This window comes from Puniceicoccus vermicola (assembly GCF_014230055.1).
Classification (GTDB): Bacteria; Verrucomicrobiota; Verrucomicrobiia; order Opitutales; family Puniceicoccaceae; genus Puniceicoccus; species Puniceicoccus vermicola.
The window spans coordinates 56,759-172,101 of the sequence record NZ_JACHVA010000138.1 but is presented as its reverse complement, the minus strand read 5'-3'; the positions used below and the strand labels follow the sequence as shown (position 1 = coordinate 172,101).

The following is a 115,343-nucleotide window of genomic DNA, read 5'->3' as shown; positions in this document are numbered from 1 at the left end:
GCTTCTATATTTGTTTCCAGTTTCCGAAGAAATGGCTTACGAAATTAGGGATAAACTCAAAAAGAAGCATAAGGAGACGATGGATTGATTGGTCCTCGTTTTTCGTATCCGATTAATTGAGCCCCTGGCAAAAATTCGTAATGTTTAGGTTGAGTCGAAGTGGCGAGAGCCGTTTCTGATCTTCCTCACTCCGAAAACTTTGCCTTCCGCAGCCGCAACGCGTTGGCAATGACCGAAACGGAACTGAAGGACATCGCCGCACCGGCCAGCATCGGATTGAGGAGGAATCCGGTGAAAGGATAGAGGACGCCGGCGGCGATGGGAATGCCCGCCGCGTTGTAGATGAAGGCGAAGAACAGGTTTTGGCGGATGTTGCGCATCACCTTCCGGCTGAGGCGGAGGCTGCTTTGGATGCCCATCAAATCGCCTTTGACGAGGGTGATCCCGGCGCTCTCGATGGCGGCGTCGGTTCCCGTACCCATGGCGATGCCGACATCGGCGGCGGCGAGGGCGGGGGCGTCGTTGATGCCATCCCCGGCCATGGCCACGCGGTGTCCTTGCTTGCGAAGATCCTCGACGATCCGTTGCTTGTCTTCGGGAGAGACTCCGGCGTGAACTTGGTCGATTCCGAGTTCCCGGGCCACGGCCTTGGCGGTCTTTTCCTGATCCCCCGTGCACATGACGGGTTCGATTCCCAGGTCGTGGAGCGACTCGATGGCTTTCTTGGTGGTCTTTTTGATCGGGTCGGCGACCGCGATGAGGCCGAGGAGTGTCTCGTCTCGAGCGGCCCAAACCACTGTCTTGGCCTCGTTTTGCAGGGTTTCTGCGGCCTCGCTCAGGCTGTCGTCGAGCGAAACGCCTTCGCCTTCGAGGAACTTGCGGGAGCCGACACGGATTGTGCTGCCCTCGACCGTGGCCCGGACGCCTCCGCCCGTGGTGCTCTCGAAATCCTTGGCTTCCGGGAGGGAGGGTTCCTTCTCCTTCGCGGAGTGGACGATGCCCCGCCCGATCGGGTGTTCCGATTGGCTCTCTACGGCGGCGACTTCTCCCAGCCAATCCGCCACCTTCTCCGAATCATTGGAGCGGATGTCGACGACCTGCGGCTTTCCTTCGGTGAGGGTGCCGGTTTTGTCCATGACGAGATGGGTGATTTTCTCGGCGCGTTCCAGGGATTCGGCGTTGCGGATGAGAATGCCTTCCTTCGCGCCGGCGCCAACTCCGACCATGATCGACATCGGGGTGGCGAGGCCGAGGGCGCAGGGACAGGCGATGATGAGCACGGCGATGGCGTTCACAATCGCGTGGGCGAGGGCGGGGTCTGGCCCGATGAAGAACCAGAGAACAAAGGTGAGGAGAGAGATTGCGACGACCGTCGGAACGAAGAAAAGGGCCACTCGGTCGGCGAGGTTCTGGACCGGGGCGCGACTGCGCTGGGCTTCGGCGACCATCTCGACGATTCGCGAGAGCACGGTGTCGTAGCCGACCGCTCCGGCTTCCATGACGAAGCTGCCGGATTGGTTGACCGTGGCCCCGATGACCTCGTCGCCGGATTCCTTCGCCACGGCTTCCGGCTCGCCGGTGATCATGGATTCGTCAATACGGCTGCGCCCCTCGACGATTTTTCCGTCCACGGGGATCTTCTCACCGGGACGAACGCGGAGACGGTCGCCGGAGGCGAGTTGGTCGACCTCTAGGTCTTCTTCCTCGCCGTTTTCGTTGAGGCGGTGAGCGGTGTTGGCGGCCAGATCCATGAGGCTTTGAATAGCCTGGCCGGTTTTGCGTCGGGCCCGGGCTTCGAGCCATTGTCCCAGAATGACCAGGACGGTGATGACCGTCGCCGATTCAAAGTAGAGCCCAATGCTTCCGTTCTCCCGGAAACTTTCGGGGAAAATGCCGGGAGCGATCACGGCGACGAGGCTGAAGAAGTACGCAGCCCCGACCCCGAGCATGATGAGGGTGAACATGTTCGGGCTGAGATTCTTGAGCGACTTTAGACCTCGGAGGTGGAGGAATCCGCCGCACCAGAAGACCACCGGGGTGGCGAAGATCAGCTCTACCCAGGCCCAGGCCGAATGCGGGAGCCAGCTTTGATAAAAAAGGCCGCCGGGGATCATGTGCGGCATGGCCGCCAGTAGAACGGGAAAGCCGAGAATGAGGCTGAGAATGAATTTGCGGCGGAGGGATTTCGACTCGTCGTCATCGTCGTCCTCGGGCACTTCGGGTTCGAGATCCATTCCGCATTTCGGGCATTCCCCGGGAGAGTTCTGGCGAACTTCCGGGTGCATGGGGCAGGTCCAGACCTTCTCCTTCTTAAAGGCCGGATTCTTTTCGAGCGCCATGCCACACTTCGGGCAATCGCCCGGTTTGTCCGATTCAACGCCGGGGCACATCGGGCAGTAGTAGGCCGACGAAGCTTTGGGCTTTACGTCCGCGTCGTGCCCGCCCCCGCAGCAGGAGTGGCCGTGCTCATGGTCGTCATGATGACCGTGGCCATGCTCATGGGAATGCTCCTTCTCGTCATGATGGCAGCAGGCCTTTTTCTCGGTCTTTTTCGGGTGACCACAGCAGTCGTGATCCGGTTCGTCCGACTCTTTTTTCGAATCGTGGTGACAGCAGCTCATAGGAAAGAGTCTGTCGCAGATCGTGCCGGATGATAAGGAAGAAATGCGGAAGGGGCGAGGAATCGAGCTGTTCGAGAGCAAAGTAGGGGGGAGCATCTGGCTCCCGCGCGTTGGATCGCACGACTAAAGTCATGCGTGTACGGGGGCTTCCTAGTGGAACTTTTCCTCTCCGAGTTTCGACGAGGGAGGAGGAGAAGCTCCTACCGGTCGGCCGTGGGATCGAAAGTGCTTCGCACGTCCGCTACGGTGGACTTGAGAAGTAGCAGAGGAGGGGGGCTGAGACTTCCGTTCTGTCTATTTCTGGGAGCGGAATGGCGAAAGCCATTTCGAAGAGTCGGGATCTCGGGGGAGAGTAGTGGGAGGGAGGGGATGCGGGAGCTGGAAGCTCCCACTACTTTGAAATGCCCGATTAGAGAATTCCCCCTATTCTTGGCGGTTCGCCGATGAAACCCTTCCGCCCGTCCGTGGAGAGGAACGACGAGAGTCGTTTCTATGGGATCGACGGAGAAGTTCGAATGGGGTTGGAAAACCTTTGAAACGGCTGTCACCGTTCCGCTCCAAATCAAGATGGGGAGGGAGCCATTTTGCCCGTGGAGAGGAATGGCGAGAGCCATTTCTATGGGATCGACGGAGAAGTTCGAATGGGGTTGGAAAACCTTCGAAACGGCTGTCACCGTTCCGCTCCAAATTAAGATGGGGAGGGAGCCATTTTGCCCGTGGAGAGGAACGACGAGAGTCGTTTCTTCGGGATCGACGGAGAAGTTCGAATCGGGTCGGAAGCTTTCGAAATGGCTATCGCCGTTCCGCTCCGAATGATGAGAAGGCCGAGAGTCATTTTGTTCGTGGAGAGGAACGACGAGAGTCGTTTCTTCGGGATCGACGGAGAAGTTCGAATTGGGTCGGAAGCTTTCGAAATGGCTATCGCCGTTCCGCTCCGAATGATGAGAGGCCGAGAGGCATTTTGTTCGTGGAGAGGAACGACGAGAGTCGTTTCTTCGGGATCAGCGGAGAAGTCCAAATCGGGTCGGAAGCTTTCGAAACGGCTGTCCCGTGCTACGCTTCATCAGCTTCGCAGGGCACAGCGCCGTTCCGTTCCGGGACGGCCATTCAGGCCACTCGGCGGAGGGCTGCCGTCAGGGAACTGATGGCGCGGTCGAGAATCTCTTGGTCGTGGGCGGTGCTAAGAAAACAGGTTTCGTAGGCCGAAGGGGGGAGGTAGACGCCTTCGTCCATCGCCGCGTGGAAGAACTTGGAGAATTTCTCCGTTTCGCTGGCCTGCACGTCTGCGAAGGATTCGACTTTCTCGCGTCCGAAGAAGAGGGCGAACATCGAGCCCGCCTGGTTGATGCAGAGGGGAATGCCCAGTTGGGCGGCTTCGGCGCGCAGGGCTTCGGCGATCATCAATCCTGCCGTTTCGAGGCCTTCGAAGACCTCGGTGTTCAGCTTTTTCAGGGCTGCGAGACCGGCGGCCATGGCGAGGGGATTTCCACTCAGGGTGCCGGCCTGATAGACCGGTCCATCGGGCGCGAGGTAGTCCATGATTTCCGCCCGTCCGCCGAAGGCACCGACGGGGAGTCCGCCCCCGATGACTTTCCCGAAAGCGGAGAGGTCTGGGGTGATGCCCTCGCGCTCCTGCACCCCGCCCATGGCGAGTCGGAAACCGGTCATCACCTCGTCGAAGATGAGGAGGCTGCCGTGTTGTTGAGTGACCTCGCGCAGGTGGGGTAGGTAGCCTTCCTTCGGCAAAATCAGACCGCAATTGGCCGGGTAGGGCTCGACGATGACCGCGGCGATTTGCTCGCCGTATTGTTCGAAGATCTCGGAGATCGCCGCGAAATCGTTGTAGGGGCAGAGGATCGTTTCGGCCGCGAAGCTGGCGGGAACGCCGGCGCTGTCGGGCTTGCCGAGGGTCAACGCCCCGGATCCGGCCTGGACGAGCAGGGAATCCACGTGTCCGTGGTAGCAGCCGATGAACTTGACGATCTTGTCGCGTCCCGTGAATCCGCGGGCGAGGCGGATGGACGACATGGTGGCCTCGGTGCCGCTGTTGCACATGCGCACCTTTTCAACGGAGGGAACCCGCTCCACGACCGCTTCGGCCATGTCGACTTCGAGGGGGCCGGGAGTGCCGAAGCTGGTGCCCTTGGACAACGCGTCGGCGACGGCCTCGCGGATGTCGGGATCGTTGTGCCCGTGAATGGCCGGGCCCCAGGTGCAGACAAAGTCGATCAGGTTGCGGTCGTCCGCCGTGGTCAGGATCGCGCCTTGGGCCGACTCGGTGAAGAAGGGCGTGCCGCCGACGGAACGGAAAGCGCGCACGGGGGAATTGACGCCGCCGGGGATGGTGCGGCGGGCACGTTGGAAGAGGTCTTCAGAGGTCATGCAGGAATGTCGGGATTGGAGATTTCCAGGTTGAAAGAGCCGATGGGTTTGCGGACGACGATTCGTCGCCCGCAGAACGCCTCAGGCGGAGGTTTTGCCGAGCTTTTCGTAGCGCTCGTAGCAGAGGGTCGCGTAGTCGGTGACCTCCTTGGTGAGGTTGGAGAGCCCGTTGCGCCGGTTGGGGGAGAGGAGCTGCGGGACGCCCGCGTCCGCGAGGAAGCTGGGCGGATGGGCAAGGATCTCCGAGGGCGGATGGCCGTCGTAGAGCGAGGCGATCATGGCCGCAATTCCCTTGGTGATGGACGAATCCGAATCAATCCCGAAGTGGCACTTGCCGTCCTCGTAGGTCGGAAAGAGCCAGAGATTGGAAGTGCAGCCTTCCACGCGGAAAATGTCCTGCCGACAATCGGCCGGGAGCTCCGGTGCCCCCTTGCCCATGTCCACGATGAAGGTGAGGCGCTCGTGTTCGTCGCCGATCAGCTCCAGGGTTTCGAGGAGTTCGTTCTTTTTTTCCTCAATCGATCTCATGGTACGTATTTTTGCACAATCGGGATGCGTCGTCCAATGCCGAAGGCCAAAGGTGTGATTTTCAGGCCCGGTGCGGCCTGTTTGCGTTTATATTCGTTGCGGTCGACTTTGCCCACGACGTCGGCGACCAGTTCGGGATCAAATCCTTCGGCGACGATTTCGCCCCGGGAATATCCTTGTTCGATGTAAAGTTCGAGAATCCGGTCGAGAACCGGGTAGGGCGGGAGGCTGTCCTCATCCTTCTGATCCGGGCGCAATTCGGCGGACGGGGCCTTGTCGATCGTGTTGCGCGGGATGCGCTCTCCGTTGATGTTGAGGTGCTCGGCAAGGCGGTAGACCGTGGTTTTGGGCACGTCGGAGAGGACGGCGAGTCCTCCGGCCATATCGCCGTAGAGGGTGCAGTAACCGACCGCCATTTCGCTCTTGTTGCCGGTGGTCAACAGGATCTCGTTGAACTTGTTGCTCACAGCCATGAGCAGCAGACCGCGTGCCCGGGCTTGGATATTTTCTTCGGCGACGTTCGGATCGGTGCCCGTAAACAGGGGCGAGAGGGCCTCCTCGGCGGCCTCGACCAGTCCGGCGATGGCGACGCTCTCGAAGCGGATTCCGAGGTTTCGGGCGAGGTCTTCGGAGTCGCTCACGCTGTGGGAGCTGGAAATGGAGGAGGGCAGGGTGATCCCGCGGACGTTTTCGGCACCGAGGGCGTCGACCGCGATGGCGGCGGTGACGGCCGAATCGATCCCCCCACTAAGCCCGATAACCGCCTTTGAGAAGCCCGTCTTACGGGTGTAATCGCGGAGCCCGAGGACCAGAGCCTTGCGGACATCCTCCATCTCGGGCGCACGGATTTCGGGGCTTGGGTCGCTCTCGGTGTCGAAGAGGACCTGGGCTTCCTCGAAGGAGGGCCCCACTTCGCGGACAGTTCCGTCGGCGGGTGCGTAGAGGCTGTGTCCGTCGAAAATGAGTTCGTCGTTTCCCCCCACGCTGTTGCAGTAGAGAACCGGAGCCCGGCAGCGCTCGGCGGCTCGGCGGAGCATGTTGCCGCGCAACTCCCGTTTCCCGAAATGCCACGGGCTCGCCGAGAGATTCAAAATAAGATCCGGTCCCCATTGGGCAAAGTGCTCGACCGGGTCCGGGCGGTGCGAATAGCGCTGCCCGTCGAGCCCGTACCAAAGATCCTCGCAGATCGAGACGGCGATCCGCTTTCCACGGAAAAGGATCGGTCCTTCGGGGGGGGCCGGTTCGAAATAGCGGTCCTCGTCAAAAACATCGTAGGTGGGGAGGAGGCTCTTGCGGATGACCTTCTGAACCTTGCCCTCGGCGCACCAGGCGGCGGAGTTGTAGGCAGCCCGTCCGGGCCCGCGATTTTCTTCTGGAAATCCAACCACCAACGGAACCTCAGTCGTCGCGGCGGCAATTTCCTGAAGGAGGTCGCGGCAATCGGCCAAAAAGCGCCCCCGCAGGAGCAAATCGCGTGGAGGATACCCCGCAACGGCCAGTTCTGGCGTGATGACCAGCTCCGCCCCTTGCTCCCTCAACTCCCGATAGGCGTTGAGAATCTTCTCGGTGTTCGAGCGAAGAGCCCCCACCGTCGTATTGATCTGCGCAATCCCGATTTTCATGGTTCAAACGGACGGCATTCCCGCCCAAACCCCGAACCTCGCAAGAAATTCCAAAGGCGACAAGAGAGAAGAGTGGGGGGATGAGGGGAGATGGGAGATAAGGAGATTGGAGATAGGGTGGAGGATCGAGAGAAGTAGGGCCGGAGCTTCAGCTACGCCCATGGCGTTGCCTCTCCGCCGGAGCGTCCTCCGAGCCGTGTCGGTTTACGAAGAGTTGTGCGTCCTTTTTCGGATTGATTGAGGGTGGGGGCGATGTTCGCGGCACAGGCTGGCAGCCTGTGGTACGGGAAGAAAGGCCGCAAGCAGCGCCACCACGAATGGAAAGCGTCAGGGCTTCTTAAATCGAAATCTCGATTGCATTGGATCCTTTCGCGCCAAAGGCGCACCTACCCGAGAGCCCAGGGCAGCGCCCTGGGTTTCGGTATTTTCCCCAATTGATAGCCCTGAAAGGGCGTCACTCCCTCGCGCCCGGTGCGGGGTAGGGATGGCCTGCGATGAGTTGCGCCCTTTCAGGGCTCAGGATTATCGGGCGGATCGTTACCCGGGGCGCTGCCCCGGGCTGACGGGTTTTGCACCGTTGGTGAGGAGAGATCTGGACGTGGGACGTGGGGCATGGGGCGTGGGGCTTTGAGGCGGGATGAGCTTTCATCCAGGATAGGGCTCGAGAATTAACAAAAAGACAAAGAAACTATGGGGTTGCGGAGCGCGGATTTTAATCCGCCCCGTTGGAGAGGCATCGGCGGGATCCCAATAAAATGTCCCCGCCGGGGAACTCATTCGAGAGCCTGGGGTCAAAAGTAGCGAGTGCTTCCGTGTTCGGTTCGCCAGCTTCGCAGCACAAGTCTAGCTCTCGATCAGAGGAGACGAGTAGGGCCGCAGCTTTAGCTGCGCCCATAGCGTTGACTCTCCGCCGGAGCGTCCTCCGAGCCGTGTCGGTTTACGAAGAGTTGTGCGTCCATTTTCGGATTGATTGAGGGTGGGGGCGATGTTCGCGGCACAGGCTAGCAGCCTGTGGTACTGAAGTAGGGCCGCAGCTTCAGCTGCGCCCATGGCGTTGCCTCTCCGCCGGAGCGTCTCCAGAGCCGAGCCGAAATAAGAAGAGTAGTTGGCCGTTTCGGGAGTTCAAAGATTGGCGGGATGACTTTGCGGGAAGAGTCGTTTTGAATTGGAGGGAGCCAGTAACTGCGAGGATTGGAAGGTATCCTCCGCCAGGAGGCTTCGCGAAAAATATCTGGTTCCCTATGCGCGGATCGAGAACCTTTCTTATCTTTGGCAAAGATGCGGAGACGAAAAGCTTGAACGGAGACGGTAATCGCTTACTTACAGCTCATGCTTAGCAATGAACAGTGGGCCGAACTCAATGGCATCATCGTTGAGCTACATAATCTGGAAACCGAAGCTACTTTCCGGGAGTTTCTTCTCGAGCGACTCTGCCAGTATCTCGGGGCAACCTTTGCGAGTTGGAATATTCACGACGAGAATCTCCGAATGGTCAGGGTCGTCAATTCTCCTGCATTTGATCAGGTGATCAACGAGATGTTGCCAATCTTGAATGAGACCCTTCCGGGTCATCCTTTGTTCGATCAGTTTATTGATTTCAATAGCGGTAAACTCCGTTGTGTGGAGACGGTAGAGCGAACACGAGATCACATAAGCTTGGCAGACTACCAGAAGCTGCCTTTCTACACAAAAGTTGCGCGACAGGTCTCCGTCGAAGATCAGCTGGCCATTCACGTTCGTGTGCAATCGGGGAAAGGCATCCTCCTCATGTATCACTCGAACCGAGAATTCACTCAAGAAGAGCATTTGAAAGCCTCGATTCTAAGAGGTCATATTCTTGCGCGCCTCCATACCCTGGAAAGACAAACGGGCCAATTTAGAGATGCTGTAGTGGCCCAATGTGAAATTTTGCAAACGCGCCTTACCCCGCGTGAATTTGAAACACTTCGCCACTTATGTCAGGGGATGAGTAACTCAGAAATATCGAGCAAGCTTTACATCTCTAGTCGGACAGTCGAAAAACACGTCGAAAAAATTTTGAGCAAACTGGGTATCGATTGTCGGACTCGAGTCATTGCCAGATACGCGCCGTATCTGGAAGACCGCCACAATATTCGTAGTCCTACCCATAGACAGCCCCCTCTCAAGCGGCTATCTTGAGATCATGCCATGTATCTTCGCACCCAACTTCCTTCGAGTCGCTCTTGCCGTCGGCGCCACTTCTTTGAGTGTGACTGTCGCCCAAGCTGCCTTTCTTCGCTTTGATGGGGATTTCAATGCCACATTTAATAGCGGATCAAGTAGCTACCAAGGAGTCAGTAGTTTTTCCGGCAGTTGGTCTTTCATCTTTGATGATTCTCAAGTAGACACTCAAAGCTCAGGATTTCAAAGTTTTGATATCAACGTGGTGAGCTTTTCCTATTCCGATTCAAGTTTGAGTTGGACGGCTCCTGCAGCCATTGCGCAACTCACTTACGAAGTTTATGGAAGCGGCAACGCGGAGCTGAAGGAGGTGTCGATTGCGGGGAGCCCGGGAGGAACTCAATTTATCACTTCGGATCAAAATGATTACGATGCCTATTACTATGCCGACAGTACTCTCGGCGGTTACAACGGCGAAGAGATCGAAGATCTCATCATTAGTAATGGAAGTAGTCAGGGAAATCAGTATTCGGATACGGTGTCGGGAAGCTATTCAGTAACGGAGGTGCCTGAGTTTGCTTTTAGCAGCACGATCCTTGGCCTGGCCGCCTTATCTTTGGTTTTCTTGCGCAGACGGGTTTCCGATCGGTAACAGATCGTACGAGTACATCGGTTATCCCCAGATGGTGTAATGTGTGGGGTAGCCTCGAGGACGCCCGCATCCCTCTGGGAAATCTTCAGTGTATTCTCGGTTCGTTGCTGGGGAAGGGGATCGGATCACAGAGTCCTTCTGTGGCAGGATGAGTTTCGGGCCTGCAAAAATGGGGGAGCACCGCAAGGATGGGCAAGTTGACGGTGAGGCGCGCTTGCTCACCAGCTATCCACTCAAACGGTCGGGGAGCTGAAGCTCTCGACTACGGAAGAGGAGTAGGGCCGCAGCTTCAGCTGCGCTAGCGTCGCCTCTCTGCCGGAGTGTCCTCAGAGCCGTGCCAAAATAAGAAAAGTATTGGGCGTTTTCTGAAATCGATTGATTCAGGGAGCGCGGCACTCGGACACAGGCTGGCAGCCTGTGGTACGGAAGAGATCATTTACCGAACAGAACCGAACCACTCGCTGGGCTCATCGATCCCCAATTCTCCGTGATCTCTGCTTTCTCTCTAAGACCTAATCGCTCTGGAAGTCGATAATGCTGCTTCCGGATCTTTGATATGTGATGACTTGCCAAGGGGTTAGAGTCGATGGCATCTCCAAGACTTTCTCATTGTCGATCAATAGCGCAATTTCTTTTCCAGCTGTCCAATCGAATTCGAAGTTGATGGGCTGATCCGAGGGAAATTCTCTCGGATCAAATCCAAGAGACTCATCGCCAGTCATTGGGGCTACGATGATCGGTCCGTTTGGAACGGTCTGGGTTAGCGTGAGTCCAAACTCGGATTCTTGTTCGGAGTCGTAGAGGTAGATTCGAGTCTGAGGGGTAAACCGGTCGTGCCACTGCGCGGCGAAGAAACGATAGTTCACACGGATGCGATTTGTGCCTCGCGGATTCGAAACGTAGAAGGTCTGTCGCTTATACCTCGCGGAATCAGCCGATAAGGCAAACGGGAATCGGGGGAGTAGCTTGCGGTCCTCAACATTGTCGAGAAGATCTATTTTCATCTCATATCCCGCAGGTCGGTTTCGTTTGAGGAGCCGCCGATAAGAATTGATGTTGAGAAAGTCTCCGGGGTCGTAAGTGAAGATCGCCTCTCGATGGCGGGCAATATGGCTTAGGTCTGGATAGCGATAGGCAAAATCGATGTAGCGTTTACGGTATAGGTTGTTCCTGGGGTCATACTCTAGGCCCTGTTCGATCAGCTGCATCGCGTCGCGAATCCAATAGCACTCGAAGTAGAAGAGGTCCGCCAACTCGAAGTAGTTGTCTGCATCTTCCGGATTTTTTTCTATGGCAGTTTCGAGACGTTCGATTTCAGCCACTAGGGATTTCTCTTTCGCTAGTGGAAGCGGCGTTGCGGGGACTTCGGGTTCGAGGAACTCCGGCTGCCAGGCGAATATCCACGCGTGGTCCCCATAGGCGGGATTCATCGTCTTCAGATTGTTGGTGGCTTGGCTGTAGGCCCACGACTTCGTGATGTCGGCCTGCCAGTCGCCGTCATTGTCCTTGCGTAGAAGAATCGGCATAACGTCAGGTCTTTCAAAACGCACCGCTGCATAGTCGCCCGACTGATCGATCTTGTACGGTCCACTGAAGCGACGATAGGCATTCTTCTGAAACCCAGAGTTCTTTGGATACTCCATTCTCATGAATTGGCTGCCTTCGGTGAGGAGAGGAAGATATGGGTCGTTGATTCCTTGCTTCAGGGATTCGAGGTAACGCTTTACGACCGTCTCCACATCGGGGTCCTTGTCGTAGAGACGACGTTCATCCTCGCCGAGGAACACAACGTTGCGGAGTCTTTCCGTGCGGTTGCGGATAAATTCGCTCTCGGTGACACCGGCTCCCCCCGACAGATAGTCGTCGCGAGCCATCTGAGAGGCTTCTTCTGTTACGGGTAGCCCTCCTCGAAAATCCGCGATCATCGCCTGGACGTCCGCTCCTTGCGCTCGCCGCATCATGTTGATGATCATGCTGCTGACGACATCGCCGAAATACTCGCCGCGATAGTAGTCTTTGAGGGTTTCTTGAAAAGAACCGACAAAGGCGTCAGGAAACACTTCTTCGAGGGCGTAGCCGACTTCGATTTTTAGGACACCGTCCTCTTCGACGAAAAGATACAGGACTCCGCGACCGTCATGCTCCCGTCCGATTCCCCATTGGTCGAAAATCTCGACGGCTGCCGTTTCGGCGGTGTATCCGGATGGAAGCTTCTCCATAAGGACCATGGCGTATTCGATCCCTGTATACCGTTGAGCTCGTTCCAGGTCCCCAATGGCCACTTCGTTGATCGACTGCAGTGTGGAGGAGTTGTGAAAGAACGGATGGTTTTTGGGGCGGTCCGGGAAATTCGATAGATCTTCTTTTTCGTTCGTCGGGTTCTCCGAGCAGCCCACGAATCCTAGGAAAACCAGTGAGAAAAAGAGGATCCGGAGATACTTGTTCATGATTCTATAGTTGGAAGACATGAAGCCTGGTGGGGTAGTGTTAGGCTTCCGGTCGTTCATTCGATTGCCCAAGCTACGTCGGCAGTCGTTCCGACCACGGTGATCTCAACCCCTTCGATTCGGAAGTTCTTTTGGTGAGTTTCGAGAATCTCTCCATTCACGAGGAAACTCATGTTTCCCTCGTCATCGATTTCAATAGTCAGTTCATGCTCGCCCACATAGTCTTTCAGTCCTTGTGAATCCAGGTAGTGTGGTTTCTCGGATTCATCGTCGCGATAGATCCGCACGGCAGACTTTCCGACTTTTTTGACTGAATGTGAAACCCAGAACCGAACTCGCATACTGCCATCCATGTCCGTTAGCGCGATATCCACCATACTATTCCAACGGGGATGAATATGTGCTTCCTCGACGTCGATCATGAGGGTTACTCGGCGGATCTCGTCATCGGCGGCAAGTTGAGTGTTTTGATACTTCCCAGCGCCCGGGCTGAATCGTTTTTGCTCCCATTCTATCGGCTGCTCGCTTTTATCCGGTATTGCTGTTTCTGCGATAAGAGGAGCGACGGACCAAAAGGAAAAACTGATCCTGAGGAGTAGATTTTTCGAGATTAGTCGTTTAGGGGTCCTCATCATTCGCCGGGTGAAAAATCTACTTTGGGAGACGTCCCTGCTTCGGGTAAGGCTTCGAAATACTGTTCGCGCGGTTCGTAGTTTAATGTCATCGCAACGAGGTTCCCGGGAAACAGATCGATCAACGCGTTGTAATCGCGGAGCATCAGATTGAACCGCCGACGTTCGACCGCGATTCGGTTTTCCGTGCCCTCCAGTTGGGTTTGCAGCATCAGGAAATTTTGGTTGGCCTTCAAATCGGGATAGTCTTCGGCAATGGCCATGATCTTTCCGATTTGAGGCTCTAGCTTGATCGAGAGCGCTCGTTTTTGTTCGGGAGACTCTGCTTGACTCCATTGGGCTCGGAGTTCGGTGACCGCTCGGAGGGTTTGTGATTCATGCGCCGCGTATCCCTTTACCGTTTCCACCAGATTCGGGATCAAATCGTAGCGGCGTTGGAGAACGACTTGAACCTGGGCTGCCGCCTGATCGATTTGCTTCTCGGCGACGACGATTTCGTTTCTCTTTTGGATGAAGATCGTCGCGAAGACGATCAGCAGGCCGATCAATAGGAGGGCCAGGATTCCGAGGCCTCCGACAATGATCATCCACGGACGAAGCTTTCTCTTGAGAGGTTTTCGCAAAATCGTATGCGACCCGCTTTCATCGTCGGGCTCCTCGCGGTAACTTTCCGGACTGTCCAGTTGGCGTACTACCTCTTCGACGGCCTCGGGCGAGTGAGGACTTTCCCCGAGCTGGGTGGCGACATGCGCACAGATCTCGCTTTTGATCTCCGCGATATCCTCCGGCGCGGAACCGGAGGCCGCTAAGGCCTCTTCCACCGCGTCGAGATAGTCGCGGAGTGCTTTCAATTCGGGTTTATCCAGGTTCATCATGTCTTTCGTTCGTAAAAGTGGGTTTCGGATTTTAAGGGCGATGCGGTTTTAGTCCTTTTTCGAGCTCTTCGATGAAGTGTTTCATCTTCAGCAAGCGAACTCTCCCGAGCGAAGTTACAGTATAGCGTCGTCGGGGCGGACCGAGACGGGATTCCTCCCGAACCGAACTCAGGAGCCCCTCCTTGGCCAAGCGATTTAAAATAGGATACACCGCGCTCTCCGTTACTTCCATAGCCGGACGCTTCCGGATGCGTTGTAACACGTCGTATCCGTAGCCGTCCTCGATCGCCAGTTCCTCCAAGACCAGATATTCAAGAATCCCCTTGCGAACTTGCGTTTCCCAAGAGCTAAGAGGATTCGATTTCATTTAGCTACTATTTAATAAAGAATAGGTCAATGTCGAGTAGTTCTTGCTCCAGGTTTCGAAAATCGAGGATGGGTGCCTCTATGGGAGAAAAGAGGAAGTACAAAAACGAACGGATGGGGAATTTATCGAATCGCGGGAACTGGGCACGGGGATATGAATTTCCTCAGTTGGATTGTGAGTGGGTAAAAATGTGGGATACGCTTGTACCTGAGCACCCTGCTCCTTCGGTCGGGGAGCTGAAGCTCTCGACTACGGGAGAGGAAGTAGAGCCGCAGCTTCAGCTGCGCGAGAGTCGCCTCACCGATCTGGGGATTTCTAGAGAGGAGTTTGATCTGCGGAGAGTGGGACGGACCTTCGGTGATGGAGAGAGGTTTCTCTGCGTTGGGACACAGGCTGGCAGCCTGTGGTACGGATGTAGGGCCGGAGCTTCAGCTACGCCCATCGCGTTGCCTCTCCGCCGGAGCGTCTTGAGATCCTTTCGCGCCAAAGGCGTACCTACCGGAGAGCCCAGGGCAACGCCCTGGGTTTCGGGATTTTTCTCCAATTCATAGCCCTGAAAGGGCGTCATTCCGTAGCGTCCGGAGTGGGGTAGGGAGGGTTCGGGGAGCTTCGTCCTTTCAGGGCTCGGGATGGACGGGCGGATCAGCGTACCCGGGGCGTTGCCCCGGGCTGACGGGTTTTGCACCGTTGGTGCAAAGATAATGGGGCGTGGGGCGTGGGACTTGGGATGTGGGATGTGGTCCGTGAGGCTTGAGGCGTGGGACGTGCAATGACCGCGACGACTAATGCAAGCGATGTGGATGCGTATGCGTGGGGCTGTGAGGAAGGCCGTGGGTTCTGGCGGTTAAGAGGATCGAGAATTCACTTAATGGCAAAGAAGGTGCAGGGTATTGGAGCGCGGATTTCAATCCGTCCCGTTGGAGAAGTCCGGGGTGGAAAAGTAGCACAGGCGGCTCGCCTGTGTGCGTTAGAGGGGGCAGATTGAGGCAAGGTGCTTCAGTCACCTTGGACTAGGGCTTGCGTAGTGTCGCTCGCTCCGGTGCTCTGAGGAGATGAACGAGTTTTCTCAGTCGGTCGCGATCATCGGAGGGGGGCCAGCGGGGTTGCGGGCGGCTGAAGTGGCGGCTGAGGCAGGAGTCGGGGTGACCGTTTACGAGCACAAGCGCTCGGTGGGACGGAAGTTTCTATTGGCTGGGAAGAGTGGGCTCAATTTGACCAACGGGGCGGACTTTGACGCGTTTCTGGGCCAGTATTCGGGCGGTGATTTTCCTCGGGAGCGCTGGGAAGAATATTTGCGGGGATTTGACAGTCGAGCGCTCCGGGAGTGGTCTGCGGGATTGGGAGTCGAAACGTTTGAAGCCTCTGGCGGAAAGGTTTTTCCGGTGATGAAGAAGGCTGCACCGCTACTGCGGCGCTGGGTCGCGAAATTGAAGAGTCGCGGGGTGCAGTTTGCAGTGCAGCACCGCTTTCTCGGCTTACGTCGGGATGGAGCGGGGTGGATGGTGGATTTTGGCGTCGATGCGGAAGAGCGCAGCGTCCGCCATGATGCCGTGGTCCTTGCTCTGGGCGGAGCCTCGTGGCCGGAAACGGGTTCGGATGGGGGATGGGTGCGGATTCTGGAAGATCTTGGGATCCGGGTGAATCCCCTTGAGGCCGCGAATTGCGGTTGGGAATGTGATTGGGCTCCGGAGACTCTGGCCGAGGCCGAAGGGCGGCCGCTGCATCATTTGCGGTTGCGGGCCGGCGACCACGAAGAGCCGGGGGAATTGATGGTGACTCGTTATGGCTTCGAGGGGGCTCCGCTGTATCGGCTGGGTCCGGCGCTGCGGGGAATGGATTCGCCGGAGCTCACGATTGATTTCAAGCCCGTATTCACAGTCGAGCGCATGGTGGCGAAAATGGAGTCGGCTCGGAGGAACTTTTTTCGGGAGGCGCAGTTGCGCTGGAAGCTTCCGGTGGCTGCCTGTGCGATTCTGAGACAGCTCTACGGCGAGTTTTCCGATGCCGAGTCACTGGCCCGAGCGGCCAAGTCTTGTCGGATTCCGCTACGCGGTCCCCGTCCAGTGGAGGAGGCGATCTCCACGGCAGGAGGAGTGGCTTGGTCGGAGTTGGATGAAAACCTTATGCTCAAAAGCTGGCCGGGGATCTATTGTGCGGGAGAAATGGTGGACTGGGAAGCGCCGACGGGTGGATATTTGATGCAAGGATGCTTTGCAACGGGGACGGTGGCCGGAAAAGCGGCGGTAAAGGGTTTAGGTTGACGTAGGCTTTCAGCCTATTGAATTTTTTTTGGCATCCTAGGGCATTGCCCGCAGCTAGGATGAATCTGGTCTTTGGTCTGAACGGGGGAGTTTTTTGAGAGCGGAGGGGCAGGCGGGGCGGACTTCAGCTGCCGATTCTCGCATTGCGGAGGCCGCTCCTACGGGTGAGAGAGCTGGAAGCTCTCACTACTCTGCCTTTATCCATGGCAGTACTTTTTCGGATACGGTGCGAGGGTGCATGACGGCCCATGGTTGCGACGAATCCTTCCAAGGACCGGCTGCATTAGCTGCCGATTTCCGGATTGCGGATGCCGCTCCTACGGGTGAGAGAGCTGGAAGCTCTCACTACTTTGCCTTTATCCATGGCAGTACTTTTTCGTATGTGGTGCCAGGGTACATGACGGCCCATGGTTGCGACGAATCCTTCCAAGGACCGGATGCTTCAGCTGCCGATTCTCCGGATTGCGGAGGCCGCTCCTACGGGTGAGAGAGCTGGAAGCTCTCACTACTTTGTCTTTATCCATGGCAGTACTTTTTCGGATGCGGTGCCATACTTTTTCGGATGCGGTGCCAAGGTTCATGACGGCCCATGGTTGCGACGAATCCTTCCAAGGACCGGCTGCATTAGCAGCCGATTTCCGGATTGCGGAGGCCGCTCCTACGGGTGAGAGAGCTGGAAGCTCTCACTACTTTGTCTTTATCCATGGCAGTACTTTTTCGGATGCGGTGCCAAGGTTCATGACGGCCCATGGTTGCGACGAATCCTTCCAAGGACCGGCTGCATTAGCAGCCGATTTCCGGATTGAGGCGGCCGCTCCTACGGGTGAGAGAGCTGGAAGCTCTCACTACTTTGCCTTTATCCATGGAAGTACTTTTTCGGATGCGGTGCCAGGGTACATGACGGCCCATGGTTGCGACGAATTCTTCCAAGGACCGGCTGCTTTAGCCGCCGATTTCCGGATTGCGGGGCCTGCTCCTACGGTCGGGGAGCTAAAGCTCTCGACTACGGGGAGAGCTGGAAATCGATGGGACTTTTGACTCGGAGTAGGGCCCGCGGGCTCTCAGTTGAGGTGCCAAATGGCGAAATTCAGGGTCGTTGCGAAAGAGACCCAGGCGAGGTAGGGGGACCAGAGCCAGCCGGCGGTGTGGTCGATGCGGAAGAGTCGGACTTGGAGGGCGAGAAGGAAGAGGAGGAGGACGAAGATCTCAATGAGGGCGAGGTCGGGGCGACGGAGTCCAAAGAAGAGAATCGACCAGAGAGCGTTCAGTCCGAGTTGGATTCCGTGCAGAACGAGGAGGGAGCGGGAAGGTTGCCCTTGATCGCGGCATCGGCTCCAGGCCCGCCAAATCGCGACGCTCATGAGAATGAAGAGAAGGGTCCAGGCGGGACCGAAGACCCACTTCGGAGGGTTCCAAGAAGGTTTGGTCAGATCGGGATACCATTCCTGAACACTGGACGCCGTCGCGTAGCCGCCGATGCCAGCGACTGCGAAGGCGGCGAGGAGAAAGAAGAGAAGAGTGATCCAGTTTCGCATGGTTACTGGAGAGTAGAGTCAGTTTACGAGGTTTGTAAAACCTCCTCGTTCGGAAATTGGAGGAGACGAGGAGCCGATCTGGCTGTGCTCTCGGAACATTCTTTGGGGGTCCGCACGCAGGCTGACGCGCTGCGCTTCCGAAACACCGAGGGCAGTCAGATCGTTTCGTTCGAAAACTCCCCGCACGGGTCGTTGCACTCCGAAGCTCCAAAGATCGGGTCCGGTTTTTTGGTTTGTTCTCAGGACCTGAAAATCCCATTGTAGACGATTCGTCCCGGCGTTCGCGCTCTGGTTAGGAGTGTGGATGTGGTCGGGAGATTTTCAAATTTTAGACAAGCAGAGAGATGGTTAAACTTCGTTCAACGACTACCACGGCAGGAAGAAACATGGCGGGTGCGCGCGCATTGTGGCGGGCGACCGGTATGACCGATGGGGACTTCGGGAAGCCGATTGTCGCCGTCGTGAATTCCTTCACCCAGTTCGTGCCCGGCCACGTACACCTCAAGGATATGGGGCAGCTGGTGGCCCGTAGCATTGAGGAGGCCGGAGGTGTGGCCAAGGAGTTCAACACCATTGCTGTCGATGATGGGATCGCCATGGGACACGGAGGGATGCTCTATTCGCTACCCTCACGGGAGCTGATTGCCGACTCCGTCGAGTATATGGTCAACGCCCATTGCGCCGACGCCATGGTCTGCATTTCAAACTGTGACAAGATCACTCCGGGGATGCTGATGGCTTCGCTGCGGCTGAACATTCCGGTGGTCTTTGTCTCCGGCGGGCCGATGGAGGCGGGGAAGACTCGGTTGGCCGATCAGGAGGTGAAGCTCGATTTGGTCGATGCCATGGTGCAGGCTGCCGATCCGCAGGTCTCCGATGCCCAGACCGAACAGGTTGAGCGTTCGGCTTGCCCGACCTGCGGCTCCTGCTCGGGGATGTTCACGGCCAACTCGATGAACTGCCTGACCGAGGCTCTTGGACTCTCGCAGCCGGGGAATGGCTCCATGTTGGCGACTCACGCGGATCGCAAGGAGCTGTTTGAAAACGCAGGGAAGCGAATCGTCAATTTGTGTCATCGGTATTACAAGGAGGACGACGACTCGGTGCTGCCCCGGAATGTCGCCAGCTTCCGCGCCTTTGAGAATGCTATGACTCTCGACATCGCCATGGGGGGGTCGACGAACACGGTTCTCCACCTCCTCGCCGCGGCGCGGGAAGGCGAGGTCGATTTCACCATGGCGGATATTGACCGTCTTTCGCGACGGGTTCCGCACCTGTGCAAAGTCGCGCCGTCGATGCCGAAGTATCACATGGAGGATGTCCACCGGGCAGGCGGAGTCCTCGGCATATTGAACGAGCTCGGCAAAGCGGGACTCGTTCATACGGACGTCAGCCACGTGGCCGGGAAGACCTTGGCCGATGTGTTGGCAGAGTGGGACATCACCAATCCGGAGAATACGAAAGCGATTGAGTTTTATCGTGCCGGACCTGCGGGGATTCGGACGACCGAGGCCTTTAGTCAGGATTGCCGTTGGCCGGAGGTCGACAGTGATCGATCCGAGGGCTGCATTCGGGACTTGGCTCATGCTTACAGTCAGGACGGTGGGCTCGCGGTTCTCTTCGGAAATCTGGCCGAAAACGGATGCATTGTGAAAACCGCAGGTGTCGATAAGGAGATCCTGAAGTTTGAAGGACCCGCCAAGGTTTTCGAAAGCCAGGACGATGCCGTGACGGGGATACTGAAGGATGAGGTGAAGGCCGGCGATGTGGTCATTATTCGCTATGAAGGTCCGAAGGGAGGACCGGGGATGCAGGAAATGCTCTATCCGACTTCCTACCTCAAATCCAAAGGCCTCGGCAAGCAATGTGCCTTGATCACGGATGGACGCTTTTCCGGGGGAACTTCGGGTCTGTCGATCGGGCACGTTTCGCCCGAAGCTGCCAGTGGGGGCAATATCGGCCTGATCGAGGACGGTGATTTGATCCGCATTGATATTCCGGAGCGATCCATCGAGATCGTCTTGGAAGAAAGCGTATTGGCTGAACGCCGGGCAAATCGCGAAAGCCAAGGATGGAAACCGGAAAACCGCGACCGGGCTGTTTCCTATGCTCTGAAGAGCTACGCAATGCTGGCCACGAGCGCCGACCAAGGAGCGGTCCGGGATCTGTCCAAGTTGGACGCGATTTGAAGGTAACGGGGAAATCCTGCTCGCGCGCGAACGAGTGCGGTAGGGCGGAGTTTCGCCCCTTCAGGGCTCGAGATAGCGGGGAGGGGGAGGTTTCCCGGGGCGCTGCCCCGGGCTGACGAGTTTTGCACCTTTGGTGCGGGAGATTGCGTATCCCGAGCTCGTGAGCGGAGCGATGGATTGACGGATCACACTATGGCTTTGCAGTAACTTACCTACCTCTCGTCCGTCGGTAAAAAAGTAGGGCCGCAGCTTCAGCTGCGCCTCTGGCGGTGAAAACGACCTGGCCTCTACATCAGGACTACGAGCTTTGCAGAGTCCAGCGCGCCAAAGGCGCACCCATCCGAAAGCCCAGGGCAACACCCTGGGTTTCGGGGTTTTTCCCCAATGGATAGCCCTGAAAGGGCGTAACCCTGTTGCGGCAGAAATTGGATCGGGAGGGCGTGGGGAGTTGCGCCCTTTCAGGGCTCGAGATAGCGGGGAGGGGAGGTTTCCCGGGGCGTTGCCCCGGGCTGACGGATTTTGCACCGTTGGTGCGGGAGATTGCGTATCCCGAGCTCGTGATGAAGGGGATCGCACGACTAAAGTGATGCGAGAACGGGAGAGACCTTCCCGAATGACTTCAGTCGTTCGGTCGAATCGATCTTGGATTTCGAGTGGTCTGGGTTGTTTCGGTGTGGAGGCGTGACTGGCGGGTGGTCTGGAGATGTTGATCTTCCTTAGAGTCCTCACGACAAGATTCTATGAGAATGCCGGGGAAGTCATCCGAGGACGTGAGCTTCAAAGTAGCGAGAGCTTCCAGCTCTCGATTTGCGGTTCCCAATCGATTTTCTCGGAATGAGCGAGTCTCCTGCGGCCCGTTCTCACCCAGGGTGCAACCCGAACCGATAACCGGAAAACCGAACCTCCCTTTACCAATTTACGATTTCCCCGTTCTCGACGGCTTCTCCGCTTTCGAGAGTGCGGGCGATGACGAAAACCTCGGAGACCGGCATGCTGAAGTGGTTGGCGAGGGCTGTGGCGAGGCTGAGCTTCAGATTGATAGCCTTGTCCTCCGACCAGGTCGAAGGAAGGTAGAGTAGGGCCATGATGTGATAAGCCTTGCCGTATTGCTGCTCCCGCTTGACCAGAGTGATGGTCATTTCGTCGGCGGATTCCTCGGAGAGTTGGGCCCAGTTTTCTACGGGGTCGCTGCCGTGAGCAGCACTGTTGAGGGCGGTCGGGCTGACGATGCAATGAGCGATGGGCATAGCGGTATGGTGCGTAAAGGTTTCAGTTTTGGTTTTGAGGGTATTCTTCCGATATCTTCATGGGAATCAAGGGAGAGATGGAGAATTCGGGCGCGGCCCGAAGGTCGTGGAACGGGTGCGCTCCGTCTGTGTTGGATCGGAAGGGAGTATCCGGGTCCCTTCTTGCCGCTCGATTGAAGACGCCGAAAGTTGGCAAAGTAGTGAGAGCATCCTGCTCTCTCTTGCGGGTATACGGCCGGCATCCGTTTGCTGTAAGGTGTGGGAGGATCGAAAGAAATCCCAGACTACTTTTTCTGAACGATAAAGTAGAGGTGTAATTCTGGATACTGATCGTATTCGAGGTGACGGCAGACGCAGTCCTCTTCGGTGAAAATGGCAAGGTTCTTGGGCACTCCCAAGACGCTGTAGTAGACTTCGGGCCCCATGTTGGAGTCGTATTTTTCACCGGGGGTATCCAGACCTCCCGCGGTATAGATGAAGATTCCTCCGGGTTTGAGAGCTTGAAGAATTTTCCGGAGAGTAGATTCGTGGGCAGTGAGAGGCATGTGCCAAATGCTGTCCCAGGCGGTGATGAAATCATAGAGCTGGGGGATTTTCCATTTTGTGATGTCGGCGTGATGGAAGGTCACCTCGGGATGACGCTTGCGGGAGAGATCGATCATCCGACTGGAGAGGTCTAAGCCCTCGACGGTAAATCCCTCCCCCAGGAGGAGATCGATGAAACGCCCGCTGGAGCCGCAGCCAATGTCGAGGGCCAAGCCAGGATTCCGGACAAACTGGAGAGCACGACGATGTTGCGGGAGTCCGTTGTCGCTGTTGAATTCTTCCCCGTTCCAGTGGTCGGCGATCTGATCGTAGCTTTGGGCTAGTTTTTTCGGGTCCATAATATGAGACGTTCCGTGTTGGTAGAGGGTAGGGAAAAGCTGAGATTTTGCGAAAGTTTAATTCTTTTGGGGCGTGGGTCTTATGGGGTGAGGGTCGAATGGGCGAGGGAACGGGAGAAGTTGGGAAGGTGGGTTACGAGGCTTGATTGCAGATAGTAGGACTGAGCCGGAACCCCTCCACCAGCTAGCGCTGGTCCCCCTCCCCTGCAAGCAAGGGAGGAGTCTCAATCAACCAATGTAGTTCCCCTTCTGCGAGCACGGGGGAGAGTAGGGTGATGGGAGCATCTTGCTCCCGCGCGTTGGATCGGACCGTGTATCTTTCCACCTGCGAGCTCGCACTTCCTCAAGGCAGGACGTTAACGCGGATTGGCGGACGTGGCCACGAGGTTCGTCTCCGGGCTTTTCACTCGGGGGATTTTCGGTACGGTGAGAGCTATGAAGGATTCGAGATTGATTCTGGCTTCGGCCTCACCGCGGCGAAGCGACCTCTTGCGGGAGGCGGGGGTTTCCTTTCGGATCGAACCTGCTCAGGTTGAGGAGCATGAGGATCCTGTGGGGGATCCGGTTTTTATCGTTCGCCATAATGCGGAGCTGAAAGCGTCCGAGGTGGCTGGCCGGTTTCCGGGGCAGTCGGTTCTCGGATCTGATACGGTGGTGGCCTTGGGCGATCGGGTTCTCGGGAAGCCCAAGGATGAGGACGAAGCCTTTGCCATGCTGCGTTCGTTGGCGGGGCAGGAGCATCAAGTCCATACGGGAGTCTGCCTCATTGGTGCCGAGGGGCAACGGGAAGTCTTTTCGGTTTCCACTCGGGTCAAGTTCCGTGAGCTTTCGGATGAGGACATCCGGGCCTACATCCGAGACGTTCCGGTCATGGACAAAGCCGGTTCCTACGCTCTTCAGGATCAGGGCAGCCGCATCGTGGAGTCGGTCTCCGGCTCACGGTCGAACGTGATCGGCCTGCCATTGGAGGAGGTTTTGGAGGCTTTGAGGCGTTTGGAAGTTTAGAGGGTATCAATTAGGTCGTCGTTTTGCAGAGAATACCGCTGTGTAATTCGAGGAAGATGAGTCGCCTTCGTTCTTGATTTCGAAAGTTCCCCGATCTCCTTTTCAGTGACGGAAATTTGAAATTCATGCGAAATTTGGCGAATTTTGCAGAAAAAAATGCAAATAATCTTCAATGTTTCCCTTCTTGTGTGGTATGTTGTCCGAATATGATACGCAAATTCGCATTCTCGAACTTCTGTTCGTTCTACGAAGAGACGGTGGTTGATTTTACGGCCTCGCCTAGAACACCGACGGACGGTTCATTTGTGGATTCCGCTCATGGTGATAAGTTGTCGCTGCTGACAGGGGTTTTCGGGCCGAACGCTTCGGGGAAGACGAACTTATTGAAAGCCCTGTCCTTTGTCTCCTTTTTTATTCATGGCTCGTACAAGCATCTGGAACCAGAGGAAGAAATCCCCGTAGATCGATTTGCCTGCAGTGAACCCGATGAAGAGCCTGCCACCTTCGAGTTAGAATTTGAGGGCAAGGGCCGCCGATTCCTCTATTCTCTCAGCGTAACACCTCAAAAGGTGAATGAGGAGATTCTGAAGCGCTATTTGCCGGAGACCGGGCAATTTCGGCAGATCCTAGTGCGTAAGTTCGCGAAGGACGGTTCCTTACATTTACGTAGTTTTGAGGAGTTTACCGAGGTACAGCTGTTGCGTAAGGCTCTTACGGATCGTCCCAATGCGTCGATGTTGGCGGCCGGTGTACAGGCAGGGCGCAAGGAATTTCAGCATGTCTTGGATTCGTTGGGACAGGTTGCGACCAATGTGGGTCGCCGAGGAAAGCGTGATTTGCCTGCCGAAGGGCTGACCACGGATATCTTCAGGTGCTCGGAGTTCTTCCACAAGCATCCGGAACATCACGATGCGCTGCGTGAGTTGTTGACCGCCGCTGATATCGGGATTGTAGATTTCAAAATTGAGCCTGTGCGGCTGCAAACAGAGAAGGATGATGCGCGTGAGAGTTTTCTTGTTTTCTTTCAACACAGTGGGCCAAAGGGAATCTTCAGCTTGCCGGCGCATCAGGAATCGTCCGGAACACGGCGACTTTTCATGCTCTTTGAAGCCTTTATCCGCGTTTTGACCTCTGGTGATATTGCTGCAATTGACGAGATGGAGTCGGATCTGCATCCGCATTTGATTCCGACGATCTTGAGTCTGTTCACGGATCCGGAGATCAACAAGAAAGAGGCGCAGTTGTTCTTTACCTGTCACCATGTCGAGATGCTAAACCATCTGCAGAAAGAGCAGATCTATCTGGTAGAAAAGCGGGAAGATTGCGTGAGCGAAGCGTTCCGGCTCGATAGCCTCAGGGGAGTGCGGCGTGAGGAGAACTTCTTTGCCAACTACAACTCGGGGCGTTACGGTGCCATCCCTGAACCTGAGGTGGTGGCGTTTTAGGCGGAGATATGGCATCTACAAGAGTAGTTCGAACGCCTCTCATTCTTTTTGTAGAAGGCCCGACCGAAGGACTTTTTCTGGAACAAATTAAGCGGGTCTACTCAGGGCGTCTGGCTGAAAAGAAAATTACGGTTGGGAATGGAAATGGCGGCTCGGCGGGCAGCGTCCTCCTCGAACTTAAAAAGAAGTATCTCGTTACGGGAAGTAGTGAGACAGGCGCACTGGTCTTGATTGATCAGGACAAGGGGCTGGATGCGGATGCCGAGGCGATTTTGCAGGAGTATCCGAGTATCAAGGTCGCCTTTTCTGCGCCCCAGTGTCTGGAAGGTCTACTGCTGGACTTGCTAGGTGATCTGTTGCCAAAGGGGAAACAGACTTCAGATAGGTTGAAAAAGCATTTCCAGGATAAGTATCTTGGCAGTCGTGATCAGGTTCGTAAGCACTTTAAGCAAAAGCGTGAGGAACTTTTTCCCGAGTCACTTTTGGACGAGAAGATGGGCTCGCACCCTATCCTGATCGAAGTGAGTTCATTTCTCGGACTAGATAAATCGTAAAAAACAACCCAACTTCTTCCCTTGAGGGAATCCGGTTGCTGGATAAGGATGTTCTCTTGTCATGACGGATTGGTTCGGAGAGGTCGGCGGGCGGAAGCCTGTTGCAAAAACGGTGGTGTGGATTCTCGCCGTGGTGGCCTCGCTGTTGATCAATTGGACGGTGGCGAAAAAGTTGGATTCGAGCTTTGATCAACTGGCGGTCCGCAGTCCCGCAGAGAAGAAGGCGAATCGGGAGATGGAGGTCTATGTGGAGCCGTATGAACACCGGTTCGTGGAGGCGAATCCGAATCTGCCCTCGAATCCGCCCGACGATACGGTGAATTTCGGGGCGAGGGATCAGCAGGCAGCCGAGCCGGAGCCCGATCCGTCCAGCGAATCGGATTTTCCCGAGCATGATTCTGAGCAGGAGTCGCAGACCTTTTTGGAGCGGGGCGATACGAGCGAGCGCTTGAAGCCTGGGGTCTACAGTGAGGCGGCCACGGAGAGTCCTCCCGCGCAGGAATCGGGCGGCACGGTCGGTGATCTTGCCCCGCGAGTGGAGCGCGAGACGCCGGAATGGATTCAGTCGTCCGAGAAAGGGGCGGGGACCGAGATCCCCGAAGCGTCCAAAGGAGAGGAGACCGATCCTGAGGAGGAGCGACGCAAGCCTGGGTCGATCGTTCTTGATGATGGTCCTCAGAAAAAGCCGGAGAAGAGCGAATCCCCCTCGATGAATAATCCGGCGGCCCGGCCGTTGCCGCGCAAGAAGGTCGGGGCGGAGGTTTTGTTGGCCCCGCTGAACCAGTCGAAGGCCCGTGCTTCGCGGCAGGGAGAGATGGGGGTAAATTCCCGCCTGACGGATTATGGGGAGTACACGCAGCGGGCTCTGGAGGCGATTCAGGCGGAGTGGCACCGGCTGATCCGGGAAGTATCCCTGGGGGCGGATTCCACTTTTTCCTCGGTGGCGGTTGTCTTCTACATCGACAAGACGGGTTCGGTGTCGAAGGCCAAGATCGAAAAATCGACCTCGAGCGAGCTGGGATCAATGATCTGCCTCGATGCAATTTACGCCCGGGCTCCGTACGGTGTCTGGACCGACGACATGATTCGAACCTTGGGGGACGAGACCCGGGTCGAGATTACTTTTCATTATCGATGAAGGAACAGGATTGGAAAAAATTGCCGTGGATGAAGGGGGTCGAGGTATTGATCTCCGGCGAGGATTGGGTCGCCGTGAACAAGCCCGCTGGGGTTCTCTCTCATCCGAATGGACCGAAGGATGCGGATCGAGCGGTCCTGTCATTGCCGTGGTCCGATGAGACGGAAGTGTTCGGGGCTCCAGATGGTGATTTCCCGGAGATCCGTTTGTGCCATCGTCTCGACGGTCCGACGTCGGGGATTCTATTATTGGCGCTGGCCGATCAAGCGGACTGGTTTATCAAGGCGTTCGAAGAGGGTCGGATTCACAAGACCTATCGAGCCGTGGTCGCTGGACGCCCCCGAAGCCGGACCTTTGTTTGGAAGGACCGGTTGGTGCGGGGCAATGAAGAGGGCAAGCTCCGCGTCCGGGTAGGAGGAAATGGGATGCGCGCCGAGACGGCCGGGAGTGAGGTCGGTTTTCGTCGCGATGGCATCCCCCTGAGTCTTTTGAAACTGGAGCCTGGAACGGGCCGGACGCATCAGATCCGAGTGCAGGCTGCCAAGCACGGGCTCCCGATTATTGGAGACCGAAACTATGGGGACTTTGGGGCAAACCGGGCCTTCCGGCGCAAGCACAGCACCCAACGACTTTTCCTCCACGCGACTGAGCTCAGCTGGAGGCGGGAAGGTCGCAAGATCAGGGTTGTCTCGACGCCGCCTGAGGAATTTTCTGAACTTTTCCCGAATACCTGATTCCGGATTGGGAGTGGGTGATTTTAATTTTGAATAACTTTTCGCGTGTCCTCTTTTTTTGATTCCCGTCTTTCTGAATCGCGTTCGCTCTTCGAGCGCGCCCTCCAGGTCGTGCCCGGAGGGATTTACGGTCATACGAGTCCGGCTGCAGGGCTGCCCGGGATTTTTCCCTACTTCGCGGAATCGGCTGAAGGATGCCGGTTTACCGATGTTGATGGAAACCAGTATCTGGATTTTATGTGTGGCTTTGGCCCAATTGTTCTTGGCCACCAGCATCCGGAAGTGGAGGAAGCGGCAGCTCGGGCGAAGGCGAAAGGGAATCTTTTCAACGTGCCCTCGCGCGGGTTTGTCGAGCTCGCGGAGTTGATGGTCCAGCGGGTGGATTTTGCAGATTGGGCGGTCTTCGCCAAGAACGGTTCCGACGTAACGACATGGGCCCTACAGGTGGCGCGTGAAGCGACGGGAAGAAAAAAGATTCTTATGTTGAAGGGCGCTTACCACGGGATCGACGCTTGGTGCGCTCCGGGGTATGGGGGCATTATCGAAGAAGACCGCGAGCATATTCACCGCTTCGAATGGAATAAGCTCGATTCTCTGGTCGGGATGCTGGACAGCCTCCGGGATCAAGTTGCCGGCGTGTTCGTCACCCCTTACCACCATCCTTCTTTTGCGGCTTCTGAGATGCCGGAGAACGGATTTCTCACCAAGGTCCAGGCTGAGTGTAATCGGCGGGGGATTGTCATAATTCTCGACGACATTCGGACTGGATTCCGGTTGCATGCTGGCGGTTCCCATCGTCGTTTTGGTTTTGAGCCGGACATTGCCTGCTACTGTAAAGCAATGGGGAACGGATTTCCGATTTCTTCAGCCGTGGGAAGGGATTCCCTGAAAACGGCAGCAGCAAAAGTCTTTTTGACTGGAAGTTACTGGAATAACGCAGACGCCATGGCGGCGGCGGCGACCTGCTTGACGATCATTGAACGCGACAAGGTGCCTGAGCGAATCGAAGCCATTGGAGATCGACTTTGCCGGGGATTGACGGAAGCGGCAGCGAAGCATGGATATGTTCTGCAATGTTCGGGGCCGAGGGCAGCGCCATACCCGTTCTTCGAAGGAGACCAGAATTTGCGTCTGGCCCAGAGCTTCTGTGGTAAGGCAGTTCGCAAAGGAGCGTTCTTTCATCCCCATCACAATTGGTTCTTGAGTGCGGCGCACGACGAGAAGTCGATCGACGAGGCGGTGGCAATCGCTACCGAATGCCTCCGCGAGATGTCGGAAGCCGGGGAAAAGGCATGAGCGAGGTGAGCCAGGAGATGGCTCGGAGAATCGAGAAGGGAACCGAGTGGGTGCGCCGCGAGATTCCTTTCTTCCGCGACTCATTTGCTTCAGTCGATAGCGAGTGGAAGGTGGACCGGAGCCGAGTGACGGAGGCCGATCACGGGATATCGGATCGGATTCTCGCGGGAATCGAGGAATCATTTCCCGACGATGACGGTTGCAGCGAGGAATCGGGGCAGGATGGCAAGCGGGAGCTCAAGGCTCGGTTTAGCTGGGTGCTCGATCCCGTGGATGGAACAAACAATTTCGCCATCGGCTTACCCAATTGTGCGATCTCTCTGGCCTTACTGGAGAATGGTTTTCCGGTTTACGGCTGGGTCTATGACTACGCCGGAAACCGATTGATTCACGGAGGGGCCGGCCGCGGTCTTTTCGAAGAGGATCGACCCCTGAAGCCGCGTCCTCCGGAAGCGGGAGGGCACACGCCGATCGGGCTTCAGTTCCCGATTCCTGAGGCAGAGGTGGAGCGGTTGACCCCACTGATGAATCGGGAGCGTGTCCGGTCACTCGGATCGGGAACCATGGAGGGTGTTTACGTCGCTCTCGGCTTTCTTGAAGGCGCGATTGATTACCGGGTGAAAGTCTGGGATATCGCGGCGTTCATGGCCTTCTTTCCCGAGACCCAAACCGTTTGCCGATTTCTCGGAGAGTCGCCGTTTCCACTGCGTTCTTTTGATCCGGAAATGGAGGCGACTCCCTACATGGCAGGAACTGAGGAGTTCTTTCGCCGAATGGAATCGATCATTTCGTTCCGATAGTCGAGCGAGACTGCCGTAGAACCGAAAAATCTTTGATTTTGGGGCGATTTCGAAAGAGTTTTTTCGTGAATTGTTAGTAAATTTGAGGCATATTTGGGGACTTACCCCCCTTTGCCTTATGACCCCCCACCAGTCTTTCCTGCGCTCAAGTACCATCTTTGAAGGTGGAAATTTTCCAATTTCTGAAGTGAATAGAAGTGATCTAGAATCTATTCGATCGAAGCCTCGTGAAGAGGTTCCGATGAATTTTCCCGAAATGATTTTTGCGGTGGTTCGCCGTTTGGCGCCATTCCTCTTCGGTGCTTCCGTTCTCTTCTTCATTGGAGTCCTTGTCTGGCTGACTCCCCACACGGAAGAGGTGATGGGGGAAACCGAAGAAGTTGTGATTCCGCGTGAAACTTCGGGACGGACGCAAATGTACTCCGCAGCGGATTTTGAGGAGGAGGCTCACCTACGGGAGGTCTTGATCGAGGAGAGAGGGGGGCGGGTCTCCCTCGCGAGATTGAAATCTCTGCGATTCTCGGGAGAAGTGGGGACTGGATCGGTCGCACGAGATTTTTCACTTCTGACCATGGCGCCGGACCTCATTCACATCCGAGTCTCCGGAAATGGAGAGCAGCTGAACCTGGGTTACGATGGAAAGGAATATTGGAAGTTCTTGGGGATGGACGACGGCACCCGTCAAGGTTTGGATCCGAACCCGATAGAAGTGGATTTAATGATGGCACTCGGCCGAGTGCACGGTCCGTTGCTACAGGAGTTTCTCGATGGCCAAGGCCGCGTGGTTTCGGTGGAGGATGTGGCCGATGAGACTGGCCGTGTTTTGCGAATTCAGTTCATTGCCAGCGGGAGTCAGGAGATAGAGCAAGTCGATCTGGATCCGCTGGATCTCAATCTTTTGCGCTGGGAGAAAAAGGATCCCTTAGGCAATGCCCTAGTCTTGAGTTACAGTGGATACCGGGAGGTGAACGGATTTTACGAGCCGTCGAAGGTCGAATTTTGGAGAAACGGGGATAAAGAATTGGAACTGGAGGTGAGTTCCGTTGTTCCGAATTTCGGTGCGGTGCGTCTTCTCTTCCGCAACCCGATTAGCGGGTAAGGAGAGGATCCAGTCAAAGCGGGGATTTCGCCCCTTCAGGGCTCGGGATTTTACGAGGGTTGGGTCTCCCAGGGCGTTGCCCCGGGCTGACGGGTTTTGCACCGTTGGCGCGGGAGATTGCGTATCCCGAGCTCGTTTGCGGAGCGATGTATTGACGGATCGCTCTATGGCTTTGCTTTGCAAGACACGTCCGGCTCCTGTTCCTAGGTTCGGAAGTGGGGTTGCATTTTTGGACGCGCTATCACCGAGCGGTTGAGAATGATTCGCTCGATTCATCGGGGCCGTCGATTTGCGAATTTATCGCGCCGAAGGTGCATCGATTCTTGAGCCCTGGGCAACGCCCTGGGTTTCGGGTGTTATCGCTGATATAACAGCCCTGAAAGGGCGTCACTCTGTTGTTTCCGTTCTCGTTGAAAAGGGAGCGGAATGGCGAGAGCCATTTCGTTGGGTAGTGTGAAGCCTTGGAATCATCTGTGGATATTTAGAAACGGTTATCACCGTTCCTCTCCAGTTGATGGAGGAGTTCGTTGAAGTGAGAGCCGCCCCATGGGCCTCTGGCCGAAATGAATCGCACGACTAAAGTCATGCGAGAACGGAGGAGCCAAAGTAGCGAGAGCTTCCAGCTCTCGATTCGCGTAGGATCGGCCTGGCCGAAATGAATCGCACAACCAAAGTCATGCGAGAACGGAGAAGCCAAAGTAGCGAGAGCTTCCAGCTCTCGATTCGCGTTGAATCGGCCTGGCCGAAATTAATCGCACGACTAAAGTCATACGAGAACGGAGAAAGCAAAGTAGCGAGAGCTTCCAGCTCTCGATTCGCGTCGGATCGGCCTGGGCGAAATGAATCGCACGACTAAAGTCATGCGAGAACGGAGAAGGCAAAGTAGCGAGAGCTTCTAGCTCTCGATTCGCGTTGGATCGGCCTGGCCGAAATTAATCGCACGACTAAAGTCATACGAGAACGGAGAAAGCAAAGTAGCGAGAGCTTCCAGCTCTCGATTCGCGTCGGATCCCTGGGCGAAATGAATCGCACGACTAAAGTCATGCGAGAACGGAGAAGGCAAAGTAGCGAGAGCTTCTAGCTCTCGATTCGCGTTGGATCGGCCTCTTTCAGTTCGCCGGCAAGCACTCCTCAAAGCTTCTCTATCGACCTAGGGGAGAGGAACAGAGTAGAGAATCCCTTCCGGACTGCGGAGAGTGAGGTGCTGATCGCCGATCTTCTCGAGCTTGTAGCCCTGGGGAGAGGAAATCAAATCTCCGGTGCGGTAGACGCCCGAATTGGTAATTACACGGACGGAAGAACCACCGCGCATGACGCCGTTGATCTCAAATTCTTCCAAAAGTTCCGGAGGCGCGGCGATGGGACCAGCGGGCGCCGAACTGGGGGCTGTGGAGACGGACTCGGAAGCCACGGGTTGAGACGCCGAGGAAGGCTTGAGGTTGACGCTGGATGAAACGGCTGTCTGGGGTTCCGGTTCTGGATCGGGATCCGGGGGGCTCGGTGCTTCGGCCGGAGGGGCGGGGGCTTTCTCGACGAACTCTATCTTCGGAGCATCCTCTGCGGGTTGGGCGAAAAACTGAGTATAGGCGTAGTAGCCAAGTCCCCCGATGAGACCGATAAAGGCAACGATGAGGAGAAGGACGGGCAGGATCATCCACGGGCTCGACTTAGCGGTGACCCGAGTGCGGGGATGGATGACCGTTTCCTCGGCGGGAGAAGAAACGTTTTCCCGTGCGCCCGCTTCACGACGGGCCTTTTTCAGTGCTTCATTGATAATGCTCATGCCTGCAGAAATTCTTTCAGTTCCCGGTGGGCTCTGCGGACATCCCGGACGCCAACTCGTTCCTTTTCCCGGACAAAGGCGGCGAGGAAGGATTTATCACAGAGGTTGTTGATGAGACGCGGAATTCCCCGCGAACGTTTGTGGATCAAGCGAACGGCGCGCGGGGTCAACAGGGGTTCACCGCTGGCTCCGGAAAGCGTGAGCCGGTGCTCGATGTAGCGGGCAGTTTCGTCGCGGGAGAGTGGGCGTAGCTTATAGTAGACGAGGATTCGCTGGCGGAGTTGGCGCAGGCGTTGCTCTTGCAGCTTTTCATCGAGCTCGGGTTGGCCGATGAGGACGATCTGCATCAGCTTCTGGTCGTCGGCTTCAAGGTTGGAAAGGAGACGGACCTGCTCGAGCACCTCGAAAGGAAGGTTTTGGGCCTCATCGATGATGACGACGATTTGCCGTCCAGCGGCGATTCGTTCGAGAAGGGTTTGGTACAGAGTGTCGATGAGGTCGCTTTTAGAGCGGGCCTTGGTCTCGATGCCAAGCTCGTTGAGGATGGCCTTTACCAGCTGGGTTTCGGAGAGACGGGTATTGAGGAGGAGGGCGGTATCATAGGTATCGTCGTCAAGTTCTGCGAGGATGGATCGACTCAGCGTCGTCTTCCCGCAGCCCACTTCGCCAGTCAGGACGATGAACCCTTTTTTTTCGATGATCCCATACCGAAGATGCTGGAGTGCTTCTTCATGCGTAGGACTCCGGAATAGAAAATCCGGATTCGGGGTGATGTTAAAGGGCATCTCCCTCAATCCAAAGAACGCTTGATACATGCTCTCTGCAATTCAGACGAATGGGAGGGGGTCTGGCAAGAGTGCGAATTCCTTGAATTTTCTTCCTTCCCTTCTGTGGGCCTCGGGGCGTATGTTCTCCCGACTGTGGAAAAGGTGATCCGATGGATTCTTCTGGGAGCGATTGCGACCTTGCTGGTCGTGTTCGCTGTGGTTGGGCACCAAAATCTCAAGGAGTACGGTCAGTTTCGGGAAAAGGAGATGCAGTTGAGTGAGCGGATCGATACCGAAAAGGCAGAGTACGAACGTCAGAGGAAATACTATCGGAAACTGATGAACGATCCTGCCTTTCTTGAGGCGGTAGTCAGAGATCGTCTCGGTTACGCCCGTGACGGAGAGATCATTTTCCGTTTCGAGGATTAGACGTCTGGTCGAGGGTCCAGATTCGCTGGGGCGAACGCGGTTCATTGAGGAAGGCTCGATGATACGGGCTGGCTCGTTGTTTTCGCAGCTTTGGTGCCTCGCCGAAGATGATTAGGAATCGGGGTGAGATTGTTATCCTGGGATCTCCTTCACACCCATTTCGTTTTCTGCTCGAAATTTTCCCCGAAATGGGGATTCTGGCCGCATGGAAATCGACAAGCTTCGGAGCGAATACGAGAGTGCGGGCCAAGGACAGGTTTTCCGGTTTTGGGAAAAGCTGGATGAGGCCCAAAAAGAATCCTTGGCGGCCCAACTGGCCGAAGTGGATCTCGGGGAAATTCAACGCCTCGTCGATACCTTGGTAAAAGGGCAGGGCGAATCGGAAACCGATTTTGAGAGCCTCCAGCCTGCACCCTATGTGCCTCTCCCGAGCGAAGGGGGCGATGCCGCTCGCTGGGCGGAAGCGCGAAAGGTCGGTGAGGAAGCGCTGCGCGCCGGTCGCGTAGCGGCCTTCACGGTGGCTGGGGGGCAGGGCACTCGTCTCGGATACGAGGGGCCCAAAGGAACTTTTCCAGTAACTCCCGTTCGGGAGGCAACTCTCTTTCAAGTCTTCGCGGAGAAGATCCTCTGTGCGAGCGAGACTTATGGAGTCTCGATTCCCTGGTTCATCATGACCAGCCGGATCAATCACGAAGCGACGGTGAGTTTTTTCCAGGAAAACCAGTTTTTCGGTCTGAAGGAAGAGGACGTCATCTTCTTCTCGCAGGGAATGATGCCCGCGGTGGATTTCGACGGGAAGCTCATCCTTGAGTCGCCGGATTCGTTGGCGTTGAGCCCGGACGGGCACGGTGGGTCATTGCGGGCCTTGGTTCGCAGCGGTGCCACCGCGACCATGAAAGAGCGCGGAATCGACATTATCAGCTATTTCCAAGTCGACAATCCGTTGGTTCAAGCCATCGATCCCACCTTTGTTGGGTTCCATGTCTTGGAGGGGTCGGAAATGTCGAGCAAGATGATCCCGAAAGCGTACGCCGGGGAGAAAGTTGGCCACTTCACGATTCTGGATGAGAAGCTGACGGTGATCGAGTACAGCGACCTTCCTGAAGAGCTCGCCGAGCAGAAGGATGAGGAAGGCCGTCTTCGTTTCCGCGCTGGCAGCATCGCCATTCACATCATTTCCCGCGATTTCGTCGAACGGATGGGCGATGGCGAAGGAGGATTGCCGATGCACCGGGCGAACAAGAAAATTGGTGTGGCGCAAGAGAATGGTGAAACGGTGAAGCCGGATGAGCCGAACGGAGTGAAGTTTGAGATGTTTGTCTTCGACGCCCTCCCAGAGGCCAAGTCACCCGTGGTCATCGAGACCGCCCGCGATGAAGACTTCAGTCCCGTCAAGAATGCGGAAGGCTTGGATTCTCCCGAAACCTGCCGCCGCGATCTACTTCGCCAATACGTTCGTTGGCTGAAGGATGTCGGCGTCGACGTTCCTGCCGACGAGAATGGCGTCCCAGATCGCACTTTTGAAGTGACTCCTTTGCGTGGCTTTGATCGCGAATCCTTCGTGGAGAATTCCAAAAACCAGGGTCTCTCGGTTCCGTCCGAAGGGGAGGTTCTGTAAGGGCAATCGCCTCTCTCAAAGTTCCCGGGGCGTTGCCCCGGGCTGATGGGTTGTGCGCCGTTGGCGCAGGAGTATGGGAGGAATTGGGAGACGAGGAGCTGGGTGTTGGAATTTTCCGAACCTTGTGTGGGAATCAAACTGTTGCGGAAATTTCACGATTTTCTGTGACCCGCTCATGCCGGGAGAGTCATGCGAGAACGTGAGATCGCCCAAAGTAGCGAGAGCTTCCAGCTCTCGATTCGCGCCACGGGCTGGAAGCCTGGGGTACGGGAGTAGGACCGCATCTTTAGCTGCGCTCCCGCCTGGAGTTGAAGGTCGCCGGGGCTCATCATGGTGGCCTCTCGGGCGCGTCATTCCTGAACGCCAGATGCGTGTACCGCTGCAGGAATCGCACGACTAAAGTCATGCGAGAACGTGGATGCCCAAAGTAGCGAGAGCTTCCAGCTCTCGATTCGCGGCACAGGCTGGAAGCCTGGGGTACGGGAGTAGGGCCGCAGCTTCAGCTGCGCCCCCGCCTGGAGTTGAAGGTAGCCGGGGCTCATCATGGTGGCCTCTCGGCCGCGTCATTCCTGAACGCTAGATGCGTATCGCGCTGCAGGAATCGCACGACTAAAGTCATGCGAGAACGTGGATGTCCAAAGTAGCGAGAGCTTCCAGCTCTCGACTCGCGCCACGGGCTGGAAGCCTGGGGTACGGGAGTAGTGCCGCAGCTCTCGTTCTTAATTTGCCGAATCCTCGAAATGGCTTTCGCCATTCCGTTCCCACCTTTTCCTCGATCGAGACCCGTTTCTTCTCCAGCCAAAGTGAAGGCCGGACCCCTGAAAATCAGAGTGTCCGGCCTTCGTGTATGTTGATTGAGGGGGGTAGAAACTTATATGATGGAGATCTTAGAAGGTGACGCCGATTTCGCAACCCAAAACTAAGGCATCATCGATCGAAGAGAGGCCGTTCGGGTTGACGATGTATTGGATATCGGGGCGAAGATAGAAATACGGGGTGAACTGGAACTGATGGTTCAGTTCGATGCCCGTTTCCGCTTTTTGACCTTCGATCCCGGCGGCTTCCTGAGCGTCGCGCTTGTCTTTGCTAAACCAGGCGGTGTAGAAACCGAAGGCGGTTTGGTCGTTCGGACGTCCGTTGAAGAGACCTTTATAAACCATTCCAGCATTCATGAAGTAGGGCATGTCACTCTTATCGAGTTCAGGAGAGAGGACGAAGGTGAAGATCCCGGTAAGACCTTGGTCGGATCCGGCTTCTTCCCGATAGAGTCCTTGCTCGATGATGGTGTAGTAACCCTGCTGATTGGAATCCTCGCGACCGGGAAGCCCGCTGACGAAGAGGTTGTTGCCATTTACGTCGGTAGCCACGTCAGCAAAATCTCCGGTGTGGTAGTAGGCCCCGACACTGTAGCGTGCGGGAAGGGACAAAAGTCCTTCTTCGGGACGGAGGCCCAATTCGGTGATCATGAAGACGCCGTTGTCTCCGAAGTCGAAATCGACCCCATGATTATCGTCGGTAGCGTCGCCTTCGTAGATACCGGCTTTGATGTAGGTCTCTTGTGTGGGCTTGAACTCGGTCATCGCCCCCCAAACCGCGATCGGGTAGGCCGAGATTCCGTTGCTCATGTTGAAGAACGGGGAGGTTGGCTGACCGCAGAAACCGTTGGTGACAAACTGGCAGTAATACGGCGAGGTCATGAAGTCATTCGTCGTTGATAGGCGCCCGTAGGAGAAATGTAGCCGATCTTCGTAGAAATCATTGCTGATCCGCATTTCGACAAGACGGTAGGTCTGACCGCCTCCGTAGAGTTGTTGAACACTGATGGCATTCCCGATCGCATCTTCCGTCAGGCTGTTTCCCGAACGTTGGGAGCCCTGAATCAGGAAGGTGGTATTTGGAATGCCCATGAGCTTCTCGAAATCGAATAAGGCCGAGACGCCGATGTTGTGGACGTAGGTCGCGCTTTGGTCTTCACCGCCGACCGGGTTCCATTCGGGTTCCGCGGTATAGCCGATGCCGATGTCGATGCCTTGGTCCATCAGCTTTTCGCGGTGTCCACCCCAGCCGCCGGTGAGATAGTCTCCGGCGTCGAATTGAGGTTGTGGGTGTTTGCCCGGTTTCGGGCAGTTTTCGCAGTCCGCGAAGACCGCAGTGGTTCCGATTGAACCGAGCACGAGTCCGGTGAGTAATTTTTGGGTATAGGACATCTTGGGATCCTTTTTTTTATATTGGGGTTGTCGGGGTTGGAGGGATACCGGGCCCGTCATTCGGGCCCGGTATCTCCGAATGGGAATTAGCCGCGGAAGTAGAGGTAGGCGGCTAGAATGAAGACGATCACCAAGCCACTCCAGAAGTAGTCGGCAAAAGTGCGACTCGAACGGGAATCCTTGCGATGGTCGTCGGTGACCGTTCCGAATGTAAGACCACTGATCTTCTCGTAGTCCGGTGCCTTGGTGGCATAGCTGACGACGTAGAAGGTGATGATGCAGACGATCAGAATGATGATCGAGTAATACTGGAAGAAGATGTTATTCACGATCCAGAGGAACGTTCCTTCTTCATAAACGTGGCCCATGAGGGCTGCGGGTGTGTCCACCGCCAATCGGAAGAGGCCAAGGGCAAAGCCAACCACCAGAGTGGCCAGACAGCCGGGACCGTTGAGGCGTTTGACGAAGACTCCGAAGAAGAATACCACGAAGATCGGCGGGGCGAGGTAGGCCTGCACCCCTTGCAGATAATCGTAGAGACCCTTGGCGCCTTGAATTACGGGGATCCAGAGCAGACCGATGCAGACGAGCACCGCGGTGGCAACGCGGCCAATCCAGATGAGTCGCTTTTGATCCACGTTCTTCTTAATGCGGGAGTAGAAGTCCATCGTGAACAGGGTCGCGGTCGCGTTCAGAACCCCGGCGAGGGAGCTCATCAGCGCGGCCAGGAGGCCGGCGACCACAATACCGCGGAATCCGGCCGGTAGCACGTGCTGGACGAGAAGCGGGAAGGCCGCTTGGGCGTTCTCGCGAATGACTTCCCCCGTATCCGGATTGATCATCTCGGCGGACAGGGCGGCAACCGTGCCACTCTTAGCCAAGGCGAAGCAGATCATTCCGGGGATGATGAAGAGGAAGACCGGCAGGAGTTTCAGGCCGGAAGCAAAGATTGTTCCGCGGCGGGCTTCCTTCTCATTGGGCGCACCCAGCATGCGCTGGACAATGTATTGGTCGGTACACCAGTACCAGAGGCCGATGATCGGCGCGCAGAAGAGCATTGAGAGCCATGGATAGTTCCCGTTGAAATACCAGGCTTCCTTGACGATCTCACCGCTGGCACTGATCTCCCGGATTGGCTCCCAGGTGCCTTCGGCACCCGCTCGGACGATGGGCTTCCAGAGGTTAAACATCTCTGATCCTGCGATCTCCCGAAGGTTGCCCCAGCCAGCCATGATACTCCCGTCTCCCAGCGCCCGCAGACCGTAGAAGGTCACGAGAGCCGAGCCGAATACCAGAATGAAGGTTTGTAGGGCTTCAGTATAGGCGACTGCCCGGAGTCCTCCTAGAATCGTGTAGGCTCCAGTGAGGAGCAGCACGAGAATCGAGCCGAGCCAGAAGCTATTGAGCGGCCCGAGATGGATCTCGGGAAGCAGGGTGGCGAAGACGATTCCTCCGGCAAAGATCCCCACTGCAATCTTCGTCAAAACGTAGGCGAAGAGGGAAATGAGGGAGAGGATCGTCCGGGCGTGGGGACTGAAGCGGCGTTCGAGGAACTCCGGCATCGTGAAGACCTTCGAGCGCATATAAAAAGGTGCCATGATCCAGCCAAGGATCAAAAGGCACCATGCGTGAAGTTCGTAGTGGGCCATCGCGACACCGTCGGTGGCGCCGGAGCCGGCGAGACCGACGAGGTGCTCAGACCCGATGTTGGACGCGAAGATAGACGCGCCGATGATAAACCAACCGAGATTACGTCCGGCGAGGAAGTAGTCGTCAGCGGTTTCGTTCTTTTTGCGGATTACCCACCAGGCGACTCCGAGCAGAAGCGCGAAGTACCCGGCGATCATTAGCCAGTCAAGAGGTTCCATGGGGTTTTGGGTTGTTTGGGTTTGGGTTGTGTTGGAGAGGTTGTAACGCTGGCGCCACTACACTATCTCGGCGGGATCTTGGGGATCGGGTCGGGGTGAGGTGACCGCGGTCGATATAATTTCGATGATTTGTAAATACGATGCGCTCCTAATTTTCGTCAAAATTATTGTATCGGTGATTTACTGTCCGGTAAAGTGTGGATTTAGAGCTTTCCCGGGTGGCTGGCCTTCGAAGGGTCGAGACGGGACGAGGGGATTAGCGGGCTCTGCCGTGGAGGGGAGAAAGGATTTTATCTGTACCAGTGTGTCGGCCACGTCCTCGATCCTATCGGATTTTTGGGGAAAATAAAAGGCGAAACCGACAGATCCTCCTCAGACACCAAGCCCAACAGTGGATAGATCTCCCGATTGCCCCCCGCCGCGATGAGCAATTTGTTCATCAGGCGCAGTTGCTCGTCACTGAACAGTAGCGAAGTCCAATATGCTTACCATTCCAAAAAGAAAGAATGCTAAATCAACTCTCCCCACATTGAATCCTTATCCAACGTAAGCGTTCTTCCTCGACCTCGATGGTAATGAGGCGGTTGGCGGCGTCCCACTCGTAAGTGGTGACCGTTGTGTCGGATACGCGGGAGATAAGATTTTCGTTAAAATCGTACGTCAGGAAAACCTGACCCTCGTCGGCGATTTCCACCTCGAAGGTCTGGAACGTGCAGTTCTCGGAATAATCCTCGGCGGTGATGATACCGTCGGGGTTGTAGCTGTATTCGTGGGCCCATCCGGCGACTTGGCTGTAACTTGTACGGAGACGGGCACTTGTATTAATCGGCTTGTCTGAAACGACACAGGCAAGCACGCATTTTTTCGGTTTCGTCATGGATGAGTTGAGCAACCACCCGCATGTCGGCGGGCTCCAGACTGTCATCTTGATTGAGCTTCGCAAAGAAACGGGGCTCACCCAGCGACAACTCGCCCATCTTCTAAAAAGAGAGCATAGTTTTATCGGACGCATCGAACTCGGAGAACGTCGACTCAATGTAATCGAGTTTTGGGAACATTGCCGAATATGTGGCTCCGATCCAGCTGTGGTTGCGGCAAATGTCTTCAAAGCTTTCGAACATGACAAAATCAGGTCGCTGGCAACCATAATTCACCTTAAAAAGGTGTATCATCAATGAACTGTAGACCAATTTGATTACTCTCAGGAGGATTCCACCAAATCGCCGACTAAAAAGATGAAGACCCGACGTCTTTTATATGGAAATATGCTCTTTGGTCGGCTCGCGTATATTCTAATCTTAATACGGAGTCGCAACAAAGCTTGGGATACTCGCGTATGAGAAAACCGTCATTAAAAACTGGATCAATATAAGAAAAAATCCTGTAGCGTTCTTTCTTTTTGAAAATGCTACCACCCCCAGTGTTGTGACCAGGGAAAATGCTATTAAATAAATAACTAAATATAAATTGATTCCGCTAATTTTTATGTGAGCAGACGAAAAAGAAAGAGTTATAAAAAACAAAATCATACTCCAAAGAAGGAATAAGAAAGTCTCACCAAAAATCTTCTTGTTCATTCTCAACCTCCACAATCTGTCTCGTCTAACTCGTCGAGAAGCTCTCCAACCCTATCTGCAAGAAATTTTTGATAACTGTGATTCCTCATGAGTTCACCATCTGCCCAATTCCTAATCGGATTGAATCCATTCGCTAGTCCTCCCCACACTTGAGAGCCTGCATGTTGGAAGAATCCGACCGTGGAATGCCAAGCAGAGTTTTCAAATTCGGATAGTAGCTCTGAATCTCCTCCCATCATTGCTGAGCCACGTGTCTTTATTACTACTGCACCATCGGCTATCGCATTGTCTATATCATTTTGCGAAGCGCCGTCCGCGTTGAAAACCCTCGCCCCCGAAGCAATTTTAGCCAAAGCGTCATTATTTTTTTCGACACTATTATATTCTGCTTTTGCCTCATCGATATCGGATCGAATTTCAGAACAAGGCCGCAGCCCAAATGGATCAATCCAGCTAAGTGGACTATTCCCCACGTACCCGTACAAATTCAATCCCCCGGTCACTCCAATCGGATCTCGCGAGAGCCACCGTCCCAGTCCGGCATCATAAGCGCGGAAGGGGGCGAGGGACAATCCGCTAGGCTGGTGGATAAAGTGCCCCGTATAGCCGAAATCCAAATCAAAGCTACCGGAGACCGACTCCATCTCGCCCCACGGTGAGTAATCGAACCGGGCGGCAAGATTGCCTTGATCATCGACGATCTCGCGGATGCTACCCAAGTGGTCGGTCCGGTAGGTGTACGTGCCCGCTTCCGTTCCGGTTACGATTTCCACCCCCTGCGGGTAGAAGCGCTTCTCGACGGTCGCGCCATCGATGCCAGAGCGCTCCTCTGCGACGGCCAAGCCGTCCCAGAGGTAGAGGTTTTCGGTAACCAGTTCCCAGTTCTCGGTTTGGCTGTCCCACTCTTTTTCAGTGATACCCACCCGGCGAGAGAAGCCGTCGTACATGAATTCACTCCGAGTCTCTTCCTCAACTTCGATGGCGATGAGGCGGTTGGCGGCGTCCCACTCGTAGGTGGTGATGGTGGAGTCGGAGATGCGGCTTATTAGGTTACCGTTGAGGTCATATGTCAGAGTAATCTGACCTTCGTCGGCGATGTGGACTTCGAAGGTTTGGATCGTGCTGTTCTCGGAATAGTCCTGAGCGGTGATGTCGACCTGGTGTGTGCCGGGCGGTAGCTCCAGCCAGGCTTCGAAGTCCGTCCCGTTACGCATTTGGGCCTCGTGACCCGCGACCCAGACTTGGCTGGGCTCGTCGATGCTCCCCGCGAAGCGGATGGGTCCGCCGCCGTCTTCGGTGAGTTGGTTGAGTTCGTTGTGGCTGGCGGGGACCAGCCCGCCGCCGTCGATCTGTTCGCCAATGCGGTTGCCGGCTGGATCATAGGTCCAGTCCAGGGTTTGCAGGATGGCGTCTTGTGGGTCTTTGAGCACGGCGGAGGTCAATTGGTTTATCTCATCGTAGCCGAATTGCCAAGTCTGATCCGGAAACCCGGAGCCCTGCTGTTGCCATGCGGTGATGATGCCATCGGGGTTGTAGCTGTATTCGTGGGCGGCTATAAGAGCCCCTCCGGCGGCTTGGTGCTCGATGCGCTCCAGGCGACGGTCCTGCTGGTTGCCGTAGTAGGAGTATAGGGTTTTTTGACCGTCCGGATACTGTATTTCCTTCAGCTGGGGAGTATCGTTGAGATAGGCATATTCAAACACCCCGAGGTTGTTGGTGATCTCGGGAACGCGCCCGAGCGGATCCAATTCCCATGACTCGCCGTTGGCCGCGCCATCGATGGTGCGTCCGGTGCGGCGACCCAGTTCATCGTACGTGTAGGCGATGGTGCTGTCGGTGAACGGGCCGGTCACGGTGTGGACCTGCCCGGCTCCGGGGGTCTGCCCGTCGAAGGGATGGTAGGTCCAGGCGGTGGTGCCGGTGCCGTCAGTCATGCTACTCAGCCGGTTGAACTCGGGATCGTAGGTGAACGCAACGGCGGGGGGCGGGTGGACGGTGTTGGCATAGGAAAGGGTGTCGACCTCACCGCCAACGGTGTACGCGACGAGCGTTTCCTGACCCATCGCATCGGTACTGGAGGCGAGGCGCCCGCTGGCCGGATCGTACTCGTAGTGAACTTCGGATCCGTCCGGATAGATCTTTTTCGTCACCCGGCCCTGGATGTCGTATCGCCACCAAGTGCTGTTGCCGGCAGGGTCGGTGATGGTTTTGATATCTCCGCAGGTGCAATAGTCATACTGGGTGATCTGTCCTTCGGGATCGGTCACCACCATGAGTTGCCCGAGAGGGCTGTGGAGAAAGCTCGTCACCCGGCCTTCCCGGTCGCGGTAGGAGGCCACATCCAGACGTTCGTAGGTCCACTCCTCAAAGGTCGCATCGGGATAGGTGACTTTGGTGCGTCGATCGAGGTCGTCGTATTCGATGGCGACGGTGCGTCCTTCGGAATCCTCGATTACCGCCGGGCGACCGGAGGCGTCATAGCCGACGGACTGGAGCAACTGGTTGTCGGGCCCCAGAATCGCCACTAAGTAGCCGTAGCCGGAGGCGGCTTCGGTTTGGGGATCGAAGATGGGGCGATTGTGGTAGACGTAGGTCGTGGTTTCCAGAAGGGGATTGGTCACTGCGGTCAGCTGCCCCTGGGCATTGTACTGGTAGAGGGTTTCGTTGCCGGAACCGTCGATCCGTTTTCCAGGGAGATGGTTGCCGTAATTCTCGTACTCGAGCACGGTCACCCATCCCGATCCCACTTTCTGGCGCACCTCCAGTAGATCGATGCCGTTGGCAGCGTAGACGTACTCCGTCTCCCGACCCTCGGGATCGGTGAAATGCGTCAATCGGCCATCGGCATTGTACTGCATTTCGGTCGACTCGAAGCGGTCATCCTCGATAATGCGCCCGATCTGGATGGGTTGGGCCGAGACGCCCGCGTGCAGGGGATCCGCATAGTAAAACAACTGGTCCTCGTAGCGATACCAGACCCGATTCTTCAACGGATTCTTGACACTGGAGCGGATGGGCACGGTCACGTCCTTGTTATTGCGGTCCCGAAGCCAGTGCGTCTGGATGCCTTTGCTGTAATTCTCCCCGGTCTCGGGATCGGGAGGAAACTCCTTGTAAGTTTTGTAATCCCAGTGGACGGTGGTGCCTTCACTCGGATAATACAAATTGACCGGCATCTGGGAGTACGTGGGAATCTCGCTCGTGGGAATCGAATTCAAGATCCAGTGCTGATCAATAAAATCATCGATCTCTTGGTAGCTCATCTCGGCTTCCTCTAAAGTAAACCTCCAGCCATCGTATCCGACCGCCCAAAAGAAATCGAAGCTGAATTCGATCCGTTCTTTTTGGCCTAGGGGATTGGTCGCCTCGACCCCGTGACGCAGGACCATGAGCCCTTGATAGCCCGGACCGGAAAAATACCCCTCGTATTCAAGACGTTCGAATTCGGTCACTCCATAGGGAGTTTCCATCTCGGTGATGAAATCGCTTTGCGCGTCATCCTGATAGCTGAAATTGGAGGTCATTCCAGCCATATCGGTCACCGAGTTCAGCATCCCATCGGAGTAGCCGAAAGCCGCCTCACGTTCATCTTCCAGAACCACCGAGCGGATCCGGTAGATGGCCTCGGGATCGCCGCTCACGGGCGTGTCATCGTATTCCAGGGTGATCTCCCGCCCGAGAGCGTCTTCAATCGCAATCAGACGGTCCTGGCCGTCATAGTGAAGGAGGATGCTGTTGCCCTGGGGATCGATCGACTCGGTCAGAAAATACAGATCGGGGCCGCCGATGATCTCGACCTCATGGCCGAAAATCTGCATGGCTCCATTGGCCAACTGCCTCGACGGGAACGACGAGCTGCCGGAGGCGGGCACCAATTGGGCTTGGCTGATGTGGTGGTGGGCGGAGGCGGTGCCATCGGTTTCGTACAGTTCCGTGCGATTCGAAGCGGTCCGGAGGCGCCAACTGGAAACGCTTCCCGAAGTTTCTTCTTCAAGATATACCCGCCAATTGTGGGTCCATTTGGAACCGAGCAGCCCCCCGACCGCGTGCGAATCGTCTTCGTTCGAGCGGTGGTTGTAGGTGATCGTGAAAGGGATGGAACGACCTACCGGGGATTCCTGCACAATGGGAGTGTCGCGAACAATGAGTGCCGCATGGAAGGTGGAGAACGAGTAGCCGGGCATCCCCTTCCCACCATTGCAGTCTCCGCCCGTTTCGCTATCGCCGGGACATTCATCCTCTTCACTGGTATCGTCGGGGGCTCCGCGCCCGAAGACCTCTTCCGCTTCTACTTGGGCCACCCCTCTCCAGCCCTCCGGCAACTCGCCGGCGGAAATCAGAAAATAGCCGCTGGCCTCGTCATCGAGAGCGGCCTCGGAAAAATGAATCCGACGCTGAAAAGTAGGATCGTCCACCACCCAACCCTCATCATCCTCGGCGATAACCGCGGCAAAATGATTCGAACGCCAATGGGCCACGGCTGGGAGTGGCAGTTCCGCGCCCGGCTGGCGAAAGGCCATCTGCAAGTTCATCCCCAGCTCCTCCGACAGCATGTATACCTCGTATAAACTGAATCCCTGTGGAGTGGAGTCCGTCTCGGCAATGAGTTCCGCCTGGGCGGGTGTTTGTTCCGTCGAGTGTCGCAAGATGGTCTGAAGCGCGTAAGGACCACACTTGAAAGCACCCTCCGGGCGCAGCACCATGGAGGCCATCGCGGCTCGGGCACTCTCCAAGCGGCGACTGGCGACCCCCTCCACCGGCCGTGACTCGAACTCAGCCAGCACCCCGGCCAGCTCAGGCACCCGTCCGAGCCTCGAATAGAGCGCCGATAATTCGGAGGCCACGCGGTTGGCAAAATGATATTCATGTGTGCCTTGGGGGGCATCTTTCGTAGCCTCCCACGCTGCTTTCCATTCCTCGATGGCACGAGTAAAACTGCCACTCTGCGAGTAGATCATACCTAGATTCGCGCGCAAAGCGGGTGCCCATGGGCTATTGGGGTTGAGCTGGAGCCAAGCAAGCGCCTCCACAAGCCCGTCCTCCTCTCGCCAGTCCCGCAAAGATTCGACCACGATCCGAAATGCCTCGGTCTCCTCGACTCCCGGCTCCTCGCCCACGGGCACGGGAGTGATCGCCATCCGGGGAAATAACACCTCAGTAGGATTGCCGGACAACGAGCTGGGCGCGCCGATTAAAGTAAAACAGAGAAACGCGGTGATTGCCGCTTTTCCGTGCGAGAATCCGAGTGTGGTCGTCAGCATTTGCGGAAATGATTAGATGGGAAATAAAACGTGGAAAGCGGCTTGATGAAGAGTCCTTTCCTCACGGTAAAAAGGTTGCCCCGCCCGGGCTGAACAGGGTGATGGCGGGAGGTGTCGTGTCTTCGGGATCCGCATCCGGAGGTTCCGGTGCGATCAAAGGAAGCTCCAATTTGTAGGCAATCCCGTCGTAAACTCCGTCTCCGGATGTGTCTGGATTAAATGGGTCCGAGCCGAGATCGTATTCCTGGTAGCTTGACAAGCCATCTCCGTCGAGGTCCGCAGCCAACAACTCCCACTCGGGATCATCGCTATAACGGAGTCGCCAGAAGAAAGGCGATCCCGCGAGATCGAAGCCCAGCGTAATCGCCTCGGCTTCACCCAGCTCGACCGTTTTCAGCAAAGTCCATTCGTGGAGGTCGGCGGAGTTCTCAATGAAGTAAAAATGTCCGTCGTAGCCCCACCAGGACAGCATAATTTCACCGGGATTGCTGCCGCTATAAACCACCAGCCCAGAGCTTCGCTCAAGGCTTTCCCCCGGAGGCTGTGTCGGAGGGGTGGACCAAAGACTGCTGACGCATAGCGCCGCCAAAAACAGAAAAAACGGAATTCTCATAAGGCGCAAAAAAACTGGGTTATTCAACTCTCCAAAAATTGATGACGATATCCTGCGGCGCGGGCGGATTTTCTGCGCGGTAGCGCCGATGCGCCTCCGCGAAGACCTCCCGGCGCTCGTGCTCCACGGCCAGCTTTGACTCATTTGTCAGATAATAGGCGTGCAGGGCGTCAAGTTTGGCGAAAACATCCTCCGGAATGGTCTCCCCGTGCTCTGGAAAAACCAAGTACTCGGGGTCCTCCAGCGAGGTGAAATGACTGGTGTCGGGGCGTTTGCGCGGCGTGTATGTCGCGCCGAAACGACGCGCCTGTCCGGCGATCCGCTGCTCCTGCCCTTCCTGCACCTCCTCGACCATCGCTATCACGCTCCAAACGGCCTCTTCCGTTTCGAAAGAACCAAGGACCTGCAAATGCGAGAAGGGCACATTGCTCAAGACCTCGTATGTTTCCCCCTCGTGCCAGAGGCGAATCGACGAAATTTGATCGTCATAAACCGTCACCGATAGCGGCATATTCTCCGGAGACTTTGCTTCGGCCAGGAATTTTTGCATCTCTTCTTCTGTCCGTGGTGGACGGATAGCAGCTTTTTTATCTCTTGGTGCTGCTGATTGAGGTGGAGCGGCGACCTGCCGTAGGCGGATTGATCCGCCGTTCTTCAGAATTCTCACCGTTTCCGTCTCGGCGGGAACCGCAAGCAAGTCTAGACGTTCCTGGTGCTCCCGTGATCTTTTCAGGGACATCTCCGATTCTACCTGCGCACTGGCCTCGGTGAGTGTCGGAACAGGTTGTTTCCCATCCTCTCCGAATGCGACCGAATTCAGGTAAAACAGGGGGAGGAAAAGGAAGACGGAAGTTTTCATCGGAGCATTGTGTCTATTTTCGGAGCATCATCAACGTTGAAGGAGAAATCGCAAGAGAATGAATTGGAGCAAGAGGTGATTGGCGACAGTGGACCGAAGAGGAGCAATGTCAAACGATTTTACGGACTGTAGTCCGTTATCTGATTTCTCTAAGCAGTGTATGAATAGTTAGTGCGTATCGACCAACCAATCTTGGATAAGCTTGGCGAGAATATCCGGCGGGAGCGGGTTGCTGCAAAATTGACACAGGAGAAGCTTTCCGAATTGGCAGGAATGGATATCACCAACCTTCAGCGCATCGAGTCAGGTCGATATAACACGAAAGTGACTACCTTGATCCGTCTGAGAAAAGCCCTGCACGTGGACTGGGAAGACCTCCTTCCCAGCGAAGAGTAAGATCAATTGGGAAAAAAATTCGCATGGCTCAGTAGAGTGTGACCCGTTGGACCTCGGGTGTTGGGAAAAGCTATCCGCTCCATTGAGGTCACGGGGCCCTGGAAATCCTGGGGGGGAAAGAACTTCGAGAAAGTTGAACCTTCTCGAGGTCTTCGCCGGTCGCTTTACGACTTCTTGGCGATCCAGCGGATTCCAGGGCGGGCGCTGAGGCCGTGAAGGAAGATGCTGAGGAGGACGGTGCTGATGACGACGGCGGTAATGGTGCTCTCACCGGGGAGTTGGGCTTCGGCCTCCAAGTAAACGAGACCGAGGACGATGGAGGCCAGACCGCGGGGACCGAACCAGCCGAGGAAGGTTTTTTCGCGGATGGAGAGTCCGGTTCCGGGGAGGGCGAGGAAGGTGGAGATGGTGCGAATGACCGCGAGGCTCAGGATGCCGTAGAGGAGGGGGAGCCAGGAGATGCCGGCGTCGGGAGAACCGGCAAAGATGCCGAAGAGGAAGAAGACGGCGAAGCTGAGGGATTCTCCCCATTCGTCGGTAAAGGTAATGCTGCCTTCTTGGATCTTGGGGAAGGCTTTTTGGGTGACGAGCCCGGCGACGTAGGCGGCGATGAAGGGACTGCCTTCGATGTGGTGGGAAAGCAGGTAGGCGAGGATGGGGAGGACGACGACGGCGAGAGGACGGTGAATGCTGTCCATCGACTGCATTCGAGTGGCGACGTTGAGCAGCCAGCCTCCGAGAAGGCCCACACCGATTCCGACAATCGCGCCGTAGCCAATCTGTTCTCCCATGAGCACGGGGAGGGAGGAAGAGCTCTCTCCGGCGTCGACAGAGACGATGGCGATGAAGAAAAGCAGAAATGGTACGGAGAGACCGTCATTGAGGCCCGCTTCGACATCAAGAGCCTCGCGAATCTTTTTCGGCACCCGTTCACTGTTGACGATGACCTGCCCGAGACTGGCGTCGGTTGGGGCCAGAATGGTTGCGAGGAGGGCGGCTTCCCATCCGCTCAATTGGGGGAAGATGAGAACGGCGACCAGGGTCCCCAGCCCGATGGTGAGGAGCATCCCGGGACCGAGGAGGCGCAACGGGAGAGACTTTTCCTTGCGCAGAAGGCTTAAGTCGACCTTGGACGCATCGCAAAAGAGGAGCAGGACCAAAGCGATCTCGGCGACGTGCAGGAACGGCGTGAGTCCCTTGTCCGCCGATACGGGCTCGTCGATGACGAAGGCCAGGATTAACCCGGCCCCCGCAAAGATCATGGGAGCGGTGACGTAGGACCCTTCAACCTTTTTGGAGAGAAGACTGTATCCAAAAAGGAGAAGGAGAAAGATGAGGAGAAGCGTCACTCACCCAATTCTGAAGGTTACCAGCCGACGGAGCCTTTTTTGCCCTGCTTGGTGATGTCGACATCGTCTTCCCAGACGGCGAGTCCGGTGGCGATCTCGGTCAGCGAGAGCTGGAAGGAGAAGGTGGTTTGCTTGACTTTGCCCTGAGTGATGTAGGTTTCGATCAGGCGACCGGAGAGGGAGTAACCGGGTTGCACTCCGGGGTCGCCGTCTCCGCCACTGCGGAAGGAGTCGTAGGCGGCCTGGTCTTTGGCCAGGGGATCTTCGGCGGTGCCGCCGAGGCCGACGGTGGTTGTGGTGACGGCTTTGCCGCTTTGGTTGAGGGCGACACGGATTTTCTTGGTCAGGAGGTTGGTGTCGACCTGCTCGGAAGTATTGTTGACGATCCGGCTGACGGCGAGAATAGCAGGTTGGCGTTCGGAGCGATCCAGGACGCCGGAGGCAAGGAGGTTCTGGACCATCTGGTCGGCGGCGCGGCTCCAGTCCTGAATGTCGATCTTATCGACGGAGATGATGGTGTTCGGGCCGGTGGAGTCGACGTACTTGGCGCCGCCCCCGCAACCGGCGAGGAGAGCGAGAGAACCGCAGGAGAGGAGAAGGGAGATGGTCTTCATAGTTTAGGCTGTATGGATTGAAATCGGGGATCAGTCAATTTCCCGAAGGCTGAGGCGGAAGTCGACGACATTGGGGTTCGGAGCGACGGCCGAGACGGCGACGGTTTGACCGCCTTCGACGTGAGAGGGAGTCCAGATGGGGGCGGGGCTGGTCACCACCATTCCATTCTGGCGAATCCACTGAAATTGATAGGCAAACGAGCGGGGTTTCACCTGAATATTCTGCATGGTCACTTGGATCTGAAGGAGGTCTCCGACCTGCGCTTCGTTGACGCCGACGAGTTTGAGTCGTTTGGCCAGATTGTTGTCGTAGATGTCTACCCGGCTATCGACCACGGTCGGTGTGGCATCGGGGTTGGTCTTGTCGATCGTGTTGACCGGAGTGCTGCAGCCTGCGGCAAAGAGCAGGGAGGCGAGGAGAGTAAGAGTCGCGAATGTTTTCATTGGAGTGCGAATTGTTGGATGACTGGGTTGACGGCAGTTGCAGTGACCCGGATGTGAACAACGACAATTTTGCCGTCCACGAGCGGAACTTCAACCTTTTGATTACTTTCGGAGAATCCGAGGGAAAGGATCCGGTCCTCAGGCATGGGGACGCGGATGCCTTGAATTTGTTTCGGGAGAGTGAGCCAAGTGCGGAGATCGGGTTGGTTGGTGATGGCTTGGTAGAAAATCCCGAAAATATCGATAAGAGCCTGGGTCGAGGATCCGTCTTTGGCCTGGCTTCGAGCGACGTAGAGGGTCGCGGCTTTGGTGGCTGCGGCGAGAATAGCCTGGGAGATGATGAGGGATTCGTGATCCCGGAATTCCTGGGCGATCACCCGATCCATATCGGAGATGGTCTCGGTCCGATAGGTTTTTCCGCCGGAGTTGACTTGGGCTCCGTTGGGATAGTTTGGCTGGAATTTTAAAACCGGGAAGGACGCGGCGAAGTAGGGGACGTCGTCGAGCCCGAAAATGAAGAGGGGGAGTTCAATTTTTTCGGCGACTCGCATGGGCGAGAGGCCTGTTTCGAGAAGGACGACGACGGAGTCGGGCTGGCCCTTCCCTCCAGCGATCTTCTTGGCCAATTCGTATTCGGATTGAAGCCAGGGGGATTCGGGGACGAGGCTGGCGACTCGCTGGATGCTCTTTCGGCCTCGCTCAAGGTCGGAGGAATCGAGTCCCTGATTCAGGAAATAGAGTCCATCCAGGTAGACGGAGAAGGGATTTACGTAGGGACCGTAGGCCTCCATGGAGCGAATGGGACCGTAGAGGTTGGACAGCTTCTGCTGGGTGACGGGACTGTTCTCAATCTGGCCGATATTGATCTGGCTCTCGTTGGGATCCTTCTTTTCGTCGATGGCGCCCTGCATCTTCGCAATCCTTTTTGAATTCTCGGCGACGGCATCCTGCTGGCTGTTGTACGCGCGGTTGAGGGCGACGCGGGCCGCTTCGAAGTTCCCGAGCGTGAGATAGTTCAACGCTGAGTAGGTGTGAAGCATGATCCGGTCGTAGGTGCGGGCTTCGTAGAGGGTGAGGCCCGGGTTGATCAGGAGAGCGATGCTGGCTTGGGAGATCCGGAAGTCGGCCTTCTGGTCCATGGCCTCAATCGCTTCCCACGTCTGTTCGTAGACGTCCTGACTGACCTGGTTCTCGTCAATCGTGCGGAGGAGGGTACCTTCCTCCAGGCCGAGGAGGACTTCATTGCGGTGGTTCTCCTTGTTCTTGGCAAGCTTGGCGCCGGTTGCATTGGCGCGCTCCCAATCCCCGAGGGTCCAATTTCTGCGGACGGCTTCTACTTCGTCATTGTAGGTTGAGCAACCAGCGAAAAAGAGAAGTGCCGGGCCGAGGAGGCCGATCCCGATCAGATGAAACGGTTGCTGGCAGCGGCGATATGGAGCCGGGGGCCTCGCGGGTTTCCGCGCTGGTTTACCGGATCGGAAGCCCGAGAGGGAGGAGAGAACCCGTCGATGGAGCGAATACCGCGGCGGAATTCGTTTCACTGGATCGTTTGCTCAATGACTCCGGGGAGTGCGGTGGATCGGGAACCGGGAGGTCCGAGCGGATCAGTTCTCGTCGCTCTTCTGCGGTCGGACGACCTGCAGCTTTTCGATGCCGTAGTCTTCAACGATCTCGGCGCGGGTGACCTTGGGCATTACCTCGAGAACTCGAATTTTGCCGACCTCGGCTTCGACGGATCCGAGGGATTCGCCAGTGTCCGGGTCGATCATCTCATCGCCGGCGGCATAGACGAGCCAGATGTCGCCCTTGGAAATATCGAATCCGTCGCCTCGATTGAACATGACGATCTTTCCGGTAACCCCGACAATCTTGGCCGGATAGAGGACATCGACGACGCGGTTGGCGACATTATCGGCGACCTTTTTGCTCATCTGCGAGACGAGGCTTTCGCTGAGATCGCTGTTCTTGACCGATTCGTATTGGCCGTCGGACTCGATGTCCTCGAGGTCGGTGTTGACGCGGGTAGACTCGAGAAGTTTTCCGGTGGTGGTATCGTAAATCTTGGCGATGACGCCGACACGGATGATGCGTTTGGTGACCGTCTTGCCGATGGCTTGAAAAGTGGCCTTTTCGATGTAGTCCTGAAAATCGTTCACCGTGGTCACGACCAGATACTTGACCCCCGCGAGGCGGAAGGCTTCGGCGGTGTTGGGGTCGTTCGGGTCGAGGTTGCCGGATTGGGCGAGATTCTGCTCAGCAAGGATGGCCGAGAGGTCACTTCGGGCGAAGATGTCAAATCGGCGTGTCTGCTGAAAGGAATTGATGAGCTCGGAATCGGTCGATTCGACGATCCGGCCCAACTGGAGGAGACTCCCTTGTTCGGCGGCTTTGGCTTCGACTGCCGAGTTGACCTCGACCGGGCCCACGGCGAGGGAAAGTTTTTGAGCCTCGGCGCTGAGGACGAGGAGAATCGAAAGGAGAGAAGGGAGGAGGAATGCTTTCATGAATTCAGAGGACAGGGGTTAATCTTCGGTTTTGTTGTCGCCCATCAAAGTGCGGTTGTTCTGCTCAATTTTTACGGCTTCGTCAGTGTCGACTTTAATATCTTGCTGGATGTCCCAGCGGAAACCGCTTTGGGAGAACATCTGGGCGATCCCGCGAATCTTTTCGGCCTCGGCGTCGGTGAGAACCCGCTGGGTGCGGAGGCTCTCCAGGAAGGCTGATTGCTGGCGGAAGCGCTTGATCTCGGCATCGGTAGCGGACATGCGGACTGTCAGGTCGAGGTCAGGGCGAATGTTTACCGTGCGGGTCCAGTCGTCGAACCCTTCCCGTTGCAAGGTGATCTCATGGAGGCCGGGACTTGATTCCAGCTCCCCGGGTGCCGATCCAACGGCGACCCCGTCGATGAGTACGGTCACGGCGTCGAGAGTGATGTCGTTGCGATCTCCGGTCACGTAAAGCTCGCCGGAATCGAGTTCGGTGACTTCAGGGATGGACATGCCCATTCCCCGGGCCGTGATGGAAAAATTCACGCTGGTGGCTTCGCTGGGTGTTTCGACCAGATCGGTCGGCTGCAGGGCCGAGGACACTTCTTCGGCAATCCGGGTAGCGGCGAGGCCGATCAATTCTCCGGTGGTGCTCGAGTCAACGGTGACTGCGCCTTGAGTGGCTCGGAAGGTCTTGCGGACCGATCCATTGCCACCGGTGAGGACGGTTCCGTCCGTGGCGCTTAGAAGGCGGTAGGAAAAGGAGAGGGAATAGATCCGATTGGATGTCTGGACGTCGTTGCCGGAATACTCGCGGACTTCGGATTTGAGGTCGCGAAGGGTGGAGACCAGAGCGTAGGGGGCATTCGCTTGGCGAGCCTGATTGAGGGTCGAAGCATCATTGATCTTCTCCGATCCGGTTTCTTCGGCGAATTGGTCAGAGCGAACTGCGGAGGTGAATCCGTAGCCGGCGAGCTCGGCGGCCAGTGCGTCTCGGAAGTCTCCGGCTTCGGTCGAATCGATCTCGGTGTCCGCGGTGCGGGAAACGATGAAAATCGAGCTGCCCTCGGAGGCCATCGAGATCAGAGGAAGGATTAGGAAAAGGGTGAGTGCTTTCATGGGAATTGCTGTGTTGGAAATCTTGATCGCAACCTTTGGGCGGTGCAACCTTGGAACGAATGACGGATTTCGAAGTCGATTCGTTCAAAATCGAGTCGGGCAGAGACCACTTTTCCTCAGGAAGGGATTGAAGTGTTCCGCCGTTCTCCGCAAAGAATGAGGACTCATGATTCTTCCTTTTTCCGATAGCGTCGATTCGGCGAGCTAGTTTTATGGTGGAATTGGCCAGATTTTGGAACGAAGCCCATGCCGCGGGCTTCGAGTCCGTTTATGCCATGGATTTCGAGGGAGGGGACCGGACCGGGGTCGTCGAATATGGAGTCGTCGAGATCACCGCCGAGGGCATTCGGCAGACCTGGACCGGGCTCTGCGGGCCCGCTTCCGTGGTTCCGGCTTGGGAGAGCGATACCCATGGTCTCTACCAAGAGGATCTGACCGGAAAACCACCGTTCTCCGATTTTTGGGAACTTTTTCGGGATCTGCGCAGAAGTGGACCCTTTTTAGCGCATTCCGCTCAGGTGGAGGATCGGTTTCTCCGTCGGCAGTGGCGCACGCCGGGGGAGGTCACCGATTGGTCCTTTGCTGGGCGTTCGGTCATTGAGTGGGGTCCTTGGCTGGATAGTTGCGGGCTCTTTCGCACCCTCCGGCCCGGCGGCTCGGCCAGTCTGGGTGATTTGGTGGCTGCCGAAGGATTGGTCGAGCCGCTGGATGGGCTTGCCGTCGATCGCTGTCCCGAGAAACGCGCCTGCTGGCATGCCGCCCTCTATGACAGCATGGCCAGTGCCTTGCTTTTCGAGAGGGTCGTCGCCGAGAAGCCGGACTGGAGCCTCGGTCGGATGTTCCGCGAGAGCCAAGGTCGAGGCGAAGCCCCCGCCGAGCAGATCGATCTCTTCTAGAAAACCGAACCCAAGGGCGATCCTCGAACTCAAAAGCTCTGCGAGACCGGTAGCTAAAGTAGCGAGAGCTTCCTTGCTTCGCTCGGGAGCTTCGCAGGACACGTCCAGCTCTCGATTTGCGGTATCGGTTTTCGCCGATGATAGCCCTGAAGGGGCGTCACTCTATTGCGGAATGTGGGGATGGGCAAAGTGTGGGGAATTTCGCCCCTTCAGGGCTCGGGATTTTACGAGGGTGAGACTTCCCAGGGCGTTGCCCCGGGCTGACGGGTTTTGCGCCGTTGGTGCGGTAGTTGGTTTCGTTTATAGCGTTTTCCGGCGGTGAAAATCGTCCGACCGGTTCATTGGGGCCGTGGGCCTGTTGATCTTCCGCTTCAAAAGGGGCGTTGATTCCTACGCCCAGGGCAACGCCCTGAGTGCTGGATCCTCCGCGCCAAAGGCGCATTGCTTCCTAAGCCCAGGGCAACGCCCTGGGTATTGGTCCTCCGCCGATGCTAGCCCTGAAAGGGCGTCACTCTGTTGCGGCGGAAGGCGCGGGCAGGAGAAGTTCTCGTCCCTTCAGGGCCCAGGATCTCTGCGAGGGTTGGGTCACCCAGGGCGTTGCCCCGGGCTGACGGGTTTTGCGCCGTTGGCGCGGTAGTTTGTTTCGTTTGAAGCGTTTTCCCGCCGGTGAAAATCGTCCGACCGGTTCATTGGGGCCGTGGGCCTGTTGATTTTCCGCTTCAAAGGGGCGTTGATTCCTACGCCCTGAGTGCTGGATCTTCCGCGCCAAAGGCGCATTGATTCCTCAGCCTAGGGCAACGCCCTAGGTATTGGGTCCTCCTCCGAAAATAGCCCTGAAAGGGCGTCACTCTGTTGCGGCGGAAGGCATGGGCACCGGAGAAGTTTCGTCCCTTCAGGGCCCAGGATCTCTGCGAGGGTTGAGGTCACCCAGGGCGTTGCCCTTGCCTGACGAGTTTGGCGCCGTTGGCGCAGGAATAGGTGAGGAATTTGGAGAAGAGGAGCTGCGGGTTGGAATATTCCGAACGGTTGCGGAAATCTTACGATTTTCCGCGACCGGCTCGTGCACGACTCAAGCTCTGCGAGCCGGGAGCCCAAAGTAGCGAGAGCTTCCAGCTCTCGACTCGCGTCACAGGCTGGAAGCCTGGGGTACAGGAGTAGGGCCGCAGCTTCAGCTGCGCTCCCGCCTGGAGTTGAAGACCGTCGGGTCTCATCATGGAGGCCTCTCGGCCGCGTCATTCCTGAACGCCAGATGCGTATTCCGCTGCAGGAATCGTACGACTAAAGTCATGCGAGAACGGGGAAGGCCAAAGTAGCGAGAGCTTCCAGCTCTCGATTCGCGGCACAGGCTGGAAGCCTGTGATACGGGAGTAGGGCCGCAGCTTCAGCTGCGCTCTCGGCTCGAGTTGAAGATAGCCGGGATTCATCATAGTGCCCTCTCGGGCGCGTCATTCCTGAACGCCAGATGCGTATCCCGCTGCAGGAATCGCACGACTAAAGTCATGCGAGAACGGGGGACAGCCCAAAGTAGCGAGAGCTTACTTGCTTCGCTCGGGAGCTTCGCAGGACACGTCCAGCTCTCGATTGGAAGTTGACGATTGACCCGATCACACCGCCCAACCCCTCGGGGGGGCGGTTTCTGCCGAGAGATCTTGCTTCCTTGCATTAGATCCTGCTTCTTTGAAAAGCATGAAACCTCCCCCTCTTGCTGGTCATTGCTTTTGGATGTTGCTGTTCGGAGCGATTGCGCTTCAGGCGGTGGAGAAGGGGGCCCGACCCGAGCCGATGTCCGACGATCCCGCGGTGCGGGAGCAGTTCTCGCGAGGCCTCGATCTTCATCAGGAGGGAGTGGCGGGTGACGAGGATGCCGTCATCGAGGCGCAAGAAATTTTTGAAGAGATATTGGCCGAGAATCCGGATGACGCTCGAGCTCAGGTCTTTCTCGGCAATCTATACGTTCTGCGGGCGCGGGATGCGATTTTCTACAAGAAGATGGATTGGCTGAAAAAGGGGGTAGCCACCATTGACGATGCGGTGGCCGCGGCTCCCGAGGATCCGGATGTTCGCTCGGTGCGCGCAATCAATAGCTACCAGCTTCCGCGGATTTTTGGACGCCGTGATGTCGCCGAAGAGGATTTTGGTGTTCTGCTCGATTGGGCGCGGGAGGATCCTGAGCGTTATTCGGACTCTCTTCTTCGTTTTGTCTACTTTCACGCCGGGCTTTTTGAGGATAAGGTCGGCGACGAGGAGGAGGCGAAGACCCTCTTTGAATTGGCGTTATCCGTCCCTTCTGACAGCGTCTCCGACGAAGCCATCCGCGAAGCCATTGAAGACCTTTGAACTTGGCCGCGAGCCTTTCGAGCGGGTAGGGTTTGGGCCCTGGGCGGAGAGGGGAACTCGTCTGTCCGGTCGGGAACGTTTCTCTTTCTAAAAGTTATATCCGATCGTCGCCCCGCCGAGGAAGTAACTGGGGAAAATGTCTTTTTCAAAATCGACGTAGACGAAATAGCCCTCGAGTTGGAAGTTGCCGGGGAGGTCGTAGTTGAAGAGGACGTCAATTTCGATCGAATCCGATTCGATCGCATGGTTTCGCCCAATGCCGATGGCCGGGTTGATGGTTAGGTCGCCGAAAGTGGCCGAGCCTTTCAGGTAATAGAGTTCGAAATCGTTCTGGTTATTATAGGGATAAAGGTTGTCCTCCTTGAGCGGGTCGAAGATGTGAAAGGCTCCGGCTCCCGTATCAATGGTGTTGTCGCTGATCCAATAGACGCCACCACCAAGGGAATAACGTTCGAAGGCAAGTCCGGTGTACAAGAGTCCGCCCCAGGCATCTTCGTAGTCCGGTTCGATGGAGGTGGGGACCTGGTTGTCGTAGATGGCCAGAATGAGCTGGGTGTCCCAGTGGCTCTGGGCCGCTAGGTTCTCGGTCGGGATCGATGAGGTGAAGGTCGTCCCGTAGTAGGCCATCACGTCTTCCTGGTAATTGAAGTAGGGGCTGAGAGTGAAGTGAGAGCTGAAGGGGAGATCGATCACGGCAGCGAAAAATAGCTCCCCTGCCGCGGAGTTTACGGCATCAACGTCGTCCCAGCCGGTGATGCCATGAAGGTCGTAGTTATAGGTGGAATACCTGATCCAGCGATCAATGATGGAGAAATCTAGACTGTAGCCGCTTTCCGTTCCCGCGTGTAGGTTGAGCCCTTGCTGATAGTCGCCGTCGAGACCGGGGTTCGAAGGCATGGTCTTGCGCCCGATGTGGGCTCCCAAGGTTTGGTCATCGTTGAGGAACTCGAGATAGAGCTCTTCGATGTCGAAGGGTTCGGTGAAGACCGAATCGAAATCTCCGGTATGATCCTCCCAGACTTCTCCTACGGCGAGAAAAGCTCCTCCGGCCGAGAGTCCGTTATAGGTCGGAGTGACGTAGCGGGTTTGCAGATAGCCCCACGACAGTCCCGGCCCATCGCCCGCTTCGTTGTTGTAAATTCGCTGGTTTGCCCCGATCCCAATCTGCCCTTCCAGCTGTCCTCTCCGGAGAAATTCCGAGACGGAGTCTAGGAGGGATTCGGATTGTCCATTTTCCTGAGCGGCGGCGGTTGCGCCGGGAAGAATCGAAGCGGTGCCCCATGCCAATAGTATGCCAGCGGAGGGAAACCGCTTCCTTCGCGAAATCTCGAGCATCTGGATGGTTGGCATGGTTCGAATGGACCACGGTGTTCGGGAAGAAATTGGTCGGCCAAATTCTTCTGGCGAAACGAATAGGAGGATGCTGGTGGGGAGTAAAGTGGAATCTCCAAGCCGGAATGGGAGAAGGTCGATTTAACCCTTTGAGAGGGCGAAATGAAGATCTTGCCTAGGTGCGAAATTCCCGCCACCGTAATCGTAATGATCCGCAATGCTTCTCTTCTTCTCGCCCTTGCTTTGATGGGCTTTGGATGTGCCTCCCAATCCGAATATGGAATGGAAACAAGTCCCGTGGTTCAGGAAATGGACGATCAGAGTGATTCCGAAAGCCTTGGAGAAAAGATCACTGAGGATAATTTGGAGGCACAGGAGGACGGCGACGCGCCGATCTTCAACTACGACGATAACGGAAGCCCCGAGTAAGTTCGGGCAAAGTCGCGAGAGGATTGAGCTTTCGCTGGGTAGGAGGGGCAAACAGTCGGAGACTAGACTCCGCTCGATTCGCTCAGTGAGAAATTGACGGAATCGATTCCGGCGATGGAAATGGCGTCCATGACCTTGATGATGCTTTGGTGAAGAGCTAGGTCGGCGGGAGAGATGGTGACGATGGCGTCAACCTGATTGGCGCTCGAAGCTTCCTTAAAGCGGGTGAGCATGGCCGCTAGCTCCTGAAATCGGGGGGAGTCGGGAGAATCGTAGGCGAACTCGTTAACGATCACCTGACCATCGGCTCGAATCTCGATGATTTGTTCGTCGGGCATCTCCACCGGCTCGGACTGTTCGACGGTGCCGGGAAGCTCGAAGGAAAGGTCGGCCTCCTGCTTTTCAAGTGTGGCCGAGACCATAAAATAAATGAGAAGGAGGAAGACGCAGTCGATCATCGGAGCGATCTGGATCTCCGGCTTGGGTTGCGCTTTTTTCTTCAGACGGGCCATGGGATCTAATCCGATTGATAGGTGGAGTAGATGACGTTGTAAGCGCCTGCCTGAGCGCAGGCTTTCAGCACCTTCTTGATTTCGGAAAACGGTGTATCTTGATCCGCTCGTACTTGAACGCGGAGATCCGGAGTTTCGGCCACGAGGGGCTCGAGGACCTCGGGGAGTTCGTCAATCGATACTAGACGTGCCCCCCAATATACAGTGCCGTCCGCCTTGACCGAGATTGCCGTGCGATCGGAGAGATCTTCCGGAACGTCCGCTTGCTCACTTTCCGGGAGATCGAGTTTGATCCTCTTCTCGGCTTGGGCGAGGTTGCTCACGGTCATAAAGAAGACAAGGAGGAGGAAGACCATATCGATCATCGGTGCCATTTGAAAGGCTTCCGGTTCGGCGGGCTTTCTGCGCATCCTGACCACGAAACCTAAAGAATCGAAATCCGGGTAGAACGGAAGGAAAAAGAATCGGGGAGTTTTGTGAGGAGGGAGAGTCACGCGTCATTGTTCATCGATTCACTCGACCGTGACGGAATTGTTGTAGGATCTGACTACGGACCCTCCCAAAAGTGCAGATTTTATCTGTCCTTAGGGGAATTTTTACGAAAAGAGGGCTTTCTCTGGACCATTTCCGGTTTTTGCCGCGAGTCGCGTAAATTGGCATACCCGTTGCTTATACAAGATTGTATACATTCATGGATATGAGTGTATGGGCTTCGGTGGTCTCTGCCGAAACTCGTTCACCTGACACACAACGAACAAAGCAACAGAACGAAAAATGAAGACTAAATACTCGGCCGAAAGGCTTCAAAAATGGTTGGCGCTCTCCCTTATGTTTGGTGGGGCAGTTTCTCTGGCCGCACAGAATGCGGATCTTGAAATGACGGGCGACGAAGCCTTGGAAGAGACTCCTCCGGTTGAGGAGGCGGCAGTGGGTTCGGCGATCAGCGGTTGGCTGAGTCTCGACGTGAATACTCACTTTATTTCATACGGTTCCGACGTCTGGGGAACAGGGTCGGATGCAGAATTCCTTTTCCAGCCTTCGCTTGGATTGACGGCAGCGATTACCGAAGAGGTTTATGTCTTCGGTGGAATGTGGTTCGACATCAATGATCTGGCGGAATCCGGCATCGGTGACGATATTCAGGAAGTCGATTTCTGGGCGGGCGTTGGTTATGCCGTCGGAGACTGGAATTTCGAAGTGACCTACCAGGAGTGGATCTATGGCGGTGACGCTGAGCGCATCCTCGACTTGATGGCCAGCTATGCGACTTTCCTTAACCCGACGATCGTGGTTCACAATCGCGTTGATGGGAATGGTGATCAGGATACCGGAACCGTTGTCGTTCTCGGTGTTTCCGAAGGCACTTCCTACGAAAGCCTCGACATCTCTCTCGGTGCCAACGTGGCCTTCAACACGGATGACTACTACGGTGGTGATGCTGGCCTGACTTATGTCTCTGTGGGTCCGGAAATTTCCTTCCCTCTCTCCTTTATTTCCGAAGCCTACGGTGCTTGGAATGTGCATGGTGGAGCTTACTTCTACTACACTCCTGACGACACCATTCCCGGCAATCCGGAAGAAACTTTCGTTACCGGGAACATCGGTATCGGAATGGATTTCTAAGTTTGGAGATTACATCCCATTTCAGCGTCTCATCCCTGAGCGAACTGAAAACCAACAGAACTCAAACGATCCTACTTAGAAAATATGCATCAATCATTTCGTAAACTCTTACGCAGTTTCCGTGCGGGCGCTCTTGTGTCTGCCGGCGCGCTTCTGGGCCTCCATGCCCAGGCGGACGAGGATGACACCGTTAAAGTCGGTATTCTCCACTCCTTGAGTGGAACCATGGCCATCAGTGAGACCTCTCTACGGGACGTTTTGCTCTTCGCAATCGATGAAATCAACGCAGACGGCGGCGTTCTCGGTAAGCAGATCGAACCCATTGTGGTCGATGGTGCTTCTGATTGGCCGCTCTTTGCAGAGAAAGCCAAGCAGCTTCTCGTCCAAGACGAGGTTGCGGTTACCTTCGGTTGTTGGACTTCCGTGAGCCGCAAGTCGGTTCTTCCGGTCTTCGAAGAGTATGACGGTCTTCTGTTCTACCCGGTTCAATACGAAGGGGAAGAGCAGTCGCCGAATATCTTCTATACGGCGGAAGCAGTGAATCAGCAGGCAATCCCTGCGGTTGACTTCCTCCTCGAAGAAGGACGCGACAAGTTCTACCTGATTGGCACCGACTATGTCTACCCGCAGACCACCAACCTCGTGTTGTTGGAATACCTTCTCTCGAAGGGCATTCCTCTCCGCAACATCGGTGGCGGTCTTCGCAAGGACGCGGACGGTGAGGTGATCTCAGCCGGAACCTACACTCCGTTCGGTCACACCGACTATCAGCAAATCATGGCGGACATCAAAAAGTTCGCAGCTAGCGGAGACGCAGCCGTCATCAATACCATCAACGGTGACTCGAACGTGGCATTCTTCAAAGAGTATGCTGCTGCCGGTCTTACCGCGGAAGAGGTGCCGGTCGTTTCCTTTAGTCTGTCCGAGGACGAGTTCCGAAGCCTTCCGGCTGAAGACCTCGTCGGACAGCTCGGTTGCTGGACCTACTTCATGTCCCTCGATACTCCGGAAAACGAAGAGTTTGTCGCCAACTTCCAAGATTGGCTCCAGACTGCTGACGTGGATGGTCTCGAACGGGACGGTCGTGTGACTTGCAGCCCCATGGTCCTCTCCTACGACGGGGTGTATCTCTGGAAGAAAGCTGTGGAAAAAGCGGGGAGCTTCGACGTGGATAAGGTGATTTCAGCTCTGGAGAGCGGCATCTCCTTCGATGGCCCTGGCGGCACTGTGACCACCCAGGAAAACCATCACCTGACGAAGAACGTCTACATCGGTGAGACGCTTCCCGATGGTCAGTTCGAAGTCATTGAATCATTCGACGACGTCTACGGTGAACCCTTCCTAAAGGGCACCTTCTCGGAGGAGTAATGAATCCAATTAATTAGTATTAGTTGTTTGAAGAACCGGAGTTAACCCTTCGGATAGTTCCAAAGGGGAGGAGTCGGAGCGGCGGCCCGCTCCTCCCTGATGGAACTTATCTTTTCGGGACCAGCGCCACTCTCTCATATCTATCTCTGTGATGAAATCCCGTGTCACGATTACCCTAATCACCAGAGTCTTTCTTCTGGTATTGTTTGGGCTGGCATCCGACCTGAGGGCGGATGAAGCGCAGGCAAGACAAATCCTGGTGGAGGCCATCCTCTCCAGCGGCAAAGAGCAAACGGCTCTTGTTGAATCTCTTTCCAGCACCGCTGCACCGATAGTGCCGGACTACCTTGAATTTTGGAAACGCGGAAAGATCTACCTTTATCAAACGGATCCCGATGTGGATCCCATTCCTGTCCTTGAGCACGAGGCGGAGACCGAGGGGGAAGCCTCGACTTATAGCCGAATCGTAGACGGCGAAATCATTGTCGACGAGGCGGGGAATCCTTTGGTTCTCGATCCGGAGAAAATGGAAATGGCGCGGCCGGGCCGAAAGACTCGCCGGGTCTTCACCATGACGGTGGACCTTTTGGCACTGAGCACTCCCGATGTCAGTGATCGGGCCGACGCCGCCCTGAAATTGGGGCTTAAGCAGGACAAAGACATCCTTCCCAAGCTTCGTGAATTGAGCTCGAAGGAGACCGAGCCTTTGGTCATCGAAGCCCTTGAGGAAGGGATTGCGGTTTCCATGCTCGCCCACGGCAGCAAGGAGGAGCAAATGGAATCAATCCAGGTATTGAAAGATCGGAACTCGATCGCGGGTTTGGACGCTCTGAAGAACCTCCGCCACGATATCAATGACGGCTATGCGCCGTATCCCTTGACCGAAGAAGAGAAAGCCGAATTGGACGAGTCCATCGCCTCGATCGAGAGCTACATTTCGGTCACTGATTTTGTTGGGACCTGCTTTCGCGGGCTGAGTCTGGGAGCGGTTCTTCTGATCGTCGCTCTGGGGCTGGCCATAACCTTCGGCTTGATGGGGGTCATCAACATGGCTCACGGGGAGATGATTGCGATCGGAGCCTACGCCGCCTACATCAGTCAACAGATTTTCTATACGGTCTTCTCCCAGTCGACTTTCGCATTGGAAACCTACTTCCTCTTTGCGATTCCATTTTCATTCATCGTCGCGGCTCTTTGTGGCTTGGTGCTGGAGCGGACGGTGATCCAATTTCTTTACAAACGTCCTTTGGAATCCCTTCTGGCGACTTGGGGAGTCTCGCTGATTCTACAGCAGGGCTTTCGGTTGGTCTTCGGGGCGGCGAATCGCCAAGTCCGCTCTCCATCCTGGTTGCTGGGGAATGTGGAGATCTTTGACATCACTTTCGGATTCAACCGGATTTTCGTGATCGGCTTCGCCATTCTGATCGTGGTTGGCACATGGCTCCTCATGTCGAGGACTCCGTTTGGTCTTTCGATTCGGGCAGTGATGCAGGATCCACAAATGGCGGCGGCGATGGGGATCCGGATCAACCGGGTGCGGATGATGACCTTCGCTTTCGGGTCCGGACTGGCCGGCTTGGCGGGAGTCTTCCTTTCCCAGATAGGAAGTGTCGGGTCCAACCTCGGGCAGAGCTACATTGTCGACAGCTTTATGGTCGTCGTCGCCGGTGGAGTCGGGAATATCGTGGGCACCGTGATTTCCGCTTTGGGAATCGGAGTCACCGATCAGGCCCTGCAGCCTCTGCTCGGACCGGTGATGGGGCGGATCTGCGTCCTCATTGCCATTATCCTCTTCCTCCAGTGGAAGCCAGGCGGCCTGTTCCCCTCGAAGAGCCGCAACTTGGATTGATCCTTTAGCTTATTTGTAATCTCATGACCAAAATTAGCGAAAGCCAACGCTCCCTGATCGGAATCATCATTGTTACGCTGATCGTGGTGGTTGCTATGCCGATGCTGAATGCATTTGGCTCTGAAAGTTCCTTTTTCTTTGTCAGCGATTACCAGCTGAACCTCTGGGGGAAATACCTCTGCTACGCGGGGCTGGCGGTTTCCCTCAATCTTCTCTGGGGATACACTGGATTGCTCTGTCTCGGACAGGGGCTCTTTTTCGCTCTGGGCGGTTATGCCCTGGGCATGCACCTGATGCTGAAAATCGGCGAACAGGGCGCTTACAAGAGCGAGCTTCCCGATTTTATGGTCTTTCTCGGGTATAAGGAATTGCCCGCGCACTGGGTGCCCTTCGACAGTTTTGGGTTCGCCGTATTTGCCGTCCTTTTGGTTCCCGGAATCGTCGCTGGGATCTTTGGTTTTCTTGCCTTTCGGGCGCGGATCAAAGGGGTCTATTTTGCCATCATCACTCAGGCTCTGACCTATGCCGCCTGCCTTATGTTCTTTCAGAACAGTTTTACCTTCGGCGGAAACAACGGCTTTACGGATTTTAAGACGATTCTTGGGAGCAAGATCTTCGATCCGGTGACTCAGCGAACCTTGTTCACGGTGACTGCGGTCTACTTATCCCTCTGTCTCTTTTTTATCTGGTGGCTCACCCGCACGAAATTCGGAAAGATTCAACGGGCAATCCGTGACAGTGAGAACCGCGTGCGATTTTCCGGGTATTCGACCACGACCTACAAGTTGGCGATCTTTGTGGTTGCCGCTATTATGGCAGGGATCGTCGGAGCCCTCTATGTTCCCCAAGTGGGGATTATCAATCCCGAAGAGATGCGCCCGAGCAAGTCGCTGGAAATCGTCGTCTGGGTTGCTGTAGGTGGCCGGGCAACCATCCTGGGGCCAGTAATTGGTGCGGTCTTCGTAAACTGGCTGAAGAGCTACAGCACCTATCATTATCCGGATTACTGGCTGATCATCCTCGGGGCGCTTTTCGTCTTCGTCGTCCTCTTTATGCCCAACGGGATCGTCGGCCTCCCGCAACAATTGAAGTCGTCCTACAAACGGTATCGTCACTGGTTCCAGAAGAACAAGGAAGCCGAGAGTGCTGCCTGATTTACCCTGTATCTAATTCTATTCATGTCGACCCAAGAACAGGCCGCATCCAAGAAAGAGTTCATCCTCACCTGCGAAGGTCTCAACAAGAGCTTTGACGGGTTTAAGGTGATTGATGACCTGAATCTCTACATCGATAAGGGTGAATTACGGACGATCATCGGTCCCAATGGTGCGGGAAAAAGCACGTTCCTTGATCTGATTACCGGCCGCATTCGTCCTGACAGCGGCAGGATCGAGTTTGGACCGGGAGAAGGGGTTCAGCTCACAAAAATGAGGGAGCACCAAATCAATCGATTGGGAATCAGCCGCAAGTTTCAGACTCCCTCAGTCTATTCCGATCACACCGTATACGACAATCTTCTGATGTCCCTGAACCGCAACCGGGGAGTCTTCGCGACCCTGTTCTACCGGGAGACGCCCGCGGACCGGGAACGAATTGATGAGATCCTCGAGACAATCCGGATGACTGAAAAGAAACAACTGATCGCCGGATCCCTCTCGCATGGACAGAAGCAGTGGCTGGAGATTGGTATGTTGCTGGCGCAGGATCCCAAACTCCTCCTGGTCGATGAGCCTGCTGCCGGGATGACCGACGAGGAGACGGAGCGAACGGGGGAGTTGCTTCTCAGTCTCGCGGGAGCTCACAGCCTCATCGTCATCGAGCACGACATGGTTTTTGTACGTCAGATTGCGACCAAGGTTACGGTTTTGCATCAGGGCTCCATTTTGAGGGAGGGCAGTATTGATCACGTTCAGTCTGACCCGAGAGTGGTTGAAGTGTATTTGGGCCGACAGCACGAAAAGTAAGGCGAATCATGAAAGCGGAAAACAACGATTCTCCTGAAAAGCTGGTTCTCGAAACCCGAGGGCTCAAAGCGTATTACGACCAGTCAATTATCATTCGCGGTGTGGACCTGGAAGTCCCCCCTGGGAAGGTCGTGTCCCTCATGGGCCGAAACGGAGTGGGGAAGACCACGACCCTCAAGGCCATCTACGGCTTGGTCGATTCGACGGAAGGGGAAGTAATTCTCGACGGAGAGGCCATCCAAGGGTTTGCCCCGGAGAAAAGAGCGCGCCAAGGTCTGGCCTACGTCCCTCAGGGCCGCCACATCTTTCCGACTTTGACGGTCTGGGAAAACCTCCAAACCGCGATCATCGTCCACGGCGACAAGGCGCGCGAGCAGCTCGATTTTGTCTACACTCTTTTTCCCGTCATCAAAGATATGCTGAAGCGGAAGGGAGGGGTGCTCAGCGGGGGGCAGCAGCAGCAGCTGGCGATTGCCCGCGCACTCTTGACCTGCCCCAAACTGCTGATTCTCGACGAGCCGACCGAAGGCATCCAGCCGTCGATCATCGACCAGATTGAGGATACCATCAAAATGCTTCGCGAGACCGGGCGGATGGGAATCCTACTCGTTGAGCAGTATCTGGATTTTGCCAAAGCGGTCAGTGACCGTTTCTACGTGATGGATCGGGGGATGACCGTTGCCCAGGGATCCATTGCTGAATTGTCCGATGAAATCGTAACCAGCCACCTCCAAGTCTAATCAGTTTATGTTAAAGAAAGTATTGATTGCCAATCGTGGGGAGATCGCCTGCCGGATCCTCAAGTCTTGCCAGAAGCTGAACATTCCGACGGTGGCCGTTTTTTCGGAAGCAGATCGTCACACTCCACATGTCCTTGAGGCCGACGAAGCGTATTGCTTAGGGCCGGCTCCTGTCTCGGAAAGCTATCTCAAAGCCGATAAGATTATTGAGATTTGTAAAGAGACCGGCGCGGATGGGGTGCATCCCGGATACGGGTTGTTGAGTGAGAACCTCGAGTTCGCCCAGGCTTGTGAAGACGCTGGGATTGCTTTCATCGGGCCGACACCGGAACAGATTGAAAAGTTTGGACTAAAGCACACGGCCCGTGAGTTGGCCGAGAAGAGCGATGTTCCCATGTTGCCGGGAACGGGGCTGCTGGCTTCCGCGGATGAAGCACTGGAGCTTGGAGAATCGATAGGGTATCCGGTGATTCTTAAAAGTGTGGCTGGCGGTGGGGGCATCGGAATGCGCGTCTGCGAGGAGCCCGGCGCTTTGGCCAAGGCCTTCGATGAGGTCGAGCACTTGAGTCAGGCCAATTTTGGCCAAGCCGGAATCTATTTGGAGAAATTTGTCAGTCGGGCCCGTCACGTGGAGGTGCAGATCTTCGGCAACGGCGACGGCAAGATCGTCACTTTGGGCGAACGGGATTGCTCGAGTCAGCGCCGGAACCAGAAGGTGATTGAAGAAACCCCGGCTCCGGGGATTTCGGACGATTTGCGGGGGGGCCTGGCGGCCTCCGCACGTCGACTCGCCAGCTCAGTCGGCTACCGGTCTGCTGGAACGGTGGAGTTCTTGGTTAATGCCGATACCGAGGATTTCTATTTCCTCGAAGTGAATACCCGCCTCCAGGTGGAGCACGGGGTGAGTGAAGAGGTCACCGGAGTCGACTTGGTGGAGTGGATGTTGAAACTCGGGGGAGGGGAGGACCCTACCGGCGATTACGAAGCCGTGCCAGTTTGCGGGCATTCGATCCAGGTCCGGGTCTATGCCGAAGATCCTCGCAAGGACTACCAACCTTCGTCGGGGACATTGACCGAAGTATCTTTTCCCGAGGGCGTTCGCTGCGATACCTGGGTCTCTCGGGGCACGGAGGTGACTCCCCATTACGATCCACTCCTGGCCAAAATCATTGTCCACGGGAAGGATCGGACCGAAGCAATCGAGAAGATGAGGGAGGCAATTGATCAATCCCAGATCTACGGGATCGAGCTGAATCTCGAATACCTGCGGCGGATCATTGACGATCCCACTTTTGTCGGTGGGAAAATTACGACGGCCTTCCTCAAAACTTTCGAATACGAGACCACTGCGGTCGATGTTCTCGTTCCCGGGACCCAGACCAGCATTCAGGACTATCCGGGGCGCTTGGGCTATTGGGATATCGGAGTCCCTCCTTCCGGACCGATGGATGGGCTCGCGTTCCGCGTGGCCAACCGCCTGGTCGGAAACGAGTCGGGGGCGGCCGCCTTGGAGATTACGCTGAGCGGCCCAACGCTGAAGTTTAACCAAAAGGCGGTGCTCGCTCTCACGGGTGCGGAGATGCCAGCCGAGTTGGACGGGATGCCCGTGCCTTTCTGGAAGGCCTTTTCGGTGGATTCCGGTTCGGTACTCAAGCTTGGCAGCGTCGGAGACGTCGGCTGCCGGACCTATCTTGCGGTCGCCGGAGGGTTTGACGTGCCGGATTATCTCGGCAGCAAGTCCACCTTTGCTATGGGGCAATTCGGTGGTCACGCCGGTCGGACTCTCGTGGCCGGGGATGTCCTCCATCTTTTTGCGGAAACGAAAACCGATGCTTCTGAATGCCCGGATATTGAGAAGTCTTCGATCCCCGAGTATTCGAATGAATGGGAGATCCGGGTGACCTACGGTCCACACGGCGCGCCTGACTTCTTCCTCGAAGAAGACATTGATGCCTTCCTCGAATCGAAATTTGAAGTTCACTACAATTCGGCCCGCACCGGGATTCGCCTGATCGCACCAACGAAGCCCAAATGGGCCCGCACGGACGGAGGGGAGGCTGGGCTGCACCCGTCGAATGTTCACGACAATCCCTACGCTATCGGCGCCATCAACTTTACCGGGGACATGCCGATCATCCTCGGGCCGGACGGTCCGAGTCTTGGCGGTTTTGTCTGTGCCGTAACCATCGTTCAAGCCGATTTGTGGATGACCGGACAGATCCGTCCAGGCGACACCGTTCGGTTCTCGACCATTTCCCAGGAGGAGGCGAACTCGCTCGAGCAGGATCAGGACTCCGCCATTGCGAGGCTCGACCGGGCAGTGCACACGCCTTTTGTGACCACGAATTCCGACCGCGGTTCCTGTATCAAAGCGCTGCTGACCGAGGATGAGAATCCGGTCCGGGTGACCTATCGGCCCTGCGGCGATAAGTATCTTCTCATTGAATACGGTCCGATCGTTCTCGATATCAGCCTGCGTTTCCGAGTTTACTCTTTGATGCAGTGGATCGAGAAAAACGATCTGCCGGGAATCATCGACGTTACGCCCGGAGTGCGCACGTTGCAGATTCACTACGATTCACGGATGTTGACCTTGGACCAACTCATGGAGGCATTGCTCCAAGCCGAGAAGGAACTCCCCGGCGTCGACGAGTTGGAGATCCCAACCCGGGTGTTGCACCTGCCGATGAGCTGGAACAACGAGATGACGCAGATGGCGGTGCGCAAATACGAAAAATCCGTTCGCAAAGACGCTCCTTGGTGCCCGAGCAATATCGAATTTATTCGGCGGATCAACGGGCTCGAATCTGTCGAGGAGGTGGAAAAGATTGTCTTCAGTGCCAGCTACTTGGTGATGGGGCTGGGCGATGTCTATCTCGGTGCTCCAGCGGCGGTTCCCGTAGATCCCCGGCACCGCCTCTTGACCACCAAATACAATCCGGCCCGGACGTGGACTGCGGAAGGAACGGTTGGAATCGGAGGAGTCTATATGTGTATCTATGGGATGGATAGCCCGGGCGGGTATCAGCTCGTCGGGCAATCGCTTCCGATCTGGAATCGCTACTTGTCGACGGGACCTTTTGAGCCGGAGAAACCTTGGCTACTCCGGTTCTTTGACCAAGTTCGCTTCTTTCCGGTTTCGGAGGAAGAGTTGGTTCGGATGCGTCGCGATTTCCATTCCGGGGAATACGAGATCAAGATCGAGACGGAAACCTTCAGCCTGAAGAAGTATAACGAGTTTGTGGCTGAAAATCAGGAGTCGATCGGGACCTTCCAAGCGACTCAGCAAAAGGCTTTCGAGGAAGAACGCCAACGTTGGGAGGAGGCCGGGCAAGCCGCTGCCAATGAAACCTGGGAAGAGGCTCCACCGCCTGAGGAGATGGAGCTGCCCGAAGGGCACGAGGCGGTCACCAGTCATATTAACGGAAATGTTTGGAAGATCCTCGTCCAAGAGGGGGAAACGGTGGAGGCCGGCCAAACCCTGATCATACTCGAAGCGATGAAAATGGAGATCAATGTGGTCGCGATTTCCGGTGGGGAAGTCACGAAAATTATCGCGGAGGAAGGCTCCTCGGTGAAAACTGGTCAGCAATTGCTTCTCGTGAAAACCCACTAGAATTTGAAGAACATGCAAGATCCTACGATCAATTTAACCATAGAAGAACTGCGGCGCCTTTACCGTAGCGGGGAGACCTCTCCGGAAGCAGTCATCCACCAGATTTTCGACCGGATCGACGCGGGTGATCCCAAAATCTGGATCTCACGGTCCTCGCGGGAATCTTGTCTGGAGCTCGCGGGAAAGCTGGCCGAGCAGAACATTGAAGATCTCCCGCTCTACGGTATTCCGTTTGCGATCAAGGACAACATTGATCTGGAGGGTTTGCGGACCACTGCCGCTTGCGAAGAGTATGGTTACTTCCCTTCCGAGTCGGCGCACGTGGTGAAGCTTCTGATGGCTGCCGGAGCGATTCCAGTCGGCAAGACGAATCTGGACCAGTTTGCAACCGGGCTAGTCGGGGTGCGCTCGCCGTATGGCTTTCCGGGCAATTCTTTTAATTCGGACTACATTCCCGGCGGTTCGAGTTCGGGATCGGCCGTCGCGGTAGCGTCCGGCATGGTCTCGTTTTCGCTCGGAACTGATACGGCGGGCTCGGGTCGGGTTCCTGCCTCGCTGAACAATTTGGTCGGGTTGAAGCCGAGTCGCGGGGCCTTTAGCAACAGCGGGCTGATTCCCGCCTGCAAGAGCCTTGATTGTATTTCCGTGTTTGCCCTCAACTGTGGGGATGCCCAGACGGTATTCGAGGTTGCGGCCCAGTTTGATGCGAACGATCCCTATTCACGGAAAATGGATCCGCCGGAGTTGGCCGAGCCGAAGAAGAAGGTCGGTGTTCCTCGTCCGTCGCAGCTCGAATTCTTTGGCGACAAAGCCACGGCAAAAATTTTCGACGATGCGGTCAACCATCTCATCGCTTTCGGCTACGAGGTGGTTCCGATTGATTTCGAGCCGTTTCTCGAAACGGCCCGATTGCTCTACGAGGGTCCGTGGCTTGCGGAGCGGTTCATCGCCCTTGAGGAGGTCCTCGCGGAGTGTCCCGAAATCCTTCATCCGGTGACCCGGTCCATTATCGAGAAAGGCGATCAGTATACCGCTCTGGATTTCTTCAAGACCCATTACCGTATTCAAGAACTGCGGCAAAAGGCAGGGTTGATCATGGACGAGATGGACGCCCTCATGTCTCCCACTTGCCCCACGGTCTACACCATCGCCGAAGTCGAAGCCGACCCGGTGACCCTCAACAGTCGCCTCGGGTACTATACCAATTTCATGAACCTCATGGACCTCTCCGGTCTCGCGGTTCCTTGCGGAATGCGTCCAGACGGCTTGCCTCATGGGGTCACCTTTTTCGCCGCCGCTTTTCACGATTACGAGCTGCTGAAGTTGGGTGAACAGTTCCATGCCCATACCGGTCTTTCGGCCGGGGCCATTGCCACGCCGGTGCCTCCGGCGACAGTCGGGGAATCCCTTCCCGTCGAGGAAACCGTGCCGGTTGTGGTCTGCGGAGCTCATATGAAAGGGTTGCCGTTGAATCATCAGCTCACGGATTTGGGCGCGACATTCCTCGAGGAGACCGCGACCGATTCGGTTTATCGTTTCTACGCTCTCGAAGGTGAACCGGCTCGACCAGCCTTAGTCCGCCAGGCTGAAGGAGGATCAACCATTCTCGTCGAAGTCTGGTCACTGCCCCTGAAGAATCTTGGCAAATTCCTCAAAGGCATCGGTCAACCCTTGGGATTGGGGAAGGTGACGCTGGTTGGGGGACGCGAGGAAGTCGGTTTCATCGGCGAAGCCTGCGCCGTAGAAGGCGCGCAAGAGATCACCGACCTCGGTTCCTGGAGAGTCTTTCTGGAGAAGAAATAGAGTAGGGGTAGCTTCGAGAATTCGGTGAAAGATAAAACGCGAGGCGGTGGGTGCTAAAGCATCCCACCCACAGGCTGGATCGTCTCTCACTGAGCACCCGAAGCCTCCCTCAAAGTAGCGAGAGCTTCCAGCTCTCGTGCGTCGGAGCGGACCCCGTCCGTGAGACCGAGTGAATGGATTGAGCTCATGTCGGCAAAGTCGATCGGTGACAGAGTCGAATCAAACCAAAGTAGCGAGAGCTTCCAGCTCTTGTGCGTCGGAGCGGACCCCGTCCGTGAGACCGAGTGAATGGATTGAGCTCATGTCGGCAAAGTCGATCGGTGACAGAGTCGAATCAAACCAAAGTAGCGAGAGCTTCCAGCTCTTGTGCGTCGGATCGGTCCCCGGCCGTAAGGCCAATCGAATGGATTGAGCTCATGTCGGCAAAGTCGATCGCTGACAGAGTTGAATCAAACCAAAGTAGCGAGAGCTTCCAGCTCTCGTGCGCCGGAGCGGACCCCGTCCGTGAGACCGAGTGAATGGATTGAGCTCATGTCGGCAAAGTCGATCGCTGACAGAGTTGAACTAAACCAAAGTAGCGAGAGCTTCCAGCTCTCGTGCGCCGGAGCGGACCCGGGCCGTTCACCCTCAAAGACGCATTTTCTCCATAACTCGCTATCGACCCATCCCTACATCGAATACGCTTCGATGAGAATATCCCGCAGGGACGACTCTACGTTCGATTTTCCGGTATAGATATTTTTTCGCAGGGTGCGCTTGGCGGTCTCGGCGTCCCCGGAAAGAATGGCTTTGAGAATGGCGAGATGCTGGTTGCTGCTGATTCGGATGCGTTCAGGAGAGTTGATGTCTTTGACCCGCAGAAAACGGAGTCGGGCATTGATATCCTGAAGGGTAGAGAGAATTTGCTGATTACCGAGCACCTCGCAGATCCCGATGTGAAACTTTTCGTCGCGGCGGCTCCAATCCAGACCGGATACCACGCATTCCTCGGGGAAGTCTCGGTGTTTTCTCCACGCTTCCTGGAGGGAATCAAAGGCGCCTTCCGGAGGACCCTCGCGGGCCAAGGTCTCGACCACGTAGCTTTCCAGGGCGAGCCGGAGTTCATAGAATTCGGTCAGCTCGTCGACGGTCCAGCGTTTGACGGTGCAGCCCATGTTGGGCTTGCGTTCGACCAAGTGGATCTGACTGAGACGACCCAATGCTTCCCGTACGGGGATGCGACTCACATTGAACTCCGTGCAAATCTCATCCTCTTTCAAGTGGTGGCCGGGCAGATATTTCCAAGATAAAATTCGCTGCTCCAAGCGTTTAAACACGAATTCACTGCGGCTTTGGCGTACTTTCGAACCAGTGGTCATTTCATCAATCACTCGTGGGGTCGTTCCATTCGTTATATCTTGGGATACCGCGAAGATGCGAATGAAATTCTCAAAAAAAATTCAACACAGCAGTCCATTTCATTCCGCAATGGCGACCGGGGTGAGGGGGATGAGGTGAGAAGATCGATCTTTTTTCTAAAGGGAGAGGGGCGATTGGTCCTTAAGGGCTCAGGGGAGCCGATGTCCGATTGACAGAAATTTCGACTCGGGCTAGTCTGAGGGAGTCGAATTTCAACGCGTCGTGTCACGCGCGGCGCAATCACCCCAAAACTTGTATCGCCATGAATTCCCACATTGAGTCCTTTCTCGAAAACGATCCCGAAGAGCTGCTCGCTTTCGATTCTCCGAAGATTCCGAAAGAGCGATTGGCTCTTCCTGAACCGAATTTCGTCGATCGCTATTTTAAGGAGTCGGATCGTTCGAATGAGGTCCTCGTCAACTTACAGCGAATGTACAACACCGGGTATTTGGCTGGGACCGGTTATTTTTCGATTTTCCCGGTCGATCAGGGGGTCGAGCATTCCGGGGGCGCGAGCTTTGCCAAGAATCCGGATTATTTTGATCCACGGAATATCGTCCGCTTGGCAGTGGAGGGCGGCTGTAACGCGGTGGCGTCGACGGCAGGCGTTCTGGGAAATGTGGCCCGCGAATTTGCGCATCACATTCCGTTCATCCTCAAGTTGAACCACAACGAGCTGCTTTCCTATCCGAATCAGTACGATCAAATCTTCTTCTCCGATGTGGATCGGGCGGCTGATATGGGGGCTGCAGCGGTCGGGGCAACCATCTATTTCGGCTCGGAGGAATCGAATCGGCAGATTGAACAGGTGGCCGAAGCTTTCTCGCACGCGCACGATCTCGGTCTATTTACCGTCCTCTGGTGCTACGTTCGCAACGAAGCCTTTCATCACAAGGAAGGCAATGATGAGTCTTCGGCCGACCTGACCGGTCAGGCCAATCATCTGGGCGTAAGCATGCAGGCCGATTTGATCAAACAGAAGCTCGCCACCCACAATGGTGGATACGGGCGCCTCGAAGGCTTTGGGAAATCCGACCCGCGGATGTATTCCGAGCTCTCCTCCGATCATCCGATCGACCTTTGCCGCTATCAATTGGCCAATTGTTATATGGGCCGGATTGGGATGATCAACTCCGGGGGAGCCTCGGCGGATGATGATTTCCAACAAGCCGTCCGCACCGCCATCATCAACAAGCGTGCCGGAGGCAGCGGCTTGATCTCAGGCCGCAAGGTTTTCCAACGCCCCCGGGAAGAGGGGATGGAACTCCTCCGGGCGATCCAAGACGTCTATCGCGAAGACGCGATCACCGTCGCCTGATTGCATTGAGGAGAGGGTGCCTTTCGGTCCCTCCAAAGTAGGGCCGCAGCTTCAGCTGCGCCCATCGCATTGCCTCTCGGGCCAGCGTCCATTCCCGAGATGCGTTTTTCAGCGCGCCTTGCACCTCCCCCGAAATCCGGGAAGTGATTCCGTGGTTCGCGTGCATTTTCGCCGGCCGATGCCGCGCAGCTAAAGCTGAGCGGCTACGAAAGACAGCATTCCAAAGTAGGGCCGTAGCTTCAGCTGCGCCCATCGCATTGCCTCTCGGCCCAGCGTCTAGTCTCGGCCCAGCGTCTAGTCTCGGCCCAGCGTTTTTCAGCGGGCAGTGTACCTCCCCGAAATCCGGGAAGTGATTCCGTGGTTCGCGTGCATTTTCGCCGGCCGATGCCGGGCAGCTAAAGCTGAGCGGCTACGAAAGACAGCATTCCAAAGTAGGGCAGTAGCTTCAACTGCGCCCATCGCATTGCCTCTCCGTCGCCAGTTTCCTCCTTGCTTTTAGGTATCTATATAAGTATTAAGGTATGAAAATGGAAACTACGCAAACCTCCGATTCCCTTCTTGATCGCGCTTTGCGCGTCCTGGACTTAGTGGCTCTTCGGGCCCGTCCCGTGGGTTTCAATGAGCTGCTCGAAACTTCCGAAATCAACCGTTCGACCTTGGCCAAGATCCTTCGGATCCTTTGCGCTCACGGGATGCTGCAAAAAACCGAAGCGGGCTACCGGATTGGCAATAAACCTTCGGAATACGCACAGGCGGGGAGGGCTGGAATGGATTTTCTCGGGAGATATCGTCCGCATCTGCGCACTCTGGCGGATCAGTTTGGGGTGACCGCGTTGTTGTTGCGGGGAAATGAAGAGGACTCCGTCTGCTTGGAAAAGGTGGTCTCGGAATACGCTCCCGCCATGCGGCCTTTGGGCTCGGTGGTGGCGGAGTCTCCGATCCATCCTTGGACGGTCGTTCGATTGCAGAAATCGGCCGACCTTGCAGAAGAAAAAGGCCTTGTGAGCAGCCTTCTCCGCGCGGCGAAAAAATGGCCAGACACCGCGGAATCGTTCTCAGAGGAAGTGGCCAGCGACATGGTTTGTCTTCATGGCGTCGGGATCTCGGATGATTTTGGCAGCTTTTTTCCACACGTCCGCCGGATCGCGGTGCGGACTACCGTGAGCCCACCGGAGGGAGGAATTGGAGTCCTCGTCACTGGATTTTTTCCCAAGGCGCCGATGGATGTCCGGTCGCTGATGGATGCGATGCGTCGTGCAGCTGAATAATCTTTTCCAACTTTTCTTATGAGCAAATCCCCAAACATTCTCTACATCCTCATTGATGACCTCGGCTGGAAGGATCTCTCCTGCTATGGAAGCGAGTTTTACGAAACTCCTAACCTTGACCGCCTGGCTGGAAAAGGAATGCGGTTCACCGATGCCTATGCGGCTTGTCCGGTTTGTTCGCCGACTCGGGCGAGCATCATGAGCGGGAAATATCCGGCCCGTCTTGGACTGACCAATTACATCCACGTAGGAAATCCGGGACAGCGGGATCGCGCCCGATTGATCGACGCTCCCTACATTCCCTATCTGGATACGAAGGAAACAAGCTTGGCGTCGGCCTTACAGGAAAACGGTTATTCCACCTGGCACGTTGGAAAATGGCACATGGGGGAAAAGGAATTCTGGCCGGATCGCCATGGGTTCGAAGTCAATATTGGTGGGTGTGATCACGGGCATCCGAAAAACGGCTATTTCAGCCCCTGGAAAATTCCCAATTTGGAGGAAGGCCCAGAGGGGGAATATCTAACGGATCGGCTCACCGATGAGGCCATCCGCCTCGTTGAAGGCAAGGACGACCGGCCCTTCTTCCTCAACCTCTGGTACTACACCGTTCACACTCCGATTCAGGGGAAGCCGGAATTGGTCGCTAAATACGAACGGAAGGCCCGAGCTCTGGGGCTCCACAAGAAAAAGACTTTCGAAGAAGGGGAAATCCACCCGAAGAGCGAATCCGTGAACAATCGAATTCGGCGCCGTCTGATCCAGTCCGATCCCGAGTACGCGGCCATGGTTGAATGCATGGACACGAATATTGGACGACTCCTTCAGGCAATTGAGGCCAAAGGGGAGGCGGACAATACCATCGTCGTTTTCACCTCCGACAACGGAGGACTGGCGACGGCAGAAGGCTCGCCGACCAGTAACGCTCCTCTCAACGAAGGAAAGGGGTGGATGTATGAAGGTGGCACCCGTGAGCCGCTCATCATTCATTGGCCGGGCGTGACCGAGAACAATTCCTTTTGCCGGGAGCCCGTGACCAGTCCGGATTTCTATCCCACGGTTCTCGAAATGGCCGGAATCGAGGCCATGCCAGATCAGCACTGCGATGGCGAAAGTCTCGTTCCGTTGTTGAAAGGAGGAAACTCCCTCGATCGGGAAGCGATCTACTGGCACTACCCCCATTATGGCAACCAAGGCGGCACCCCAGGCAGTTCCGTTCGCGCCGGAGACTGGAAACTCATCGAGTTTTATGAAGATGGTCGCCGCGAGCTCTACAATCTTCGCGAAGATATTGGGGAGACGAAGGATCTCTCCGGGAGCCGACCTGAAGTCACCGAGCGCCTGCACGGGTTATTGAAAAACTGGCGGGCCGAAATGGAAGCCCTGGAGCCAGAGGTGAATCCGGATTGGAAGTGGTAGGAAAGATTGTTAGCGGATTGTTCTGATAGCCTCTCCCAAAGTAGGACCGCAGCTTCAGCTGCGCCCATCGCGCAGCCTCTCGGCCCTGCGTATATCTCGGAATTGCGTATTTTTAGCTCGCCGTGGATTTCCCCGAAATCCGGAAAAAGTGAGCCCGCTGTTCGCGTGCAATTCCGCCGGCCGATGCCGCGCAGCTAAAGCTGAGCGGCTACGAAAGACAGGTTCCCAAAGTAGGGCCGCAGCTTCAGCTGCGCCCATCGCGTAGCCTCTCGGCCCAGCGCATATCTCGGAAATGCATTTTTTCAGCTCGCCGTGGATTTCCCCGAAATCGGGAAAAAGTGAGCCTGTGGTTCGTGTGCAGTTCCGCCAGCGTGATGCCACGCAGCTAAAGCTGATCGGCTACGGAAGACGGGTTCCCAAAGTAGGGCCGCAGCTTCAGCTGCGCCCATCACGCTGCCTCTCCGTTATACGTCCAATTTCGGGAACGATTTTCCCGAACTTTGGGTTTTTGGCCATTCTCGGCAAATTAGGGTTTGAAATGCGGGAGAAGGCTCCACATTCTCCGGTTCAATGATACTCAACTTAGTGTCTCGCATTCTCTCGACAGCCGATTTTACCCCGGCTGCTCGTCTTTCTATGGGGTCCCTCGCTTCCTGAATGGGTAGGGTTCCATCTTCCAGTCGGCATCGGCGCTCTTATCAGAGTGGGCCGAGGCGTAACGAAAGAATCCGCGTTCCCGAGATCCGGGTAGTTGGTCCGGAGGGCACCATGATTGGTGTCATGCAGACCAAGAAGGCTCTCGACCTCGCGAAAAGCGTGGGTCTCGATTTAGTCGAGGTCGCTCCCAACTCCAGGCCTCCGGTCTGCCGTATTCTCGATTTCGGGAAATACATGTACGAGCAGAGTAAGAAGCAGAAGGAGTCGAAGAGCACTTCGCAGAAGCTCAAGGAAGTGAAGTTCCGGGTGAAAATCGATACCCATGACTACATCACGAAGATTCGCCGAGCAGAGGACTTCCTCGACAAGGGCAATAAGCTGAAGCTTACGCTCATGTTCCGCGGTCGTGAAATGGAACACACGGATCTTGGATTCGAAACCATCAAGCGAGCGATCAAGGATCTGGAATCCATGGCTACGGCTGACAACGATCCACGTCTCGCAGGTCGGAACATTTCCGTGACTCTGTCTCCGTTGCCTTCGAGTCGACGGAAGAAGAAGTTCGACGACGAACAAGCTCCCGAGGAATGAAACCCGGCCCGGGAAAGTTCCCCGGGGTAACTGCGCTGTTCCTCCTGATTCTTTTCTGGGTTCCGGTCGCAGAAGCCGCTAACTCCGAGTACATCGGTCTTGACGATATCGCCGATGACCTTGGTCTCAGAGTCGAATGGACCGAGAGGGATCGAGCGGTTCAGTTAAAAGGGGAATGGGTCACCTTGGATTTCAAGGCGGCTTCCCGGATTGTATCCCTGAACGGGATCAAAGTCTTTCTCGGAGATCCAGCCTTGCTCAATCGAGGCAAGATTTACATCTCCCGCGAGGATTGGCGGTATTCGCTCCAGCCCATCCTCATGCCGCGGATCTTTCCGAATCCACCGGGTTATCGCCGGGTCGTGATCGATGCGGGGCACGGGGACCATGATCCGGGTGGGCAGAACCGTTCGCTAGGATTGGATGAAAAAGATATGGCTCTCGCCGTCGGACGCTTGATCGGCGAGCGATTGAAGGAAGAGGGCTTTGAGGTGTTTTACACCCGGACCGACGATACCTTTATTCCGTTGCCGAACCGTCCTGCGATTGCGAATGGAGCGAAGGCAGATATTTTTCTAAGCATTCATTTTAATGCCGCGGGTTCGAGTGTGAGGGGAGTCGAAACGTACGCATACACGCTTCAAGGAGATCCGTCCTCTTCGCGTTCGAATGTCGAATCAGCCGATAGGGCGCGTTACCCCGGAAATGCGAATGATCCTTGGAACGCATTGCTCGGATACTATTTGCAAAGTGAAGTGGCCTCGGCGACCGGAGTTCCGGATCGGGGTTTGAAGCGGGCTCGTTTTGCGGTTCTAGAAGATTTGAAATCGCCGGGAGTCCTCCTGGAGCTGGGCTTCATCACGAATCAACGCACCGGACGCCTTCTGCAGACCCAAGGTTATCGAGAGCGTTTAGCGGACGCCGTCGTTCGCGGAGTAAGACGCTACCGGCAGACGTTGGTTCGTTTGCACCAAGCGGAGCGCTGAAACGCCTATTCGGTGAGGCCTTCGATAAGAATGACGAGAGCCATTTCTTCAAGTGCTCCTGAGCGGAAAGTAGCGAGAGCTTCCAGCTCTCGATCGTCGTTCGAGTCTCCAGTGAGGCGCAGTCATCGAAATCGCTATCGCGCTTCCGCTACGATTTCTGGAGATTCGGAGAGGAACGGCGAAAGCCGTTTCTTCAAGCACGCTCGTAACGAGAGTAGCGAGAGCTTCCAGCTCTCGACCGTTGTTCGAGTCTCCAGTGAGTCGCAGTCATCGAAATCGCTATCGCGCTTCCGCTACGATTTCTGGAGATTTGGAGAGGAACGGCGAAAGCCGTTTCTTCAAGCACGCTCGCACCGAAAGTAGCGAGAGCTTCCAGCTCTCGATCGATGTTCGAGTCTCCAGTGAGGCGCAGTCATCGAAATCGCTCTCGCGCTTCCGCTACGATTTCTGGAGATTTGGAGAGGAACGGCGAAAGCCGTTTCTTCAAGCACGCTCGTAACGAGAGTAGCGAGAGCTTCCAGCTCTCGACCGATATTCGAGTCTCCAGTGAGGCACAGTCATCGAAATCGCTCTCGCGCTTCCGCTACGATTTCTGGAGATTTGGAGAGGAACGGCGAAAGCCGTTTCTTCAAGCACGCTCGCACCGAAAGTAGCGAGAGCTTCCAGCTCTCGATCGCTGGATCGGGCATCCCCCCAATGTGTGTTGCAGGATTGACCCGAAGGTTCTTTCTGATTGGGGTAGAGGCATGTCCGACTCCTCTTTCGATCTCATTGTTTTGGGTGCTGGTCCTGGTGGGTATGTCTGCGCGTTGCGGGCGGCTCAGCTAGGATTCAAAGTGGCCTTGGTAGATAAGCGCGCCACTCTTGGAGGCACCTGCCTCAATGTCGGGTGTATCCCGAGTAAGGCTTTGCTGCACTCGACGGAGATCCTCTCCGCTGCGCGTGACCACGGGAAAAAACACGGGATTACCGGAAACATCGAAGTCGATCTTGAGGCTTTGATGAAGAACAAGGATTCAGTGGTGAAAAAGCTGGTCGGCGGCGTAGGGCAGCTGGTCAAAGCCCGGAAGATTCAGTTTTTCCAAGGACTGGGTTCATTTGTCTCGTCGGACACTGTTGCGATCGAGGGTGAAGAGAAAACGGAGATCAAGGGGAAGAACATCGTCATTGCCACTGGCTCGAAGACCGTGGAGTTGCCTTTCCTGCCGTTTGACGGAGAGAAGATTATCAGCAGCGACGAGGGAATCGCGCTGAAGGAGATTCCTGAAAACCTCGTTGTCGTCGGAGGCGGAGCCATCGGGTTGGAGCTCGGGACCGTCTGGCAACGGCTTGGGTCGAAAGTCGATGTGGTCGAGTTTCTGCCGAAAATTGCTCCGAACTATGACGAGGAAGTCAGTAAGCTCGCGGAGCGAATTTTGAAAAAGCAGGGCCTGACCTTCCATAAATCCACGAAGGTGACCGGTTCCCACGAAGGGAAGAAAGGGAAGATCGTTCTCGAAGCCGAAGGGTCGAAAGGGAAGGTCGAGTTTGAAGCGGACAAGGTTCTGGTCTCGGTGGGACGGGCGCCGGTGACCGAGGGGCTAAAGCTCGAAGCTGCCGGGGTGAAGACCGACGATCGGGGACGCATCGAAGTCGACGATCATTTCTCCACCGGAGTGGATGGAGTCTACGCCATCGGGGATGTCATCAAAGGGCCGATGCTCGCCCACAAGGCCGAAGAAGAGGGAGTCGCACTTGCCGAGAATTTAGCGGGAAAGGCCGGACATGTGAATTACGGGGTGATTCCTGCCGTGATCTATACGGATCCAGAAATTGCCTCCGCCGGGATCACGGCGGAACAGGCGAAAGAGCAGGGCCTTTCGATCAAGACTGGCAAATTCCCGCTGACCGCGAATGGTCGGGCGATGGCTACGGATGCAACCGATGGTGTCGTCATCGTCCATGCGGACGCGAAGACTGATAAGGTTTTGGGAATTCAGATCGTCGCCCGTAATGCTTCGGAACTGATCGCGGCCGCCGTGACCCATATGGAATACGGCGGGAGCGCAGAAGACATCGCCCGCACGGTTCACGCTCACCCCACATTGTCCGAAGCCCTCAAAGAGGCGGCGATGGCTGTCGACGGGCGGGCCATTCACTCCATGTGATTTCACTCAAAAACAGCCCCATGGGCCGGTTTTCCGGTCGTCGCCCGCTAGCGATGGTGGTGGGTCTGTTTTTTGTTTTTGGAGTTGTCGCGGCCGTTGAAGAGGCCGAGCCCGTGGTCACCGCTTACGTTCCCTCGTGGGGAATGAAGTCGGAGGCGGAACGCGGGGTGGTGGAGGAAAACCTTACCCACGTCATCTACGCCTTTGTCTACCCGGAGTTCGATCGCGAATCGGGATCGGTGCGGCTGGTAACAGATTTTCCCGGCAACGGGCTGAATGCTGGAGAGTCTTCGGCGGTTTTTGAAGAGTTCTTGGGACTCGGCGGGGACGACTCTCGTTTGCTCCAAATGATTTCCATCGGCGGATGGGGATTGTCGGAAAACTTTTCGGATATTGCCTCTTCGCGCAAGAGCCGCCGCGCTTTTGCGCGGGCGGTGGTCGAGTTCGTTCGAGATCATGAGTTGGATGGAGTCGACTTGGATTGGGAGTTTCCCGTTTTCGGGGGAGCGGAGAATCAGGTTCATCGTCCCGAAGACCGGGCCAATTTCGTGAAGCTCTGCGAGGAGATTCGGCGAACCTGGAAAGCTCAGAGCGGTGCGTCGCGGCCCTTGATCTTAACCGTCGCGGTGCCTGGGTACTACCGGGCTCTCTCGACGCGGTACGAGATCAAGTCATTGGCGCAGGTCGTGGATTGGTTTCATGTCATGGCCTATGACTACGCGGGATCCTGGTCGCAATCGACGGCTCATTTTTCCCCGCTCTACGGGGACGATTCTCCGGTTCATCAACAGCTAAGCGTTGCAGGGGGTGTGGCCGCACTGGAGAGGCTCGGCGCCCCTCGAGATCAGATTGTCCTGGGATTGGGATTGGCGGGGATCCGATTCGAAGAAGTCTTTCCGCGGAAGGGGGAGTGGATCGGTGTCGCCTTTGTCTCCATGAACGAAAAGGTTCGGGAAGAGGGCTGGAATGATTCCCGAAGTCTTAACCCTACGGTGGCTTTTCCGACCAGCAGTGAAGGGAACTGGGTCGAGAGGTGGGATGAGGAATCCAAGGCGACTTTTTGGATTTTGCCCGAAACGAAAAGTTTGGTCAGCGGGGAGTCTGTCCGCTCGGCTGAGGAAAAGGCGAAATTCGTTCAGGCCAATCAATTGCGGGGGATGATGTTTTGGTCACTGGATAAGGATAGTGCGGATTTGAGTCTGATCGGTACCGCGAGCCGAATCCTTGGTGTGGCTCAGAGCGAGGAATCTGCGAAAACCAGCCCGCCTGAATCGGTCACGAACGCTTCGCCGAAACCCAAGCCCGTCTCCGAAGGTTCAGAAACGGAGAAGGTCTCTTTCGACCAGCTTCTACGAGAAGTGGGGAGCTTCGGTAAACCTAGAACCTCGGAGAATGTGGAGGCGAAAAAGACCGATGAAGCTGCCCCCGTTGAACCGGAAGTCTCGGAGTCCGAGGAGCCGCCATTGCTGGAACCAGTGGATTTGGAGAAAGCCGAGTCCGAAACGTCTGTCCCGTCTTCGGCTCAACGAACGAACTGGCGCACGCGATAATTTCGAGACCGTCGTTTTGCGATTTGAAACGAGAGAGGAATGGCGAGACCGATTCCTCCCAATTCGTCTCTCTTGTTTATTGCTGCATCAGCAGGGGCATCAGCTTCATTCCGTAATGGGTGTTGGGGTCCGTTTGGGATCCTAAGGTTACGAAAGCAACGACGGTGACATCGGTCTTCATATTGTAGAGTATGATGCCTCGGTATCCGCCGAAATTAGGGTTCTGCATGATCCAGTCTCCCATGACTCCCAATCCCATGCCGTAGTAGCGCTCCTTGGTGTTTCTGCCTAGGCCGACTGTCGTCGGGGCAATCATTTCCGCGAGGGATTCTGGGGAGATGAGTTCGGCAGCTCCGATGGATCGAAAAATTCCAGCAACGTCGTCGACAGTCGATGCGATCGATCCAGAGTATGAGGTCCAGGAGGGGTTCCAGAAGGTGGAATCTTCAAATGGACCGCGTTCGGTAGTGTAGGCATGAAGGATCGGGGCTTCGAGTGCCGGTCCGGGAGTGTAGACGGTGTCGCTGAGTTCCAGAGGGGTAAAGACCATCTCCTCCAACAATTGGGGCACGGGTTTGCCGTGAATCTTTTCCAGAATCATGCCCAGGATTACAAACGTAGTGTGGGAGTAGGCCCAGTCGGTCCCGGGTTCGTAGCTCATGCCTCCGTCGAGACCGTAGTCGATCAACTCTTCCGGTGTGAAAAATCGAAACGGATTTTCCTCAAAAACGGAGATAAACTCCTCGTTGGGCACGTAATCTCCGTAGCCAGCCGTGCAGTTGGCTAGCATCCGTAGAGTGACTTCATCAGACTTCGGGAGATCGGGCATCCATTTCTCGATGGTGTCGTCGAGAGAAACTTTGCCGGACTCGACGGTCTTGAGAAGGACTGCGGTGACCGACGTCAGGCACGTGCCCCCAGCGCGGAATTTCATCGATAGGTCTGCGGGGGTTCCCGGCATTGAGGTGCCGAAGGCTTCCCGAAAGGCGGGTTCCCCTTGGCGCCAGACGCCGACGACCATGGAGGTTAGGCCATTCTCTTCGCGGAAGGATTCCAGGTCTTCCTGAAAATGGCTGAAATCCCGCTCGGATGCTTTTGTGGGATGGGTGAATGGGGCGAGGATCGAGATAAGGAAGAGGGAAAATCTCATGGCATTAAAATTAAGAATTGTCATCAACTTGGCAAGTTTTGCATAAGTTCTGCTTACTGATTCTGGGACACATTCTTATCCCTGCCGAGACTATTCGCGGGGAATCCTTTCAGGTCCAGAGAATAATTCAATGAAGCGAGAAGAAACCATAACAGAACCAGACGTAGTTTTGATTGGCGGAGGAATCATGAGTGCGACTCTGGCCGTGTTGCTGCGGCAGTTAGATCCCAATCTGGAAATTCAGATTATTGAAGCGTTGGCAGAGGTGGCCAAAGAGAGCTCAAATCCTTGGAATAATGCCGGCACCGGGCACGCAGCTCTTTGTGAGTTGAACTACACCAGCGAGCGTGAGGACGGTTCGGTTGATATTTCGAAGGCTCTGAAGATTAACGAATCTTTCGAGCATTCCCGACAGTTCTGGGCCACTCTGGTCGAAACCGGCATTCTAGGCGACCCCGGGGAGTTCATCACCCCCGTCCCGCACATGAGTTTCGTTCGTGGGGAAGATAACTGCCGGTATCTACGGCGCCGCTATGAAACGATGAGCGGTCACCATTTCTTCGAGGGAATGCATTTCTCGGAAGACCGATCCAAAATTGCGGAATGGGCTCCTCTTCTTTTGCAAGGGCGGCAGGACGATACTCCTATGGCGGTGACCCGAGCGGAGGCTGGTACGGATGTCAATTTTGGTGCCCTGACCGGTGCTCTGGTGCGCTACTTGGAGAATTCGCCCAAGGTGAAAATTGCGACCAACCACCAGGTGCGCGATCTGAAGCGGGCCAAAGATGGACGCTGGCACATGACGGTTCGCAACATGGGCAAAAAGATCAACCGCAGCGTAATTTCGCCCTTCGTCTTTGTCGGGGCGGGAGGGGCTTCGCTGCAACTTCTGCAAAAGTCGGGGATCCCCGAGGGGAAAGGTTATGGTGGCTTTCCCGTCAGCGGACAGTTCCTGGTCTGTAGTAATCCCGAGGTCGTGGAAAAGCATCACGCCAAGGTGTATGGCAAGGCGGCGGTTGGTTCTCCGCCCATGTCGGTGCCGCATTTGGATACGAGAATCATCGAGGGGAAACGCTCGATTCTTTTTGGTCCCTACGCAGGTTTTTCTCCGAAGTTTTTGAAATCGGGATCTTATTTTGATCTTCCGAGCTCGGTAAAACTGAACAACCTGCGTCCGCTTCTGGCCGTCGGGAAGAACAACATGGATCTCACCCGCTATCTCATCAATCAGGTGAGGCAGAGTGAAGAGGATCGCTTGAATGCCCTGCGAGAATTCTTCCCCGGAGCCGAAGGCAAGGACTGGACCCTTCGCACCGCGGGTCAGCGCGTCCAGATCATCAAGCAGGATGAGAACGGCAAAGGAGTGTTGGAGTTTGGAACGGAAATCGTGGCTGCTGCCGACGGATCGATTGCCGCTCTTCTCGGTGCTTCGCCCGGCGCCTCAACCGCCGTATCGACTATGTTTGATGTTCTCGAAAAGTGCTTCGCGGCCCGGATGGAGGAGTGGAAACCCAAGCTCAAAGAGTTGGTTCCCAGTTACGGGATAGATCTGAGAAACGACCCCGCCATCTTCAGTCGCTTGCGGGAACGTTCGAACGCAATGTTGAAATTAAAAGAGCGGGCAGAAGCGGCTGCCTGAATCATCGCCTCGGTGGAGAGGAACGGCGCCTTTTCCTCAGGCGAGCTCGAGCGGAAAGTAGCGAGAGCTTCCAGCTCTCGATCGTAGTTCGAGTATCCAGTGAGGTTCAGGCAACGAAATCGCTATCGCGCTTCCGCTCCACCATCTGGAAATTTTGAGGAGGAATGGCGAGAGCCATTTCTCAGGATGTCCCACTACAGAATGATATGCGGCGTTTGCGTGATTTCCGTTCAGCTTCGATTCGACTCGATCCAGCGCAGGGCGGTTTCGCAGTCGGATTGGATGACGTCCTTCAATTCGTCTAAATCGGCGAATTTTCGTTCGGGGCGAATAAAGCGTATCCATTCGGATACGACGTCGTCTCCGTAGTCGGCGCTGCACTCTTCGAGAGAGTGAATTTCGAGTCGGGGGACGGTGGAGTTTTCCATCGTCGGGCGGAGTCCAAAGTTGGCGATGCCGAAGCGGCTTTCGCTGCGGGGGCTGTTGCGTAGGCGGTAGCGCACGAGATAGACCCCAAACTGGGGGAGGATGTCGGCTTCGACGGGAAGGTTGAGGGTCGGGAAGCCGATGGTGCGGCCGAGTCTTTTGCCTTCCTGAACGGTCCCGATCGAGTGATAGGGGCGTCCAAGGAGATGGTTTACTTCTTCGATCGGTCGGTCGGGCAGGATGCCGCGGATGCGCGTACTGCTGATCGGATCGCCGTCGAGATGGATCCGTTCGCAGCTGAAAACGGAGACTCCGCAATTCTTCAATTTGTCGACGAGGAGAGACGGGGCACCGGTACGGCCTTTGCCGAACCGGAAGTTTTCGCCGACGGAAACGCTAGCCAGGGAGGGAACGATTTCTCGGATCCAACTCACGAATTTTTCGGCGGTATGACCGGCAAACTCCGCGGTGAATTTCTGGATGAGACAAAGATCGAGTCCCATTTCGCGGAGGAGTTCTTCTTTCACCTCGGGAGGATAGATTTGCGGGGTTGGGGAGTCGGGGCGAAACAGGTGGCTGGGGTGTGGGTCGAAGGTGAGGATCCCGCAGAGGCTGCCGTCGAGTTCCGCCGCCTGGATGGCCGAATGGATGACGGCCTGGTGTCCAATGTGCAGGCCATCGAACATGCCAATGGCGAGATGGACGGGGCGCTTCAGCGAACGGAGTTCGGAAAATTCAGGAGTGCGCAATGTCTTCATGAGCTTCTCTCTTGGGAGGAGGGATGGCTTGGCGATGGATTGAGGAGGGATAACCGTCGCGCGTGTTCCCCGGCCGATTCAATTTTTAATTGGAGATTGGGAAGGGGGAGGCAGTTGGTGACCCGCTCGGGCCATTCGACAAGAAGCAGCCACGGTTCTTCGAGAATGTCTTCAATCAGAAGTGAGTCGTATTCTTCGGGGCCCGAAAGGCGGTAGGCATCGAGATGGACGAGTTGGCCGCGGGGCGATGAATAGGTGAGAAAGTAATTATAGGTCGGACTCTTCACCGTGGTCGTCACGCCCCATCCTGCGGCGATCCCTTTAGAAAGGGTGGTTTTTCCGTTTCCCAAGTTTCCGGAAATGGAGACCGTTTGGTTGGGGGCGAGGGTGCGGCCCATCCACTCCCCAATGGCAAGGGTCTCGGCTTCGCCGGTGAGAAGGAGGCCTTTCTCCAATTCTTTCCAGTCAGGGTTCATCGCTGAATACGGAAGTGTTCAAATCCTTCGCCCTCGAAAAGATTGCCTCCATCGAGGCCGACGACTTTTGAGGGGGCGGAACCGTTGGGCGGCGGAGCGCTGCAAAGGGATCCCATGGCGGTAAGGGGGTGGTTGAATTGCTTTCTCCAGGCGGCCTCAAACTCCTGAGGATCGATCCCCGGCCGGGTGATGAAAAGGAGTTCGTAGTCCTCTCCGTCGGTAAAGGCGTGAAGCACTGCCGGTTTGCCGGAGTCTTGGGCAGCGGCTCTGGCGGCGTCTGAGACAGGAACGAGAGAAAGGTCAATCCGCGCCTGAAGACCGTCGGGGATCATTTTGGGCAGGTCTTGGCTGAGGCCGTCCGTGATGTCCATCATGGCGAGAATCTCCGGTCGGGCGGCCAGCCATTGGCCTTCGGACAAGCGAGGCTGAAAATCGAGATGGTGTCCAAGGATGCTGCCCCCGAGAGAACCGCTGGCCCATATCCATGCGCCGTCGGCTCCTCCAGTGCGCAGAACGGGCTGATCGGCCTCTCCGAGCAGGGTTAAAGTCGCTCCAAAGGATCCGGGTTCGGCTTGGGATACGTCGCCTCCGTTGATCTCGCAGCCGTATTGCTGAGCGCATTCGGCCATTCCCGTGAAAAACTCGGAGAGCCATTTCAGCGATAGGTCAGCGCCGCAAGAGAGGGCAAGAACCGCGTGCAGGGGATGGCCACCCATTGCGGCAATATCGCTAAGATTGCGTTTGAGCAGCTTCGCACCGGCTTGGGACGCAGACGCGGTTTCGTCGAAGTGACGTTTCCAAACCAGACTGTCATTTGTGAGGAGGAGATGCTTGCGCTTGGGAGGTGGAAGGATCGCAGTGTCATCCCCCATACCCCGCGGGTAAGGTGGGTTGGCCGCCCCCAGCCACTCCTGAATAAAACGCAGGAGTTGCTTTTCGCCAATATGGTCGAGCCGGTCGACGGCGCTCTCGGTGAATGGAAACACTGAGAGAAGGCTCTCGATTTGCAGCCGCTGCGTCAAGTGCAGGGGAAAGTAGGGCCGCAGCTTCAGCTGCGCCCGACGCCTCGAGTTGAAAATAGTCGAGACTTACCATTCAAAACTCTCCGGGTTAGTTGTTCTCGAGCACTCTAGTGCGTATCCTCTCGCGAGGACCGCACGACTGAAATCATGCACGAACGGTGGACGCTCAAAGTAGCGAGAGCTTCCAGCTCTCGATCGTTGGGTCTGGCATCTGTAGAGCCGCAGGCATCGAAATCGCTCTCGCGCTTCCGCTACACCATCAGGAAATTCGGAGAGGAACGGCGATAGCCGTTTCTTCAAACGCTGCTGAGCGGAAAGTAGCGAGAGCTTCCAGCTCTCGATCGTTGGGTCTGGCATCTGTAGAGCCGCAGGCATCGAAATCGCTCTCGCGCTTCCGCTACACTTTCAGGAAATTCGGAGAGGAACGGCGATAGCCGTTTCTTCAGGTGCGCTAGAGCCGAAAGTAGCGAGAGCTTCCAGCTCTCGATCGCTGGTCTAGCATCCGTAGATGCGCGGGCATCGAAATTGCTCTCGCGCTTCCGCTACACCATCAGGAAATTCGGAGAGGGACGGCGATACCCGTTTCTTCAGGTGTGCTAGAGCTGAAAGTAGCGAGAGCTTCCAGCTCTCAATCGTTGGTCTGGCATCCGTAGAGCCGCAGGCATCGAGATCGCTCTCGCGCTTCCGTTACACCATTCGGAAATTTGGAGAAAGGAGAGGGTATACCCCTCACGGCAAGAAAATCAGATTCAAATAGGAGAAGAGGTTGAAGAAGAGGTGAAAGAGGATGGGGGTCCGGATGTCGTGGGTGTCCTCGTAGATTTTGGCGAGGAGGAGGCCCATGAAGACTAGGGGGAGAAAGCTGTGGAGGCTGGCGTGGAGGAGGGCGAAGAGGACGGAGCTGAAGATGAGTGCGAAACGAGCGGACCATCGATTGCGGAGAAAGCGGTAGAGGAAAGCGCGAAAGACCAGTTCTTCAGAGATTGGTGCAGTGATCACGACCATGATCCCCATGATGATGAGAAAGGGCGCAGAGTCGGAGTCGGCGATCCATTGAGCGGCGATTTGAGGTTGGGGAGAGACGTCGAATCCGAGGCTTTTGAGAGCGAAGAGAATGCCGGCCCAAAGCATTCCGACGAGCCATATGGTCGGAATGTAGCGGAGGAAGAGGTGTCCGGCGTGGAGAAAAACATTTTTTTCGGAAACGCCTTCGTGTCGAAAGAAGCTCATCAGGGACCATCCGCGCATGTGCACGGCGGAAAGAATGATGGCGACGAGGCCGGTTTGCATGATCAGCGTCGCGCCGATGGACTGGACCTGCTCGTTTTCTTCGTTTCCAGGAAGAATGAGGTTTGTCAGGCTCTGCCCGAGAACGGGGGCGAAGAGGATGACGATGACCAACAGCCATAGGTAGCCGAGGAAGGAAAGCAGGGAGATGTCCCAACGCTCCCAGGGTTGGTTGGGATCGTAGGGGCTTCGAATCGGTCGGGAATAGGACGCAATGGCCCCGAAAAGGGCCGCGGTAAAGAGAATGGCGTTGCCGGTGCTAATCGATAGTTCGGGATCCATAGCGGAAAATCGTTAGTCGAGAAAACGGTTGGCGGAACCCGGTTCGGGAAGCGGGCAGGATTCGTCGCGCCCGAACCAGCGATGGCGGTTCGCGGCGATGAGACGATAGCCCCAGTCTGTACAGAACCGGGGGAGGACTGAAAAAATGAGGAGAACTTTGGCCGAGGTCTTGAGTCGGCGAAGGACGCGGAAGATTGCCTCACTGCGTCCGTGCAATCCATCTTCGTCGAGGAGAATCACGGTGTCCTGTTCTCGGAGAGGATGCTCGGTTGGGATTTTCTCCGCGGCGGTATTCGACTCGAGTCCGGCAAAGCTGAACACGGCCGCTGGGTCGTGACGAATGATCCAACGAATGGATCGAATGCAGAAGAGACAGCTTGCGTCGAAAAAGAGGATTGGGAGCGCGCTGGAAGGTTTGTCGTCCAGATCAGAGCCCGTGTTGGCGGGCTCTCCGTTCATTCCTCTTCGCCGACGACGCGGCCGTTTTCGTAGACGATACTCCCGGCGACGATGGTTGTATCGGCCCGTCCTTTCAGGGGGACGTCGAGCCAAGGAGAGTTGAAGCTCTTGCTCTTGAACTCTTCTCGGGAGGGAACCCATTCGCGTTCGGGGTCGAAGATGAGAACATCTGCATCGACGCCGTCGGCGAGTGTCCCGCCCGGGATGTTCATCAATCGGGCCGGCTTGGAGGTCATCAGATCGATCACTTGCGGAAGCGAGAATCCCGAGCCGCGATGCAGGGTTTCAAGACAGATGGGGAGCGAGGTCTCGAGGCCAACGATCCCGAAGGGGGCGATGTCGAGCTCCACGTCCTTCTCATACTCGCGGTGTGGTGCGTGGTCCGTGGCAATGCAGTCGAGAGTGCCGTCGCGAAGACCTTCAATGAGAGCCAGCCGATGGGACTCCGATCGGAGGGGCGGGTTCATCTTGAAGAAGGGATCGTAGCCACCGAGATATTTGTCGGTGAGCGTAATGTGGTGCGGGCTCGCCTCACCACTGACCCGGATGCCCTTCTTCTTAGCCTGGCGTAGCAGCTCAACTGAATCAGCCGAGGAGACGTGCTGCATGTGGATGTGCGCTCCCGTGAGCTCGGAAAGAATGATGTTGCGGGCGACAATGATGTCTTCGGCCGCAGCGGGCCATCCTTTGAGGCCGAGACGCAAGGACCACTCGCCTTCGTGCATGACGGAGCCTTCGGTCAGGGCGCTGTCTTGGCAGTGGTCCATAACCGGGAGGTCGAACATCTTCGAGTAGGTGGCAACCTGGCGCATGAGCGCGTTGTTCTGCACGCACTTGCCGTCGTCGGTTACGGCGACGACCCCTGCTTTTTTCAGGGAGCCGATGGGGGCCAGATCCTTCCCCTCCATATTGCGGGTCAGGCAACCGGTCGGGTAGACGCGGATGACAGCCTTTTTGGCAACGGAGTCATTGATGTGCTGAATGGTGCCGGCGTTGTCGCAAGTCGGCGACGTATTCGGCATGCAGATGACCGAGGTAAAGCCGCCGGCGGCTGCAGACATGGTTCCGGTGCGGATGTCTTCCTTGTGGGTCTGGCCGGGGTCGCGAAAGTGAACGTGGATGTCGACGAGTCCGGGGCAGACAACTTTTCCTGACGCGTCGATGACCCGGGCTTCGTCTTCGGAGAACGATCCAGAGATCTTGCCGTCGCGAATGTAGAGGTCGCCGACTTCGTCCCGACCGGATTCAGGGTCGATGATGCGACCGCCGCGGATGATAAGATTTTCGGAACTCATAGGGATTCTTTCCGTTTCTGCCACTCGTTGGCGCTGGCGCAGAGATAGAGGACAGCCATGCGAACGGCGATGCCGTTGGTGACTTGATCAAGGATGACGGAGCGATCGGAGTCTGCCAGGTCGGAGTCGACTTCGACCCCGCGGTTAATAGGACCGGGGTGCATGATGATCGCGTCGGGCTTGAGCCAGGACGAACGTTCCTGATTGAGGCCAAACATGCTGGTGTACTCGCCCAGAGACGGGAAGTGCATCTGAGATTGGCGCTCGTGCTGAATGCGGAGGAGCATCACGGCGTCGGCATCAGTCAGGGCCGAGCGTAGGTCGTGGCTGACCTCTGCTCCCATGGACATGAAGGTTTCCGGAACGAGGGTCGATGGCCCGACGACAGTCACGTGGGCGCCGAGCTTGCGGAGGGCCCAAATGTTGGACCGGGCCACCCGGCTGAAGAGTATATCTCCGAGAATGGCGACCTTGCGTCCGCGGAGGTCGCCGATCTTTTCCCGGAGGGTGAAGCAGTCGAGGAGAGCTTGCGTCGGGTGCTCATGGGCGCCGTCTCCGGCGTTGATGATCGGGATGTCGACCACTTGGCTCAGGTAGTGCGGGGACCCGGCCGAAGAGTGGCGAATGACAATCATGTCGGCCTTGAGCGCTTCGATGTTCTGAGCCGTATCGCGTAGGGTTTCGCCTTTGACGATGCTGCTTGAAGATCCCGAGACGGTGAGAACGTCGGCACTGAGCCGGTTGGCCGCCACTTCAAAGGCCACACGGGTGCGGGTGCTTGGCTCGAGGAAGAGATTGGCGATCACCTTCCCGCGCAGCGAAGGGAGCTTTTTGTTCTTACGGTCGAAGGTCCTCTTAAAGGAAACGGCTGTATCGAGGATGAAGGTCAGCTCCTCCGGGGAGAGGTTCTCGATCCCGATCAGGTTTCGGCGAGTCCATTCAAATTCAGTCTTCATCGCGGCAGTAGTTGGATTTGGTGACCGATCGGATCCTCCTCGTCGATGTGCACTTTGAGGATGCGGTCCTGGGGGACGGTGATGGTGTCTGCCAAAAAGTCAGGCTGGAAGGGCAGCTTGCGCCCGCCGCGATCGAGGAGCACGGCGAGAAGGATCTTGGCAGGACGGCCGAGGTCGAAGATCTCGTTGATGGCCGCCCGGATCGTACGACCGGAGGCGATCACATCGTCAACGATGATCAGCGTTTTCCCATCAATATTGACCGGGATGTCGGTCGGGTGGGCGACGATGGGAATCGGGCGGCTGCCGATATCATCGCGGTGGAAGGAGGTCTCCACGATCCCGTACCCGAGTGCGATTCCCGTCTGCTTTTCGAGGAGTCGGCGCAAGAGGTTCCCCAAGTCGATCCCGCCATTGGCGATGCTGAGAATGACGGTGTCACGGTCGACTTCGCCACTTTCGATGATGCGATCAGCGAGGGTCGAGATGAGGGAAAAGACTTCCTCGCCCCGGAAAACGTTCTCCGGCGAAGGTTCTACGTCTGGTGCGTTACTCTCCATATACGGCAGCGGTGATGCGGGCGATGGCTTCCTCTTCGGTCACGCGCTCCTGTTCGCAGGTGTCGCGGTCGCGGATGGTGACGAGATTATCCTTTTCCAAGGTGTCGAAGTCTACGGTCAGGCAGAACGGAGTTCCGATTTCGTCCTGGCGACGGTAGCGGCGCCCAATGGCTCCGGATGCGTCGTAGAAGACGGGGAAACGGCGTTGCAGTTTCTCGTAGAGGCCCCGGGCACGTTCGACGAGCTCCGGCTTGTTCTTCACGAGAGGGAGAATGGCGGCCTTGACGGGAGCCATCCGCGGATGGAACTTGAGGACCGTGCGCTTGTCGCCCCCAATTTCGTCGATCTCGTACGCTGAGCAGAGAACGGCGAGGAAAATGCGGTCGACCCCGACAGAGGGTTCGATGACGTGAGGGATGTACTTTTCCTTACGGGCTTCGTCGAAATATTCCATCGATTTGCCTGAGTGCTCCTGGTGTTGGGTAAGGTCGAAGTTGCCGCGAGCGGCGATCCCCCAAAGCTCCTGGACGCCGAACGGATAACGAAAGGTCAGGTCCGTGCAGGCTCTCGAGTAGTGAGCGAGCTTGTCTTCGGGATGGACGTCTTCGCCGATCAGTTCCGGACGGAGACCGATGGATTGAAGCCATTCTTTGCACCAGTTGATCCACTCACGGTGTACGGTTTTCCACTCTTCCTCGTCGGGAGAGATGAAGTATTCGAGCTCCATTTGTTCGAACTCGCGGGAGCGGAAAATGAAATTGCGCGGGGTGATCTCATTCCGAAAAGCCCGACCCACCTGGGCGATTCCGAAAGGAACCTTGACCCGGCCGGTATCGACCACGTTGCGGAACTCCGCGAAGATCCCTTGAGCCGTTTCGGGCCGCAGGTAAGCGACAGAGGACTCGTTGCGGATGGCCCCGACGTTCGTTTCGAACATCAGATTAAAATCGCGGGGTGGCGTGAGGCTCCCCGGTTTGCCGGTCGCAGGGGAGGGGATCAATTCGTATTCTGAAGGGTCGGCCTCGTCGTAAGACTTGAGCTCGACGGGAGAAAGTTCTCCCTGTTTACCGAGCTTCCGTTTCATCTCGGCGGCCTTCTTGTTGGCCTCGTCCTCCATCGATGCGTCCTCCATCACCGAGACGTATCCGATCGTTTCTCCCTCGACGATGACGGGGGCGAAGAACAATTGATCGGCCCGGTAGCGCATTTTCGACTCCTTGCAGTCGACCATCGGATCCGAGAAGCCGTCGACGTGACCAGAGGCCTGCCAGACTTTGGGGTGCATGATGATCGAGCAGTCCACCCCGACAACGTCGTCGCGGCGATGGACCATATCCTGCCACCAAGCATCCTTGATATTTTTGCGCAGTTCGACGCCCAAGGGGCCATAATCGAAAAAGCCGTTGATTCCTCCGTAGATCTCGGAGGATTGGAAGACAAAGCCCCTTCGGCGGCACAGGCCGATCACTTCGTCCATCGTCACAGTTTTCGGGGCGGTAGATTGTTCTTCTGACATAGAGGTTCTCATAAAGGTGGAATCCGGCGGCGGCATCAAGCCCTCGCTTTGCGGTTTTTGGCTTTCTCGGTGGAGAATGGACGGATTCTTTCGGATTTTGTAAAGAAACCGCTGGCATGTAGTGGGTCTGATCGGTAAAAGTCACGATTCTAGCTGATGCTCATTCTGTGCGACATACATGGCGTCTAAGAACGATAAAGACCCCAAACCGGTAAATTCTCCGGCCGAACGTGAAGTCTTCATTCATGATTTGAAGAACATCATGACTGGGGCTTTGGGCCATCTTTCGCTGGCTCGGCGGAGGGCTCCGAGGGATCCGGTGCTCACGGATTCACTGAGTGCAGTGGAGAATATTTTGCGCGGAGCCTGCTCGATGGCGGAGAAAGCGATTCGCCCGGTCGAGTCGTCCGTCCCTCAGGATTTATCCGTTCTCGATGTCTTGAGCGCTTCGGTGGGGATCTGCGTGCCGCCCGAGGGATATTCCCTAAACCTCACCTACGGAGAGAATTTGCCGATGGTGAGAGCCCAATTGAGTAAGTTGCAGCAGTTATTTAATAATCTGCTCACCAACTCGGTTCACGCTATGGAGAAGGGCGGGAAGATCAGCATTCACCTCGAGCAGGAACTGCCTGCCCGCCGTGAGGATGATCCAAAAATCCTGCGAGTCCGCGTGATCGATACCGGCGAGGGGATACCCGAAGAATTACAGGATAAGATTTTCGAGGATGGCTTTTCGACCCGTGAGGGAGGCACCGGGCTGGGCCTCGCCTCAGCGCGCGACTGGCTTGAGCAGATCGGGGGCGAGATTCTCCTCGAAGACGATTCGAGTGGGCGTACTTGTTTTGTCGTACGGTTGCCCGGCATCGACGAGGTGGATCCGCGGACCCGTCCAGCGGTCCCGGTCGTGAAAGGCTCTTCTGGCCGGGCTTTGGTTCTCGATGACGACGACATGGTCTTGCAGATTGTCGAGGAAATGCTGAGCCACCTGGGATGGGATGTGGTCACTTCCAACAATGGAACCGAGACGGTCGAGAAATATCGAACTGCAAAGGAAGAAGGAAATCCCTTCCAGTTTGTTATTCTCGATTTGAATATGCCGAAGGGAATTAGCGGACCAGAGGCGGCGGAAATTATTCGCGAGTACGATCCTGATGCCCGTCTTTATATTAGTTCCGGGCAGACAACGACGATCGTCAATGACCCCGCCGAATACGGTTTCTCCGGCAGTTTGAAAAAGCCTTATACCCTGGACGAATTGTCCCGAATCGTCGCGGGCTAATTTTTTCAGAGAACTCCATTCGCAGAACGGATGGACTTCCGCAGGAACATTCCTTTACTTCGCTGCATGTTTTCCACAGAAGAAATCAAACGCCGCATTCCTCACCGCCCCCCATTTCTCTTCATCGATGAAGTGGTCGAGATCGAGGAGGGTCGGCTCGTCGCTGAGCGGAGCATTCGGGAGGACGAACTTCATTTCGAAGGGCATTATCCTGGCAATCCGATTATGCCCGGAGTTTTGATCTGTGAGGCCGCCTTCCAAGCAGCGGCGGTCCTTTTGGTGAACCGCCTTGAGGCCCAAGGCGAAGAGATCGGCGGACGGACTCCGGTCCTCTCCCGAATTTCGGATGCTCGCTTTAAAGCAATGGTGAAGCCTGGAGATCAGATCAAAATCATCGTAACCCACAAGGAAACCATCTCCCGCTTTGAGTTCCTCGACGCCGTGATCGAAAAAGACGGCCGCAAGGCGGCAACCCTGTCGTTTGCCTTGGCACTGATCGCAGAGTAGTCGGGTCGGGGAGGCTGTAGCCGGTAGCGCTCAGCCTTGCGGAGAAAGAACGGCGATAGCCGTTTCTACAAAAGCTAGAGCCGAAAGTAGCGAGAGCTTCCAGCTCTCGATCGTTGGATCGGGCATCCGTTGAGCGCAGATATCGAAATCGCTATCGCGCTTCCGCTACACTTGCTGGGAGTTCGGAGAGGAACGGCGATAGCCGTTTCTACACAATACTGGCACCCTGATGCCAGTAAATCCACGCCCGGGGAAATCTTCCCAGATCGCGAGGATCTGCGTTGCAATAAGGTCTCAGTTGAGTAAAAATTAAGGTTTTTCCATGCAAGATAAACCCAAGAGTCTCTTTGAAAAAGTCTGGGAAGCGCACGAAGTCGGCAAGCTGTCCGACGGGCGTTCCCAGCTTTTTATCGGCACCCATTTGATCCACGAGGTCACCAGTCCCCAGGCCTTCGGCATGCTGCGTGACTTGAACCTCCCGGTTCGTTACCCGCAGCGCACGTTTGCCACGGTCGACCACATTGTTCCGACCGACGAGTCGCACGAGCCCTATTCGGATGGGCTGGCGGATGCGATGATCAAGGAACTACGGAAAAACTGTAAGGAGAACGACATCACCTTCTTCGACACGGATACCGGGAAGCAGGGGATCGTTCACATCATCGGACCAGAGCAGGGGATTACCCAGCCGGGAATGACCATTGCCTGTGGCGATTCGCACACTTCGACGCACGGAGCGTTTGGGGCCATTGCCTTCGGGATTGGAACCAGTCAGGTCCGCGACGTCCTCGCGACTCAGACTTTGGCGATGTCGAAGCTCAAAGTCCGCCGGATCAACGTTGACGGGGAGCTTGCGCCGGGCGTCTACGCCAAGGATGTCGTCCTGCACATCATTCGCACCTTGGGGGTGAACGGAGGAATCGGCTACGCCTACGAATTTGGCGGTGAGGTTTTTGACAACTTCACTCAGGAAGAGCGGATGACGGTCTGCAACATGTCCATCGAAGGCGGCGCGCGTTGCGGCTATGTCAATCCAGACGAGACGACCTTCGAATACTTGAAGGGTCGCAATTACGCTCCGACAAATTGGGACGAAGCGGTCGAAAAGTGGAGAGGTCTCCGCTCGGATCCGGACTGCGAGTACGACGATGTCGTCAACATTCGTGGCGAGGACATCCTTCCGACCGTGACTTGGGGAATCACCCCGGGACAGGCGGTATTCATCGACCAAAGCATTCCTCATCCGTCGGAACTGCCGGAAAAGGACCGCGCCACCGCCGAGGAAGCCCTCGAGCACATGGCGTTGGAGCCCGGCAAGCCGATCATCGGAACCCCGATTGACGTTGCCTTCCTCGGTAGCTGCACAAACGGACGCCTCTCCGACCTCCAGGAAGCCGCGCGCTACCTCAAGGGGCGCAAGGTGGCCAAGAGTGTGAAGGCTATTGTCGTGCCGGGATCGCAAGTCGTCGCGCAGATCGCCGAGCAGCAAGGATTGGATAAGATCTTCACCGAAGCCGGTTTTGAATGGCGTGGTGCGGGTTGCTCCATGTGTCTGGCCATGAATCCGGATAAGCTCGTCGGCAATCAGCTTTGTGCCAGCTCGAGTAACCGTAACTTCAAGGGCCGCCAAGGCAGCATCTCGGGCCGGACCATGCTCATGAGCCCGCTGATGGTGATTGCCGCTGCGGTGACCGGAGAAATCTCTGACGCCCGCGAAGTATTTGAAATTGGCCGCACGGCCGCCTGAGGAGGATAGAGAACCATGGCATTGGAAAAAATTACTGAAGTCGTCGGCACCGGTGTTCCGGTAATGGGCGACGATATCGATACGGACCGCATCATCCCGGCGCGCTTCATGAAGTGCGTCACCTTTGACGGGCTCGGTGAGTTTGCGTTCTTCGACGTCCGCTTCAACGAGGCCGACGGGTCTCCGAAAGACCACCCGCTCAATGAGGAGCGCTTTGCGAAAGCGAGCATCCTCGTCTCGGGTGAGAATTTCGGGTGCGGGAGTTCGCGTGAGCACGCGCCACAATCTCTCTACCGATATGGTTTTCGGGGGATTTTGGCTCAGAGCTTTGCGGAGATTTTCTTTGGCAATTCAATCACGCTCGGCATGCCCTGCATGACCCTGCCGCGGAAAGATCTGGATGAAATCGCTGCGACGCTCAAGGCGGATGCGACGACTGAGATCCGCCTCGACGTCCCGAACCGCAAGGTATTCGTGGGCGAAAAAGAATACGATGCACAGATTCCTGAGACTGCCCGCGAAGGGTTGATCGAAGGACGCTGGGATCCGATCGCCGAGCTGCTCGAATCCTCTGAGCAGGTCGACCAGGTCGCTGGAAGTCTTCATTACGTATAAGTGATTCGCTTGCGTTAGGGTTTGTCTTCGAACGCGATCCTTCACTGAAAGAACGATTCAATGCTGACCTTTTTGCAAGATGCGGGCTGGTTCCTTTATCCGCTCGCGGCCTTTTCTTTTCTGGGGGGAGTGATCATTGTCGAACGACTGATCGCCCTCCGGAAATCGGCGGTCGTCCCCGGCTATCAACGTCAGGCCCTGTTTGACGGAAAGTTGCCGGAACTTCGGGAGAACGACCACTCCACGGCCGCCGAGTTGGTCCGTTTCTTCGCGCGCGTCTCCCCGGATCCCGAGACCTTTCAGGCCTTTGCTCGATTGCAGGTCAACCGCCTCGAGCGCGGCCTGTTCATTCTCGATTTTGTCGTCAGTGGGGCGCCGTTGGTCGGCCTGTTGGGGACGGTGACCGGATTGGTCAGTGTCTTTGCCACCTTTGCCGATCAGCCGGGTATCCCGGATCCGGAGGAGTTTGTGGCCGGGATTTCGCTGGCTCTAACGACCACGATTCTTGGGCTGGCGATTGCCATTCCCGCTCTGGTGGCCTCTGCCTATTTCAATCGGAAGGTCGATAACCATGCGGCTCGCTTGGAAGTAGTGGTCGAACATTTGGTCGCGCGTTCACGGCGGGCCTCGGAGTCATGACGCTTCGTTCCCGGACCCGCAAGCGCAGGGCCGAGATCAACATCGTCCCTCTCGTGGACGTCCTCATGGTCCTCATCTTTTTCTTTCTGATGACCATGCAGTTTCGGGAGCCGAAAGTGCTCAACCTCGAGCTTCCCTCCATCGAAACCGCAGGCAGCTCCGAGTCGCGGGGAGACCTCCGCCTCATCGTCGACGAGAACGGAGACCTCTTCCTCAACGAGCAGTCCATTAGCGCCGACGGCCTCCAGAAGGCCCTGTCAGTGGCCGGGGAAGCCAATCCCGATCGCAAAGTCCTCCTCGCCGTCCATGAAGATACTCCGGTCAAGACGCTGACCCAAGTCATGGACTGGTCCCGCAAGGCTGGTCTCAGCGCCATCCGTATCCAGTCCCGCGAAGCGGCCGACGGTGCCGCGGTGGACGGTGATCGGTAGTCGGTGGACGGTGGTCGGTGTTCAGTCGACGGTGATCGGAGGACGGTGGACGGTTGCCGGTAGACGGTGAGTCGGAGCGCGGAGTTCATTTCGGTCCGTTGGGTATGAAGGAGCCTTGCGTTTTGTTTTGGCGGGTTCCCGGTAGGGCATGGCCTTCAGCCTTGCCCACGGATGCTCTGGGACGAATCCTTGATTCTGGATGCAGCATTCGGAGATGAAGTTTCTCATCGTCACTCCCACTCGGTAACAGTCCGATTGAGTGGAATTCTACATGGGGGTCTTGAGGTTCCTTCGATAGCTCTGAGTTGCTATGTTTGGGCGCGCTATTTATTGCACTGCGTCGAAGCATCGGATTTCGTTTCGGCGGGCCCCGGTGGGCGCTGAAGCGACCCACCTACAGTTGGGGCCTGGGCCTTCAGCCTTGCCCGGTCTATTCGAGTCTCCTGTTCGACCTGCCTGCGCTTTCGACTGTTGCATTGACTCTCGCCCTTCTCCGAGGCCAGCTTCTTTGCTGATGATTGCGACTTCTACGAGCAGAATATTTCTCCTGACTGCGGGATGCTGGGGTGTGGTTTCTTCGCTGTCCGCCCAGAACTATTTTTTGGAGGATCTTTCTCTCTCGACGGTTCTCTCCTTTGAATCGCGTTACATTTTTCGGGGAGAGGAGCTGGGCAAAGAGTCGTTTCAGCCGAGTTTGGAAGCTGGACATCCTTTGGGGCCAGGGGACCTATATGGGGGCGTTTGGGCGAGTCAGGACATCAGTGGTGAGCCTTCTGACGAAGTTAATTTTTACGCGGGTTATAGTCTGCCCCTGACGCCGATTTTTGCTCTGTCGGGTGGGCTTACTTATTATTGGTTCCCCGATGATGGATCCGTTCCCAGCGAAGAGGAAGAGCCTTTCCTTGGAATCATTGCGGATCTTCCGCTGCGGCCCGCTGCTTTCGTCTATTACAATTTTGCCCTCGAGCAGATTTTGGTGGAGCTCTCGGTAGGAGAGCAGTTTCGCCTTGCGGAGAAGAGTTCGTTGCAGACGGGATTCAAGGGCGGGTTGGCCCAGGCTAATGATGCCAATAGCGATCAGGCTCCCGGAAAACCGGAGAATTCCTACGGCTACTTCCAAGTCTACGTTGATTTGGTCTATGAGTTTAACGAGGTGTCTTCTGCTTCGCTCGGAGCCCGTTATTCGGGTCGCGAGGACAGTGGCTATACGGATTACCTTTATTGGGGGGCTTCGGTGTCCTTTGGGTTCTGAGGTGAAGTCGAAGGGTCGCTTAAGCGCCCTTTGCTGTCACTCGGACGATGGATGGGGGTCGGTTCTGCGAAGCCAAACAATCGGAGAGGGCTGACGCACTGGCTGGGCGCTGAAGCAACCCAGCTACGTGGGGCATGGCTTGAATGACACTAGTTTCAGGGGTTCCTCTTCAAAAGTCGCCAATGTCAAAATTTCCCCGCTAAAATCCTTAAATTGGCCATTTGGCCATGGCTTCAGCCTTGCGCGGATACGGCCAAGGCGGCATCGGCTGGAGAAAACATTGCGATTCGTCAATCGCTTCGCCGTTTTTGAGGTGGGCGCTGAAGCAACCCAGCTACTTCAAAAAAAAGGCACCCTCGAGAGGGTGCCTTTTCGGAAATTGAATGGAAACTTCGTTCGCTTAGCGGCGTCCGCGGCGGAACTTGTTTTGGAACTTCTCAACGCGTCCGGCGGTGTCGACGAAGCGTTTCTCACCGGTGAAGACCGGGTGGGAATCGGAAGTGATGTCGCAAATGATCATCTTGTACTCGACGCCGTCGATATCTTCGCGGCGGTCAGCTTTGACGGTCGAGTGGGTCATGAAGCGGTTTCCGGTGGACACGTCGACGAAGCATGTCGGAGTGTAGTCGGGATGGATATCTTTTTTCATCTCGGGAAAATGTTTGGGTTCCGAATCAGCCTTGGCGGGCTTTGAAGCGCGGATTGGTCTTGCAGATGACGTAGATCCGGCCACGACGGCGCACGACTTGGCAGTCAGGGTGACGGTGTTTGAGCGACTTGATGGAAGAGACGACTTTCATGACGAAAAAGAGAGGAGAATGAGCTTTTTGGGGGACCTGTCAACCGATTTTCCCCAACTTCTTTTCACAAAATCGGATTTTATGGGAGAATGCTCGCTCAGTTCCATCCGATGCGATCCTCGCCCAAGTTTCCTTTCAACTTGGAAATGAGTTCGAGTTCGCGAATTTCGTTCCGGAGGTATTCGAAGAGAATTTCGTAGCGCTTCTGGACGACCAAGGTTTGTAGCAACTGCAGTTTCTTGTCCGTTTGGGGGATTAGGGAGTGGGAAACTACATCGGCCAGGATTTCAGGATCATCGATTTTCTCGAAAAACCGGAGGATTTCCTTCGAAATTTTGCTTCCGAGCTCAGAACGGCGTTGAACGAGCGCGTTGAGGTGGTTGGCGTGCTTCTCGAGTTCGAGGGGGCTGGCACCGGGTTCGCTGTGAACAGGCTGAATGGAGAAAATGCGAAATGGATCTTCTTGGTAGGTCGTCTCGGCGGTCACCCGCATCAATCCCTGCACGAGGATAGAGGAGGTGCCATCGGGGTTCTTCTGACTGGATTGCACCAAGCCGAGAGTGGCAGACGGATGGTAGGGCTCAAAGGTGTCTTCGTGGCGGGCCCGTTCCTGATCTTGGGTCGCCAGAATCATGAGGCTGTCTCCCTCGAGCACTTGGGCCAGCATTTTGCGGTAGCGAGGCTCGAAGATGAACAGCGGGATCGTGGCCTGTGGAAACAGGACCACGTTGGGAAGCGTCATCCCCGGAACGGTGTCCGGTAGTGAATAAGGAATTTCCGAGTCCATGGATGACAGTTTAATGAGTTTCGGCTGATGAGCAAATCGGTGAAGCGGTGGCTCCGGTGGGGTAGCCGTTTTTAACTGCGCCATCCCCGTTTGGCTCTCGGCGGTCCTCCTGCGGTTGCGAAAGGTGAGGCCGCGCAGCGAAAGCTGAGCGGGTGCGGGAAATCTGCTTTTTGGGGTCGCCCGACTGAATTCATGCGAGAGCGCTGGCTGCCCAAAGTAGCAAGAGCTTCCAGCTCTCGATTTGCGGCACAGGCTGGCAGCCTGTGGTACTTTTGTTGCGCCTATGCGTTGCCTCTCAGTTCCGTCGCTGTCTTTTCAGGGAAAAATTAGTTTCGTTTCCTCTATTGAGTTCGGAAAGGTGAAGCCGCGCAGCGAAAGCTGAGCAGGTACGGGAAATCTGCTTTTGGGGATCGCCCAACTCAAGTCATGCGAGAGCGTTGGCTGCCCAAAGTAGCGAGAGCTTCCAGCTCTCGATTTGCGGCACAGGCTGGCAGCCTGTGGTACTTTTGCTGTGTCTCTCCGTCGCCTATCAGCTTTCCCAGGCGTAGGGGCTCATCAACGACTTGTCGGGACGGTCGGTCTCGGCGTAGTAGACGGCCATACGGAAGTAGGGGAGAAGGACTGGATTGATTTCCGGGTCTTTCGCGCGGGACTCTTCGAATAGGACCTCCGGGGCGCGACCGCTGAGTTCGTAGATCTCACGCACTCCGGCGTTGAGGAGAGCGCGCACGGCGTCCACCTTCATTCCGGGGATCTGCATCAGAGGCGCGTTCAGCGCCTCGTAATCGACCTTCTTTTTCTTTCTGGCCGGCTCAGGCGGCATCCTGTTTCCGGTCTTCCCGCTTTTTCCGCTTCAGGGTTGGGCGTTTTTTGCCTTCGACGACAGCCCGGTTGATGACGACTTCGGCAATGTTTTGATCGTCTGGAATCTGGTACATCACTTCGAGCATCAGCTTCTCGAGAATGGAACGGAGGCTGCGGGCACCAGTGCCGAGTTCGATCGCCTGTTCGGCAATCGCGCCAATGGCGTCGCGGGTGAACCGCAGGCCAGCTCCATCCATCGACAGCAGTTTCGAATACTGCTGGATGAGGGAATTCTTGGTATTGAGGAGGATGTGCTCCAAATCTTCACGGGTCAGCTCGCGCAGAACGGAAACCACGGGAAGGCGACCGATAAACTCGGGAATGAGGCCATATTGAACCAAATCTTCGGGTTCCACATGACGGAGGATTTCCTCTTCTTCCTCGGGAGAGATCGTTTTCTTGCCCGATTGGGGAAGAGCGGCGGAGCCCGGGGTGAATCCGACGAACTTCTTCGCCGAGCGACGCATGATCATCTTGTCGAGTCCGACGAAAGCCCCTCCGCAGATGAAGAGGATCTTCGAGGTGTCGACCTGGATGTATTCCTGATTCGGGTGCTTGCGGCCCCCTTGTGGTGGCACATTGCAGACGGTTCCCTCGAGAATCTTGAGGAGAGCCTGTTGCACTCCTTCTCCAGAGACGTCGCGGGTGATCGAGACGTTATCGGTTTTACGGCCGATCTTGTCGATTTCGTCCACGTAGATGATGCCGCATTCAGCTTTCTTCGGATCGAAGTCGGCCGATTGGAGGAGGCGGAGGATGATGTTCTCCACGTCATCTCCAACGTAACCAGCCTCGGTCAAGGTCGTGGCGTCGGCGATGGCGAAGGGGACGTCGAGCATGTTGGCCAGTGTGCGGGCGAGGAAGGTCTTCCCGCTGCCCGTGGGGCCGATGAGGAGAACGTTGCTCTTCTCAATCTCGATATCCGAGAACTTGTCGCTGAACGAGTTCTCGTTGGTGTCGTCGCCCTGCAACCGCTTGTAGTGGTTGTAAACGGCGACGGAGAGGGTCTTTTTGGCGTCGTCCTGACCGATGATGTGCTTGTCGAGTCGGCCTTTGATCTCGGAAGGGCGGAGGAGGTTGAACTGCTGCTCCTTTCCCTCGGGCTTCTTGACTTCTTCACCCAGCTCCCGGTCGATGATCGTCTTGCAGACGTTCACACAGGAGTCGCAGATGTAGACTCCGGCAGGGCCGGCGATCATTTTCTGCACTTCATTCTGCGATTTCCCGCAGAACGAGCAAAAGGTCATCTTGGTCGGTTTAGCCATTAAGATTTCTCGGTGTCGGCTTCTTTAGTGCTGGCGATTACGTGATCGACAAGGCCGTATTCCTTGGCATCGGGCGCCGAGAGATAGAAGTCCCGGTCCGAGTCCTTTTCGATGCGCTCGACCTTTTGGCCGGTGTGCTTGGCGAGGACCTCGTTGAGGGTCTTTTTCCAGCGAAGGATTTCCTTGGCGGCAATCGAGATGTCGGCGGTTTGTCCACCGGCGCCTCCGGAAGGTTGGTGCATCATCAGGCGGCTGTTGGGCAGAGCGAAACGCTTGCCCTTGGTGCCGGCTGCGACGAGGACGGTAGCCATGCTGGCGGCGAGTCCGACGCAGTAGGTGACGACGTCACACTTCACGAAGTTGATGGTGTCGTAGATCGCCATGCCGTCGGTCACGCTCCCGCCGGGAGAGTTCACGTAGATGTGGATCTCCTTTTTCGGGTCTTCCATTTGCAGGAAGAGGAGCTGGGCAATCACCGCATTCGCGACGTAATCATTGATCGGCGTGCCGATGAAGATGATCCGGTCGCGGAGGAGGCGGCTGTAGATGTCCCAGGCTCGCTCATTGCGGCCTTCGCGTTCGTAGACGTAGGGAAGTGGTAAATAGCTCACTTTTTCTTATTGGTTTTAAAGGTTTACGGTGTCCCTCTAATCAACCGCGAGGAAGGGCGATCTTGCAAGCGCGTGATCAGGATTTGGCCGCGGTTTCGGTAATTTCGGCAGCTTCGATGACTTTGCCGACAGCCTTGCTCCGGCGAATGTTGCGCTGGATATCGACCACGCGGGCGCGGTCCTTCTGCAGTTCCTTGACGATTTCGTCGGGGGAGCGGCGGGTCTGCATCGCGTAGCTGTAGAGGAAGTTGCTCATGTCCTCTTCGGTGACTTCGACTTTTTCGGCGTCGGCAATGTCATCGAGAATGAGGTCGAGCTTCACCTTGCGGTTGGCTTCCTCGCTGGCGCTGGCAAAGAGTGCTTCGCGATTCTTCTCAAAATCCTCCTGGCTGGCGCCTTGTTGCATCTGGCGGCTCATGTAGTTGGAGAGAATCTGATTGGTCTCGGCGGCAACGATGCTCTCGGGAACCGGGAAATCGACCATGTCGGCCAATTTCTTGGTGGCTTCCTGGCGCAGTTGGTTTTGGCCGGCCTGCTCCTTCTGACCTTTGAGGGACTCGGTGGTCTGCTCGCGGAGTTGCTCGACGGTCTCGACGTTGAGGGTCTTGAGGAACTCTTCGTCCATTTCCGGGAGCTTGCGCTCGCGGACTTCGAGAACTTCGAGGTCGTAGGAAACGGTTTTGTCCTGAAGGAATTCAACTTCGTGGTCGTCGGCGAAGGTCGATTCCACGGTCTTGGTGTCCCCTTCCTTCATCCCTACGAGGGCGGCGGCGATTTCGCTGATGCCGGGGGCATCTTCAGCGCCAGCTTCTTCCCAAGTGCTCTTCTGCGTGCCGTACATCGGACGCTCGGACACTTGCTCGGCGATCTCTTCTCCGTCGATCTTTCCGACGTAGGAGCAGCGGACGTAATCGGTCTTCTCGGCAGCGCGTTCGACTTTGTTAAACTCAGCGCGTTGGGCGCGGGTCATTTCGATCGCTTGATCGATTTCTTCTTCCGTCACTTCGGCGGGCTCGCGCTCAAGGGCGAGGCCTTTGTATTCCGGAGTGGTGAAGGAGGGCTTGATGTCGACGACGAGCTTCATGACGGCTGGTTCTTCGCCGTCGAGCTTTGGATCGTCGACTTCGACGAGGTTCAAAATCTTCAGGTCGCCGTCCTTCTCCATTTTCTGGTAGCCGGCCTGCAGGACTTTGCGCTTCAGTTCTTCCTGAATGTCCTTGCCGTAGCGCTTGCGGAGCAGGTGCTCTGGAGCCTTGCCGGGGCGGAATCCGGGAATCTTGGCATGGCGGGTAAATTCGCCGAGAATGGTCTTCTCTTCCTTGGCGATATCCTCGGGCGCAAATGTGACGAGTACCTCGCGACGGGTCTCGGTGACTTCTTTGATCTCTATGTCCACAGTGGTTTCGGTCGTTTCTTAATTGGGAAAACCGAAAAGAAAAGAGGATGGCTCTCTCAGCGTCAAACATGAATGCAGGATTGGTTTTCGTGGGGGTGTAATCAGAAGGGCGGGGACTTCACTTCTCAATTGCAGCCATTTAGTGAGAAAACCGCGGAGGGCTTCAGGGGAGCGCGGTGCTTCCGACTCGCGTTTTCGGTGCGTTCTGTTGCTTACGCCTGCAGTCTGAAGCACTGCGTTCCCGGAAGGCCGAAGAACATGGGACCGGCTGGTTCCAAAACTCCACGCCTCTTCCAGGATGCTCCCTTGTTTGCAGCATATCCTTACACACAAATTCCTGGACTAACGTTTTCTGTAAAATCTCCGAGTTGCTCTGGAAGAGTGCGGCTAAAATGGAGCGCGGAATTCATTCCGCCCCGTCAGATTGGCTGCGCATGAAAAGTTTCCCTCAGAATCTAAGGCGAAAGGTCTGATTTGCATGCGGAGCCGAATAAATTCCTCGCTCCCATGTTCTTGCGTTTTCGAGACCGTCCAGAGCATTAGGCGTGTGTGTGAGGATATGGTTTGCAGAGGGGGAGGGGGAACCCGCTCCAGCTGGTGGAGGGGTTCTTTGGACATGAACGACTCCTTGAATGGAAGGCTATCCGGACGCTGTGTCGGGGCGGTCCTTTCTCGGGCCCGGGCGAACTTTCGGCGTTTCACCGCTTAGTCTTGCCGGGGTCTCGTAGAGTCCTATGTTGAACCGCATGTCCGAATCCAAGCGCTTCAAGGTCCAGTCGGAGATTGCTGGTGAGAAGGAATCCAGTCTCCGCCGCTACCAGGATCTGGTGATCGGCTCGCGGCGCTGGCGGGATCTTTTTCTTTATGAAATGGTCCAGTTGATGGCGTCGTGGGTTCCGGGGGCCTTAGGATTGGTCCTGCGCAAGAAGCTCTATCCATTTCTGCTGGGGGAGTGCGGCAGCGGAGTCGTCTTCGGCCGCGATGTGGTCCTACGTCATCCGGGTAAGATCAAGATCGGTTCCGGCGTGATCATTGACGATGGGGTGATGCTGGATGCGAAAGGGGATGAGCATTCGGGGATCGAGCTGGCCGACGGTGTTTTCATCGGAAGGGGTTCCATCCTTTCCTGCAAGGGCGGAACCATTCGTCTCGGCGCCCGCAGTAATATCGGTTTTCACTCCGAAGTCTTCTCCTCGAATAAGGTCGAGATCGGAGAGGATGTTATGATCGCGGCGTATGTTTATATCCTCGGAGGGGGGACTTATCGAACGGATCGGACGGATATTCCCATGAATCTCCAGTATGACTTTGAGGGCAAGGGGGGCGTGGTCATCGGTGATGATGTCTGGGTGGCTGCCCATGCGGTGGTCTTCGATGGCGTCCAGATTGGAGACGGTTCGGTGGTAGGAGCTTCGGCGGTCGTGAATCGGGATATTGCTCCTCGTAGCGTTTCGGTGGGCATTCCGGCGCGGGCGGTCGCCGAAAGATAGGATTTGCATTTTTTACAGGATATTGGTTTAGAACCTGCTCCGATCATTAACTCCGATCTCAAATCATGAAAGATTCTAGTGCTTCTTGTCTCGTTTCCGCTATTCTCGCAGTGGGAACTTTGATTGTTCCTCAGCTTAACGGTCAAGTTTCCGAAATTCCGCCTCCGGAACCGGAAGCTCCTATGAATGGAGACTTCTCGGCTGACGAGGTCGAAACGACCGCCAAAGTCGGCTCAGGCTCTGACGCCGATACGGTGACCGAGACCGATACGGTGATCCGAGACAGCGGAGGTTCGATGGTTGCGGAAGAAGAAACCGTGAAGGTGACTCCCGCTCCCAAAAAGAGGGAAAGAATTCCGGTCTCCAAAAAAGACTCTTTTTACGAGACCTATATTCATGACCGGTTGACGGTGGGAACCCGCATGCTCTGGTATTCTTTGACGGATACGGAGAGCGGCGATGAGTTCAGTGGATCCTTCATCGGTAGTTTAAACCGGACCACCGAAGATCAGGATCCGGCTCCCGTTTACTTTTATGCGGAGTATGCCCTTACTCCTTACTTCGGGTTTGGTTTATCCTACGACCAGTTCAAGGTGGTGACCCTTGACAGTGGAGGAGGGGATGGAACTTTCGATCTGAGCGGTCCCATCCTTTATGGGTTCGGACGTTTTGAGAACGGCAGTGCCTTCACTCCTTTCGCCGAAGTCGGGGTTGCCTTCTACAGCGCTGACTTTAACGCGAAGGATGATTGGACTTTCTCCGACGGCGGAAATACCGTCATCAATCGCTTCGATGCGGACAACTCCACCGGGTTCGTGATCGCGGGCGGGGTTGATTATCAGATTATCGAACACCTCTCGGTTAACCTGTATATCCGCTACGTCTCGGTCGATATTGACGTCGACTATTACTTCACGCCGGCCTCGAACACGACACCTTCGGGATCGGCTAAGTTCCCCGGCGACCACATTGCCTACGGCTTCGGTATTGCTTACACCTTCTAAGCTACGCGGAAGACGACTTCTTCAAGAGGCCTCTCACCATTGCGTGAGGGGCCTTTTTTTGCAGTTGTCCCCAGCGTTTTCGTCTCCAATGGTATTTCGATGAGCAGTGCTAACTCGCAAAGAATTCTTCTTCTCGGTGGTTCGGGATATGTCGGTAAGGCGTTTCAAGACTATCTGTCGGGGCGTGGTATCTCCTTTCGCAATGTTTCCCGGGCGGAGGTCGATTATTCGCAGAAAGATGCGTTAATCGGGCTTCTGGCTGAGGAGAAGCCCGCTTTTCTGATCAACGCCGCTGGATATACTGGCAAGCCGAACGTGGACGCTTGCGAGCTGCACAAGGCTGAAACTCTGCAGGGAAATGCTGTCCTGCCGGGAATCATTCGTGAGGCCTGTGAGGACCAGGGGGTGACTTGGGGCCATGTTTCTTCGGGTTGCATCTTCTCGGGCCGGCATCCTTCCGGTCGTGGATTCGATGAGGTCGACGAGCCCAATTTTTCTTTTCGCGACGGACCCTGCAGCTTCTATAGCGGAACGAAAGCACTCGGAGAGGAAGTCCTCGACGGGGCAGAGAATTGCTACATCTGGCGCCTGCGCATTCCTTTCGACGAAACGGTGAGCCCACGGAGTTACTTGGTCAAAGTCATGGCCTATGCCCGTCTGCTCGAGGCGGAGAACTCCATTTCCCACCTCGGGGAATACGTTCGTGCCTGTTTCGAGCTTTGGGAAAAGGGAGCAGAACCCGGGACCTATAATGTAACCCAACCTGGCTCGATCCTGACTTCGCAGGTCGTTCAATGGATCAAGGAAGAAGGGGAGCGCCGAAAGTCTCTGGGATTGGCCAACCCGTTCCCCGAAGAGTTCGATTTTTTCGAGTCCGAGGAAGAATTCATGAAGATCGCGGCCAAGACCCCGCGCTCGAATTGTGTCATGGAGACCGGAAAGATCCTCTCGGCCGGAATCGAGTTAACTTCAGCCGAGGAGGCCGTCAAACGCTCCCTCCGTGCGATCGAAGTTCCAGCCGGTCATCAGTTCCGCAAATAAGGCAGGGGCCGCACTCCTGCGGCTTTGGCCAAGTTTCTTACTGGCCCTTTAGCAAGAGCCGGATCCCTTCGGGGGTCTCTCCGACGAGCCAGGAGGCCGTGAGGTGATCTTCGGTGTCCAAGGTGACGAGGAATCGCCACTGCGGAGGAGCGGGGTAGCTGGCACTGAGCGTTTGAGTTTCCTCTGGAGATAGAGATTCGAAGCGTGTGCGGGCGATGGGCCATCGGGTTTCCTCGCTCAGGGCGCGGCGGACTTGACGCTCAACCGCTGGATCGTGGCCTTGGATTTCGATCAGATCGAGAATTCCTTCGACATCACCTGCTTCGTGAAGTTTTTCATAAGTTTCGCTGAATTCGGTGAGTTCGTGGGAGTCGGCGCTACAGCTATGCAGGAGTAAAGCGGCGAGGGTGGGGATGCCAATGAGGATTCCCAGCCAAAGTGGAGAGATTTTGGGTCGACTCACAGGACCTGAACGTCAAAGGGGCGGAAGATGTCTTTTCCTTCCGCACGAATTTGAACCCAGATGCGGAAATTTCCGCTGCGCGTCGGATGAAATAGGAATTCCATCTCAGCGGTTTCGCCAATCGTAGGGTCGACGGTGAGAGGGTGCATGTGGGCGTATCCAGAAAGTGAATCCTCGAATCCGACGAGGTGGGCGTAGGCATCCATTGTCTCTTCCAGGGGGAGTGCGCGACCTTTCTTTTCATTGGCCAATCGCAGGGTGAGTCGATGGTCGCTGTTGGGCCGGAGCGGTTGCTCAATCCCACTCAAATTGAATTGGATCGGCACTTCAGATTCGGTGGAGACGACTTGTGAGGGAGATACCTCAAAGGAGCCATCGGCGACCGAGATGAGTCGTGTCTGGAGGGGGACAAACTCGGCGAAGTAGCGGTATTCCTTGGAGCGGGGAACGAAGGTGACACGATAGTCTCCCGAATCGCCGAGAGGCTCGGGATGGAGGTGATGGTAGGAGTTGAGCGACTCGTCGATGAGCATGAAGTGAATACGACGGGTATGGGTCACGGCGAGTTGATGGGGCAGTAATGGGCTGCCGTCTGGGCCGAGAATGGAAAAGCGCATTGCGACCTCCTCGTTTTCCGTGGGCCGGATGGAATGAATCTTCAACTCGACTGGATACGGATTGGCTTCTACATCGACAAAGGGAACCGGGGCGACACTGCAGAGTTCGTCGTTTGACCCGAGAGAGTTCTCGACCGCTTCATAGTGGAGGAATTTGCACTCGGAGACGGGGATCGCCCGGAGGCCGAAGAAGAGGGCGGCAAAACCAATCGTGAGTCCCCCGATCATGCCCCATTTTTTGGTGGAGGTCTTCACTCGTTCATCTCCTCTAAGCGTTCGTAGATCGCATCGGCTGACCAGCGGCTTCCGTCTTGGCGGAGAACGATACGTCCGTGACTGTCGGTAAGTAGGGTCACGAGGTTGTGGACGATCGTGCCGTCCTCATCGAAGGTGCGAACCCCGACCAAGCGGAGCAGGGCCTCGATCGCCTCGGGATCTCCGGTCAGAAGTTCGAAGGAAGGAGTATTCATCCCCATGACCTCACCATATTGGTGGAGAACCCCCGGGGTGTCGTATTCGGGATCGAAAGAGACTGCAACAAAGCGGGCCTGATCCCAACCCGCCTTCGCTGCTCGATCACCAAGTTCGGAGAGTCGGGCAGCGGTCGCGGGACACATGTTTGGATCGCCACAGCGTGTGAAGAGAAAGGTGAGGACGGTCGGGCTCTTGCGCAGATGAGAAGAGTAGACGGGCTCGCCTCTTTGGTTATAGAGAGCGAAATCGGGAAGATAGTCGCCTCGGACTAAGCTATCGTTTCGCCCAAGAGTGGCTGCGTTGCGGATGAGAGAGCGATTCACGCCAGCCATCGCGTTGGCCAGAATTTGATTATCGGGCCAGATGTGGGTCAAACGCATCGTTTTTCCGCTTTCAGTGAGATCGCCAACGATTTCTTGATTCTCATATCCGATGGCTGCGTCCCCAGAGCCGACTTCGAGCGGACCCAGGGTTTTTCCAGATTCCAGAGTGAGGGAGACCTGTTGTTTCGCTGGTTCGCTTTCGGTAATGGTGCCGCGGATTTCACGACCACTCGCAGACGTAAGAAAGAGGAGTAGGATGGGGAGGGTAAGGCCAGTCCAAGACATGCGCTCAAGTTGGCACAGGAAATTTTGTTACGCAAGAGATACTCCGATTTACAAAAAGAGTAGAAGAAACGGGGCTGATTGAAGTTGTGTAAAAATTATTTAAAATAAATTGACCCTTTGTCCCGGATTGTTAAAAAGAGGTAAATTGATTGTCGGTATCTTCGATCATTTCTCTCTCTCCTTTCTCTTTTTCTTTTCCGGGTTCGTTAAATAGTGAAATCACCCCGAGCATTTCTCCCTGTCATAAGTTCGATCATCGTGGTTGGGATTTTTGTCGCGGTCTTGGATCGCAGCGCAGAGTCGAGGGCTGAGGAGTTAGTGGCGGTCGAAGTAGCCGGACGCCTTGATTCCTTGGTGCGGGAGATTCGGAATTTTCAGGAAGATACAATTTTGAATACTGTTGAGCCGGGAAAAGGGCACGAGCGGGAGCTTCTCTCACAGTATGTGAGAAGTTTTCGCGAGATCTATGGTGCGTCGAACGTATGGCTTTATACTCGAGACGGTGACGAAACCTTACGTGCGGTCTCCTCATGGGGAAATGAATCGGCGGGCTCGATTTCCATCGATGAGCGATCCATCCAGTGCTCGGAGGTTGTGTTCCAAAATGGGCAGCCTTACACGCTCCTGGGAGGGGCTGGAGGAGGCGAAGTCGCCACGAGTGCACCGGTATTTTCGCGGGAAGGCGAAGGAGTTGAGGTTGTGGCATCAGCGACCTTTCCGCTTGCCCAATGGAATGTCTTATTTGCGGAGGACCGATCTCATTTATTTTGGATGGGGGCCGGGTCCGTTGCCTTGATTATAGGGATGGGAGTCCTCTTTTGGATTCGATCAGAGAGGGAGACACGGAGGAATGGTCTTCTTTGGAATTGCCTTGAGCCTTTGGCTCTGGGAGTTGCGGGTTTGGTGCTTACCGGATTCTTCTCTTGGAACTATCAGCATCGTCTTCGAGTCGAGGCGCAGGAGGTTTTTTTAGAGAAGTCATTTCGGGAGGGATATTTTCTTTTCCAGACTTTGCACACGCTGGAAGAGCATGAGATTCCTCTTTTGGCGGCCCTTTTTGCCAATGCAGAAAAGGGAGGGGATCGAGAGGTTCTCCAAGCCGCCTGCGAAGAAGCCTTCGAGCACTCGGGCGTGGTGGCAATACGAGTCTTTTCAGAAGAGGAAACCGAAGAGCACGAGGCATTTTCTTTTACAAGAGACTCTTTGCCAAAAGGGGAGCCTTGGAAGAGTTTAGGGAACCGGGCAGGACCTGAGAGGAATAAGGCAATTCTCGCGGCAAAGAATTCCGGCGAAGCGGTCGTGTGGTGGCCTGCTTCCGATGGGCCGGGAGAGAGTGAAGATTCAGGGTTCGTCATTTTTGTCTCCCTGCTGAATGACCCAGGAGAAAGTCCGACCTCTCAGAGATTGATGGCGCTTCGTTTGGATCTTGGTGTGCTGGCGGAGGAAGTTTCCTCCTTTTCTCTAACCCTCAATCGTTGGTTTTTCGAAGGTGCGGAGGCGGATTCCGGAGATATTCCCGTGGGGCAACTCGCCTCTTATTCCGCATCGATTGAAGACTTGGTTATACCAGGATTTTTCTTTGGAAGCCCTCTTTACCTGCAGCTTCGGGCAGTCGAAAGCGAAGGGACCTTGTGGAAAACCGAGGTCGCGAAGTCTGCCGCTGTTGGAGGAGGTGTCTCCTTGCTCGTAGCCTCGTTTCTCGTTTCGCTGGTGCGGCGCAAGCATCTCAGAATTACTCATAGCGATTTCGAAGCGCCCGGAGGGAAGAAGGGCTTCGACTTGGATGCGTTGACCTGCAAGGTGACGAGGACGGGCGGCTGGGGAATCGATCCAGATACGCGCAATCTGGTCTGGACTCCCGAAGTTCGCGAGATTTTTGGGGTCCCTGCTGATTTTGAATCGAGTCTCTGGCGTATGCCTCTCTTCTTTCCGTCCCGAGAGTCGCGGAGGGCTCTTTTCGATTCCCTTCAGAAAGCGGT

100 protein-coding genes (1 of these 100 cut by a window edge) are annotated in these 115,343 nt (G+C 56.1%); 48 read left to right on the top strand and 52 right to left on the bottom strand.

Translation table 11 applies throughout. From position 1 onward, the window contains the following. Nucleotides 1-185: 185 nt before the first annotated feature. From H5P30_RS20290 to H5P30_RS20260, 6 genes are all read right to left on the bottom strand, one after another. Nucleotides 186-2,621: a copper-transporting P-type ATPase gene (locus tag H5P30_RS20290; RefSeq protein ID WP_354587095.1), complete on the bottom strand. Its 2,436-nt coding sequence runs from the start codon at nt 2,619-2,621 to the stop codon at nt 186-188. Nucleotides 2,622-3,309: 688 nt separating this feature from the next. Next, nucleotides 3,310-3,639 (bottom strand): hypothetical protein, encoded by a 330-nt coding sequence (locus tag H5P30_RS20280; RefSeq protein ID WP_185694747.1) that lies wholly within the window; start codon nt 3,637-3,639, stop codon nt 3,310-3,312. A gap of 89 nt (nt 3,640-3,728) precedes the next feature. Then, a complete protein-coding gene (hemL, locus tag H5P30_RS20275; protein ID WP_185694746.1) occupies nt 3,729-5,003 on the bottom strand; it encodes a glutamate-1-semialdehyde 2,1-aminomutase in 1,275 nt (424 codons plus the stop codon). A gap of 81 nt (nt 5,004-5,084) precedes the next feature. Then, nucleotides 5,085-5,531: a SufE family protein gene (locus H5P30_RS20270; RefSeq protein ID WP_185694745.1), complete on the bottom strand. Its 447-nt coding sequence runs from the start codon at nt 5,529-5,531 to the stop codon at nt 5,085-5,087. Further along, nucleotides 5,528-7,153: an NAD+ synthase gene (locus tag H5P30_RS20265; RefSeq protein ID WP_185694744.1), complete on the bottom strand. Its 1,626-nt coding sequence runs from the start codon at nt 7,151-7,153 to the stop codon at nt 5,528-5,530. The genes H5P30_RS20270 and H5P30_RS20265 overlap by 4 nt, the downstream gene beginning before the upstream one ends. A gap of 843 nt (nt 7,154-7,996) precedes the next feature. Next, on the bottom strand, nt 7,997-8,203 hold the full coding sequence (locus tag H5P30_RS20260; RefSeq protein WP_185694743.1) for a hypothetical protein: 207 nt from the start codon (nt 8,201-8,203) through the stop codon (nt 7,997-7,999). A gap of 279 nt (nt 8,204-8,482) precedes the next feature. Here H5P30_RS20260 and H5P30_RS20255 point away from each other — a divergent pair, with 279 nt between their 5' ends. Further along, nucleotides 8,483-9,313, top strand: a complete 831-nt coding sequence (locus H5P30_RS20255; RefSeq protein WP_185694742.1) for a helix-turn-helix transcriptional regulator — start codon at nt 8,483-8,485, stop codon at nt 9,311-9,313. Nucleotides 9,314-9,317: 4 nt separating this feature from the next. Further along, nucleotides 9,318-9,947, top strand: a complete 630-nt coding sequence (locus tag H5P30_RS20250) for a hypothetical protein (protein WP_185694741.1) — start codon at nt 9,318-9,320, stop codon at nt 9,945-9,947. A gap of 512 nt (nt 9,948-10,459) precedes the next feature. Here the strand turns inward: H5P30_RS20250 and H5P30_RS20245 are convergent. Genes H5P30_RS20245 through H5P30_RS20230 form a run of 4 tightly spaced genes read right to left on the bottom strand, consistent with a single transcriptional unit; the run spans nt 10,460 to nt 14,268 of the window. Continuing rightward, complete coding sequence (locus H5P30_RS20245) at nt 10,460-12,394, bottom strand: TPM domain-containing protein (protein WP_185694740.1); 1,935 nt, start codon at nt 12,392-12,394, stop codon at nt 10,460-10,462. Nucleotides 12,395-12,450: 56 nt separating this feature from the next. Continuing rightward, nucleotides 12,451-13,026, bottom strand: coding sequence for a hypothetical protein (locus tag H5P30_RS20240; protein WP_185694739.1), 576 nt, complete (start codon nt 13,024-13,026; stop codon nt 12,451-12,453). Next, complete coding sequence (locus H5P30_RS20235; protein ID WP_185694738.1) at nt 13,026-13,898, bottom strand: LemA family protein; 873 nt, start codon at nt 13,896-13,898, stop codon at nt 13,026-13,028. Before H5P30_RS20235 ends, H5P30_RS20240 begins: the two co-directional genes overlap by 1 nt. A gap of 34 nt (nt 13,899-13,932) precedes the next feature. Next, entirely contained in the window at nt 13,933-14,268 is a 336-nt protein-coding gene (locus tag H5P30_RS20230; protein ID WP_185694737.1) for a PadR family transcriptional regulator, read from the bottom strand. Nucleotides 14,269-15,320: 1,052 nt separating this feature from the next. Between H5P30_RS20230 and H5P30_RS20225 the strand changes: the two genes are divergently transcribed. The 3 genes from H5P30_RS20225 to H5P30_RS20215 all read left to right on the top strand — a co-directional run bounded on the left by H5P30_RS20225 (nt 15,321) and on the right by H5P30_RS20215 (nt 17,567). After that, nucleotides 15,321-16,529 carry a BaiN/RdsA family NAD(P)/FAD-dependent oxidoreductase gene (locus H5P30_RS20225; RefSeq protein ID WP_185694736.1) on the top strand — a complete coding sequence of 403 codons (1,209 nt, stop codon included), beginning with the start codon at nt 15,321-15,323 and terminating at the stop codon, nt 16,527-16,529. 238 nt (nt 16,530-16,767) lie between these two features. Further along, nucleotides 16,768-17,016, top strand: a complete 249-nt coding sequence (locus H5P30_RS20220; RefSeq protein WP_185694735.1) for a hypothetical protein — start codon at nt 16,768-16,770, stop codon at nt 17,014-17,016. Nucleotides 17,017-17,051: 35 nt separating this feature from the next. Continuing rightward, nucleotides 17,052-17,567 (top strand): hypothetical protein, encoded by a 516-nt coding sequence (locus H5P30_RS20215; protein ID WP_185694734.1) that lies wholly within the window; start codon nt 17,052-17,054, stop codon nt 17,565-17,567. Between the two features lie 23 nt (nt 17,568-17,590). On the opposite strand, the gene H5P30_RS20210 is transcribed toward H5P30_RS20215, so the two are convergent. Next, nucleotides 17,591-18,064: a TspO/MBR family protein gene (locus tag H5P30_RS20210; RefSeq protein WP_185694733.1), complete on the bottom strand. Its 474-nt coding sequence runs from the start codon at nt 18,062-18,064 to the stop codon at nt 17,591-17,593. 344 nt (nt 18,065-18,408) lie between these two features. On the opposite strand from H5P30_RS20210, the gene ilvD reads away from it, so the two are divergent. Next, nucleotides 18,409-20,253: a dihydroxy-acid dehydratase gene (gene ilvD / locus H5P30_RS20205; RefSeq protein WP_185694732.1), complete on the top strand. Its 1,845-nt coding sequence runs from the start codon at nt 18,409-18,411 to the stop codon at nt 20,251-20,253. 908 nt (nt 20,254-21,161) lie between these two features. Here ilvD and H5P30_RS20200 read toward each other — a convergent pair. Continuing rightward, entirely contained in the window at nt 21,162-21,500 is a 339-nt protein-coding gene (locus tag H5P30_RS20200; protein WP_185694731.1) for a hypothetical protein, read from the bottom strand. Between the two features lie 284 nt (nt 21,501-21,784). After that, complete coding sequence (locus H5P30_RS20195) at nt 21,785-22,384, bottom strand: class I SAM-dependent methyltransferase (RefSeq protein WP_185694730.1); 600 nt, start codon at nt 22,382-22,384, stop codon at nt 21,785-21,787. Nucleotides 22,385-22,819: 435 nt separating this feature from the next. Between H5P30_RS20195 and H5P30_RS20190 the strand changes: the two genes are divergently transcribed. From H5P30_RS20190 to H5P30_RS20155, 8 genes are all read left to right on the top strand, one after another. Further along, entirely contained in the window at nt 22,820-23,389 is a 570-nt protein-coding gene (locus H5P30_RS20190; RefSeq protein WP_185694729.1) for a Maf family protein, read from the top strand. A 257-nt stretch (nt 23,390-23,646) separates the two neighbouring features. Continuing rightward, complete coding sequence (locus tag H5P30_RS20185; RefSeq protein ID WP_185694728.1) at nt 23,647-24,834, top strand: AAA family ATPase; 1,188 nt, start codon at nt 23,647-23,649, stop codon at nt 24,832-24,834. A gap of 8 nt (nt 24,835-24,842) precedes the next feature. Then, nucleotides 24,843-25,388: a hypothetical protein gene (locus H5P30_RS20180; RefSeq protein ID WP_185694727.1), complete on the top strand. Its 546-nt coding sequence runs from the start codon at nt 24,843-24,845 to the stop codon at nt 25,386-25,388. 61 nt (nt 25,389-25,449) lie between these two features. Next, entirely contained in the window at nt 25,450-26,526 is a 1,077-nt protein-coding gene (locus tag H5P30_RS20175) for a hypothetical protein (RefSeq protein ID WP_185694726.1), read from the top strand. Next, on the top strand, nt 26,523-27,260 hold the full coding sequence (locus H5P30_RS20170) for an RluA family pseudouridine synthase (RefSeq protein WP_185694725.1): 738 nt from the start codon (nt 26,523-26,525) through the stop codon (nt 27,258-27,260). Before H5P30_RS20175 ends, H5P30_RS20170 begins: the two co-directional genes overlap by 4 nt. Before the next feature lie 45 nt (nt 27,261-27,305). After that, nucleotides 27,306-28,556: an aminotransferase class III-fold pyridoxal phosphate-dependent enzyme gene (locus tag H5P30_RS20165; RefSeq protein WP_185694724.1), complete on the top strand. Its 1,251-nt coding sequence runs from the start codon at nt 27,306-27,308 to the stop codon at nt 28,554-28,556. Continuing rightward, entirely contained in the window at nt 28,553-29,356 is an 804-nt protein-coding gene (locus tag H5P30_RS20160; RefSeq protein WP_185694723.1) for an inositol monophosphatase family protein, read from the top strand. Before H5P30_RS20165 ends, H5P30_RS20160 begins: the two co-directional genes overlap by 4 nt. A 241-nt stretch (nt 29,357-29,597) precedes the next feature. Further along, entirely contained in the window at nt 29,598-30,455 is an 858-nt protein-coding gene (locus tag H5P30_RS20155) for a hypothetical protein (RefSeq protein WP_185694722.1), read from the top strand. A gap of 1,150 nt (nt 30,456-31,605) precedes the next feature. Here H5P30_RS20155 and H5P30_RS20150 read toward each other — a convergent pair. Together H5P30_RS20150 and H5P30_RS20145 are read right to left on the bottom strand one after the other, a co-directional pair. Next, complete coding sequence (locus H5P30_RS20150; protein WP_185694721.1) at nt 31,606-32,238, bottom strand: hypothetical protein; 633 nt, start codon at nt 32,236-32,238, stop codon at nt 31,606-31,608. Further along, complete coding sequence (locus tag H5P30_RS20145; protein ID WP_185694720.1) at nt 32,235-33,053, bottom strand: ExeA family protein; 819 nt, start codon at nt 33,051-33,053, stop codon at nt 32,235-32,237. Before H5P30_RS20145 ends, H5P30_RS20150 begins: the two co-directional genes overlap by 4 nt. A 105-nt stretch (nt 33,054-33,158) precedes the next feature. On the opposite strand from H5P30_RS20145, the gene H5P30_RS20140 reads away from it, so the two are divergent. Beyond that, nucleotides 33,159-33,434 carry a septum formation initiator family protein gene (locus H5P30_RS20140; protein ID WP_185694719.1) on the top strand — a complete coding sequence of 92 codons (276 nt, stop codon included), beginning with the start codon at nt 33,159-33,161 and terminating at the stop codon, nt 33,432-33,434. Nucleotides 33,435-33,639: 205 nt separating this feature from the next. Next, a complete protein-coding gene (locus tag H5P30_RS20135) occupies nt 33,640-35,052 on the top strand; it encodes a UTP--glucose-1-phosphate uridylyltransferase (protein ID WP_185694718.1) in 1,413 nt (470 codons plus the stop codon). 887 nt (nt 35,053-35,939) lie between these two features. Here H5P30_RS20135 and H5P30_RS20130 read toward each other — a convergent pair. The 3 genes from H5P30_RS20130 to H5P30_RS20120 all read right to left on the bottom strand — a co-directional run bounded on the left by H5P30_RS20130 (nt 35,940) and on the right by H5P30_RS20120 (nt 40,004). Beyond that, nucleotides 35,940-37,259 carry a carbohydrate porin gene (locus H5P30_RS20130; RefSeq protein WP_185694717.1) on the bottom strand — a complete coding sequence of 440 codons (1,320 nt, stop codon included), beginning with the start codon at nt 37,257-37,259 and terminating at the stop codon, nt 35,940-35,942. 86 nt (nt 37,260-37,345) lie between these two features. Further along, on the bottom strand, nt 37,346-39,127 hold the full coding sequence (locus H5P30_RS20125; RefSeq protein WP_185694716.1) for a sodium:solute symporter: 1,782 nt from the start codon (nt 39,125-39,127) through the stop codon (nt 37,346-37,348). A 514-nt stretch (nt 39,128-39,641) separates the two neighbouring features. Further along, on the bottom strand, nt 39,642-40,004 hold the full coding sequence (locus H5P30_RS20120) for a hypothetical protein (protein ID WP_185694715.1): 363 nt from the start codon (nt 40,002-40,004) through the stop codon (nt 39,642-39,644). Here H5P30_RS20120 and H5P30_RS20115 point away from each other — a divergent pair. Then, nucleotides 40,003-40,305, top strand: coding sequence for a helix-turn-helix domain-containing protein (locus H5P30_RS20115; RefSeq protein WP_185694714.1), 303 nt, complete (start codon nt 40,003-40,005; stop codon nt 40,303-40,305). The genes H5P30_RS20120 and H5P30_RS20115 overlap by 2 nt on opposite strands. A gap of 401 nt (nt 40,306-40,706) precedes the next feature. On the opposite strand, the gene H5P30_RS20110 is transcribed toward H5P30_RS20115, so the two are convergent. From H5P30_RS20110 to H5P30_RS20100, 3 genes are all read right to left on the bottom strand, one after another. Continuing rightward, nucleotides 40,707-45,965 (bottom strand): RHS repeat-associated core domain-containing protein, encoded by a 5,259-nt coding sequence (locus H5P30_RS20110; RefSeq protein WP_185694713.1) that lies wholly within the window; start codon nt 45,963-45,965, stop codon nt 40,707-40,709. 61 nt (nt 45,966-46,026) lie between these two features. Next, nucleotides 46,027-46,578, bottom strand: coding sequence for a thrombospondin type 3 repeat-containing protein (locus H5P30_RS20105; protein WP_185694712.1), 552 nt, complete (start codon nt 46,576-46,578; stop codon nt 46,027-46,029). A gap of 19 nt (nt 46,579-46,597) precedes the next feature. Further along, on the bottom strand, nt 46,598-47,437 hold the full coding sequence (locus H5P30_RS20100; RefSeq protein ID WP_185694711.1) for a hypothetical protein: 840 nt from the start codon (nt 47,435-47,437) through the stop codon (nt 46,598-46,600). A 192-nt stretch (nt 47,438-47,629) separates the two neighbouring features. Here H5P30_RS20100 and H5P30_RS20095 point away from each other — a divergent pair, with 192 nt between their 5' ends. Continuing rightward, nucleotides 47,630-47,833, top strand: coding sequence for a helix-turn-helix domain-containing protein (locus H5P30_RS20095; RefSeq protein WP_221774420.1), 204 nt, complete (start codon nt 47,630-47,632; stop codon nt 47,831-47,833). Nucleotides 47,834-47,997: 164 nt separating this feature from the next. Here the strand turns inward: H5P30_RS20095 and H5P30_RS20090 are convergent, their stop codons facing one another. The 6 genes from H5P30_RS20090 to H5P30_RS20065 form a co-directional block, all read right to left on the bottom strand. Then, nucleotides 47,998-49,182 (bottom strand): cation:proton antiporter domain-containing protein, encoded by a 1,185-nt coding sequence (locus H5P30_RS20090; protein ID WP_185694709.1) that lies wholly within the window; start codon nt 49,180-49,182, stop codon nt 47,998-48,000. A 17-nt stretch (nt 49,183-49,199) separates the two neighbouring features. Then, nucleotides 49,200-49,796, bottom strand: a complete 597-nt coding sequence (locus H5P30_RS20085) for a penicillin-binding protein activator LpoB (RefSeq protein WP_185694708.1) — start codon at nt 49,794-49,796, stop codon at nt 49,200-49,202. A gap of 30 nt (nt 49,797-49,826) precedes the next feature. After that, nucleotides 49,827-50,240 carry a YcfL family putative periplasmic lipoprotein gene (locus H5P30_RS20080; protein WP_185694707.1) on the bottom strand — a complete coding sequence of 138 codons (414 nt, stop codon included), beginning with the start codon at nt 50,238-50,240 and terminating at the stop codon, nt 49,827-49,829. Further along, entirely contained in the window at nt 50,237-51,781 is a 1,545-nt protein-coding gene (locus tag H5P30_RS20075) for a COG3014 family protein (protein WP_185694706.1), read from the bottom strand. The genes H5P30_RS20080 and H5P30_RS20075 overlap by 4 nt, the downstream gene beginning before the upstream one ends. Before the next feature lie 63 nt (nt 51,782-51,844). Beyond that, the gene (locus H5P30_RS20070) at nt 51,845-52,744 is read right to left on the bottom strand and encodes a CsgG/HfaB family protein (protein ID WP_185694705.1); all 900 of its coding nucleotides are present in this window, start codon (nt 52,742-52,744) and stop codon (nt 51,845-51,847) included. Nucleotides 52,745-52,762: 18 nt separating this feature from the next. Further along, complete coding sequence (locus H5P30_RS20065) at nt 52,763-53,845, bottom strand: PEGA domain-containing protein (RefSeq protein ID WP_185694704.1); 1,083 nt, start codon at nt 53,843-53,845, stop codon at nt 52,763-52,765. Between the two features lie 212 nt (nt 53,846-54,057). Between H5P30_RS20065 and H5P30_RS20060 the strand changes: the two genes are divergently transcribed. Both H5P30_RS20060 and H5P30_RS20055 read left to right on the top strand, forming a co-directional pair. Further along, a complete protein-coding gene (locus H5P30_RS20060; protein WP_185694703.1) occupies nt 54,058-54,741 on the top strand; it encodes a 3'-5' exonuclease in 684 nt (227 codons plus the stop codon). Between the two features lie 1,686 nt (nt 54,742-56,427). After that, entirely contained in the window at nt 56,428-57,078 is a 651-nt protein-coding gene (locus H5P30_RS20055) for a tetratricopeptide repeat protein (protein WP_185694702.1), read from the top strand. A gap of 87 nt (nt 57,079-57,165) precedes the next feature. Here H5P30_RS20055 and H5P30_RS20050 read toward each other — a convergent pair whose 3' ends face one another. Further along, nucleotides 57,166-58,428: a hypothetical protein gene (locus tag H5P30_RS20050; RefSeq protein ID WP_185694701.1), complete on the bottom strand. Its 1,263-nt coding sequence runs from the start codon at nt 58,426-58,428 to the stop codon at nt 57,166-57,168. 144 nt (nt 58,429-58,572) lie between these two features. On the opposite strand from H5P30_RS20050, the gene H5P30_RS20045 reads away from it, so the two are divergent. After that, nucleotides 58,573-58,839 carry a hypothetical protein gene (locus H5P30_RS20045; protein WP_185694700.1) on the top strand — a complete coding sequence of 89 codons (267 nt, stop codon included), beginning with the start codon at nt 58,573-58,575 and terminating at the stop codon, nt 58,837-58,839. Nucleotides 58,840-58,901: 62 nt separating this feature from the next. Here H5P30_RS20045 and H5P30_RS20040 read toward each other — a convergent pair whose 3' ends face one another. Then, nucleotides 58,902-59,351 carry an ExbD/TolR family protein gene (locus tag H5P30_RS20040; RefSeq protein ID WP_185694699.1) on the bottom strand — a complete coding sequence of 150 codons (450 nt, stop codon included), beginning with the start codon at nt 59,349-59,351 and terminating at the stop codon, nt 58,902-58,904. A gap of 5 nt (nt 59,352-59,356) precedes the next feature. Next, nucleotides 59,357-59,761 carry an ExbD/TolR family protein gene (locus tag H5P30_RS20035; RefSeq protein WP_185694698.1) on the bottom strand — a complete coding sequence of 135 codons (405 nt, stop codon included), beginning with the start codon at nt 59,759-59,761 and terminating at the stop codon, nt 59,357-59,359. A 364-nt stretch (nt 59,762-60,125) separates the two neighbouring features. Here H5P30_RS20035 and H5P30_RS20030 point away from each other — a divergent pair, with 364 nt between their 5' ends. The 8 genes from H5P30_RS20030 (at nt 60,126) to atzF (ending at nt 72,314) form a co-directional block, all read left to right on the top strand. Beyond that, nucleotides 60,126-60,974, top strand: coding sequence for a hypothetical protein (locus H5P30_RS20030; RefSeq protein WP_185694697.1), 849 nt, complete (start codon nt 60,126-60,128; stop codon nt 60,972-60,974). An 84-nt stretch (nt 60,975-61,058) separates the two neighbouring features. Further along, nucleotides 61,059-62,342 (top strand): urea ABC transporter substrate-binding protein, encoded by a 1,284-nt coding sequence (gene urtA, locus H5P30_RS20025; RefSeq protein WP_185694696.1) that lies wholly within the window; start codon nt 61,059-61,061, stop codon nt 62,340-62,342. A gap of 151 nt (nt 62,343-62,493) precedes the next feature. Beyond that, nucleotides 62,494-64,191 (top strand): urea ABC transporter permease subunit UrtB, encoded by a 1,698-nt coding sequence (urtB, locus tag H5P30_RS20020; protein WP_185694695.1) that lies wholly within the window; start codon nt 62,494-62,496, stop codon nt 64,189-64,191. A 23-nt stretch (nt 64,192-64,214) separates the two neighbouring features. Next, nucleotides 64,215-65,345 (top strand): urea ABC transporter permease subunit UrtC, encoded by a 1,131-nt coding sequence (gene urtC, locus H5P30_RS20015; protein WP_185694694.1) that lies wholly within the window; start codon nt 64,215-64,217, stop codon nt 65,343-65,345. Between the two features lie 24 nt (nt 65,346-65,369). Next, the gene (gene urtD / locus H5P30_RS20010) at nt 65,370-66,155 is read left to right on the top strand and encodes an urea ABC transporter ATP-binding protein UrtD (RefSeq protein ID WP_185694693.1); all 786 of its coding nucleotides are present in this window, start codon (nt 65,370-65,372) and stop codon (nt 66,153-66,155) included. Nucleotides 66,156-66,163: 8 nt separating this feature from the next. Then, nucleotides 66,164-66,895: an urea ABC transporter ATP-binding subunit UrtE gene (gene urtE / locus H5P30_RS20005; RefSeq protein ID WP_185694692.1), complete on the top strand. Its 732-nt coding sequence runs from the start codon at nt 66,164-66,166 to the stop codon at nt 66,893-66,895. A 7-nt stretch (nt 66,896-66,902) separates the two neighbouring features. Further along, nucleotides 66,903-70,511 (top strand): urea carboxylase, encoded by a 3,609-nt coding sequence (gene uca, locus H5P30_RS20000; protein ID WP_185694691.1) that lies wholly within the window; start codon nt 66,903-66,905, stop codon nt 70,509-70,511. Nucleotides 70,512-70,523: 12 nt separating this feature from the next. After that, nucleotides 70,524-72,314: an allophanate hydrolase gene (gene atzF, locus H5P30_RS19995; protein ID WP_185694690.1), complete on the top strand. Its 1,791-nt coding sequence runs from the start codon at nt 70,524-70,526 to the stop codon at nt 72,312-72,314. Between the two features lie 668 nt (nt 72,315-72,982). Here the strand turns inward: atzF and H5P30_RS19990 are convergent. After that, the gene (locus tag H5P30_RS19990) at nt 72,983-73,630 is read right to left on the bottom strand and encodes an FCD domain-containing protein (protein ID WP_185694689.1); all 648 of its coding nucleotides are present in this window, start codon (nt 73,628-73,630) and stop codon (nt 72,983-72,985) included. Nucleotides 73,631-73,974: 344 nt separating this feature from the next. Between H5P30_RS19990 and H5P30_RS19985 the strand changes: the two genes are divergently transcribed. The 7 genes from H5P30_RS19985 (at nt 73,975) to H5P30_RS19955 (ending at nt 83,648) form a co-directional block, all read left to right on the top strand. Continuing rightward, entirely contained in the window at nt 73,975-75,030 is a 1,056-nt protein-coding gene (locus tag H5P30_RS19985) for a class I fructose-bisphosphate aldolase (protein ID WP_185694688.1), read from the top strand. Between the two features lie 521 nt (nt 75,031-75,551). Then, nucleotides 75,552-76,298 (top strand): helix-turn-helix domain-containing protein, encoded by a 747-nt coding sequence (locus H5P30_RS19980; RefSeq protein ID WP_185694687.1) that lies wholly within the window; start codon nt 75,552-75,554, stop codon nt 76,296-76,298. Nucleotides 76,299-76,316: 18 nt separating this feature from the next. Continuing rightward, nucleotides 76,317-77,717 carry a sulfatase gene (locus H5P30_RS19975; protein ID WP_185694686.1) on the top strand — a complete coding sequence of 467 codons (1,401 nt, stop codon included), beginning with the start codon at nt 76,317-76,319 and terminating at the stop codon, nt 77,715-77,717. A 657-nt stretch (nt 77,718-78,374) separates the two neighbouring features. After that, nucleotides 78,375-78,965: a translation initiation factor IF-3 gene (gene infC, locus H5P30_RS19970; protein WP_185694685.1), complete on the top strand. Its 591-nt coding sequence runs from the start codon at nt 78,375-78,377 to the stop codon at nt 78,963-78,965. Further along, entirely contained in the window at nt 78,962-79,951 is a 990-nt protein-coding gene (locus H5P30_RS19965) for an N-acetylmuramoyl-L-alanine amidase (RefSeq protein WP_185694684.1), read from the top strand. Before infC ends, H5P30_RS19965 begins: the two co-directional genes overlap by 4 nt. A gap of 746 nt (nt 79,952-80,697) precedes the next feature. Next, nucleotides 80,698-82,098, top strand: coding sequence for a dihydrolipoyl dehydrogenase (gene lpdA / locus H5P30_RS19960; protein WP_185694683.1), 1,401 nt, complete (start codon nt 80,698-80,700; stop codon nt 82,096-82,098). Nucleotides 82,099-82,118: 20 nt separating this feature from the next. Continuing rightward, entirely contained in the window at nt 82,119-83,648 is a 1,530-nt protein-coding gene (locus H5P30_RS19955) for a glycoside hydrolase family 18 protein (RefSeq protein WP_185694682.1), read from the top strand. Nucleotides 83,649-83,724: 76 nt separating this feature from the next. Here the strand turns inward: H5P30_RS19955 and H5P30_RS19950 are convergent, their stop codons facing one another. Beyond that, the gene (locus H5P30_RS19950) at nt 83,725-84,798 is read right to left on the bottom strand and encodes a serine hydrolase domain-containing protein (protein WP_185694681.1); all 1,074 of its coding nucleotides are present in this window, start codon (nt 84,796-84,798) and stop codon (nt 83,725-83,727) included. Nucleotides 84,799-84,928: 130 nt separating this feature from the next. Here H5P30_RS19950 and mqo point away from each other — a divergent pair, with 130 nt between their 5' ends. Then, entirely contained in the window at nt 84,929-86,437 is a 1,509-nt protein-coding gene (mqo, locus tag H5P30_RS19945; RefSeq protein WP_185694680.1) for a malate dehydrogenase (quinone), read from the top strand. A gap of 230 nt (nt 86,438-86,667) precedes the next feature. Here the strand turns inward: mqo and ribF are convergent, their stop codons facing one another. The 9 genes from ribF to H5P30_RS19900 form a co-directional block, all read right to left on the bottom strand. Continuing rightward, nucleotides 86,668-87,621 (bottom strand): riboflavin biosynthesis protein RibF, encoded by a 954-nt coding sequence (gene ribF / locus H5P30_RS19940; RefSeq protein WP_185694679.1) that lies wholly within the window; start codon nt 87,619-87,621, stop codon nt 86,668-86,670. After that, nucleotides 87,618-88,097 (bottom strand): tRNA (adenosine(37)-N6)-threonylcarbamoyltransferase complex ATPase subunit type 1 TsaE, encoded by a 480-nt coding sequence (gene tsaE, locus H5P30_RS19935; protein ID WP_185694678.1) that lies wholly within the window; start codon nt 88,095-88,097, stop codon nt 87,618-87,620. Before tsaE ends, ribF begins: the two co-directional genes overlap by 4 nt. Beyond that, nucleotides 88,094-89,083, bottom strand: coding sequence for an AIR synthase related protein (locus H5P30_RS19930; RefSeq protein WP_185694677.1), 990 nt, complete (start codon nt 89,081-89,083; stop codon nt 88,094-88,096). Before H5P30_RS19930 ends, tsaE begins: the two co-directional genes overlap by 4 nt. Before the next feature lie 765 nt (nt 89,084-89,848). Then, on the bottom strand, nt 89,849-90,688 hold the full coding sequence (locus H5P30_RS19925; RefSeq protein WP_185694676.1) for a CPBP family intramembrane glutamic endopeptidase: 840 nt from the start codon (nt 90,686-90,688) through the stop codon (nt 89,849-89,851). A gap of 12 nt (nt 90,689-90,700) precedes the next feature. Further along, the gene (locus H5P30_RS19920; RefSeq protein ID WP_185694675.1) at nt 90,701-91,147 is read right to left on the bottom strand and encodes a thiol-disulfide oxidoreductase DCC family protein; all 447 of its coding nucleotides are present in this window, start codon (nt 91,145-91,147) and stop codon (nt 90,701-90,703) included. After that, on the bottom strand, nt 91,144-92,442 hold the full coding sequence (locus tag H5P30_RS19915) for a dihydroorotase (RefSeq protein ID WP_185694674.1): 1,299 nt from the start codon (nt 92,440-92,442) through the stop codon (nt 91,144-91,146). The genes H5P30_RS19920 and H5P30_RS19915 overlap by 4 nt, the downstream gene beginning before the upstream one ends. After that, the gene (locus tag H5P30_RS19910; protein WP_185694673.1) at nt 92,439-93,398 is read right to left on the bottom strand and encodes an aspartate carbamoyltransferase catalytic subunit; all 960 of its coding nucleotides are present in this window, start codon (nt 93,396-93,398) and stop codon (nt 92,439-92,441) included. The genes H5P30_RS19915 and H5P30_RS19910 overlap by 4 nt, the downstream gene beginning before the upstream one ends. Next, nucleotides 93,395-93,958, bottom strand: a complete 564-nt coding sequence (pyrR, locus tag H5P30_RS19905) for a bifunctional pyr operon transcriptional regulator/uracil phosphoribosyltransferase PyrR (protein WP_185694672.1) — start codon at nt 93,956-93,958, stop codon at nt 93,395-93,397. Before pyrR ends, H5P30_RS19910 begins: the two co-directional genes overlap by 4 nt. Then, nucleotides 93,948-95,474 (bottom strand): glycine--tRNA ligase, encoded by a 1,527-nt coding sequence (locus H5P30_RS19900; RefSeq protein WP_185694671.1) that lies wholly within the window; start codon nt 95,472-95,474, stop codon nt 93,948-93,950. Before H5P30_RS19900 ends, pyrR begins: the two co-directional genes overlap by 11 nt. 178 nt (nt 95,475-95,652) lie before the next feature. Between H5P30_RS19900 and H5P30_RS19895 the strand changes: the two genes are divergently transcribed. From H5P30_RS19895 to H5P30_RS19870, 6 genes are all read left to right on the top strand, one after another. Then, nucleotides 95,653-96,753, top strand: a complete 1,101-nt coding sequence (locus tag H5P30_RS19895) for an ATP-binding protein (RefSeq protein WP_185694670.1) — start codon at nt 95,653-95,655, stop codon at nt 96,751-96,753. A 66-nt stretch (nt 96,754-96,819) separates the two neighbouring features. Then, complete coding sequence (locus H5P30_RS19890) at nt 96,820-97,260, top strand: 3-hydroxyacyl-ACP dehydratase FabZ family protein (RefSeq protein WP_185694669.1); 441 nt, start codon at nt 96,820-96,822, stop codon at nt 97,258-97,260. A 322-nt stretch (nt 97,261-97,582) separates the two neighbouring features. Next, entirely contained in the window at nt 97,583-99,007 is a 1,425-nt protein-coding gene (gene leuC, locus H5P30_RS19885) for a 3-isopropylmalate dehydratase large subunit (RefSeq protein ID WP_185694668.1), read from the top strand. Nucleotides 99,008-99,022: 15 nt separating this feature from the next. Further along, nucleotides 99,023-99,622, top strand: coding sequence for a 3-isopropylmalate dehydratase small subunit (gene leuD, locus H5P30_RS19880; protein ID WP_185694667.1), 600 nt, complete (start codon nt 99,023-99,025; stop codon nt 99,620-99,622). Nucleotides 99,623-99,682: 60 nt separating this feature from the next. Beyond that, entirely contained in the window at nt 99,683-100,261 is a 579-nt protein-coding gene (locus H5P30_RS19875) for a MotA/TolQ/ExbB proton channel family protein (RefSeq protein WP_185694666.1), read from the top strand. Then, complete coding sequence (locus tag H5P30_RS19870) at nt 100,258-100,692, top strand: ExbD/TolR family protein (protein WP_185694665.1); 435 nt, start codon at nt 100,258-100,260, stop codon at nt 100,690-100,692. Before H5P30_RS19875 ends, H5P30_RS19870 begins: the two co-directional genes overlap by 4 nt. Nucleotides 100,693-100,713: 21 nt before the next feature. Here the strand turns inward: H5P30_RS19870 and H5P30_RS19865 are convergent, their stop codons facing one another. Further along, the gene (locus tag H5P30_RS19865) at nt 100,714-100,920 is read right to left on the bottom strand and encodes a hypothetical protein (protein ID WP_185694664.1); all 207 of its coding nucleotides are present in this window, start codon (nt 100,918-100,920) and stop codon (nt 100,714-100,716) included. A gap of 286 nt (nt 100,921-101,206) precedes the next feature. Between H5P30_RS19865 and H5P30_RS19860 the strand changes: the two genes are divergently transcribed. After that, nucleotides 101,207-101,944: a TorF family putative porin gene (locus H5P30_RS19860; protein ID WP_185694663.1), complete on the top strand. Its 738-nt coding sequence runs from the start codon at nt 101,207-101,209 to the stop codon at nt 101,942-101,944. 400 nt (nt 101,945-102,344) lie between these two features. On the opposite strand, the gene H5P30_RS19855 is transcribed toward H5P30_RS19860, so the two are convergent. The 7 genes from H5P30_RS19855 to tig all read right to left on the bottom strand — a co-directional run bounded on the left by H5P30_RS19855 (nt 102,345) and on the right by tig (nt 107,667). After that, nucleotides 102,345-102,593, bottom strand: coding sequence for a type B 50S ribosomal protein L31 (locus tag H5P30_RS19855; RefSeq protein WP_185694662.1), 249 nt, complete (start codon nt 102,591-102,593; stop codon nt 102,345-102,347). Nucleotides 102,594-102,618: 25 nt separating this feature from the next. Further along, nucleotides 102,619-102,744 carry a type B 50S ribosomal protein L36 gene (ykgO, locus tag H5P30_RS19850; protein WP_185694661.1) on the bottom strand — a complete coding sequence of 42 codons (126 nt, stop codon included), beginning with the start codon at nt 102,742-102,744 and terminating at the stop codon, nt 102,619-102,621. Between the two features lie 97 nt (nt 102,745-102,841). Further along, nucleotides 102,842-103,531: an LON peptidase substrate-binding domain-containing protein gene (locus H5P30_RS19845; protein ID WP_185694660.1), complete on the bottom strand. Its 690-nt coding sequence runs from the start codon at nt 103,529-103,531 to the stop codon at nt 102,842-102,844. Nucleotides 103,532-104,060: 529 nt separating this feature from the next. After that, nucleotides 104,061-104,354 carry a hypothetical protein gene (locus H5P30_RS19840; protein WP_185694659.1) on the bottom strand — a complete coding sequence of 98 codons (294 nt, stop codon included), beginning with the start codon at nt 104,352-104,354 and terminating at the stop codon, nt 104,061-104,063. Beyond that, entirely contained in the window at nt 104,344-105,660 is a 1,317-nt protein-coding gene (gene clpX / locus H5P30_RS19835; protein WP_185694658.1) for an ATP-dependent Clp protease ATP-binding subunit ClpX, read from the bottom strand. The genes H5P30_RS19840 and clpX overlap by 11 nt, the downstream gene beginning before the upstream one ends. Continuing rightward, nucleotides 105,660-106,271 carry an ATP-dependent Clp protease proteolytic subunit gene (locus H5P30_RS19830; protein ID WP_185694657.1) on the bottom strand — a complete coding sequence of 204 codons (612 nt, stop codon included), beginning with the start codon at nt 106,269-106,271 and terminating at the stop codon, nt 105,660-105,662. The genes clpX and H5P30_RS19830 overlap by 1 nt, the downstream gene beginning before the upstream one ends. A 76-nt stretch (nt 106,272-106,347) precedes the next feature. Beyond that, complete coding sequence (gene tig / locus H5P30_RS19825) at nt 106,348-107,667, bottom strand: trigger factor (protein ID WP_185694656.1); 1,320 nt, start codon at nt 107,665-107,667, stop codon at nt 106,348-106,350. A gap of 746 nt (nt 107,668-108,413) precedes the next feature. Here tig and H5P30_RS19820 point away from each other — a divergent pair. From H5P30_RS19820 to H5P30_RS19810, 3 genes are all read left to right on the top strand, one after another. Next, a complete protein-coding gene (locus H5P30_RS19820) occupies nt 108,414-109,157 on the top strand; it encodes an acyltransferase (RefSeq protein ID WP_185694655.1) in 744 nt (247 codons plus the stop codon). Nucleotides 109,158-109,222: 65 nt separating this feature from the next. Beyond that, on the top strand, nt 109,223-110,161 hold the full coding sequence (locus tag H5P30_RS19815; protein WP_185694654.1) for a porin family protein: 939 nt from the start codon (nt 109,223-109,225) through the stop codon (nt 110,159-110,161). 99 nt (nt 110,162-110,260) lie between these two features. Beyond that, the gene (locus H5P30_RS19810) at nt 110,261-111,202 is read left to right on the top strand and encodes a sugar nucleotide-binding protein (RefSeq protein WP_185694653.1); all 942 of its coding nucleotides are present in this window, start codon (nt 110,261-110,263) and stop codon (nt 111,200-111,202) included. 37 nt (nt 111,203-111,239) lie between these two features. Here H5P30_RS19810 and H5P30_RS19805 read toward each other — a convergent pair whose 3' ends face one another. The 3 genes from H5P30_RS19805 to H5P30_RS19795 are packed head-to-tail and all read right to left on the bottom strand — an operon-like array spanning nt 111,240 to nt 113,364. Next, nucleotides 111,240-111,665, bottom strand: coding sequence for a hypothetical protein (locus tag H5P30_RS19805; protein ID WP_185694652.1), 426 nt, complete (start codon nt 111,663-111,665; stop codon nt 111,240-111,242). Then, nucleotides 111,662-112,537, bottom strand: coding sequence for a hypothetical protein (locus H5P30_RS19800; protein WP_185694651.1), 876 nt, complete (start codon nt 112,535-112,537; stop codon nt 111,662-111,664). Before H5P30_RS19800 ends, H5P30_RS19805 begins: the two co-directional genes overlap by 4 nt. Beyond that, entirely contained in the window at nt 112,534-113,364 is an 831-nt protein-coding gene (locus H5P30_RS19795; RefSeq protein ID WP_185694650.1) for an SCO family protein, read from the bottom strand. The genes H5P30_RS19800 and H5P30_RS19795 overlap by 4 nt, the downstream gene beginning before the upstream one ends. A 213-nt stretch (nt 113,365-113,577) precedes the next feature. Here H5P30_RS19795 and H5P30_RS22580 point away from each other — a divergent pair, with 213 nt between their 5' ends. Then, nucleotides 113,578-115,343: the 5' portion of a response regulator gene (locus tag H5P30_RS22580; RefSeq protein WP_185694649.1), read on the top strand. 1,339 nt of this gene lie beyond the right edge of the window; only the first 1,766 of its 3,105 coding nucleotides appear in the window; the start codon lies at nt 113,578-113,580; its stop codon lies beyond the right edge, outside the window.

Excerpts from the sequence above, each read along its gene's own strand:
- H5P30_RS20170 (WP_185694725.1), top strand. The coding sequence starts at position 26,523 with ATGAAGGAACAGGATTGGAAAAAATTGCCGTGGATGAAGGGGGTCGAG.
- atzF (WP_185694690.1), top strand. The coding sequence starts at position 70,524 with ATGCAAGATCCTACGATCAATTTAACCATAGAAGAACTGCGGCGCCTT.
- leuD (WP_185694667.1), top strand. The coding sequence starts at position 99,023 with ATGGCATTGGAAAAAATTACTGAAGTCGTCGGCACCGGTGTTCCGGTA.
- H5P30_RS19870 (WP_185694665.1), top strand. The coding sequence starts at position 100,258 with ATGACGCTTCGTTCCCGGACCCGCAAGCGCAGGGCCGAGATCAACATC.
- hemL (WP_185694746.1), bottom strand. The coding sequence starts at position 5,003 with ATGACCTCTGAAGACCTCTTCCAACGTGCCCGCCGCACCATCCCCGGC.
- H5P30_RS19980 (WP_185694687.1), top strand. The coding sequence starts at position 75,552 with ATGAAAATGGAAACTACGCAAACCTCCGATTCCCTTCTTGATCGCGCT.
- urtC (WP_185694694.1), top strand. The coding sequence starts at position 64,215 with ATGACCAAAATTAGCGAAAGCCAACGCTCCCTGATCGGAATCATCATT.
- H5P30_RS19910 (WP_185694673.1), bottom strand. The coding sequence starts at position 93,398 with ATGAAGACTGAATTTGAATGGACTCGCCGAAACCTGATCGGGATCGAG.
- H5P30_RS19895 (WP_185694670.1), top strand. The coding sequence starts at position 95,653 with ATGGCGTCTAAGAACGATAAAGACCCCAAACCGGTAAATTCTCCGGCC.
- H5P30_RS20245 (WP_185694740.1), bottom strand. The coding sequence starts at position 12,394 with ATGAACAAGTATCTCCGGATCCTCTTTTTCTCACTGGTTTTCCTAGGA.
- H5P30_RS19965 (WP_185694684.1), top strand. The coding sequence starts at position 78,962 with ATGAAACCCGGCCCGGGAAAGTTCCCCGGGGTAACTGCGCTGTTCCTC.
- H5P30_RS20060 (WP_185694703.1), top strand. The coding sequence starts at position 54,058 with ATGGTGGAATTGGCCAGATTTTGGAACGAAGCCCATGCCGCGGGCTTC.
- H5P30_RS19860 (WP_185694663.1), top strand. The coding sequence starts at position 101,207 with ATGATTGCGACTTCTACGAGCAGAATATTTCTCCTGACTGCGGGATGC.
- H5P30_RS19865 (WP_185694664.1), bottom strand. The coding sequence starts at position 100,920 with ATGAGAAACTTCATCTCCGAATGCTGCATCCAGAATCAAGGATTCGTC.
- H5P30_RS20255 (WP_185694742.1), top strand. The coding sequence starts at position 8,483 with ATGCTTAGCAATGAACAGTGGGCCGAACTCAATGGCATCATCGTTGAG.
- H5P30_RS19820 (WP_185694655.1), top strand. The coding sequence starts at position 108,414 with ATGTCCGAATCCAAGCGCTTCAAGGTCCAGTCGGAGATTGCTGGTGAG.
- H5P30_RS20240 (WP_185694739.1), bottom strand. The coding sequence starts at position 13,026 with ATGAGGACCCCTAAACGACTAATCTCGAAAAATCTACTCCTCAGGATC.
- ribF (WP_185694679.1), bottom strand. The coding sequence starts at position 87,621 with ATGAAGACATTGCGCACTCCTGAATTTTCCGAACTCCGTTCGCTGAAG.
- H5P30_RS20200 (WP_185694731.1), bottom strand. The coding sequence starts at position 21,500 with ATGCCCATCGCTCATTGCATCGTCAGCCCGACCGCCCTCAACAGTGCT.
- H5P30_RS20155 (WP_185694722.1), top strand. The coding sequence starts at position 29,598 with ATGAATTTTCCCGAAATGATTTTTGCGGTGGTTCGCCGTTTGGCGCCA.
- H5P30_RS20120 (WP_185694715.1), bottom strand. The coding sequence starts at position 40,004 with ATGACGAAACCGAAAAAATGCGTGCTTGCCTGTGTCGTTTCAGACAAG.
- H5P30_RS20225 (WP_185694736.1), top strand. The coding sequence starts at position 15,321 with ATGAACGAGTTTTCTCAGTCGGTCGCGATCATCGGAGGGGGGCCAGCG.
- H5P30_RS20135 (WP_185694718.1), top strand. The coding sequence starts at position 33,640 with ATGGAAATCGACAAGCTTCGGAGCGAATACGAGAGTGCGGGCCAAGGA.
- H5P30_RS20100 (WP_185694711.1), bottom strand. The coding sequence starts at position 47,437 with ATGAAAACTTCCGTCTTCCTTTTCCTCCCCCTGTTTTACCTGAATTCG.
- lpdA (WP_185694683.1), top strand. The coding sequence starts at position 80,698 with ATGTCCGACTCCTCTTTCGATCTCATTGTTTTGGGTGCTGGTCCTGGT.
- infC (WP_185694685.1), top strand. The coding sequence starts at position 78,375 with ATGGGTAGGGTTCCATCTTCCAGTCGGCATCGGCGCTCTTATCAGAGT.
- pyrR (WP_185694672.1), bottom strand. The coding sequence starts at position 93,958 with ATGGAGAGTAACGCACCAGACGTAGAACCTTCGCCGGAGAACGTTTTC.
- urtA (WP_185694696.1), top strand. The coding sequence starts at position 61,059 with ATGCATCAATCATTTCGTAAACTCTTACGCAGTTTCCGTGCGGGCGCT.
- H5P30_RS20145 (WP_185694720.1), bottom strand. The coding sequence starts at position 33,053 with ATGTATCAAGCGTTCTTTGGATTGAGGGAGATGCCCTTTAACATCACC.
- clpX (WP_185694658.1), bottom strand. The coding sequence starts at position 105,660 with ATGGCTAAACCGACCAAGATGACCTTTTGCTCGTTCTGCGGGAAATCG.
- H5P30_RS19920 (WP_185694675.1), bottom strand. The coding sequence starts at position 91,147 with ATGAACGGAGAGCCCGCCAACACGGGCTCTGATCTGGACGACAAACCT.
- H5P30_RS20035 (WP_185694698.1), bottom strand. The coding sequence starts at position 59,761 with ATGCGCAGAAAGCCCGCCGAACCGGAAGCCTTTCAAATGGCACCGATG.
- H5P30_RS20260 (WP_185694743.1), bottom strand. The coding sequence starts at position 8,203 with ATGGGCGCAGCTGAAGCTGCGGCCCTACTTCAGTACCACAGGCTGCTA.
- H5P30_RS19810 (WP_185694653.1), top strand. The coding sequence starts at position 110,261 with ATGAGCAGTGCTAACTCGCAAAGAATTCTTCTTCTCGGTGGTTCGGGA.
- H5P30_RS19985 (WP_185694688.1), top strand. The coding sequence starts at position 73,975 with ATGAATTCCCACATTGAGTCCTTTCTCGAAAACGATCCCGAAGAGCTG.
- H5P30_RS20160 (WP_185694723.1), top strand. The coding sequence starts at position 28,553 with ATGAGCGAGGTGAGCCAGGAGATGGCTCGGAGAATCGAGAAGGGAACC.
- H5P30_RS19950 (WP_185694681.1), bottom strand. The coding sequence starts at position 84,798 with ATGAGATTTTCCCTCTTCCTTATCTCGATCCTCGCCCCATTCACCCAT.
- mqo (WP_185694680.1), top strand. The coding sequence starts at position 84,929 with ATGAAGCGAGAAGAAACCATAACAGAACCAGACGTAGTTTTGATTGGC.
- H5P30_RS20040 (WP_185694699.1), bottom strand. The coding sequence starts at position 59,351 with ATGGCCCGTCTGAAGAAAAAAGCGCAACCCAAGCCGGAGATCCAGATC.
- H5P30_RS20235 (WP_185694738.1), bottom strand. The coding sequence starts at position 13,898 with ATGAACCTGGATAAACCCGAATTGAAAGCACTCCGCGACTATCTCGAC.
- H5P30_RS19875 (WP_185694666.1), top strand. The coding sequence starts at position 99,683 with ATGCTGACCTTTTTGCAAGATGCGGGCTGGTTCCTTTATCCGCTCGCG.
- ilvD (WP_185694732.1), top strand. The coding sequence starts at position 18,409 with ATGGTTAAACTTCGTTCAACGACTACCACGGCAGGAAGAAACATGGCG.
- H5P30_RS20045 (WP_185694700.1), top strand. The coding sequence starts at position 58,573 with ATGAAGATCTTGCCTAGGTGCGAAATTCCCGCCACCGTAATCGTAATG.
- uca (WP_185694691.1), top strand. The coding sequence starts at position 66,903 with ATGTTAAAGAAAGTATTGATTGCCAATCGTGGGGAGATCGCCTGCCGG.
- H5P30_RS19815 (WP_185694654.1), top strand. The coding sequence starts at position 109,223 with ATGAAAGATTCTAGTGCTTCTTGTCTCGTTTCCGCTATTCTCGCAGTG.
- H5P30_RS19840 (WP_185694659.1), bottom strand. The coding sequence starts at position 104,354 with ATGCCGCCTGAGCCGGCCAGAAAGAAAAAGAAGGTCGATTACGAGGCG.
- urtE (WP_185694692.1), top strand. The coding sequence starts at position 66,164 with ATGAAAGCGGAAAACAACGATTCTCCTGAAAAGCTGGTTCTCGAAACC.
- urtD (WP_185694693.1), top strand. The coding sequence starts at position 65,370 with ATGTCGACCCAAGAACAGGCCGCATCCAAGAAAGAGTTCATCCTCACC.
- H5P30_RS20030 (WP_185694697.1), top strand. The coding sequence starts at position 60,126 with ATGAAGACTAAATACTCGGCCGAAAGGCTTCAAAAATGGTTGGCGCTC.
- H5P30_RS20290 (WP_354587095.1), bottom strand. The coding sequence starts at position 2,621 with ATGAGCTGCTGTCACCACGATTCGAAAAAAGAGTCGGACGAACCGGAT.
- H5P30_RS20130 (WP_185694717.1), bottom strand. The coding sequence starts at position 37,259 with ATGTCCTATACCCAAAAATTACTCACCGGACTCGTGCTCGGTTCAATC.
- tsaE (WP_185694678.1), bottom strand. The coding sequence starts at position 88,097 with ATGAACCCTGACTGGAAAGAATTGGAGAAAGGCCTCCTTCTCACCGGC.
- H5P30_RS20270 (WP_185694745.1), bottom strand. The coding sequence starts at position 5,531 with ATGAGATCGATTGAGGAAAAAAAGAACGAACTCCTCGAAACCCTGGAG.
- H5P30_RS20220 (WP_185694735.1), top strand. The coding sequence starts at position 16,768 with ATGACGGCCCATGGTTGCGACGAATCCTTCCAAGGACCGGCTGCATTA.
- H5P30_RS19925 (WP_185694676.1), bottom strand. The coding sequence starts at position 90,688 with ATGGATCCCGAACTATCGATTAGCACCGGCAACGCCATTCTCTTTACC.
- H5P30_RS20190 (WP_185694729.1), top strand. The coding sequence starts at position 22,820 with ATGAAGGATTCGAGATTGATTCTGGCTTCGGCCTCACCGCGGCGAAGC.
- H5P30_RS20230 (WP_185694737.1), bottom strand. The coding sequence starts at position 14,268 with ATGAAATCGAATCCTCTTAGCTCTTGGGAAACGCAAGTTCGCAAGGGG.
- H5P30_RS19845 (WP_185694660.1), bottom strand. The coding sequence starts at position 103,531 with ATGGACTCGGAAATTCCTTATTCACTACCGGACACCGTTCCGGGGATG.
- H5P30_RS20115 (WP_185694714.1), top strand. The coding sequence starts at position 40,003 with ATGGATGAGTTGAGCAACCACCCGCATGTCGGCGGGCTCCAGACTGTC.
- H5P30_RS19975 (WP_185694686.1), top strand. The coding sequence starts at position 76,317 with ATGAGCAAATCCCCAAACATTCTCTACATCCTCATTGATGACCTCGGC.
- H5P30_RS20210 (WP_185694733.1), bottom strand. The coding sequence starts at position 18,064 with ATGCGAAACTGGATCACTCTTCTCTTCTTTCTCCTCGCCGCCTTCGCA.
- H5P30_RS20195 (WP_185694730.1), bottom strand. The coding sequence starts at position 22,384 with ATGGACCCGAAAAAACTAGCCCAAAGCTACGATCAGATCGCCGACCAC.
- H5P30_RS20050 (WP_185694701.1), bottom strand. The coding sequence starts at position 58,428 with ATGCCAACCATCCAGATGCTCGAGATTTCGCGAAGGAAGCGGTTTCCC.
- H5P30_RS19955 (WP_185694682.1), top strand. The coding sequence starts at position 82,119 with ATGGGCCGGTTTTCCGGTCGTCGCCCGCTAGCGATGGTGGTGGGTCTG.
- H5P30_RS20150 (WP_185694721.1), bottom strand. The coding sequence starts at position 32,238 with ATGAGCATTATCAATGAAGCACTGAAAAAGGCCCGTCGTGAAGCGGGC.
- H5P30_RS20175 (WP_185694726.1), top strand. The coding sequence starts at position 25,450 with ATGACGGATTGGTTCGGAGAGGTCGGCGGGCGGAAGCCTGTTGCAAAA.
- H5P30_RS20265 (WP_185694744.1), bottom strand. The coding sequence starts at position 7,153 with ATGAAAATCGGGATTGCGCAGATCAATACGACGGTGGGGGCTCTTCGC.
- H5P30_RS20080 (WP_185694707.1), bottom strand. The coding sequence starts at position 50,240 with ATGAAAACATTCGCGACTCTTACTCTCCTCGCCTCCCTGCTCTTTGCC.
- H5P30_RS19855 (WP_185694662.1), bottom strand. The coding sequence starts at position 102,593 with ATGAAAAAAGATATCCATCCCGACTACACTCCGACATGCTTCGTCGAC.
- H5P30_RS20110 (WP_185694713.1), bottom strand. The coding sequence starts at position 45,965 with ATGCTGACGACCACACTCGGATTCTCGCACGGAAAAGCGGCAATCACC.
- H5P30_RS19795 (WP_185694650.1), bottom strand. The coding sequence starts at position 113,364 with ATGTCTTGGACTGGCCTTACCCTCCCCATCCTACTCCTCTTTCTTACG.
- H5P30_RS20105 (WP_185694712.1), bottom strand. The coding sequence starts at position 46,578 with ATGAGAATTCCGTTTTTTCTGTTTTTGGCGGCGCTATGCGTCAGCAGT.
- H5P30_RS20180 (WP_185694727.1), top strand. The coding sequence starts at position 24,843 with ATGGCATCTACAAGAGTAGTTCGAACGCCTCTCATTCTTTTTGTAGAA.
- H5P30_RS20055 (WP_185694702.1), top strand. The coding sequence starts at position 56,428 with ATGAAACCTCCCCCTCTTGCTGGTCATTGCTTTTGGATGTTGCTGTTC.
- H5P30_RS20250 (WP_185694741.1), top strand. The coding sequence starts at position 9,318 with ATGCCATGTATCTTCGCACCCAACTTCCTTCGAGTCGCTCTTGCCGTC.
- H5P30_RS20085 (WP_185694708.1), bottom strand. The coding sequence starts at position 49,796 with ATGAAGACCATCTCCCTTCTCCTCTCCTGCGGTTCTCTCGCTCTCCTC.
- urtB (WP_185694695.1), top strand. The coding sequence starts at position 62,494 with ATGAAATCCCGTGTCACGATTACCCTAATCACCAGAGTCTTTCTTCTG.
- H5P30_RS19900 (WP_185694671.1), bottom strand. The coding sequence starts at position 95,474 with ATGTCAGAAGAACAATCTACCGCCCCGAAAACTGTGACGATGGACGAA.
- H5P30_RS20065 (WP_185694704.1), bottom strand. The coding sequence starts at position 53,845 with ATGAAAGCACTCACCCTTTTCCTAATCCTTCCTCTGATCTCGATGGCC.
- leuC (WP_185694668.1), top strand. The coding sequence starts at position 97,583 with ATGCAAGATAAACCCAAGAGTCTCTTTGAAAAAGTCTGGGAAGCGCAC.
- H5P30_RS20125 (WP_185694716.1), bottom strand. The coding sequence starts at position 39,127 with ATGGAACCTCTTGACTGGCTAATGATCGCCGGGTACTTCGCGCTTCTG.
- H5P30_RS20215 (WP_185694734.1), top strand. The coding sequence starts at position 17,052 with ATGGCAGTACTTTTTCGGATGCGGTGCCATACTTTTTCGGATGCGGTG.
- H5P30_RS19915 (WP_185694674.1), bottom strand. The coding sequence starts at position 92,442 with ATGAGTTCCGAAAATCTTATCATCCGCGGCGGTCGCATCATCGACCCT.
- H5P30_RS20070 (WP_185694705.1), bottom strand. The coding sequence starts at position 52,744 with ATGAAAGCATTCCTCCTCCCTTCTCTCCTTTCGATTCTCCTCGTCCTC.
- H5P30_RS19890 (WP_185694669.1), top strand. The coding sequence starts at position 96,820 with ATGTTTTCCACAGAAGAAATCAAACGCCGCATTCCTCACCGCCCCCCA.
- ykgO (WP_185694661.1), bottom strand. The coding sequence starts at position 102,744 with ATGAAAGTCGTCTCTTCCATCAAGTCGCTCAAACACCGTCACCCTGAC.